The 115,343-nt window shown below is 53.0% G+C and carries 95 protein-coding genes, 3 tRNA genes, 1 rRNA gene, 2 pseudogenes and 1 other annotated feature (1 of these 102 running past the window's edge); of the genes and pseudogenes, 55 read left to right on the forward strand and 46 right to left on the reverse strand.

Annotation, left to right across the window (positions count from 1 at the left end):
- A 5S ribosomal RNA gene (gene rrf, locus ACIPDS_RS17135) occupies positions 1 to 89 on the forward strand; the annotation flags it as partial.
- A gap of 286 nt (positions 90 to 375) precedes the next feature.
- Here rrf and ACIPDS_RS17140 read toward each other — a convergent pair.
- From ACIPDS_RS17140 to trpS, 4 genes are all read right to left on the reverse strand, one after another.
- A complete protein-coding gene (locus ACIPDS_RS17140; RefSeq protein ID WP_400738326.1) occupies positions 376 to 1,500 on the reverse strand; it encodes an ABC transporter permease in 1,125 nt (374 codons plus the stop codon).
- The gene (gene rbbA / locus ACIPDS_RS17145) at positions 1,500 to 4,229 is read right to left on the reverse strand and encodes a ribosome-associated ATPase/putative transporter RbbA (protein ID WP_400738330.1); all 2,730 of its coding nucleotides are present in this window, start codon (positions 4,227 to 4,229) and stop codon (positions 1,500 to 1,502) included. Before rbbA ends, ACIPDS_RS17140 begins: the two co-directional genes overlap by 1 nt.
- Entirely contained in the window at positions 4,226 to 5,293 is a 1,068-nt protein-coding gene (locus ACIPDS_RS17150) for an HlyD family secretion protein (RefSeq protein WP_400738332.1), read from the reverse strand. The genes rbbA and ACIPDS_RS17150 overlap by 4 nt, the downstream gene beginning before the upstream one ends.
- Before the next feature lie 262 nt (positions 5,294 to 5,555).
- The gene (gene trpS, locus ACIPDS_RS17155; RefSeq protein ID WP_400738335.1) at positions 5,556 to 6,563 is read right to left on the reverse strand and encodes a tryptophan--tRNA ligase; all 1,008 of its coding nucleotides are present in this window, start codon (positions 6,561 to 6,563) and stop codon (positions 5,556 to 5,558) included.
- A gap of 380 nt (positions 6,564 to 6,943) precedes the next feature.
- Between trpS and ACIPDS_RS17160 the strand changes: the two genes are divergently transcribed.
- From ACIPDS_RS17160 to ACIPDS_RS17190, 7 genes are all read left to right on the forward strand, one after another.
- Positions 6,944 to 7,300: a YebF family protein gene (locus ACIPDS_RS17160; protein WP_400738338.1), complete on the forward strand. Its 357-nt coding sequence runs from the start codon at positions 6,944 to 6,946 to the stop codon at positions 7,298 to 7,300.
- A gap of 95 nt (positions 7,301 to 7,395) precedes the next feature.
- A complete protein-coding gene (locus tag ACIPDS_RS17165; RefSeq protein ID WP_400738341.1) occupies positions 7,396 to 7,863 on the forward strand; it encodes a MarR family winged helix-turn-helix transcriptional regulator in 468 nt (155 codons plus the stop codon).
- A gap of 4 nt (positions 7,864 to 7,867) precedes the next feature.
- Positions 7,868 to 8,935 carry an HlyD family secretion protein gene (locus tag ACIPDS_RS17170; protein ID WP_400738344.1) on the forward strand — a complete coding sequence of 356 codons (1,068 nt, stop codon included), beginning with the start codon at positions 7,868 to 7,870 and terminating at the stop codon, positions 8,933 to 8,935.
- A complete protein-coding gene (locus ACIPDS_RS17175) occupies positions 8,925 to 9,986 on the forward strand; it encodes a DUF2955 domain-containing protein (RefSeq protein WP_400738346.1) in 1,062 nt (353 codons plus the stop codon). Before ACIPDS_RS17170 ends, ACIPDS_RS17175 begins: the two co-directional genes overlap by 11 nt.
- Positions 9,987 to 10,065: 79 nt before the next feature.
- Positions 10,066 to 11,736, forward strand: coding sequence for a hypothetical protein (locus ACIPDS_RS17180; RefSeq protein ID WP_400738349.1), 1,671 nt, complete (start codon positions 10,066 to 10,068; stop codon positions 11,734 to 11,736).
- A gap of 231 nt (positions 11,737 to 11,967) precedes the next feature.
- Complete coding sequence (locus ACIPDS_RS17185) at positions 11,968 to 14,373, forward strand: hypothetical protein (RefSeq protein ID WP_400738353.1); 2,406 nt, start codon at positions 11,968 to 11,970, stop codon at positions 14,371 to 14,373.
- Complete coding sequence (locus tag ACIPDS_RS17190; protein WP_400738356.1) at positions 14,370 to 15,446, forward strand: glycoside hydrolase family 105 protein; 1,077 nt, start codon at positions 14,370 to 14,372, stop codon at positions 15,444 to 15,446. Before ACIPDS_RS17185 ends, ACIPDS_RS17190 begins: the two co-directional genes overlap by 4 nt.
- A 90-nt stretch (positions 15,447 to 15,536) precedes the next feature.
- On the opposite strand, the gene ACIPDS_RS17195 is transcribed toward ACIPDS_RS17190, so the two are convergent.
- On the reverse strand, positions 15,537 to 15,779 hold the full coding sequence (locus tag ACIPDS_RS17195) for a DUF2164 domain-containing protein (protein ID WP_400738359.1): 243 nt from the start codon (positions 15,777 to 15,779) through the stop codon (positions 15,537 to 15,539).
- Between the two features lie 205 nt (positions 15,780 to 15,984).
- Here ACIPDS_RS17195 and ACIPDS_RS17200 point away from each other — a divergent pair, with 205 nt between their 5' ends.
- The gene (locus ACIPDS_RS17200) at positions 15,985 to 16,929 is read left to right on the forward strand and encodes a TauD/TfdA dioxygenase family protein (RefSeq protein WP_400738362.1); all 945 of its coding nucleotides are present in this window, start codon (positions 15,985 to 15,987) and stop codon (positions 16,927 to 16,929) included.
- Between the two features lie 65 nt (positions 16,930 to 16,994).
- On the opposite strand, the gene symE is transcribed toward ACIPDS_RS17200, so the two are convergent.
- From symE to ACIPDS_RS17235, 7 genes and pseudogenes are all read right to left on the reverse strand, one after another.
- The gene (symE, locus tag ACIPDS_RS17205) at positions 16,995 to 17,333 is read right to left on the reverse strand and encodes an endoribonuclease SymE (RefSeq protein ID WP_400738365.1); all 339 of its coding nucleotides are present in this window, start codon (positions 17,331 to 17,333) and stop codon (positions 16,995 to 16,997) included.
- Positions 17,334 to 17,501: 168 nt separating this feature from the next.
- On the reverse strand, positions 17,502 to 19,367 hold the full coding sequence (locus ACIPDS_RS17210) for an N-6 DNA methylase (protein WP_400738368.1): 1,866 nt from the start codon (positions 19,365 to 19,367) through the stop codon (positions 17,502 to 17,504).
- Positions 19,364 to 21,097, reverse strand: coding sequence for an AAA family ATPase (locus ACIPDS_RS17215; protein WP_400738371.1), 1,734 nt, complete (start codon positions 21,095 to 21,097; stop codon positions 19,364 to 19,366). The genes ACIPDS_RS17210 and ACIPDS_RS17215 overlap by 4 nt, the downstream gene beginning before the upstream one ends.
- A 28-nt stretch (positions 21,098 to 21,125) precedes the next feature.
- Positions 21,126 to 24,439, reverse strand: a pseudogene (locus tag ACIPDS_RS17220) (type I restriction endonuclease subunit R).
- A 94-nt stretch (positions 24,440 to 24,533) separates the two neighbouring features.
- The gene (locus ACIPDS_RS17225) at positions 24,534 to 25,901 is read right to left on the reverse strand and encodes a restriction endonuclease subunit S (RefSeq protein ID WP_400738374.1); all 1,368 of its coding nucleotides are present in this window, start codon (positions 25,899 to 25,901) and stop codon (positions 24,534 to 24,536) included.
- Positions 25,891 to 27,510: an N-6 DNA methylase gene (locus tag ACIPDS_RS17230; protein WP_400738377.1), complete on the reverse strand. Its 1,620-nt coding sequence runs from the start codon at positions 27,508 to 27,510 to the stop codon at positions 25,891 to 25,893. Before ACIPDS_RS17230 ends, ACIPDS_RS17225 begins: the two co-directional genes overlap by 11 nt.
- 63 nt (positions 27,511 to 27,573) lie before the next feature.
- Positions 27,574 to 28,740, reverse strand: coding sequence for a restriction endonuclease (locus ACIPDS_RS17235; protein WP_400738380.1), 1,167 nt, complete (start codon positions 28,738 to 28,740; stop codon positions 27,574 to 27,576).
- 153 nt (positions 28,741 to 28,893) lie between these two features.
- Between ACIPDS_RS17235 and ACIPDS_RS17240 the strand changes: the two genes are divergently transcribed.
- Positions 28,894 to 29,268 (forward strand): type II toxin-antitoxin system HigA family antitoxin, encoded by a 375-nt coding sequence (locus ACIPDS_RS17240; RefSeq protein ID WP_400738383.1) that lies wholly within the window; start codon positions 28,894 to 28,896, stop codon positions 29,266 to 29,268.
- Positions 29,269 to 29,485: 217 nt separating this feature from the next.
- Here ACIPDS_RS17240 and ACIPDS_RS17245 read toward each other — a convergent pair whose 3' ends face one another.
- Positions 29,486 to 30,898, reverse strand: a complete 1,413-nt coding sequence (locus tag ACIPDS_RS17245; protein ID WP_400738386.1) for a PLP-dependent aminotransferase family protein — start codon at positions 30,896 to 30,898, stop codon at positions 29,486 to 29,488.
- A 178-nt stretch (positions 30,899 to 31,076) separates the two neighbouring features.
- On the opposite strand from ACIPDS_RS17245, the gene ACIPDS_RS17250 reads away from it, so the two are divergent.
- The 3 genes from ACIPDS_RS17250 to ACIPDS_RS17260 all read left to right on the forward strand — a co-directional run bounded on the left by ACIPDS_RS17250 (position 31,077) and on the right by ACIPDS_RS17260 (position 33,953).
- A complete protein-coding gene (locus ACIPDS_RS17250; protein ID WP_400738389.1) occupies positions 31,077 to 31,241 on the forward strand; it encodes a DUF1127 domain-containing protein in 165 nt (54 codons plus the stop codon).
- A 188-nt stretch (positions 31,242 to 31,429) separates the two neighbouring features.
- Positions 31,430 to 32,428, forward strand: a complete 999-nt coding sequence (locus ACIPDS_RS17255) for an Rpn family recombination-promoting nuclease/putative transposase (RefSeq protein WP_400738392.1) — start codon at positions 31,430 to 31,432, stop codon at positions 32,426 to 32,428.
- A gap of 154 nt (positions 32,429 to 32,582) precedes the next feature.
- Positions 32,583 to 33,953, forward strand: a complete 1,371-nt coding sequence (locus ACIPDS_RS17260) for an NAD-dependent succinate-semialdehyde dehydrogenase (protein ID WP_400738395.1) — start codon at positions 32,583 to 32,585, stop codon at positions 33,951 to 33,953.
- Positions 33,954 to 34,010: 57 nt separating this feature from the next.
- Here ACIPDS_RS17260 and ACIPDS_RS17265 read toward each other — a convergent pair whose 3' ends face one another.
- From ACIPDS_RS17265 to btsT, 8 genes are all read right to left on the reverse strand, one after another.
- Positions 34,011 to 34,556, reverse strand: a complete 546-nt coding sequence (locus ACIPDS_RS17265) for a YfaZ family outer membrane protein (RefSeq protein WP_400738398.1) — start codon at positions 34,554 to 34,556, stop codon at positions 34,011 to 34,013.
- Positions 34,557 to 35,067: 511 nt separating this feature from the next.
- Complete coding sequence (locus ACIPDS_RS17270) at positions 35,068 to 36,927, reverse strand: 3'-5' exonuclease (RefSeq protein WP_400738401.1); 1,860 nt, start codon at positions 36,925 to 36,927, stop codon at positions 35,068 to 35,070.
- 51 nt (positions 36,928 to 36,978) lie between these two features.
- Positions 36,979 to 40,221, reverse strand: coding sequence for a type I restriction endonuclease subunit R (locus ACIPDS_RS17275; RefSeq protein WP_400738404.1), 3,243 nt, complete (start codon positions 40,219 to 40,221; stop codon positions 36,979 to 36,981).
- Positions 40,218 to 41,528: a restriction endonuclease subunit S gene (locus tag ACIPDS_RS17280; protein WP_400738407.1), complete on the reverse strand. Its 1,311-nt coding sequence runs from the start codon at positions 41,526 to 41,528 to the stop codon at positions 40,218 to 40,220. The genes ACIPDS_RS17275 and ACIPDS_RS17280 overlap by 4 nt, the downstream gene beginning before the upstream one ends.
- Positions 41,528 to 43,873, reverse strand: a complete 2,346-nt coding sequence (locus tag ACIPDS_RS17285) for an N-6 DNA methylase (RefSeq protein ID WP_400738410.1) — start codon at positions 43,871 to 43,873, stop codon at positions 41,528 to 41,530. The genes ACIPDS_RS17280 and ACIPDS_RS17285 overlap by 1 nt, the downstream gene beginning before the upstream one ends.
- A gap of 322 nt (positions 43,874 to 44,195) precedes the next feature.
- Positions 44,196 to 45,149: a GTPase gene (gene yjiA, locus ACIPDS_RS17290; protein ID WP_400738412.1), complete on the reverse strand. Its 954-nt coding sequence runs from the start codon at positions 45,147 to 45,149 to the stop codon at positions 44,196 to 44,198.
- Between the two features lie 10 nt (positions 45,150 to 45,159).
- Complete coding sequence (locus ACIPDS_RS17295) at positions 45,160 to 45,363, reverse strand: YbdD/YjiX family protein (RefSeq protein WP_400738414.1); 204 nt, start codon at positions 45,361 to 45,363, stop codon at positions 45,160 to 45,162.
- Positions 45,364 to 45,472: 109 nt separating this feature from the next.
- On the reverse strand, positions 45,473 to 47,623 hold the full coding sequence (gene btsT / locus ACIPDS_RS17300) for a pyruvate/proton symporter BtsT (RefSeq protein WP_400738417.1): 2,151 nt from the start codon (positions 47,621 to 47,623) through the stop codon (positions 45,473 to 45,475).
- A gap of 424 nt (positions 47,624 to 48,047) precedes the next feature.
- Between btsT and ACIPDS_RS17305 the strand changes: the two genes are divergently transcribed.
- The 3 genes from ACIPDS_RS17305 to ACIPDS_RS17315 are packed head-to-tail and all read left to right on the forward strand — an operon-like array spanning position 48,048 to position 52,609.
- Positions 48,048 to 49,337: an ABC transporter substrate-binding protein gene (locus ACIPDS_RS17305; RefSeq protein ID WP_400738419.1), complete on the forward strand. Its 1,290-nt coding sequence runs from the start codon at positions 48,048 to 48,050 to the stop codon at positions 49,335 to 49,337.
- An 11-nt stretch (positions 49,338 to 49,348) separates the two neighbouring features.
- Entirely contained in the window at positions 49,349 to 50,431 is a 1,083-nt protein-coding gene (locus tag ACIPDS_RS17310) for a glycoside hydrolase family 105 protein (protein WP_400738422.1), read from the forward strand.
- 15 nt (positions 50,432 to 50,446) lie between these two features.
- The gene (locus tag ACIPDS_RS17315; RefSeq protein WP_400738425.1) at positions 50,447 to 52,609 is read left to right on the forward strand and encodes a glycosyl hydrolase family 28 protein; all 2,163 of its coding nucleotides are present in this window, start codon (positions 50,447 to 50,449) and stop codon (positions 52,607 to 52,609) included.
- Here ACIPDS_RS17315 and ACIPDS_RS17320 read toward each other — a convergent pair.
- Positions 52,606 to 53,523 carry a GntR family transcriptional regulator gene (locus tag ACIPDS_RS17320; RefSeq protein WP_400738427.1) on the reverse strand — a complete coding sequence of 306 codons (918 nt, stop codon included), beginning with the start codon at positions 53,521 to 53,523 and terminating at the stop codon, positions 52,606 to 52,608. The genes ACIPDS_RS17315 and ACIPDS_RS17320 overlap by 4 nt on opposite strands.
- Before the next feature lie 145 nt (positions 53,524 to 53,668).
- Between ACIPDS_RS17320 and ACIPDS_RS17325 the strand changes: the two genes are divergently transcribed.
- The 3 genes from ACIPDS_RS17325 to tsr all read left to right on the forward strand — a co-directional run bounded on the left by ACIPDS_RS17325 (position 53,669) and on the right by tsr (position 57,679).
- Positions 53,669 to 54,685 carry a zinc-binding alcohol dehydrogenase family protein gene (locus tag ACIPDS_RS17325; protein ID WP_400738429.1) on the forward strand — a complete coding sequence of 339 codons (1,017 nt, stop codon included), beginning with the start codon at positions 53,669 to 53,671 and terminating at the stop codon, positions 54,683 to 54,685.
- Positions 54,686 to 54,783: 98 nt separating this feature from the next.
- Positions 54,784 to 55,794 (forward strand): Ldh family oxidoreductase, encoded by a 1,011-nt coding sequence (locus tag ACIPDS_RS17330; RefSeq protein ID WP_400738432.1) that lies wholly within the window; start codon positions 54,784 to 54,786, stop codon positions 55,792 to 55,794.
- A 220-nt stretch (positions 55,795 to 56,014) separates the two neighbouring features.
- Positions 56,015 to 57,679 (forward strand): methyl-accepting chemotaxis protein, encoded by a 1,665-nt coding sequence (gene tsr / locus ACIPDS_RS17335; RefSeq protein WP_400738435.1) that lies wholly within the window; start codon positions 56,015 to 56,017, stop codon positions 57,677 to 57,679.
- Positions 57,680 to 57,762: 83 nt separating this feature from the next.
- Here tsr and opgB read toward each other — a convergent pair whose 3' ends face one another.
- The 6 genes from opgB to ACIPDS_RS17365 form a co-directional block, all read right to left on the reverse strand.
- The gene (gene opgB / locus ACIPDS_RS17340) at positions 57,763 to 60,057 is read right to left on the reverse strand and encodes a phosphatidylglycerol--membrane-oligosaccharide glycerophosphotransferase (RefSeq protein WP_400738438.1); all 2,295 of its coding nucleotides are present in this window, start codon (positions 60,055 to 60,057) and stop codon (positions 57,763 to 57,765) included.
- A gap of 197 nt (positions 60,058 to 60,254) precedes the next feature.
- Positions 60,255 to 60,746, reverse strand: a complete 492-nt coding sequence (locus ACIPDS_RS17345; protein ID WP_166516462.1) for a DUF2501 domain-containing protein — start codon at positions 60,744 to 60,746, stop codon at positions 60,255 to 60,257.
- Between the two features lie 68 nt (positions 60,747 to 60,814).
- Complete coding sequence (gene dnaC / locus ACIPDS_RS17350; RefSeq protein WP_166516461.1) at positions 60,815 to 61,552, reverse strand: DNA replication protein DnaC; 738 nt, start codon at positions 61,550 to 61,552, stop codon at positions 60,815 to 60,817.
- A gap of 2 nt (positions 61,553 to 61,554) precedes the next feature.
- Positions 61,555 to 62,094: a primosomal protein DnaT gene (gene dnaT, locus ACIPDS_RS17355; protein WP_400738443.1), complete on the reverse strand. Its 540-nt coding sequence runs from the start codon at positions 62,092 to 62,094 to the stop codon at positions 61,555 to 61,557.
- Positions 62,095 to 62,209: 115 nt separating this feature from the next.
- Positions 62,210 to 62,683, reverse strand: coding sequence for a threonine/serine exporter (locus tag ACIPDS_RS17360; RefSeq protein WP_400738446.1), 474 nt, complete (start codon positions 62,681 to 62,683; stop codon positions 62,210 to 62,212).
- Entirely contained in the window at positions 62,674 to 63,450 is a 777-nt protein-coding gene (locus ACIPDS_RS17365; RefSeq protein WP_400738449.1) for a threonine/serine exporter ThrE family protein, read from the reverse strand. The genes ACIPDS_RS17360 and ACIPDS_RS17365 overlap by 10 nt, the downstream gene beginning before the upstream one ends.
- Positions 63,451 to 63,731: 281 nt before the next feature.
- On the opposite strand from ACIPDS_RS17365, the gene pobA reads away from it, so the two are divergent.
- The 4 genes from pobA (at position 63,732) to bglJ (ending at position 67,448) form a co-directional block, all read left to right on the forward strand.
- Complete coding sequence (pobA, locus tag ACIPDS_RS17370) at positions 63,732 to 64,916, forward strand: 4-hydroxybenzoate 3-monooxygenase (protein ID WP_400738452.1); 1,185 nt, start codon at positions 63,732 to 63,734, stop codon at positions 64,914 to 64,916.
- A 3-nt stretch (positions 64,917 to 64,919) separates the two neighbouring features.
- The gene (locus tag ACIPDS_RS17375; RefSeq protein WP_166516456.1) at positions 64,920 to 65,807 is read left to right on the forward strand and encodes a helix-turn-helix domain-containing protein; all 888 of its coding nucleotides are present in this window, start codon (positions 64,920 to 64,922) and stop codon (positions 65,805 to 65,807) included.
- 274 nt (positions 65,808 to 66,081) lie between these two features.
- The gene (locus ACIPDS_RS17380; protein ID WP_400738455.1) at positions 66,082 to 66,807 is read left to right on the forward strand and encodes a LuxR C-terminal-related transcriptional regulator; all 726 of its coding nucleotides are present in this window, start codon (positions 66,082 to 66,084) and stop codon (positions 66,805 to 66,807) included.
- Entirely contained in the window at positions 66,768 to 67,448 is a 681-nt protein-coding gene (gene bglJ / locus ACIPDS_RS17385; protein ID WP_400738458.1) for a DNA-binding transcriptional activator BglJ, read from the forward strand. The genes ACIPDS_RS17380 and bglJ overlap by 40 nt, the downstream gene beginning before the upstream one ends.
- Positions 67,449 to 67,458: 10 nt before the next feature.
- On the opposite strand, the gene ACIPDS_RS17390 is transcribed toward bglJ, so the two are convergent.
- A complete protein-coding gene (locus tag ACIPDS_RS17390) occupies positions 67,459 to 67,917 on the reverse strand; it encodes a YbaK/EbsC family protein (RefSeq protein ID WP_400738461.1) in 459 nt (152 codons plus the stop codon).
- Positions 67,918 to 68,263: 346 nt separating this feature from the next.
- On the opposite strand from ACIPDS_RS17390, the gene ACIPDS_RS17395 reads away from it, so the two are divergent.
- Entirely contained in the window at positions 68,264 to 69,610 is a 1,347-nt protein-coding gene (locus tag ACIPDS_RS17395) for a PTS sugar transporter subunit IIC (RefSeq protein ID WP_166516452.1), read from the forward strand.
- 35 nt (positions 69,611 to 69,645) lie between these two features.
- On the opposite strand, the gene fhuF is transcribed toward ACIPDS_RS17395, so the two are convergent.
- Together fhuF and ACIPDS_RS17405 are read right to left on the reverse strand one after the other, a co-directional pair.
- The gene (gene fhuF, locus ACIPDS_RS17400; RefSeq protein ID WP_166516451.1) at positions 69,646 to 70,434 is read right to left on the reverse strand and encodes a siderophore-iron reductase FhuF; all 789 of its coding nucleotides are present in this window, start codon (positions 70,432 to 70,434) and stop codon (positions 69,646 to 69,648) included.
- A 103-nt stretch (positions 70,435 to 70,537) separates the two neighbouring features.
- The gene (locus tag ACIPDS_RS17405; protein ID WP_166516450.1) at positions 70,538 to 71,602 is read right to left on the reverse strand and encodes a GGDEF domain-containing protein; all 1,065 of its coding nucleotides are present in this window, start codon (positions 71,600 to 71,602) and stop codon (positions 70,538 to 70,540) included.
- 228 nt (positions 71,603 to 71,830) lie between these two features.
- Here ACIPDS_RS17405 and ACIPDS_RS17410 point away from each other — a divergent pair, with 228 nt between their 5' ends.
- A complete protein-coding gene (locus ACIPDS_RS17410) occupies positions 71,831 to 72,070 on the forward strand; it encodes a DUF1435 domain-containing protein (RefSeq protein WP_400738466.1) in 240 nt (79 codons plus the stop codon).
- A 35-nt stretch (positions 72,071 to 72,105) separates the two neighbouring features.
- Here the strand turns inward: ACIPDS_RS17410 and ACIPDS_RS17415 are convergent.
- From ACIPDS_RS17415 to rsmC, 4 genes are all read right to left on the reverse strand, one after another.
- Positions 72,106 to 72,191, reverse strand: a tRNA-Leu gene (locus tag ACIPDS_RS17415).
- A gap of 33 nt (positions 72,192 to 72,224) precedes the next feature.
- Positions 72,225 to 72,310, reverse strand: a tRNA-Leu gene (locus ACIPDS_RS17420).
- A 27-nt stretch (positions 72,311 to 72,337) separates the two neighbouring features.
- A tRNA-Leu gene (locus tag ACIPDS_RS17425) sits at positions 72,338 to 72,424 on the reverse strand.
- A 221-nt stretch (positions 72,425 to 72,645) separates the two neighbouring features.
- Positions 72,646 to 73,677 (reverse strand): 16S rRNA (guanine(1207)-N(2))-methyltransferase RsmC, encoded by a 1,032-nt coding sequence (rsmC, locus tag ACIPDS_RS17430; protein WP_400738469.1) that lies wholly within the window; start codon positions 73,675 to 73,677, stop codon positions 72,646 to 72,648.
- Positions 73,678 to 73,779: 102 nt separating this feature from the next.
- Between rsmC and ACIPDS_RS17435 the strand changes: the two genes are divergently transcribed.
- The 9 genes from ACIPDS_RS17435 to ACIPDS_RS17475 all read left to right on the forward strand — a co-directional run bounded on the left by ACIPDS_RS17435 (position 73,780) and on the right by ACIPDS_RS17475 (position 81,669).
- Complete coding sequence (locus tag ACIPDS_RS17435) at positions 73,780 to 74,193, forward strand: DNA polymerase III subunit psi (protein ID WP_400738472.1); 414 nt, start codon at positions 73,780 to 73,782, stop codon at positions 74,191 to 74,193.
- Positions 74,162 to 74,608 carry a ribosomal protein S18-alanine N-acetyltransferase gene (rimI, locus tag ACIPDS_RS17440; RefSeq protein WP_400738475.1) on the forward strand — a complete coding sequence of 149 codons (447 nt, stop codon included), beginning with the start codon at positions 74,162 to 74,164 and terminating at the stop codon, positions 74,606 to 74,608. Before ACIPDS_RS17435 ends, rimI begins: the two co-directional genes overlap by 32 nt.
- A 17-nt stretch (positions 74,609 to 74,625) precedes the next feature.
- Complete coding sequence (gene yjjG, locus ACIPDS_RS17445; protein ID WP_166516506.1) at positions 74,626 to 75,303, forward strand: pyrimidine 5'-nucleotidase; 678 nt, start codon at positions 74,626 to 74,628, stop codon at positions 75,301 to 75,303.
- A gap of 92 nt (positions 75,304 to 75,395) precedes the next feature.
- On the forward strand, positions 75,396 to 76,985 hold the full coding sequence (prfC, locus tag ACIPDS_RS17450; RefSeq protein WP_166516445.1) for a peptide chain release factor 3: 1,590 nt from the start codon (positions 75,396 to 75,398) through the stop codon (positions 76,983 to 76,985).
- A 397-nt stretch (positions 76,986 to 77,382) separates the two neighbouring features.
- Complete coding sequence (osmY, locus tag ACIPDS_RS17455) at positions 77,383 to 77,982, forward strand: molecular chaperone OsmY (protein WP_400738479.1); 600 nt, start codon at positions 77,383 to 77,385, stop codon at positions 77,980 to 77,982.
- Positions 77,983 to 78,110: 128 nt separating this feature from the next.
- Positions 78,111 to 78,272: a DUF1328 domain-containing protein gene (locus ACIPDS_RS17460; RefSeq protein ID WP_071883711.1), complete on the forward strand. Its 162-nt coding sequence runs from the start codon at positions 78,111 to 78,113 to the stop codon at positions 78,270 to 78,272.
- 122 nt (positions 78,273 to 78,394) lie between these two features.
- Complete coding sequence (locus ACIPDS_RS17465; RefSeq protein ID WP_400738484.1) at positions 78,395 to 79,468, forward strand: patatin family protein; 1,074 nt, start codon at positions 78,395 to 78,397, stop codon at positions 79,466 to 79,468.
- Positions 79,465 to 80,244, forward strand: a complete 780-nt coding sequence (locus ACIPDS_RS17470) for a TatD family hydrolase (protein ID WP_400738487.1) — start codon at positions 79,465 to 79,467, stop codon at positions 80,242 to 80,244. The genes ACIPDS_RS17465 and ACIPDS_RS17470 overlap by 4 nt, the downstream gene beginning before the upstream one ends.
- A 147-nt stretch (positions 80,245 to 80,391) precedes the next feature.
- Positions 80,392 to 81,669: a NupC/NupG family nucleoside CNT transporter gene (locus ACIPDS_RS17475; protein ID WP_400738490.1), complete on the forward strand. Its 1,278-nt coding sequence runs from the start codon at positions 80,392 to 80,394 to the stop codon at positions 81,667 to 81,669.
- On the opposite strand, the gene ACIPDS_RS17480 is transcribed toward ACIPDS_RS17475, so the two are convergent.
- Complete coding sequence (locus ACIPDS_RS17480) at positions 81,664 to 82,527, reverse strand: YjjW family glycine radical enzyme activase (RefSeq protein WP_400738493.1); 864 nt, start codon at positions 82,525 to 82,527, stop codon at positions 81,664 to 81,666. The two genes, ACIPDS_RS17475 and ACIPDS_RS17480, sit on opposite strands and share 6 nt — an antisense overlap.
- Positions 82,499 to 84,049: a YjjI family glycine radical enzyme gene (locus ACIPDS_RS17485; protein ID WP_400738496.1), complete on the reverse strand. Its 1,551-nt coding sequence runs from the start codon at positions 84,047 to 84,049 to the stop codon at positions 82,499 to 82,501. Before ACIPDS_RS17485 ends, ACIPDS_RS17480 begins: the two co-directional genes overlap by 29 nt.
- A gap of 258 nt (positions 84,050 to 84,307) precedes the next feature.
- Here ACIPDS_RS17485 and deoC point away from each other — a divergent pair, with 258 nt between their 5' ends.
- The 5 genes from deoC to ACIPDS_RS17510 all read left to right on the forward strand — a co-directional run bounded on the left by deoC (position 84,308) and on the right by ACIPDS_RS17510 (position 89,506).
- Positions 84,308 to 85,087 carry a deoxyribose-phosphate aldolase gene (gene deoC, locus ACIPDS_RS17490; protein WP_400738498.1) on the forward strand — a complete coding sequence of 260 codons (780 nt, stop codon included), beginning with the start codon at positions 84,308 to 84,310 and terminating at the stop codon, positions 85,085 to 85,087.
- Positions 85,088 to 85,219: 132 nt separating this feature from the next.
- Complete coding sequence (gene deoA / locus ACIPDS_RS17495; protein ID WP_166516438.1) at positions 85,220 to 86,542, forward strand: thymidine phosphorylase; 1,323 nt, start codon at positions 85,220 to 85,222, stop codon at positions 86,540 to 86,542.
- A gap of 52 nt (positions 86,543 to 86,594) precedes the next feature.
- A complete protein-coding gene (deoB, locus tag ACIPDS_RS17500; RefSeq protein WP_400738501.1) occupies positions 86,595 to 87,818 on the forward strand; it encodes a phosphopentomutase in 1,224 nt (407 codons plus the stop codon).
- Between the two features lie 108 nt (positions 87,819 to 87,926).
- Positions 87,927 to 88,646 (forward strand): purine-nucleoside phosphorylase, encoded by a 720-nt coding sequence (deoD, locus tag ACIPDS_RS17505; protein ID WP_035894565.1) that lies wholly within the window; start codon positions 87,927 to 87,929, stop codon positions 88,644 to 88,646.
- Between the two features lie 368 nt (positions 88,647 to 89,014).
- Positions 89,015 to 89,506 carry an REP-associated tyrosine transposase gene (locus tag ACIPDS_RS17510; protein ID WP_400738505.1) on the forward strand — a complete coding sequence of 164 codons (492 nt, stop codon included), beginning with the start codon at positions 89,015 to 89,017 and terminating at the stop codon, positions 89,504 to 89,506.
- Between the two features lie 86 nt (positions 89,507 to 89,592).
- Here the strand turns inward: ACIPDS_RS17510 and lplA are convergent, their stop codons facing one another.
- Positions 89,593 to 90,609, reverse strand: coding sequence for a lipoate--protein ligase LplA (gene lplA, locus ACIPDS_RS17515; RefSeq protein WP_400738508.1), 1,017 nt, complete (start codon positions 90,607 to 90,609; stop codon positions 89,593 to 89,595).
- 18 nt (positions 90,610 to 90,627) lie between these two features.
- Complete coding sequence (locus tag ACIPDS_RS17520) at positions 90,628 to 91,260, reverse strand: YtjB family periplasmic protein (RefSeq protein WP_166516434.1); 633 nt, start codon at positions 91,258 to 91,260, stop codon at positions 90,628 to 90,630.
- Between the two features lie 104 nt (positions 91,261 to 91,364).
- Between ACIPDS_RS17520 and serB the strand changes: the two genes are divergently transcribed.
- From serB to nadR, 3 genes are all read left to right on the forward strand, one after another.
- The gene (serB, locus tag ACIPDS_RS17525; RefSeq protein WP_400738513.1) at positions 91,365 to 92,336 is read left to right on the forward strand and encodes a phosphoserine phosphatase; all 972 of its coding nucleotides are present in this window, start codon (positions 91,365 to 91,367) and stop codon (positions 92,334 to 92,336) included.
- Between the two features lie 11 nt (positions 92,337 to 92,347).
- On the forward strand, positions 92,348 to 93,736 hold the full coding sequence (gene radA, locus ACIPDS_RS17530; RefSeq protein ID WP_062771639.1) for a DNA repair protein RadA: 1,389 nt from the start codon (positions 92,348 to 92,350) through the stop codon (positions 93,734 to 93,736).
- 103 nt (positions 93,737 to 93,839) lie between these two features.
- Positions 93,840 to 95,069, forward strand: coding sequence for a multifunctional transcriptional regulator/nicotinamide-nucleotide adenylyltransferase/ribosylnicotinamide kinase NadR (nadR, locus tag ACIPDS_RS17535; protein WP_400738517.1), 1,230 nt, complete (start codon positions 93,840 to 93,842; stop codon positions 95,067 to 95,069).
- 54 nt (positions 95,070 to 95,123) lie between these two features.
- Here the strand turns inward: nadR and ettA are convergent, their stop codons facing one another.
- Positions 95,124 to 96,791, reverse strand: a complete 1,668-nt coding sequence (gene ettA, locus ACIPDS_RS17540) for an energy-dependent translational throttle protein EttA (protein ID WP_166516431.1) — start codon at positions 96,789 to 96,791, stop codon at positions 95,124 to 95,126.
- 344 nt (positions 96,792 to 97,135) lie between these two features.
- Here ettA and sltY point away from each other — a divergent pair, with 344 nt between their 5' ends.
- A complete protein-coding gene (gene sltY, locus ACIPDS_RS17545; RefSeq protein ID WP_400738521.1) occupies positions 97,136 to 99,073 on the forward strand; it encodes a murein transglycosylase in 1,938 nt (645 codons plus the stop codon).
- Between the two features lie 63 nt (positions 99,074 to 99,136).
- Positions 99,137 to 99,460, forward strand: a complete 324-nt coding sequence (trpR, locus tag ACIPDS_RS17550) for a trp operon repressor (protein ID WP_166516429.1) — start codon at positions 99,137 to 99,139, stop codon at positions 99,458 to 99,460.
- A gap of 78 nt (positions 99,461 to 99,538) precedes the next feature.
- Here the strand turns inward: trpR and yjjX are convergent, their stop codons facing one another.
- On the reverse strand, positions 99,539 to 100,057 hold the full coding sequence (gene yjjX / locus ACIPDS_RS17555) for an inosine/xanthosine triphosphatase (RefSeq protein WP_400738525.1): 519 nt from the start codon (positions 100,055 to 100,057) through the stop codon (positions 99,539 to 99,541).
- 52 nt (positions 100,058 to 100,109) lie between these two features.
- Here yjjX and gpmB point away from each other — a divergent pair, with 52 nt between their 5' ends.
- Positions 100,110 to 100,757, forward strand: a complete 648-nt coding sequence (gpmB, locus tag ACIPDS_RS17560) for a 2,3-diphosphoglycerate-dependent phosphoglycerate mutase GpmB (RefSeq protein ID WP_400738528.1) — start codon at positions 100,110 to 100,112, stop codon at positions 100,755 to 100,757.
- Here the strand turns inward: gpmB and robA are convergent.
- Positions 100,754 to 101,623, reverse strand: coding sequence for an MDR efflux pump AcrAB transcriptional activator RobA (robA, locus tag ACIPDS_RS17565; RefSeq protein WP_166516426.1), 870 nt, complete (start codon positions 101,621 to 101,623; stop codon positions 100,754 to 100,756). The genes gpmB and robA overlap by 4 nt on opposite strands.
- Positions 101,624 to 101,834: 211 nt before the next feature.
- On the opposite strand from robA, the gene creA reads away from it, so the two are divergent.
- Complete coding sequence (gene creA / locus ACIPDS_RS17570) at positions 101,835 to 102,326, forward strand: protein CreA (protein WP_166516425.1); 492 nt, start codon at positions 101,835 to 101,837, stop codon at positions 102,324 to 102,326.
- A 38-nt stretch (positions 102,327 to 102,364) separates the two neighbouring features.
- On the opposite strand, the gene arcA is transcribed toward creA, so the two are convergent.
- Entirely contained in the window at positions 102,365 to 103,081 is a 717-nt protein-coding gene (gene arcA, locus ACIPDS_RS17575; protein WP_015966004.1) for a two-component system response regulator ArcA, read from the reverse strand.
- A 96-nt stretch (positions 103,082 to 103,177) separates the two neighbouring features.
- Here arcA and yjjY point away from each other — a divergent pair.
- From yjjY to ACIPDS_RS17610, 7 genes and pseudogenes are all read left to right on the forward strand, one after another.
- Positions 103,178 to 103,319 (forward strand): annotated as a pseudogene (gene yjjY, locus ACIPDS_RS17580) (protein YjjY).
- A gap of 400 nt (positions 103,320 to 103,719) precedes the next feature.
- Entirely contained in the window at positions 103,720 to 104,406 is a 687-nt protein-coding gene (locus ACIPDS_RS17585; RefSeq protein WP_400738533.1) for a tRNA/rRNA methyltransferase, read from the forward strand.
- Between the two features lie 210 nt (positions 104,407 to 104,616).
- The gene (gene thrL, locus ACIPDS_RS17590) at positions 104,617 to 104,685 is read left to right on the forward strand and encodes a thr operon leader peptide (protein ID WP_072129079.1); all 69 of its coding nucleotides are present in this window, start codon (positions 104,617 to 104,619) and stop codon (positions 104,683 to 104,685) included.
- Positions 104,624 to 104,741: a sequence feature (Thr leader region), on the forward strand. It overlaps the preceding gene by 62 nt.
- Positions 104,742 to 104,766: 25 nt before the next feature.
- Positions 104,767 to 107,229 (forward strand): bifunctional aspartate kinase/homoserine dehydrogenase I, encoded by a 2,463-nt coding sequence (thrA, locus tag ACIPDS_RS17595; protein WP_400738535.1) that lies wholly within the window; start codon positions 104,767 to 104,769, stop codon positions 107,227 to 107,229.
- A 1-nt stretch (position 107,230) separates the two neighbouring features.
- Complete coding sequence (thrB, locus tag ACIPDS_RS17600; RefSeq protein ID WP_166516422.1) at positions 107,231 to 108,160, forward strand: homoserine kinase; 930 nt, start codon at positions 107,231 to 107,233, stop codon at positions 108,158 to 108,160.
- Positions 108,161 to 108,163: 3 nt separating this feature from the next.
- Positions 108,164 to 109,450 (forward strand): threonine synthase, encoded by a 1,287-nt coding sequence (gene thrC, locus ACIPDS_RS17605; RefSeq protein WP_400738537.1) that lies wholly within the window; start codon positions 108,164 to 108,166, stop codon positions 109,448 to 109,450.
- 193 nt (positions 109,451 to 109,643) lie between these two features.
- The gene (locus tag ACIPDS_RS17610) at positions 109,644 to 109,964 is read left to right on the forward strand and encodes a DUF2502 domain-containing protein (protein WP_400738540.1); all 321 of its coding nucleotides are present in this window, start codon (positions 109,644 to 109,646) and stop codon (positions 109,962 to 109,964) included.
- Between the two features lie 149 nt (positions 109,965 to 110,113).
- Here the strand turns inward: ACIPDS_RS17610 and yaaA are convergent, their stop codons facing one another.
- Positions 110,114 to 110,887: a peroxide stress protein YaaA gene (yaaA, locus tag ACIPDS_RS17615; protein ID WP_400738543.1), complete on the reverse strand. Its 774-nt coding sequence runs from the start codon at positions 110,885 to 110,887 to the stop codon at positions 110,114 to 110,116.
- 66 nt (positions 110,888 to 110,953) lie between these two features.
- Positions 110,954 to 112,384, reverse strand: coding sequence for an alanine/glycine:cation symporter family protein (locus tag ACIPDS_RS17620; RefSeq protein ID WP_400738546.1), 1,431 nt, complete (start codon positions 112,382 to 112,384; stop codon positions 110,954 to 110,956).
- A gap of 253 nt (positions 112,385 to 112,637) precedes the next feature.
- Here ACIPDS_RS17620 and tal point away from each other — a divergent pair, with 253 nt between their 5' ends.
- Positions 112,638 to 113,591 (forward strand): transaldolase, encoded by a 954-nt coding sequence (gene tal / locus ACIPDS_RS17625; protein ID WP_166516417.1) that lies wholly within the window; start codon positions 112,638 to 112,640, stop codon positions 113,589 to 113,591.
- 57 nt (positions 113,592 to 113,648) lie between these two features.
- On the opposite strand, the gene ACIPDS_RS17630 is transcribed toward tal, so the two are convergent.
- A complete protein-coding gene (locus tag ACIPDS_RS17630; RefSeq protein WP_400738550.1) occupies positions 113,649 to 114,575 on the reverse strand; it encodes an Rpn family recombination-promoting nuclease/putative transposase in 927 nt (308 codons plus the stop codon).
- A gap of 194 nt (positions 114,576 to 114,769) precedes the next feature.
- On the opposite strand from ACIPDS_RS17630, the gene mog reads away from it, so the two are divergent.
- Positions 114,770 to 115,343, forward strand: the 5' portion of a protein-coding gene (gene mog, locus ACIPDS_RS17635) for a molybdopterin adenylyltransferase (protein WP_400738553.1). Its footprint extends 14 nt past the window's final position; the window shows 574 of its 588 coding nt (coding positions 1-574); its start codon is at positions 114,770 to 114,772; its stop codon lies off the right edge, out of view.

Here is a 115,343-nt window from a genome sequence, read left to right on the forward strand (position 1 = left end):
CCTGACCCCATGCCGAACTCAGAAGTGAAACGCCGTAGCGCCGATGGTAGTGTGGGGTCTCCCCATGCGAGAGTAGGGAACTGCCAGGCATCAAACAAGTGAAGAAGCCCATCCTGACGGATGGGCTTTTTTGCGTCTGTGCGAAATGGATAACCGGTGGACATCCCGGGCTCACTGCGTTCGCCCGGGCTACAATATGGTGCGGACGTAGCCCGGACGAGGCGTTTACGCCGACTCCGGGGAAGCTAGCATGCGTGCGGAATGCGGAACCGGTGAAATTTCCGGGGTCACTGCGTTCGCCCGGGCTACAATGTGGTGCGAATGTAGCCCGGACGAGGCGTTTACGCCGACTCCGGGGAAGCTTCGAACCACCCCCTACGCCATCTCCCCAATCGTTTTACGAAAACGTATCAACGCAATTGCAAAAAATACCCCACCAATCGCCAGCAGCGTTAAAAACTGCGGCCAGACAATGGCAAAATCAGCACCACGATAAAGAATCGCCTGTGCCAGGCTAACAAAATGCGTTGTCGGCATGGTCTGCATAATATCCTGCACCAGCTGGGGCATACTCTCACGCGGCGTCGATCCCCCCGACAGCATCTGTAGCGGCAGTAGCACCAGAATCATCAATAATCCCATCTGCGGCATTGAACGTGCAACTGTCCCCATAAAAATGCCGATCGAGGTCGTAGCGAACAGGCTCAGAGCGACCCCCAACATAAATAACGGGATCGAACCTTCAATAGGCACCTGTAAAACACCCTGCACCATTAGCAGCAGTGACAACCCTGAAACCACCAACACCACTAGCCCCATCGACCACACTTTTGCCAGCATGATCTCAAACGGCGTGATCGGCATGACCAGCAGGTGCTCAACCGTGCCGTGCTCGCGCTCGCGGATCAACGCCGATCCGGTCAGCACGATCGCCAGCATCGTAATATTGTTGATGATCGCCATCACGGCGCCAAAACGCTCCTGCTCAAGATTCGGGTTAAAGCGCATCCGCACCGCCAGTTCTACCGGCAACATGCTGTTATCCCGATAGCGAGCGACAAAACTGTTCACCTCGCCGGTGATAATATTCTGGATATAACTATTGCCAGTAAACGCCTGGCTCATTCGGGTCGCATCCACGTTCACCTGTAAATCTGGCTGCCTTCCCGCCAGCACATCGCGCTGAAAATCAGGAGGAATATTGATAGCGAAGGTATAGCGCCCCGCATTAAGGCCTGCATCCATTTCATCGGCGGTAATCAGCTCCGGCTCCAGGAACCATGGGCGATAGAAGCCATTGATGATCCGTGAAGAAAGCTGTGATTTATCCATATCTGCAATAGCAATAGGCGCCAGATGCAGCGAGCCTGGCATCACCGTGGCAGAAGAATAAACCGACACCGTAAAGGCGAACACAATCAGCGTCAGCATCGCTTTATCGCCCAGCAGGCTGCGCAGCTCCTTCATTCCGAGGTTATAAATATTGCGTAATCCGCGCATTATGCCTCCTGTTTCTTCAGCAGCCAGACGGAAAGCCCCAGCACGAGTGGCACGGCAATCAGCAGTGGGATAAAGGAGATCCACAGATCGCTAAGCCCCAAGGCTTTTGAAAATGTTCCACGGGCGATAGTCAGAAAATGGCTGGTTGGATAGATCTGGCCAATCCAGCGTCCCGGCCCTTCCAGCGAGGCGACCGGGTCGATCATCCCTGAGAACTGCGTTGCGGGAATCAGCGTAATGATCGCGGTACCGAAAATCGCGGCAATCTGGCTCTTCATAAAGGTGGAGATCAAAAGCCCCAGCCCGGTGGCAATCGTCACATACAGCAGCGCTGCCAGGGTAAGCGTCAGGAAACTGCCCTTATGCTGTACGCCAAACACAAAGACTGATAGCGCGCACAGCAACAGGAAGTTAAACATTCCCAGCACGATGTACGGTATCTGCTTACCAAGCAAAAACTCGCTTCGGGTGGTTGGGGTAACGTACAGATTGATTATCGATCCGAGTTCTTTTTCTCGTACCACACTGAGCGCGCTGAGCATCGCCGGGATCATCATTAACAGCAGCGGAATCACCGCGGGGACAATCGCCGGGAGACTTTTCACGTCGGGGTTGTAGCGATAGCGTGTTTCGATAGACACCAGAGAAACATCACCACTCGTGTTCGGCTGTTGCCCGGCCATCTCCTGAAGCCAGCCCAGATGCATCGCCTGCACGTATCCCCGCACCGTTTCCGCGCGATTCGGCATCGCGCCGTCAACCCACACCCCAATTTGTACCGGCGTACCGCGAGCGATATCGCGGCCAAAGTTCGGCGGAATTTCGATAGCCACCGCCAGCTCACCGTTGCGCATCCGCCTGTCAAGTTCGTCGTAACTTGCAAGCGGTGACTGTTCGATAAAATAGCGCGATCCGGCAATGTTCTGCGTCCAGCGCTGGCTGCTGACGGTCTGATCTCTGTCGAGGACGGCGAAGCGCAGATCCTCAACGTCCATGCTGATCCCGTAGCCCATAATAAACATCAGGATCACCGTGCCGAGTAGCGCCAGCGTTGAGCGCACCGGATCGCGGCGCAACTCTAAGGCCTCGCGTCGGCTGTAGCTAAACAGTCGGCGCAGACTAAACGCCTGACGCGGCGGCTCAGCTTCAGCTTTGACGGGCGCCTCCGTCATCTCTGCTACTGGTGCCGGATCGGATGCTTCCTTAAGCCAGGCAATAAAAGCCTCCTCAAGGTTTGCCGCGCCGCGCTGCTTAACCAGCGCGGCCGGGGTGTCACTGGCAAGCACTTTGCCCGCATGCATCAGCGACATACGGTCACAGCGCTCGGCCTCATTCATAAAGTGGGTGGAGATAAAAATGGTCACCTTGTCCTGTCGCGCCAGGTCCACCATCAGTTGCCAGAACATATCGCGCGCAACCGGGTCGACGCCGGAGGTCGGTTCGTCGAGGATCAACATTTCCGGGCGATGAATGACCGCGACGGCCAGCGACAGACGCTGGCGAATACCCAGCGGCAGCGCGCTTGGCAGGGTGTCCTCCACGTCGCTTAGCATAAAGCGCTCGCTCATCTCAGCGACACGACCGGGGATTTCGGCATCCGGGATATGAAAAAGTCGGGCATGGAGTTCAAGATTCTGGCGCACGGTCAGTTCGCTATAGAGCGAAAACGCCTGTGACATATAGCCCACGCGGCGACGGGTTTCGATATCCTTAGGGTCGACCGGCTGTCCAAACAGCCACGCCTCACCTTCGCTTGCCGGAAGCAGCCCGGTGAGCATCTTCATGGTGGTCGATTTGCCACAGCCGTTAGAACCAAGAAAACCAAAAATCTCACCGCGCGCAATGCGGAAATTAACGTGGTCGACCGCGACAAAATCACCAAAACGCATGGTCAGGCCGCGTGCTTCAATCGCAATCTCTTCTTCACGGGTATCGCGTGGAGGAATGACAACATCCTGATGCGCATTGCGCTGCGCTTCCGGCAGCAGAGCGATAAACGCCTGTTCCAGCGTCTGCGTTCCGGTCTGCGAGCGTAGCGTTTCAGCACTGCCCGTTGCTAACACTTCGCCATCGTTCATGGCGACCAGCCAATCGAAACGCTCGGCCTCTTCCATATAAGCTGTGGCAACTAATACGCTCATCTCCGGCTGACGCTGGCGAATGCTGTCGATTAACTCCCAGAACTGCGCCCTAGAGAGCGGATCCACCCCGGTAGTGGGTTCATCCAGGATCAACAATTGCGGATCGTGGATCAGCGCGCAGCACAGCCCAAGCTTTTGCTTCATCCCGCCGGAAAGTTTCCCGGCAGGGCGATCGCGGAACGGTGCCAGCCCGGTACTTTGCAGCAGAGAATCGATCCGGCTTTCGCGCGCGCTTTTATCATGCCCAAACAGCCGCGCAAAGAAATCGACGTTCTCATACACTGACAGCGTGTGGTAGAGGTTCTTGCCCAGGCCCTGCGGCATCCAGGCGATTTTTGGGCACACATCCCGGCGGTGGCGGGCGTCTCGCATATCGCCGCCAAGCACCATAACATTCCCTTGCTCAATCACCCGCGCACCGGCAATCAGCGACAACAGACTGGATTTGCCGACTCCGTCCGGGCCAATCAGCCCTACCATGCGACGTGAGGGGATAGTCAGCGTAATATCACGCAGCGCAGCGGTTGCGCCAAAATGCTGGCTAACGTGTTCCAGCCGAGCGACGGCCGGGTGAATATCCTGTTTCATTTCGGCAGCCTTACCGCAAGCTCTGCGGGCCACGGCTGCTGATTATCCAGCCTGACATAGGCCATACCCGGCAGGCCGGTTTTCACGTATTCAAGATGCTTTTCCAGCAGTTCCGGCGGAATGCGCACCTTCACGCGGAACATCAGCTTGAGCCGCTCATCGCTGGTTTCGACGGTTTTCGGCGTAAACTGCGCGACGCTTGCGACAAAGCTGATGTTAGCGGGGATCACGAGGTTCGGCGCGGCATCAAGAACAATGCGCGCTTCGCTGCCAATTGCCAGCAGGCCCGCTTGTTCGGTTGGCAGGAAGAAAGTCATATAGACGTCGGCCAGGTCGACCATGTTCAGCACCCGGCCACCGGCGGCGAGCACTTCGCCCGGTTCGGCCACGCGATACTGAACCCGCCCGTCACGCGGAGCTTTTAGCGTGCTGTCATCGATATCGGCGAGGATACGCCGTTCGGTCGCCTCGGCGGCCTCTACCCGGGTTTGGGCCTGTATAATACTGGTGCGAGCCGCTTCAATCGCGGCTTTGGCGGCAGAAACCTGCGCCCGAGCGGATTCGAGGGCGGCACGACCGCTTTCGGCGGCGGCACGATCGTCATCTAATTGCTGGGCGGAAACGGCTCCACGCTGTGACAACGTGCTGGAGCGGGCGTGACGTTTAGAGGTTGAGTTCAGCTCGGCCTGGCGCTGCTTCACCACCGACTCGGTGGCGCGCATTTCGCTCTGGCGCTGTTCCAGCAATGCCCTCGCGGCAGCCACGGCACTTTGCGCTTCCTTGATCTGTGCGGCGGCTTCCAGACGCTGTTCATTCAGCACGCGGGTGTCCATTTGTGCCAGAACATCGCCCTGACGAACGAACTGTCCTTCGCTGACCAGAATACGCTCGATGCGACCGGCAGTTTTGGTCGCGATATCCACTTCGGTGGCTTCAATTCTGCCGTTACTGCTGGCAAATCCGTCGGGCAATCCTGGTGGACGCAACATCCACCATGCGACGGCGGCAATCACGATTGCCAGCCCGACGAGATACCACGCCCAATGCCGTTTGATTTTGTCCATACGCTACCCGCTTTGTTCCCTGTTGCTGAGTGGCGCGCGTTTCGTCTTGAAAAGTGGGAAGGATGCTGTGAAAAGTGCTACTCATGTGGTCATCATCAGCAATCCTGGCCGGAAATGAAACACGCATATATATAGCTACCGTCAATGTCATACTAACACCGACCGGCTTTATGTCCATACTTGTAACAGGGTCTTGCAAGCGCATTAACACAAAACATCAAAACAACGGAAAAGGCATTCAGTTGGTGAATGCCTGCATAGTTCAGAACAATACCGGGAGCCCCAGTCCACGTTTGACCGCATGCAGCGTCTGCTGCGTTAACGTATGCGCACGTTCGCTACCCTCGCGCAGTATTGCCATTAATTGACCTTTATCCTGAATAAACGTGGCACGCCGTTCGCGAATCGGTGCCAACAGTTCCTGTAAACACGCCTCGAGGACGTTCTTACACTGCCGGTCGCCCAGCCCGCCGCGCTGGTAGTGCGCTTTCATTTCCGCGACCAGAGTTTTGTCGGGATGGAAGGCGTCGAGATAGGTGAAGACGACGTTGCCTTCAATCTGCCCCGGGTCGGCTACGCGCAGGTGATTTGGGTCGGTATACATGGCGCTCACCGCCTGATGAATTTCCGCTTCGCTGGCGGAAAGCGTCAGCGTATTGCCCAATGACTTCGACATTTTTGCGCCGCCGTCGATCCCCGGCAGACGGCTGACGTCGCTAAGCTGCGCCTTACAATGGCGCAACACCGGCGTGCGCGTCAGGCTATTCATTTTGTGCACGATCTCATTGGTTTGCTCGATCATCGGCAGCTGATCATCACCGACCGGCACCAGATCGGCATTAAAGGCGGTAATATCCGCGGCCTGGCTTATCGGATACACCATAAAGCCCACCGGCAACGCGCGGGAAAATCCTTTCTGCGCAATCTCATTTTTGACCGTTGGGTTCCGTTCGACGCGGGCGACGGTGACGATATTCATATACAGCGCCGTCAGTTCCGCCAGCGCGGGCAGGGCGGATTGCAGGCAGATCGTGGTGCGGCTTGGGTCGATACCGACGGCGAGATAGTCGGCCATCACTTCCAGAATGTTATGGCTGATTTTTTGCGGATTACTGCCGTTATCTGTCAGCCCCTGCAGATCGGCGATCAGGATAAACTGTTGATGTTCTTGCTGAAGTTGTACGCGCTGGCGCAGGGAACCGACAAAGTGGCCGAGATGCAGCTGCCCGGTAGGACGGTCGCCGGTCAGAATAGTATGGGTGGTGTTCATCAGTGACTCCTTGTAATGCACTGAGCCGAAAGACGCCACTGAGAAACAACAAAGCCGCCTTTCGGCGGCTTTGAAAAAATAGGTAACGTTAACCCTGCCGCCTGTTAATCAGGCAGCCACCAACGATTGGAGCGGTGGACGGTCACGTTTATGTTCATCTTTTTATCCTGCCACTAAAGTGCTCATCCTGTCTACCGATAAAAAAAGCTCAGCGATTCCGCGCAAAAAATACGCTTAACGGCGGGGCAGTCATCTTTTATGTTGAGTGTTTTTTTTGAAATTTACTCAACAATACCAACGAGTTGCTTTACATCATTTCATGCGTTTCTAGAATGAATACACGCCTCATTCATCGTTCACTTAATAAACCGACGATCCGTATGAAAAAAACATTACTCGTGACAGTACTCTTTTGTAGCCTGCTGACGGCGGGTATCACGATCGTTTTTATCGTCCATGAAACCTTCCCTGATACCACTTCAGCCTGCCGCCCGGATTTTTCGCGTAAAGCGCTATTACGCGTGAAGGAGGATTATTTACGCGGCCGTTTTCCCCATTGGTATCGTGAGAAAAGTACGCTTGGCACCATGACGCCTGAGTTGATTTTCGGCGAAGTTACCATTGAAGATGATGATTATCGCGTGCCGTTTGTGGCTAAAGGGCCAATAAAAACGCTGTCGCGCATCGGCTTCGTTGACTGTGTCTCGATGGACGTGGAATACCTCGCTGCAAAATAGGGACATTGTACAATCCATGCGGTTTAGCCCGTTTGTTCCTTGATAGTTATCATGGTAAGTATTATCGTAGTGATACGACAAAAACGGAGACTGCCATGACTGAAGAAGAACTGTTTGCCCGCCGCCCAATGGGAATGCGCATGGCGATGGTTGTACGCCAATGGCGCTCCATTATCGACAATGCGATCACCGACACCGGTCTTACGCAGTCCAGCTGGACGGTGCTGATGCAGCTTAATGAACTGGGCGATAACGTTTCAGTCAGTGAACTGGCGGAGATGCAGGGCATTGAACTGCCGCCGCTGATGCGAACGTTGACGCTGCTGGAGCAACGGGGCTATCTGTTGCGCACGGTATCCCCTTATGACAAGCGCATTCGCCTGCTGGCGCTTACCGACGAAGGTCGGGCGGTGCTCCAGACCCTGACTCAGGTGATTGAAGCCTTCCAGACCCAGGTCTCCAATGGCATCCCCGCCGACGAGTTTGCGAAGTTTAGCGACACCCTGAATCACATTGCCTGCAATCTGCGGATTATCCGCGACGAGAATAACAAAACCGAATAACACCATGATGACGCCAGAACAAAAATTTGCCCGCTGGGTAAGGGTCAGTATTGCCTCTTTCCTGCTGATGTTTGTCTATTTCATCGTTGCCGACATCTGGATCCCGCTCACGCCGGACTCCACGGTGATGCGCGTCGTGACGCCGATTTCGTCACGCGTGTCCGGCTACGTGTCGAAGGTCTACGTGCATAACAATAGCCAGGTTAAGAAAGGCGACCTGCTGTATGAACTCGACCCGACGCCGTTCCAGAATAAAGTCGATGCCGCAACGCTGGCGCTGGCTCAGGCGAAGTTAAGCAATCAGCAGCTCGATGCGCAAATATCGGCGGCGCAGGCGAATCTGAAAACCGCCCAGCTGACCGCGCATAACGACCGGGTTACTTACGATCGCTACCAGCGATTAAGCAGTATGCAAAACGTCTCCCAGGCGGATCTCGATAAAGTGCGCACCACCTGGCAGACCAGCGAACAATCGGTGGCGGCGCTGCATGCCTCGATTCATAACCTGCAAATTCAACGCGGTGAGCGCGATGACAATCGCAACGTCACGCTCCAGCAGCAGCAAACGGCACTCCAGGAAGCCCAGTTAAACCTCGGCTGGACAAAAATTCGCGCCGAAGCGGATGGCACCGTCAGCAACCTGCAACTCAGTCCTGGCCTGTATGCGGCGGCGGGCAGCGCGGTGATGGCGGTGGTGAACCAGCAAACCGATATCGTGGCGGATTTCCGTGAAAAAAGCCTGCGCCACACCAAACAGGGCACCGATGCCGCAGTGGTATTTGACGCCTTCCCGGGCAAAGTCTTTGCGGCGAAAGTGACCAGCAGCGATGCCGGGATCCTGGCCGGTCAGGAAGCGGTAAATGGTCAACTGTCGCAGCCGGAACAATCCACCCGCTGGGTGCGTGACGCCCAGCGTATGCGTATTCACGTGGCCTTAAACGAACCGCTGGAGAAAACGCTGCCGACCGGCGCTCGCGCAACGGTACAGCTGTACAACAGCGAAGGCGCCTTTGCGCGCTTCTTCTCCGGCCTGCAAATTCACCTGATTAGCTGGCTGCACTATGTCTATTAACACCCTCGCGCAGGTCTTTACCCCTCACGGAAACATCGTCTACACGGCGAATGATTTCCGTCAGACCATGCGCATTTCTATCGCCGGGACGATAGCGTTGAGCATCTCGACGTTTTATGACACCCACTACGGCGTCTTTTTTGTGGTTTATCCGCTAATGCTGCTGTCTTTGGTGCCGGTGTTTAACCGCCACATCGCCAAGCAGTTTATCTTTAGCGCCTCGCTGAACTGTCTCGAAATGGTGCTGATCATCGGCTATCTCAGCCAATGGCCGGTAATTATGACGGTGGTGGTTTTTGCTCTGTATGTGATGCGATTTCGTTTTATGAGCAAAGGGCCGCTGTTTTTGTTTGGCTCAATGGGCGTGGTGTGCCAAAGCGTGATGCTCAACTTTATGAGCTACTCAACCGCAAACTGGCATACGCTGTTATTTTCCAATATCGAAGCCAGCATTATGGCAGTGGCATTGAGCGCGTTGCTGCACTATCTGATCCCGGATGTTGAGCCGCGTAAGCCGCAGCCGCTAATTGAAAAAGACGATGCCCGCGTGCGCCATGAATCGCTGCTTTCCGGCACGGTGGCGACCATCATCTTTGTCATTTTCCAGGTCAGCGATCTCAGCGACTCCCTCTCTGCGTTGATGGCCGGGATCCTGATCCTCTTCCCGATGCACTATCGCGGCGCGGTGATTAGCTCAATCTGGCGCGTCGCGGGCGTGGTACTAGCCTGCCTGTATATTCTGGTGGTACAGCTGATCCTCTACGATCACAGTAGCCACATGCTGTTGATGATGCCGCTTATCGGCCTCGGGCTGGCGTTCAGCGCCCGGCTGCACGTGATGGAAAAGGTCGGGGCGGGCGTGGGCTTTGCCAGTATCACCACTATCGGCATTATGTTCGGCCAGAATCTTCAGCCGGACGGCGACCTGGTATTCAGCGATCTCTACCGCGCGACCTCCGTCACCGTCTCGTTGCTGGCGACCCTGACGATGGTGTTTATCCTCCATCGGCTGCTTAACTGTTTTGCCCCAACGCGCTTTATTGTGAAGTAGCGCACTTCAGGACGCTGATTGTTCTCCCTCATCTGTGCTTACAATAGCCGCTCGCCGTGGTGGCGTGAGGGAGAAGACGATGTGGAAAACGCGTGCGCTGGAACTGAATAATCAAGAGTTCTGGAATTGGGATAAAGCCTGTGAGCTGGTGCAATGGGCCGCTCGCCATGATTTTAATACCGTGATTGTCGGGCAGGTCGACCTGTTCGACAAGCTGGTCTCGCCCAAAGGCTACACGCCACACCAGTACAACGACCGTCTCTCCAGCCAGCAGCGCGCCCGCTGCGTCTACCTCAATCGCCTTGCCGGTTACTGCCACAAGCAGGGACTGCGCTTTTACCTTCAGGCTAAAGAACTCAGCTTTCCGGCAGACCTGCTGGCGGCGCACCCGCAACTGATTGATAAAGATGGCAGCATCCGTTTCGACGTTGAATTCTGGTGTCAGTATCTGGCGGACAAGCTCACCTTGCTGTGCCAGCAAATTCCGGCCATAAGCGGCCTGCTGGTGGCGCTCTCCAACACCGACGGCCTGCTGCCTGTTTCGCGTCCGAACTGGGAGTTGACCGGGCAGGATGACCCGACGCCGCATATCGACCCTCGCAGCCTGTCGCGCTACACCCAATGCTTTAGCGCCATGGCGCGGGCGGTGATGCGGGAAAATAAACACCTGGTGCTGCGCGCCTTCCCGGCGGGCAATCACGATATCAGCAACGTGATGGAGGCGATTCGCACGTTGCCGGAAAGCGTCTCGGTGTCCATCAAACTCACCCCAGAACGCTTCTGGCCAACTTTCCCCAATAATCCGGCGCTGGTCGATGTCGAAGATCGCGATGTGTGGGTGGAGCTGGATCTGGTGGGGGAAGAGGTGGGCTGGGGCGTGCTGCCGTTCCCGCGTATTGATGAGCTCCAGGGGCGTTTGCTGTGGTGTCGAGGCAACTCCGCCATCACCGGCGCGGTGTGCAAAACCAGCTGGGAAGGCGTCGATAACCACTGGGTTATCGGTACGCTGAGCGAATGTAATCTGGTGGCCTGTAGCCAGATTTTGTCGCGGGAAGATGAACATCTGAGCGTTGCCACGCTGCTCACACACTGGCTGGATGAATGCTACGGCTGGCGTCCCGACGCCGCCACGTTTGACGAATTCCAGGCGCTATTGAGCCAGGCCGGGCAGGTGCTGTATCAAGCAATCTACGTGCGCGACCACGTTTTCCATCGCCACAGCCAGGTGCCGGAAAGCTACGGTCAGGCAGTGTGGAGCCTGTATGGGCAACTCAATCGCAACCACTGGCTGCCGGGTTCCGAACGCGACATTTTTTTCAGCGCCAGCGACGTGGACGTTTCCGGCCGTAACCTCTCGCTGATTGCCGAAGAGAAAGACCGCGCCTGGCAGGCGGCCCTTGCCCTGCGCGAGCAGGCGCTGGCGTTTGCCGAACGCGCCGCATTTCCTTTCTCGCTACACCGCCGCTGGCAGGAAGAGTGGCAGGGTTTTGACCTCTACTGCCTGCTGTTCCGTCACGCGCAAAAAGCCTTCTTCACCCTGCATTTTGCACGGCTTGTGGAAAACAGCTGGAGCATGCGCGAGATTTGCCAGGTCAATCTTCAGGAGCTGTACCGCTGCGCTTCTGAGATGGACAGCTTCTGCGCCCAGCACCCGGACGCCTCGCCGGGGCTGCACGTTTTGTTCGACCCCACCCGCGTACGCATGCTCGCCGACAGCCTGACTTACGAGCTGGCGCAGCTTAAAGCGTGATGTCTATCACATTAGATAATGACGCTCAGGCCGGGAAACGTGAGTTTTCCCGGCCGGGAGAGTGAAGTGCAATATTGTGATGTGATCCTTATCACGTTTTAATCTCCCGTCGGAAGCAGAGTGTGAATGACCGGGCAGTTCCGTAAAGCCATCCCTTCTTGCTCGTAGCGTGCTTAAGCGCCTTTCCAGAAAATATCGCCCATATACAAAGCAGTCATTGAGGAAAGTCACATGAGGCTGGTAGCGGGCGACGCGCTGACGCGTTTTACGGTTTCGGCACCCCACAACGAGCGGTTTGCCGAGTTTTTCACGGGTGAAGCGGTAGACGCGGAGATGGATTATCACTTTGCCAACGGCAAAGGCCCGGCGCAGGACTCTTTCTGTCGGCGCATTTTCCGCCGTGATGCCGCAAAGCGCACGGTTGTGCCGGAACGTGCCTTACCCCCGGCGATGGTCACCTACACCGGTGCGGGCGACACCGTGACCTTTTCCGGCGTGCAGACGGTGGCAACCCACGCTCAACGCTGGTTACGCGTGACGCTACATGCGTCCAGCGCGGGCGATTATCCGTTCGAGATTGCCACCTGCGGCGGCGTGCGCTTATGGTGCAATGGCGTACAGGCCGCCTGTTTCACGCCGTTCACGCGCAATACGCCGCAAACCTCGGCGATTAAGATTGCGCTAAAGGCCGGAGACAACGCGCTGCTGGTTCACCTTGATGAACTGTTTGAACGCGATACCATTTTTTCCTTCCGCATGATTTACCTTGGCGATATCCCGCTGGAAGCCACGCTGCCAGACCTCAAGGATAGCGATATTGATGCGCTCCAGGCGTTTATGGATTCGCTTCCGGCAACGGTGACCGCTGCGCATCAGCAGCTTTCACTCTCGTGCCAGGCCGACGTCAGTCTGAAGCTGCGCGGGGCCGTCTACAGCCTCGGCAATGACTGTATTAAGACCTGTCTGCTGGATTTCGGCATGCTAATGACCGGTAAAAACGGCCTGACGCTCCCACTCCCGGCAAGCCTTGGCATGGGCCACTACCGCCTTGAACTCACCGCCACCCGCGGGGTGGTGACCATGAGCCGAAGTCTGAGTATCACCATCATGGAGGCTTTGCCTGGCGGCGAGGGCGTGCTGGAAATCCGCAAGCGTGAGGCGCTCAGCTATATCGCTCAACACGGCGTACCGCGCACCGGGCGTTTGCTGGCGATGCTGCATACGGACCGCGGCGGCCCGCAGGCTCAGGAACTGTTAATCAGTACTCTCCAGCGCATCAGTGCGCGCCAGGATTGCTCGGATTTCTCAATGGTGCCGCTCTTGTGGATCTGGCATGACTTCCACGGCGAACACTTCTCGACGGTGCTGTGGAAACGCGTGCGCTCGGCCATCGTCGGCTACCGCTACTGGTACGACGAACTGGGCAACGATGTGATGTGGTACTGGAGCGAGAATCACGCGTTGTGTTTCCATACCGCCCAGTATCTCGCAGGCCAGATGTTCCCGGATGCGCTGTTTACCGCCTCGGGGCGTCGTGGCCGCGAGCAGCAGGCCATCGCCACCCAGCGTTTGCAGCGCTGGTTCGACGCCGTAGAACAGCAAGGGTTTGTGGAATGGAACTCCGCGCCGTACTACCCGGTGGACTATATCGGCCTGTTTGCGCTCTACCAGTTGGCCGATGATGCCTCCTTGCGCCAGCGCGCGCAGCGGCTTATCGATCGCCTGATGCAGACCAGTGCGCTGCATTACCAGTCCGGTATCGCTGCAGGCACCATGGGCCGCGTCTATGAAAAAGAGTTGCTGGCAAGCTCGCTGACCGAGCTTTCCGCCTTCGGTCATGTGGCCTGGGGCGGCGGACACCTTAACCGCAAGTGCGCATCGCTGCCGTTCTTCTGCCTGAGCGACTATGTGCCGCCCGCAGAATCCGTGCGCTACGCCCGCTTAACCCACGGTGCGCTGAACGCCCACTATTCGTGCGGTGGCGGCAACATTGTGGCGTGGAAGCAGCCCGCAGTCAGCCTCTCAAGCTGTGTGGATCACCACAGCGGCGAACGTGGGCATCAGCAGCATCTGGTTGATGTGCAGTTTGCCGCACGTCCCGATGCCCGATTGTGGGTAAACCATCCGGGCGACGTCGCGCCGGGCAGCGAAGCGCGTCCCTCCTTCTGGGCAGGCAACGGCGTGTTGCCGCGCGTGATGCAAGTTGAAAATCAGGCGATGCTGCTGTGGCAACTGGACGAGCCCGAAGTGCTGGGCTGGACGCACCTGCATCTTCACGCTGAAGCCTTTGATGAAGTGCGCCCGCTGGCGCAGGGCGTGGTGGTACGGGCGGGTAACGCCTTTGCCGCCGTGCTGTGCTCGCAGCCGCTGAGCGTCAATGGCGATGAAGTCCGTGCCGAAGGCCGCCGCGTAGCGTGGTGGCTGGAGGTCGGGCAAGGTGATTTTGGCGCCTTCTGCCAGCGCGTTCAGGCGCTGCGAATAACGTATCAAGGGGATATTGCGCGGGTGATGGATGACCAGCACACGCTGATGCAGCTCGACGGGCAGGGCAACTGCCAGCACCACGGCAAAGCCGCCGCGTTCCCGACGCTGGTGGGCAATGAAATTCAGGTCAACGTATCAGGAGACGCGCAATGAACAACGCAGCATTAAACGGCCTGCTGGCGCAGGTGGTTCAGGGCTTCTGCCGCCTGAAAAATATGGGCGAAGTCGGCACCGACACCGGCGAAGGTTTTGCCATTCACTTTGAAGAGTGGGAATGGGAAGTGGGCGTCGGCCTGTACGGCTTCTGGCAGTATGCGCGCCAGCAAAATGATGCCCGCCTGCAGCAGTCGATCCTCACCTGGTATGAAGATCAGCTGGCCAAAGGGCTGCCGGAAATCCAGATCAATACCACCGCGCCGATGATCACCCTCGCGCTGGTAGCCGGCCATACCGGGCGAGACGATCTGCTGACCGTGGTGAACGACTGGGCCGACGCGCTGCTGCGCACCCTGCCAAAAACTGAAGAAGGCGGCTTCCAGCACGTGGTGAAAGAGCAGCCGAACACCGGACACCTGTGGGACGACACGCTGTTTATGACCTGCCTGTTCCTCGGCACCGCGGGCGTGGTGCTTGAGCGCAAAGATCTGATCGACGAAGCGTCGTACCAGTTCCTGCTGCACACCCGCTACCTGTGCGAACCGGCGAGCGGCCTGTGGTATCACGGCTGGACGTTTGTCGGCAAACACCACTTCTCCGAAGCCTTCTGGGCGCGCGGCAACGCGTGGATCACCGTAGCGATCCCGGAATTTATCGCCCTGCTTGGCGACAGCCTGGACGCCAGCGTGAAGCGCTATCTTTCGGTGGTGGTGGCGCGTCAGGTGAATACCCTCTGTGAGCTACAGGCCGACAACGGCATGTGGCACACGCTGCTGGACGATCCGATCTCTCCGCAGGAATCCTCCGCCACCGCCGGGATCGCCTACGGCATGCTGCGCGGCGTGCGCATGGGGATCTTAGATGAGAAGGTCGCCGAACACGCCATGCGCGCCTGGCATGCGCTGCGCGACAGAATAGACGATGGCATCGTGCTGGAAGCCTCGAAAGGAACGATGGTCGGGCCGGATCTGCAATATTACTGCGATATCGCTATGGCCCCGGTGCCGTATGCGCAGGCGCTGATGATGTTGCTATTGCTGGAGCTTCAGCAGGAGAAGTGGAGCGCCTGATGGCGCTGCGCTTATCAGGCCTACGGGCACGGTTTTGTTGGCCGGGTAAGGCATAGCCGCCACCCGGCAACCCGGCCGCACAAAAGTAACTCAGAGAATTTTCTTCAGATCCATCTCTTCCTGAATGCGCTCGCTCCACGCCAGGTGGGTGCGAATCGCTTCCTCAATCCCGGCGTTATAAAAGGTCGGCCCCAGCTTCTCGATAATAAAATCGATAAAGAACTCCGCGTCGAACTGCTCCAGCTCGAGGTCGAACTGTTTCGCGCAGTAGTCGGTCAACTGATCGCGCAGTTTCTCGCGCTCGGCGGACGTAAGGGTGATTTCCGTGGTCATTGTGGCTCCTGTATTTTCCCGGCGGCGCTGCGCTTGGCCGGGCTACCTGTTCGTAGCCGGGCGAGGCGTTTACGCCGACCCCGGGGCGGCTCGATGCCGAATCATGCAATCCCATCAGGCAGCTATCAATATCACAAACTCGACTTTGTCACCCCGTGGAATATTTCTATATTCGGGTTTCTGACCATTTTAAAGGGGCGCAATCATGACTGCTGTGAACACTGCTGATACCGATTTTCCTTTACTGAACATACGCCGCGTGGCGGGCAACATCGGCGCGGAGATCCGCGATATTCGCCTCTCTGCCAATCTGGATGCCGACACATTCGCCCAGCTCGACGCGGCGCTGGTCAAATACAAAGTGCTGTTCTTCCGCCAGCAAAGTCACCTGACCGACGCCGAACATCAGGCCTTCGGCGCGCGCTTCGGTAAGATTGTTCCCCACCCAACCGTTCCTTCCCCGGAAGGCACCAAACTGTTCGAACTCGACGCCTCCAAAGGCGGCGGCCGCGCCGACTCGTGGCACACCGACGTCACCTTCGTTGACGCCTTCCCGAAAATCTCCATCCTGCGCGGCGTCACCATCCCGGAATACGGCGGCGACACCGTGTGGGCCAACACCGCCCGCGCTTACGAGCAGCTGCCGGAGACGCTCAAGCGCTTCGTCGACACCCTGCACGCGGTGCACAGCAACGATTATGACTACGGCGCCGAGCGCGTGGTCGTGGAAACGCACCGCCTGGCGCATCACCAGAAAGTGTTCGTCTCATCGCTGTGGGAAGCAGATCATCCGGTCGTGCACGTCCACCCAGTCAGCGGCGAACGCGCGCTGCTGCTGGGGCACTTCGTCAAACGGCTTGTGGGCTTTAGCTCGCGGGAATCCGCGCAGCTGTTCGAACTGCTACAAAACCGCATCACCCGCCTCGACAACACCGTGCGCTGGCAATGGCAGCAGGACGACGTGGTGATTTGGGACAACCGCAGCACCCAGCATTACGCAGTGAACGACTACGGCACCCAGCCACGTGTGGTGCGCCGGGTGACGGTGGAAGGGGAGATTGCGGTTGGAGTGGATGGCAGCAAAAGCCGCACGGTGTCACGGCCGCAGGATGCGGCGAATGGAGAAGGTGCGGTAGGTAAGGCGTCGTAAAATTGTAGGCCGGGTAAGCGCAGCGCCACCCGGCAATAACACGCGCTCAACTGCGCAAACTGACCTTACGCCTCCCGTCGGCGAGGCTTACTCGAAATCACCCCAATAAACTCCTGCACCTGCTTCTGCTTACGCGCCGACAGCTTGCTCACCTGCCGCAAAGACTGCGCTAGTGCGGGTTCCTGCGGCTTTGCCGTCAGCACAATACAGCCGTTCATCACCCTCACATCCACCTCGGTGCCGGTGGCGAAACCGGCGGCTTCCAGCCACTGGCCCTTCATGGTGAGCGCGGGGATACGGGTGTAATCCGGATAACGACTCGCATAACTCACGGTAAGGTGACGGTTATTTGTTGGGGAGACTTCTGGATCGCACGGATCTGCAATAGAATGGACGGTAGTCATGATGGCTATTCTCGTTAAATAGTGATTGTGATTAGCAAGGCGCTCGTGTTGCAGCACGGGCGTCTTGCGTAAAATAACACCTGTAAATTTACCCAGTGTTTTAATCAAAGTCTAGTTTTAATTATAAATAATCAATGCGTTTACAATATCACGGCTTGTATGGGCTGATTATTTTATTATCTGTAAGTTGCAAGTAATATCATTCATTATATGAATGCTGCAAGAGTTTATTTTATCTCTTAGATTAATCATTAAGTTAATTTTATGCTCTATTTGATACAGCAAATAATCTATTTTCTTTTGAATTTCTATTGATGGTAAATTTATATCTATCGATTTTATATGACGGACTGTTATATATTGCTGTGCAGTTCCTGATGATAGTTTTCTTAACTCCATAGCATTTAATAACTTTGCAAGGTAGGGCATGTAGACTACATCGTCTTTTCTACTCTTAACAACCATGGAGTTGTTTGTAACCCAAATGTCTCCGTTGCAATATCGCACGTTTCCACAAAGCGCTCCAACTTTTCCAATAACAATGGTTTCGCCAAATTCTTTTGCTTCATTAGTATAACCAATAATCCCATTTCCACCAAAAACAGGTACTCCCCCTTTTTCTGAAAGATTATTTTTCTGTAGCAATAAACCAGCCTTTATTATCAATAAGTCTTCAAGGTTATATTTTATTGATGTATTGCTAGTCCTGGCGTGGTCGAGATCATCTTTTAGTTGCTTTATATCATTTTTTAATGAAAATAGCATCTCATCAAAATTATTTAAATTCTCATCAAGGGAATTAATATTTTCTAATGAAATATTAAAACTTAATCGCTCTCTGTGAAGTTCTGGGCGTACTAAAAAATTATAATTAGACTGTAAGTCTTCATGGTTTAAAACCCAGGTCCACGGAGAATTTTTATTCTGCGATAATGATGATATTATTTCCTGAGTATGAGTAATATTAAAAGGATTTGATTTTGTTATTTTATATTGAGTACTGGCATCATGTACTAAAATTTGTTTTGTATGTCCGTTCTTACTGAAAAATAGTATGCTAGTTTTAACTGCGGTGTAAGGTAAGAAAACACCAGCGGGCAATGATATTATTTTAGTCACGTTGAAATCTGACAGCAATCTCTTCTTAAGAGTGATAGCTTCGTGATGTTCATCTGAAAAAAATCTATTTGGTAATATAACGACTGCATTGCCATTATTCTCGAGAGATAGCATTATATGCTCTAAAAAATCATATTCCAGATATTTATGCATAGAATCATTATTATATGTATCTATTTTCCCAAATGGAGGATTTGATATTATTAAGTTATATTTATAATCTAAATTGTTGCATTGAATACTGTTACCGCATTCGATAGAAAAGTTGTCTATATTATTTAGTAACATATTACATAAGGATAGTAGGCAAGAGAAAGATGATAGATCCTTACCAAAAATTTTTAGATGGCCATTTTTATATGTATTTTTTATATTATAAAAAGCCGATAGTAAAAGACCTGAAGTGCCACATGCGGGATCATAAATGTAATCATTTGGGGAGCCTGTAATATCATGAGTCAGAAGTTCGCAAATTGCAGTTGGAGTATAGTATGCACCTGAACTGCCTGACTCGTCAGACATACGAGATAAAAGTTTTGCATAATCATCCCTTAAATTGTATAAGTGCGATAATGAGTTTATATCATCTAAAGTATTTTTTAAATTTGTTGTCGATATAAATTTATCTAATTCATCTAAATTATAATAAAGATCTTTTAAGACAGGACGGTTATTATCCCCATGGATAATATCTGATCTTCTTAGGATGTTTTCTATTTGTTCAATGCAGTCAATAATATCATTGTTATGTGCGTTATTATAGTGTTTGATATTTACCTCTCCTTCTAGAGAAAGTGATAAATATTTTTTTATTAGCAAGCATGAAATAACTTTTACAGCTTGTTCAGTATTAATTATTTTTTGTTCATTTTTAATAATACTGAGCATTATTTCTAGTGTGTTTTTATTTTTCATAGTTTGCTCTCTAAAAATTTAAACATATTTTCAATATCTATACTTATTTCTTCTGCAGGGATGAAAGAAATATACTGGTCTAATTTTATTTGATCCAAGCCAATGCCCTCTGAATCTATTAACTCAGTCATATATTCCTTTACATTTAAAGCCCTTATATGATCATTATCTCCGGGATCATTTAATTTCAAATAGGAATTTTTTGGTAGGTCATCATTATTTACACAACCAATCTTATCATATTCTGACATAGCTGAATAAGATAGAAGGTAGTTTTTTATTTCACGACGATGCCATGAAAGTAAATAAATTTCTGTTCTGGGACTATATTTGCTTTTTAGTTCTCTAATCCGCTTTTCGAGCTGCTGCACAGCAACAGAAACTCCATCACTTTTAAATGTGAGGATTGCTTCATCCCTATCGCATACTAAAAATATACGATGAGGCTTTCTATCGCTGTTTGAGGATAGCAAATTTTCGAGCCAATCTATTTTCGATTTTGCAAAGTCATGTGTAATATTTCCGTAACCAGAAGGATGTTTGACCGGCTGTAAATTGATTAATTTAGCGATGTCTAAATTTTTTTTATGTGCAAGTGAAGTGAAAATTTTCCAGTCATTGTAATGATCAAGGACAACAATATTATCAAGTTTATTACATAATTCAAACTGTACTGAATTAATTCTAGTTAACATTGAAAGTCTTTGAATTAATTCTTTCATTTTATCTTGTTCGCAAATTTTTCCCCTGTTTACTATTTTTAATGTTGAGAACGTATTTTCTCGTGCTGTTATTGAATCAATAAGATGTGTGGAGGTAATCGCATGGCCTTTTATTGCATGTAATTCCTTCCAGAGGATTTCTATATTTTTATAATGAAGATGTGAATCTATTTCATCAAGAAGAAAAATGGTATCAGGATGATCAAATAGATCAATCAATGAATATAGAAATAAGATTTGATATTCACCATCGCTTAAATCGCTTAATTCCAAATTATCTTTAAAGGTCAACGTCATTGATGGCTTTGATATAAAATAATCGTTGTCCGCAGCTTGTGTGTAAAAGGAAGTTATAGGGTCGAAATAATCTTCAGCAGTGTTAATATATGATGGGTTATTGAATTTTTGAGAATCTAACTGTATTGATTTAGATTCCATTGGAGAACTGAAATCATATTCATGGTCAACTATTGTATTTATAAAACTTTCAAGAGTACGATGATAACTTGTCGAGCGTAGTGTGTCGATTTCACCATTTTCTTCATCTTGTAACGCCTTTTGTACTCTATTAACATAGGCGCGACTAACTTGAACAGAAAAATTGAGAATGCTTGAAATATCAGTATTGTTTTCTGATAATTCAATGTATTTTTTTCTCACAAGAAATGAACGAACTAACCCTCTATCGTTACTAATAGTTGAGAGGAAAATCAATAATTTTGACCATGTTTTATCATAATAACAACAGTCTAAACTAAGCCCTCTATTAGCATTTCTCTCTTGATTTAAGTAGTTAGAGAAATGCTCAGAAAATTTTTCATTTTGACCGGAAGAGAAGCAAACAACTTTTTTATCAGGAAGTATTGATTTTGCCAGGCGGTTAACAAAAATGGATTGGAGGATTGAGGATTTGCCTGCGCCATTTTCTCCAATAAGGGCGGTGATCTTCTCAAATTCAATAAGCTGTTGATTTGCGTATAATCTATTACTTGGTAAATTTAGTTGCATGTTAGTCAGTCCATAAATTATACATAGTTTAACATTGTAATATAATCTTCGTATTATGGTTTGAAAATTGAATGATGTGAATCATGATGCAGTGATGTTCGCCTTAAAATTCTCCGCCTGCGACAGCACGCCCATATATACATCATCATTCGCCACCGGCGGGAACTTGTGCTTGTGCAGCAGCAGAATCAGCTCCACCTTCAGCTTCGCTTTAATATCATCACGCTTGCTCCAGTCCGGGTACTTTGACGTGTTATCGACCACCGCCTTCATCTCTTTCGCCAGCGCCAGCATCTTGTCGTCCTCATAGGTGAACTGATACTTATCGCGCATATGCGCCAGAATGTCGTAAAAGGCTTTCTCCTCGATATCAATCCCCATCTCGGCATAGGTGCCCATCTCGGTTTTAATATCGTAGATAATATCGGTCATCTCCTGGCTGAAGTTATCAAACTCTTCACCGTTGAGGACGTCATCTTCCCGGCGCTCGTTATATTTATCCATAATCGACTGGAAACGACGGGTGAAGTTGATCCCCTGCAGCTGATTGATCTTTTTAAAGTCGCTGATGGCTTTTTCCAGCAGCTTTTGCAACAGCTGAATTTTTGTCGCCGGCAGTTTGATCTTATTAATGCGCGCCAGATAATCGTCGTCGAAAATATCGATCGACTCCGCTTTCTTATCGCCCAGGAAAAACAGCTCTTCCACGCCGTCGGCTTTCAGTGCTTCGGCGATCATTTCGCGCACGCGGGAGTTCATCTGCGTGACGTCCGGCGCGTCGCCTTTGGTCAGCTTGAAGACGATAGAGCGCACGGCAATATAAAAATGGATATAGTCGCGCTCAATCTGCGACAGCGCCTCGCTGCCGCAGCAGACGTCATAGGCTGCTTTCAGCCGCTTCACCAGCCCCATAAAGCGGCGTTCCAGCTTCTGGGTGCGCAGCACAAATTCTGCTGCGAAGTTCAGGCAGGCAAGCTGCGCTTGCGGCTCGCCGCTGAAATAAGGGCGGCTGTCGAATTCATGGAACACCTGCGCCAGTAGATCGAGATGATTTTTCACTTCAATCACCGACTGCTGAATATCTTCAAAGTTGGTGGCGTCGATGCGCGAATACATCGCCAGCGCCTGGTTCATCTGGCGCTTAATGCCGATATAGTCGACGACCAGCCCTTTGCTTTTACCTTCCAGCTTGCGGTTAACGCGGGAGATAGTCTGGATCAGGTTATGCTTTTGCAGCGGCTTATCGATATAAATGGTGTCCAGCTCCGGCACGTCAAAACCGGTCAGCCACATGTCCACCACGATGGCGATTTTGAAATTCGACTTCGCGTTTTTGAACTGTTTATCCAGCTCTTTGCGGTACTCTTTACTGCCCAGCAGCTCGTACAGTTTCGCGTCATCGTCTTTGCCGCGCGTCATCACCATCTTGACCATTTCGGACGGCGGCAGCTCTTTCTCGTCCTGCTCGGTCAGCTCAACCCCATCCGGGGCCTGCTTAACCTCAAACCACGCGGGACGAAAGTCTTTCAACTGACAATAGAAATCCCAGGCAATTTCGCGGCTGGCGCAGACAAACATCGCTTTGCCTTTCACCGTTGAGCCTTCGGCGACACGTTTTTCATAGTGTTTCGCGAAGTCTTCCGCCAGCGCCTTCAGGCGATCGTCATCGCCGAGGATGGCGTTCATGGTGGCGCTGGCTTTTTTACTCTCGTCGATTTGCCACTCGTTGGTGCCCGCGTCAGCGCACTCTGCGTAATACTTTTCCACCTCTTCCAGCTTGCTGGCATCGAGTATGACCTTTGCCGCGCGGCCTTCGTAGACGATGCGTACCGTGATCTCATCCTGCACGGATTCGGTCATGGTGTAGCTGTCGACGATGTGGCCAAAGACTTCCATCGTGGCGTCGATAGGCGTGCCGGTAAAACCAACGTAGGTGGCCTGCGGCAGCGAGTCGTGCAGATATTTGGCGAAACCGTAGGTCTTGCGCACCTTGCCGCTCTCTTTATCGACGATCACTTTCTGATCGAGGTTGACCTGGCTGCGGTGCGCTTCGTCGGAAATACAGATGATATTGCTGCGCTCGGAGAGCAGTTCGGTGTCTTCGGTAAATTTATGGATGGTGGTCAGGAAGACGCCGCCGCTGTTGCGACCGGCCAGTTTCTCCCGCAGATCCTCGCGGCTGGTGACGGGTACTACGGTGTCGTCGCCGATATAGTTTTTGGCATTGCACATCTGCGCTGAGAGCTGATCGTCGAGATCGGTGCGGTCGGTGATCAGCACGATCGTCGGGCTTGCGAACTCGACGCTTTTCATCAGCAGGCGGGTTAAGAACTGCATGGTGTAGCTCTTGCCGCAGCCGGTTGCGCCAAAGTAGGTGCCGCCCTTGCCGTCGCCGAAAGGTTTACGCGCCCGTTCGATGCTGTAGTACAGCTTGCGCGCCGCATAGTACTGCGGGTAGCGGCAGCAGATTTTCACTTCGTGTTTGGCTTTATCCGGGAAGCAGATAAAGTTTTTGATCACGTCCAGCAGGCGGACCGGATGAAACAGCCCCTGAATCATCGAGTGCAGGGAAGGGATGCCGTCCTGCTCGCGGTTTTCATTGCCGGTGACTTTACGCCACGAGTAGAAATACTCGTACGGCGCGAACAGGTTGCCCATGCGGTTATTGACGCCGTCGCTGATAATGCACAGCGCGTTATAGACAAACAGCTGCGGAATATCGCGGCGATAGCGGGTGCAGAGCTGTTTATACGCATCGCCAATATTGGCTTCCTGCTCGCGCACCGCGCTTTTAAATTCAAACACAACTAACGGCAAGCCGTTGATATACAGAATGGCATCTGGAATGCGCGGCTGGTTTTCTTTGCCGGTGATGGTCAGCTGATTGACGATTTTTACACAGTTCAGCGGCTGGGTAAGATGATAACTTGCCAGCGTTTCCGCGGCCTGTTGCAGCGGAACCTCTTCGGTATCGAACAGTTCACGCAGCGCGGCGGGCAGATGCCGGGTGTCGAGCAGTTCGATATAGAGATCTTTCTGCTGGCGATCGTCGCGTTTAAACAGGAAACCGTTGGCCAGCCAGGCGCAGAAGGTTTTGTTGCTTTCGTAGAGATCGGAGGCGGGCAGGGTGGTGAACTGTTTGATCAGCCGCTGGATCTCCTCTTCGGTGATGCCCTCGGCCTGATAGCGCGCGGCGAGGTAGTGGCGAAGATCGTCTTCGATAATCACCTGATCAAGGCTGGAACGCGGCACATTATCGCCGATCAGGTGCTGATAGCCCTGATCCTGTAATAGTTCAATTATCGCCTGTTCTAACTTCGCTTCACTGAATGAGAGATGCATATCTCGCTCCGGCCCTGGCTGATTTTCTGGTAAGGGTTCCTGTAACAGAGAAAACCTTAACAGAAAGCCCCTGATTTTTCAGGGGCAAAATGCGTTATGTGGGTTCGGTTTGGTTGGCTAAGTTTGGCAGATCCTCCAGGGACAGCTCGCCGGAGATGAGTTTGGGGAGCAGGGTGTCGCGGAGGGCGGTTAAATGGTCGTTTTGAACTAATGAATTATTCATCAGGTCTCTAAAGTTGCTTGTTGACTCATCAAACCTCTGGACGATCTCCTCTGGGGGAATGATTAAAGGCAAAGAGCATATATCATCAGGCTTAATTGCAGGATATGCGCCGCCATCTGCAATTCTTGCCAGTTCTTCAACGTTTTTGTCGTAGGTAACAAAATAATAAATGAAGTTTTTATAAATTGTATCTTTGGCTCTGATCACAGCGAAACCAGTACTACCAGTTAAACCATCAACATGTACATATGCAAACGATCTATTTGCAGGTCTAACAAGACCAAAGATAAGGTCGTCTTTTTTTAATATTCTTCTTGCTCGACTTGGTGCATCTTCAAATGGGATTTCTTCAATGGAACTGATTATCCCATCTTTTGCGTTAGAAAGATCTACATAATTGACATAATCAGGTTGATTCTTAGTACCCCATGATGTGGAATTTATAAAGGCTATATCAGGAATTGAACCTTCTTTCCAACCCCTTGGCACCCAACCCAACTCTGTTTCTTCAAATTCAGCCGGGAACAGTGCACGAATATCCGCCGGAAGTGGTTTGAAATCAGCACTATTGCGTACTTTTTGACGCAGTTCGGCGCGAGATTGCAGCGCTTCCGGGATTGGGTTTCCTGCATCCAGCGCGTTATCAATCACTGGGTCGAAATCCACAAACCAGGATTTGAACAGGGTTTGGGACATTTGTTCCAGGGTTTGGTTTTGAGCATTACTTAATCTTCTTCGCTCATCAACTTTTTTTATTATATGTACAGCTTTCTCCTGATCTTCTTTCGATTCAGGCATTAGAAATCTGAAATCACGCATCATTTTTAGCGATACGTTTTTGATTGTACTTCCGGTTGAGCATCTTTGAATATACTCTTGGAATAAGTAACCAGAAAGTATGTAGAGTATAAAATATTTGCTAATGCTATCTTTTAAGTTTATATAGCAAGCACTTTTACCTAAGATTATATCTTCATTATTATATAGCGCTGTATTTCCGATAGTACCATTTATGGAGACTAAAACAGTGTTATCACCCAATTCTTTACGATGTTTCAGAAATTCATCATGATCAACTCGCTTAGTTGTATCGGTTATTTTTATTGAGTTATCAGATAAATTACTTCCATTAATAAAATAATAATTACCCGAATCGTTATAAACAGGTGTTCCGTGAATTCCATCACCGATTTTTTCAGAAATCTCTCCCAGCGATACTTCTATCCACTTACTCCCCATAACCCAGCGCCTCCAGGTTCTGGCGAATTGCGTTATCCAGTTCTTCCGCCTGATTCATCTGCGCAAACAACGTCTGCGACAACTCACGCATTTTAGTTTCAAAGGCCACGCCGTCATCTTCCTGCTCGGCGGCACCGACGTAGCGGCCAGGCGTCAGCACATAGTCGTTAGCCTTGATCTCTTCAATAGTCGCGACCTTGCAGAATCCAGACTGGTCTTCGTATTGCGCCAGTTTACTATCACCGCGCTTAACGCGCTCGGCCAGCTCTTCTGGCGTGCTGCGCCACGCATGGTAGGTGTCGGCGATGGTGGCGATATCGTCCGCCGTTAGCTCTTTGGTGGTGCGGTTCATCATGGTGCCGAGATTACGCGCATCGATAAACAGCGTCTCGCCCTGACGGTTACGATAGCCTTTGGCCGGATCGGCTGCCTTCGATTTGGTCATAAACCATAGGCACACCGGGATTTGGGTGGTGAAGAACAGCTGGCCGGGCAGGGCGATCATGCAGTCGAACAGATCGTTTTCGATCATCTGCGCGCGGATCTCGCCTTCGCCGCTGGTGTTGGAACTCATCGAGCCGTTCGCCAGCACAAAACCGGCGGTGCCGTTGGCCGACAGCTTGGAGAGCATATGCAAAATCCAGCCGTAGTTGGCGTTACCGGTCGGCGGCGTACGGTAGCCAGCAAAGCGCGGGTCTTTGGTCAGCTCGGCGTCGTTGCGCCAGTCTTTCAGGTTAAACGGCGGGTTGGCCAGGATATAGTCGGCTTTCAGGTCCGGGTGCTGGTCGCTGAAGAAGGTGTCCGCCGGGCGCTCGCCAAGGTTGGCGGAGAGGCCACGAATGGCAAGGTTCATCTTCGCCAGCTTGTAGGTGGTGGCCGTCAGCTCCTGGCCGTACAGGGCGATATCGCGACTTTTCCCCTGGTGGCTTTCAACAAACTTCACCGACTGGACAAACATCCCCGCCGAGCCGCAGCAGGGGTCATAAATTTTGCCCTGGAACGGTTCGAGCATTTCGGTCAGCAGCGTCACCACGCATTTTGGCGTATAGAATTCACCGCCGCCTTTGCCCTCGGTGGCGGCAAACTTACCGAGAAAGTATTCGTACACGCGACCGACCAGGTCTTCTTTCGACAGCGCTTCCACGTCGGTTTCGTGGGCCAGCGTTTCGATGTTATCGATGGTGTCGATAAGCGACGCCAGCTTCTTGGTTTCCAGATTCTGACGGCTGAAGTAGTTGTCCGGCAGCGCGCCTTTCAGCGACGGGTTGCGCTTCTCAATGGTGGAGAGCGCGGTATCAATGCGCACGGCAATATCATCCTGCTTGGCGTGCTGTTTGATGAACGACCAGCGCGCCTCTTCCGGCAGATAGAAGATGTTGTCCTGCTGATAGAAGACTTCCATTTCGAGGAAATCGCCCTGGCCTTCGTCTTCCATCTGTTTACGACGGGCTTCAAACTTATCGCTGATAAACTTGAGGAACACGAGGCTCAGCACCACGTGCTTGTACTCGGAGGATTCTACGCTGCCGCGAAGCTGGTTCGCGGTATCCCATAATGTGTCTTCAAAGCCTTTCTTTGCTTTGGCTTTTTTCGTTGGTGCTTTGGCCATGATGAACTCAATCAGGAAAAATAAGGTGGCTATTGTAACGGTAAAAGCGGTTAAGTTCGCCCTTTAGTCGATTTCCAGTTCGTCGAACAGCTGCAAATCCACATCCAGCAGCTCAACCGCATTGCTGCGTCGGATGCCGACGTTATTTTCAATCAGCAATTCTAACAGACGGTCGCCATCAATCAGCGTAATCGGCGCAGCGCCTGGGTACAGGGCGGCCTCTGCGCATTTGGCGGCAAATCTCCCGGTGGTGATCAGCGTGCCGCGAATGGCCTTGTGATAGGGAAGCGCGCCGCGCAGCTGATCGATCAGCGGGCGGTTGATGGTGTTCTGCATTCGCTTCACCTGCACCACTTCGGTAATGGTGGTGATGCCGACCTGCACTTTACCCACTACATCGACGCCTTTGTCTCCCGACGCTTTGGTGACTTCAACCTGCTCGTAGCCCATTGCTTCAAGAAGCTGCGCCACCAGATGCTCAAATTTGTAGGGGTTCATGGTAGAAAGCTGCTCGCGTAATACTTCTTTCTGCTGCGCGTTATAACGCTTCACGGCTTCGAGTAGCTCTTTGCGCGGGTCAGCCTGCTGCGTCGGCAACGCTTGCGTCAGCCACTCGCGCCCGGCGTCAGTAATGCGATAGCTCATCCCTTCTCGGGCCGCCAGCTGGCGGTCAATCAGGTTGTAGAGGCGGGAGTAGAGCGTGCTTTTTGCCGAGCGGTCGGAGGCAAATTTTGAGTGCTGGTGTAAGAATGCCTGCCACTCCGGCAGCAAGTCCGCACGGCGCGACATTTCACGGCCAGCGAGCAGTTCCAGCAGCTGTATCAGCCCTTCCTGGTCGTCCAGCCAGCGCAGCGTTTCGTTGTCGTCTTGCAGAAAACGTTCGCCGCGAAGCGTAGGGGTCCAGGCGTCGTCGGCAGTGCTTGCCATCAGATCAAACAACGGGTAGTTCAGGAACAGGTAACAGCCGTAGCTGTGGCGAGGGTTAAGAATATGATTGTCGGTTTGCCAGATACGTAGGGCAATCTCGGCATCTTCGCCGCTTAAGCGCTCGTTGATCCACAAATCAGGTTCTGACCAGTCGACCGGGTTTTGTGGGGTACCGGTTTGCTCAAAGATGGCGGTAATCATGCTGCGAACCGATTTCAGGGAGTAACCTGAAACGGCTTTCATCATCGCTTTTACCTGAGTGTACGTCGGGAACAGCGGGGTAATGACTTTATAATTTTTCACGATAATCTCTTAGCGGCAATAATGGACGTAGCTTGCCATAGCGAGAAAAAAATTCTTTGGCGTGAGTCAGTTATTGCAAAGAACACGATGATTTTAGCGTTGCGGTAAAACGGTGGAATAATATAACAGTTGACCGTTATGTGGGACTCAAGGATGACAATTGAACCGTCTGGATTAAGCTGGGATGCCAGCGTAGCTGGAAAACAATGCATGCAGCTGGTGGACTATCTGATCGAGAACGACGATGAGAACCCGGTTATCGACTTTCTGGCGAGCAAAATCGCGGACTATGAAGATAACAACGAACGTTTTACAGAGTTCAACAAAGCCGTCGCTGAGATGCCGGTCGGCGTTGCGCTGCTGCGCACGCTGATTGACCAGCACAAGCTGTCTTATGCTGACCTGAAAGAGGAGATCGGCTCTAAGTCACTGGTGAGCCAGATCCTGTCCGGCCAGCGTTCTTTGACTATCGCTCATATTAAGGCGTTATCTGCGCGTTTTGGCGTGAAACCAGAGTGGTTCTTTTAACCGCCATAAAGCGATATCGGGCCGCTTTTCGCCCTCTCCCTTTCAGGGAGAGGGCCGGGGTGAGGGTGATAACTCGTTGCTACATCAACAAATTTCCCCTCACCCTAACCTTCTCCCCAGAGGGGCGAGGGAACCGCCCGTGCTATTTTTTAGGTTTGTCAGCAGTCTGAGACCGCCCTTGGGCGGCCTGACATCAACCATGGGCGGTGGATTCATGTCACTCCATCGCCACCTTCACCGCCTCCCCCAACTGCACCATCACCTCCCGATGCTTCTCGATCGGCGGCAGCGCGCAGTTGATCCGCAAGCAGTTCCGATACTTCCCCGACGCCGAAAACAGCGATCCCGGCGCCACCTGGATCTTCATCCGACACAGTTGTTTCGCCACGCATACCATATCCACTTGTTCGGGCAGTTCGACCCACAGCATATAGCCGCCCGTCGGACGGGTAACGCAGATGCCGCAGGGGAAATATTCCCGCAGCCAGCAGGTGTAGATTTCCATATTGCGCTGGTAAATCTGCCGCATACGCCGCACGTGGCGGTGGTAATGGCCTTCACGAATAAAGTTTGATGCCGCCAGCTGGGTCGACGGAACGTTGGTGCCGTTGGCGGCGTACTTCATCTGTAGCAGCCGGTCGTAATAGCGGCCTGGCGCAATCCAGCCGATGCGCAGGCCGGGGGCAATGGTCTTGGTAAATGAGCTACACAACATGACCCGGCCGTCGATATCCCACGAGTGAATGGTGCGCGGGCGCGGATAGTCGGTCGCCAGTTCGCCGTAGATATCATCTTCAAAAATCACGATATCGTAGCGTTGGGCAAGGCTCAGCACCGCGCGTTTGCGGGCGTCGGGCATGATAAAACCCTGCGGGTTGTTGCAGTTGGGCACGAGGATCACCCCTTTAATTGGCCACTGATCCAGCGCCATCTCCAGCGCTTCGACGCTGATCCCAGTGTTGGGATCGGTTGGGATCTCAATGGCCTTCAGCCCTAAGCCGCGCAGCAGCTGCATGGTGCCGTAATAGGTGGGGGATTCAACGGCGATAATGTCGCCGGGCTGGCATACCGACAGCAGCGCCAGCGATAGCGCGCTGTGGCAGCCGCTGGTGATGATCAGATCGTCGGCGGTGACCACCGATCCGCCGTCGAGCATCAGGCGGGCGATCTGCTCGCGCAGTTCGCGACGGCCGGCAAGTTCGTCGTAGCTCAGCACGTCGATGATGTTGTGCTGTATCACGCGGCTCATCTCGCGCCACAGTGGTTTCAGGCTGGGCTGGGTGACGTCCGGAGAGCCGCCGCCGAAGGGGATGATCGACTTGTCATTGCGGGCGTCCAGCATGTTGAGCACCTGATCCCATTGAGTGATCTCCACCGGACGCTGTACCGGGCGCGACATGTGCGGCACCGGCGGCTGGGCTTTTTGCGGTGCCACGAAGTAGCCGGAGCGCGGCTGCGGGGTGATTAGCTGACGCTGTTCCAGCGTCTGATACGCCTGCTGCACGGTGCTGATGCTGACGCCATGCTCCTGACTCAGGCTGCGCACGGAAGGGAGCTTCTCGCCGTGACGATACAGCCCTTGTTCAATCCGCTCGGCCAGCAGGTTAGCCAGATGTTGGTAACGCGTCATTGCTGTATCCCCGATAGTCGCCATACAGATAAAAAAACCAGTACAGTTGTGCGGCAAAAACCGCGTGCAGATACCGTTTTAGCGAATCTGTATGTTAAAGAAAAGTGTTTTTTGAATCTGTATTGCTGGGCGGGAAATACGTGAAGATAAAGCCTCTGGCAAGGTGAGGAGGTGGAGTATGGAATTTCATGAAAATCGGGCAAGACAGCCGTTTATTGGCTTTGTACTGGTGGGGCGGTTTATTAAAAAGCAGGTTATTTTGTGGCGAACGCGTCGCGTATTGCAGGCAATGAGCGATGAACAGCTTAAAGATGTCGGGCTGCGTCGAGATGAAGTGGGTTAAGAACAGCAAAAAGAGCGACGCATGCGTGTTGTCGCTCTTTTTGCGTGCAACGTTCCACAAAAATGAATCAGTTTTGGCGGTACATATTCTTCTCTCGTAACGGCTCGTAAGAGTGAAATCGGCAGGATGCTGTGATTTTGGCAAGCGCGTAGAGTTCGGCCATCGAGTTCATTAGGTGACGGAACGCCATGAAAATACGCGTAACTTCAATGCCGCATGATGCGGTGTTTAAACAGTTTTTAAGTCACCCGGAAACGGCGCGGGACTTCCTGTTAATTCATCTTCCACCAGCGTTACGTGAACGGTGCGATCTGCAAACGCTCAAACTGGAACCCACCAGTTTTATTGAAGATAACCTGCGGGCGTATTACTCGGACGTGCTTTGGTCGCTTAAAACTCATGAGGGAGAAGGCTATATCTATGTCCTGATTGAGCATCAGAGTACGGCCGACCCGCACATGGCATTTCGGCTAATGCGTTATGCGGTTGCTGCGATGCAGCGCCATCTCGATGCCGGATATAAAACGCTGCCGCTGGTGGTACCGATGCTTTTTTATCATGGGGAGGCCAGCCCTTATCCCTATTCACTTTGCTGGCTGGACGAGTTTGCCTCGCCGACACTTGCGCGCGAGGTATATGCGACGGCGTTTCCGCTGGTCGATATTACCGTGATGCCTGACGATGAGATTGTCCATCATCGCCGGATTGCCCTGCTTGAGCTGATGCAAAAACATATCCGCCAGCGTGATTTATTGCGAATTGTTGACAAGGTGAGCGCGATTTTACTTACGGGGTTCACTAATGACAGCCAGTTGAAGACGTTGTTTAATTATTTGATACATTCTCCTGGTGCGCCGGAAGTGGGTCGGTTTATTCAGGAGATTATCCATCGGGTTCCACAGCACAAGGAGGCGTTTATGACAAACGGAGAAATATTGCAGAAGATGCTCCGGCGTTTAGGTAGACGTGAAGGTCGTAAGGAAGGGTTAGCAAAGGGTTTAGAAAAAGGCTTAGAAGAAGGATTAGAAAAAGGAATAGTTAAAGGCTTAGAAAAAGGGCTAATTGAAGGAAAACACGCTGAGGCCGTGCGTATTGCCCGTACCATGCTTGCGGAAGGTATGGCGCTTGAGATCGTGCAAAAAATTACCGGGTTAACAGCAGACGATATTGCGGTTAGCCACCATTAGTATTCAGGCCTGTAAGGTCGGCGGGTAAGCCTTCCCCTGCTATCGCTGCGGGGGAATAGGATCGGAAACCTCCGTATATACCCAACTTTACGCCCAAACCCAGTCATCTTGACTACCCTTAATACCCTAAGCGGTAAAAACAAGGAGATTCAATATGGCTTACCAGACAGTTAACCCTGCCACGAACAAGCTTATCAAAGAATACCCGGGTCACACCGATGCCGATGTGGAAGCCGCGCTCAAGGCGGCTGATGCGCTTTATCACTCCGATTGGGTGAAGGGCAATATTGACCAGCGTCTGCCAGTGCTGCATAAACTTGCCGATCTGATTGACTCGCGTGTTGACGAACTGGCAAAAATCGCCAGTCAGGAGATGGGCAAACTCATCGAACAGAGCCGTGGTGAGGTCAAGCTGTGCGCGCAGATCGCCCGCTATTACGCCGATAACGCGAAACAATTTCTGGCACCGGTTAAGTACCAATCCGAGCTTGGCGAGGCGTGGGTTGAGCATCACCCAATTGGCGTGCTGATGGCCGTCGAGCCGTGGAATTTCCCTTATTATCAACTTATGCGCGTACTGGCACCGAACCTGGCTGCGGGTAATCCGGTGCTGGCAAAACACGCCAGTATCGTGCCGCATTGTGCGGAGACCTTTGCGCATCTGGTTCGTGAAGCAGGCGCACCGGAAGGGGCATGGGCGAACCTCTTTATTACGCAGGATCAGGTCGCCAACATTATTGCCGACAAACGCGTTCAGGGCGCGGCGCTGACCGGTTCTGAAAAAGCGGGTAGCGTCGTGGCGGCGCAGGCGGCGAAACACATTAAAAAATCGACCCTGGAATTGGGCGGTAACGATGTATTCGTGGTGCTGGACGACGCCAACCTTGAGAAAGCGGTAAAAATTGGCGTGAATGCCCGACTCAACAACGCAGGTCAGGTGTGTACGGCGGCAAAACGCTTTGTGCTGCATGAGAAAATTGCCGACGCCTTCCTGAGCAAATTTACCGAAGCATTTAAGCAGGTGAAGATTGGCGACCCGCTTGATGAAAGCACCACGCTTGGCCCGCTGTCGTCAAAAGATGCGCTGGAGACGCTGACCAAACAGGTTAATGAAGCGGTGAAAAATGGGGCGAAGCTTCATCTGGGCGGTAAACCCGTCGCGCGTGATGGGAGCTTCTTTGAACCGACCATCCTGACCCATATTTCCCGCGATAATCCAGCCTATTTTGAAGAGTTCTTTGGCCCGGTCGCGCAGATTTATGTGGTGAAAGACGATGACGAAGCGGTCGCGCTGGCCAATGACTCCCACTATGGCCTGGGCGGTGCGGTCTTTAGTCAGGATATTGAGCGGGCGAAGAAAATGGCGTCGCGTATTGAGACCGGGATGGTGTACATCAACTGGCTGACCGATACTGCGGCAGAGCTGCCGTTTGGCGGCGTTAAGCGTTCCGGTTACGGGCGCGAGCTGTCGGATCTGGGGATTAAAGAGTTTGTGAACCAGAAGCTGGTGGTCGTGCATAAATAGCGGTTGTTATACAAAAAAGCCGGTCACATAACGTGACCGGCTTTTTTCTGGAACTTATCAGAAGCTGACGCCGCCGCCAACATACGCGCCGTCAATCAGCGTGTGGCCTGGGCGACCATCTTTGCCGTCTACGCTAACGTGGCGGTAACCCACTTTCAGCGTCACCGGCTTAATTGGCGTCCAGCTTACGCCGCCGTTGGCTTCAACGTAGTTTTTCACGCTGTTGTTCAGGCCATTCGGCGCGACGTAGCCTTCACCGAAGACGTTAATGCTGTCGGTCAGCGCAACGCTCACGCCGCCGCCGATTGGGAATGCGACGCCGTTATCGCCTTTTTTCGGCCCCAGGTAGATGGCTTTCGCACCGGCATTGAGCATCACCGGGCCCACTTCGAGGTTATAACCCGCGCCCACGCCGCCGGTCTGGGTGCCATCGTCGGTATTTTTAAGCCAGTTACCTTCGGCATACAGGCCAGAGGTGGATTTACCCATCTCAACGTTCAGGTTGGTGAAGTTTTTACCCTGCTCAATGCTGCCACCCATTGCCAGCGCGGAGCCAGATACGGCGGTCAGAGCGGAAAGGATAAGGATATTAAGCTTTTTCATGGTGTCTGCCTCGTTATCAAATTAATCTGAGGGCACCTTACCAAGTGGGATTTACTTCTGCAAATGTGACTGAAGTCGATTTTTAATACTGATAATGTAATCGTTATGATCTTTTTTCGTTGCTTGAATGTTTGTTTTTACCAGCGTCAACGATTAGCGTTTTGATGTTTAGCGTCTATTTAGTTTTTGGTTAAACGGACCTTGAACAGAGCGGGGGATATTGATTGGCAATGAATTAATTTCCTTTCTAATAATTTCCAAAAACGCTCCAATTGTCATGAATAAAAATAAGAATTTACATTTCTACGTATTTAATTACCCCCTACAGGCGCAGGGAGGTCGGGATTTAAGGTGTTGTTGTAGCCCGGCCAAGCGAAGCGCCGCCGGGATTTGCACCGAGCCGCTCCCGGCGGCGCTTCGCTTGGCCGGGCTACGATGCGGGTTTTGTAGGCCTGTTAAGCGCAGCGCCATCAGGCAATCAACGGTGCTTGCATACCCTATCTACGCGTTATTAGATATCTGATGATATGGTCTGATAGAGGGTTGTGAGGTGCTGGCTTAGCGCATTCTTTCGGTGCAGCGTCACCAGCAAATTATGGGTTGCTCGAGTAAAACCCACGTACAGTCGCTTAATATCATCACTAAGATCGTCTGTCTCTTCACGAATGTAAGAACTATCCATCACGACAACAGAGTGGAATTCCAGGCCCTTGCTGCTGGGTAATGGAATGATGGCGATAGTATTATTTTGAGGCGCATAGCGTTTTTTATCGTCTGGTTTTTTGATAAATGTGAAGGGTATTTTTTCATCAGTGAGTTTGTTAACCAATGTTTCTGAAAGCACTGCTGTTGATGGGCATAATATTGCCATATCGTTCCAGCTAACTCCTTTGGCGCTCTCTTTTTTTAACCATTCAACGATATGACTAATCTCTTTTCCTTGATCGGAAAACGCTCTAAGTATGGGATATTGACCATAGAGCCCACCGGCATCAGGTTTATGATATTTTAGACTTTCATCAATATGATCATTAAGATAGTCAAAGGCGATATTGGTTGCAAAATGTAATATTTGCTGAGTATTTCGATAGTTGATATTAAGGATGGTCGTACGACCCTGCGCTTTAATATCAACGCTGGAAAGCGTGAAGTCTAATGCGCTTTTCTTTTGATATATCGATTGCGCATCATCATAGAGAAAGAGCAATGCGTTGGTCTCTTTATCAACCATCTGAGAGAGTATTCTGAGCCAGTCCTGCTTGAAATCATGGCCTTCATCGATCAGAACTGCGCTGTACTGCTCCGATTTAATAGTATTGTTTTTATATCCATTAACGATTGCCTCCTCAAGGCGCGGAATAAAATTATCACCTTGTTCTGGCAAGAGGTTATGCGTTTTGGCTTGTTTAAAGCACCAGGCGTGAAAATTAACAATTTCTACTGGCACAGGGAATGCATGGCTATTGATTAACGTGTTTAATTTTCGAGCCAGCATGATGTTATAGCAAATAACCAGAATAGGTTTTTCTGATTTTTTATTTTTAGCCAGATGCAGGCACCGATAGAGTAAAATAAGTGTTTTTCCCGAACCGGCTACGCCGTGGATCACACGGTGCCCTTCGCCAAGGCTACGAGCCAATAGCTCCTGCTGTGTATCCATTATTTTAATAATACTGGGCGTTTGCAGGGAATGATTTTTCTGATGGCTTTCGCGCTGACCATCATGGTGATGGTTGATGCGAATTTCTGGGTAAAGATGCCAGCGGATACGATCGACTTGCTTTGGATTGATTTTCTGCGGGAACGTATGCTTAAGCAGTTTGAATAACCGAGTCGATATTTCTTCCTGAGACATAAATTCAGTAATGTCATCTTTGCAGATAACGATGTCAGCAGGGAATACATCATTGTGGTGACCATTGTTAAAATATTTATCAAACTGCTTACGTGTGATATTACTTAGGTAAACGCCATGACCATAAGGTGCGCAAAAACTCCCATTATAGCGCTCATTCTTTTGCTTCAACTCAGGATCTCTTTTAAGATAATTAATAGCGCTGTAAGAATATTGTCTGACTTGTTCAACGGGGTTGGTCAAAGACACCTCACCATCCACGGTCTCATACACAACATGTGATTTATTTGCTGATTTTATTTTTGTGACGTACCAGTCTTTGACTTCAATAAAAAGAAGACCTTTATTCGGATCCAAAATGATAAAGTCAGGATGTTCTTGCTTTTCACCTGTTGGAATATCGTACCAGCATAAGCAGTCTTCGTTTAGATTGCTTTCCAGTAATCTTGCCAGCCGTTTTTCACCTGCGGTAATTTTATCGCCACAGCTGCCAATGGTGGGGATGATAGTGGCCATTTTCTTCTCGCTTATTATCGTTAATTTTAATGACGATTAATTCTAATATTGTTAATTATTTTTTAACATATCGAACACAATGTGAGCGAACTTCTGCGCTAATACCGGATTTGATAAATACTGTACCATCATTTCCTGATGAGCTTCATTACTGCTGATGACTGCATCATCCACGGCCTTAATAAAGTCACCTAATATGGCTTGATCCGGCGCATTATTTCTTATTTGCTTCATGACGATACTGTTTTCATTAATTTTATTTGTGATGCTGACCGCGTAGCTAACCATATCGTTGTCGGTAAGACGATCGCTGACAAAGAGATCGTTCATGCGCGCCAGGATCTGAGACAAAAACTCTTCTTTCTTATCTTTTGGTTTTGCCGTACCGACGTCGTTGCTGGGGTTGAGCGTATATGCTGCGGCATCTTCCTGTAATTTCAGATGCTGCTCGTGGATCTTTGATAAGCGGTAGTGGCTCATCTCGACGTTGCTGAGATCGATCTCGTCTTCCTCCAGCCGTTGTTCATGTAATAAAGGCCGTAGATGGCGGGCGAATAGGCTGAGTTTTTCCAGATCTTTATCATCGTACTCGACGATCTGCGACATAAATTCGTAAAGGCGTACAAAACTACCGAGATCCTTTTTAAAAATCTCAAGCCGATCTTTTTCCTGCTTACAGGCTTTGAAGCTGTTTTCCGCATTGGTGATCAGCACCACATCACCGGTTTTCTTCGTTCTTTCAAACATCTCTTTGGCGGTCAGATAAGCATCGACGGCGAGCGCATAGCGCTTCTGCCAGCGTTCGACGGCTGGACGGCAGATATTACTGATGGCGGCGTTGGATTTATTCTTTGTAAAAAAGGCGTCGCAGAACTGCTCGACTTCGGACCAGTGGAAAATCTGACCAGCGCGCAGTTTCTCAAACAGGTCGAATACCTGTTGCGGGTCGCTGACATCGGTCAGCTTAGCGGTCTGATAATAGGGCTGGAAGGCATCCAGGATGTCCTGAGGATCGTTGTAAAAATCGAGCACGAAGGTGCCCGACTCCGCTTTGCCCGGATAGGTGCGATTCAGGCGTGAAAGGGTTTGTACGCACTCGACGCCACCAAGCGCTTTATCGACATACATGGCGCACAGTTTGGGTTGATCAAAACCGGTCTGGAATTTATTGGCAACCAGCATTACCTGGTAATCCTCACTATCGAACGCTTTACGCATATCCCGGCCTTTTAGCCCCGGATTTATGTTGGTTTCGGTGAATTTTTGGTTCTGCAACGCCAGACTGTTAGGATCGCTTTCCTGAAACTCGACTTCACCGGAAAACGCCACCATGGCGCTAATTTTTGCATAGTGGTTTTCGATGATGTATTTATCAAACGCCAGCTTGTAGCGTACCGCGGCTTTACGCGAGCTGGTGACCACCATCGCTTTCGCCTGTTCACCAAGCAGGTTCATCACATGCTTACGAAAATGCTCGACGATGACCTTCACCTTCTGCGACACGTTGTAATCGTGTAGCGTCACCCACTGGTTCAGCCTGATCTTTGCGCGGTTACTGTCTACTTCCCGGTCTTTATCTTCCAGCTTTTGCAGCAGCTGATAGGCCACTTTATAGTTGGTGTAGTTTTTCAACACATCGAGAATAAAGCCTTCCTCAATAGCTTGACGCATCGTGTAAACGTGGAACGCCGCCGGTTTGTTAGTGGCTGATGCCGTTTCTTCTGGATCAGGAAGGCGACCAAACAGCTCCAGCGTTTTGGGTTTGGGCGTGGCGGTAAAGGCGTAATAGTTCAGGTTGCCGCTGTTGCGCCGGGCGGCAATGGTGGCGTTAAGACTGTCTTCTGAAGACAGCACTGTATCCTCGTCCCGCTCTTCACTCATCAGCACTTCTTTTAGCTGTCGCGCCGTGGAGCCGCTTTGTGATGAGTGCGCCTCGTCGGCAATGACCGCGTATTTACGCTGTTTCAGGCTGACGCTGTTTTCTATCGCTTTCAGCACGAATGGGAAGGTCTGGATGGTGACGATAATGATCGGCTGCGAGTGTTCCAGAGCGCTAGCCAGCTTTTCTGATTTGGAACCCTCGCCCTCTTTATTATTAATGCGCCCGACCACGCCGTCGGCATGTTCGAACTGGTAGATGGTGTCCTGTAGCTGATCGTCGAGGACCGTGCGATCGGTGACCACGATAACCGAGTGAAACAGCTTAGCGCCGCTATCATCATGCAGGCGGGATAGCTGGTGTGCAGTCCAGGCGATAGAGTTTGACTTGCCGGAACCGGCGCTGTGCTGGATCAGATATTTGTTGCCGGTGCCCTCGACCGCAGCGGCCTGTAGCAGTCTGTTGACCACATCCCACTGGTGATAACGCGGGAAGATCAGGCTCTCTTTTTTGTACTTCTGTCCGTTCCAGTCTTCTTTCTCCTGGATTTGCAGATGCACGAAGCTGGCGAGGATTTTAAGCAGGTTATCCGGCAGCAGCACCTCGTTCCACAGATAGTCGGTCGCATAGCGGCCCGCATCTTCCGGGATCTCGTTGCCCGCGCCACCCTCTTTAGTGCCCTTGTTGAACGGCAGGAAGAAGGTGTCATCGCCCGCGAGTCGGGTGGCCATATAAACGTCGAACTGGCTGACGGCGAAGTGCACCAGCGCCCCACGCTTAAAGGTCAGCAGCGGTTCGGGTTTGTTGGTGAGCGGATCTTTCGGTAAGCGTGTTTTCTTATACTGGGTGATAGCGTTCTGTACCGCCTGCTTAAACTCGGATTTCAGCTCCAGCGTGGCGACCGGCAGGCCATTGATAAACAGCACCAGATCGATGCGCCAGCGTTTCGCTTTCAGATCATTGTTATTGACCGCGCTGGCGTGAGGGCTGTAGACCAGCTCCGGCACGATACGGCAGATATTCTGCCGGTAGCGCGCCAGGGTGTCCGGGTTGAGCGTGTGCTCTGGCTTAAACTGGCAGAAAAAGAAGCGCGCGTTACGGATTTTCAGGCCATGGCGAAGTACGCCAAGCGTGCCCCAGCTGCGCGAGAGCATATCGGTGGCGTTGATATCGGCTTTTTGAAGCTGGCCGACGACGGCGTCGAGGAAATGACGTTCGGTGTCGTTGGGGTAGATCTTCGCGAATTTTTCCCACTCCTGCGGCTGAGTGGTTTGTACAAATTGCAGGGTATCCTGCACGTAGAGCGCGCGTTCGCGATCGTAACCGTCACTTTTGCCGACGACCCAGCCGTTGGTGGACATCTGGTGGATGATGTCGTTTTGCAGGTTAATCTCGCGGGTGATGTCGAGGGTCATAGGATTGCCTCCGCTTCGGTTGCGGTTTGCTCGTCGGGGGCGCGCCAGTGACGGACGTCGATTTTGCCGGTGACGGCGGCGGAGATGAGGGCGGTGCGGCGTTCCTGGAGTAATATTACTTGTTGGTGTTGCAATTCAAGCAGATTGTCAATTTTTTTGGTTATACTATTTAAATGACTTGCTATATTTTTTGCATTTTCACAGGACCAGCCAGGAACAGGCAATTGGCTAATAAATTCCCAATTCGCTCTTGGCATTTTTGTTCCGTAAGTAGATGAATCGACTTGCTTAATAAATTCATTAGTTAAAAGATAATAATTTAAAAATTTAGGGTCTATATTACTTGTGCGTAGAACTAAAAATTCTGAAGAGCATACGCCTGAAAATGTCGCGAGCCAACACTTAGCCAAATAAGGCCGTAGTTTGCCAAAAAGAATGTCATTTTCAAAAAAGGATGATGATATTCCTTCAGGTATGATTTCATCTTTATTTATAAAACATCCAGTGCCGCTTGAAATATTTTCCATACCAATATATGGACTATTGTTTTCAGTTGTTTTATTTACTTCTAATCGAACGATGTACTTTAATTTAGTCAAAGTACAGTTTTCGGGGATTGTGCCCAACCACTCAACACCCGAATCCTTCATCATCACATCAGGATTTAGCCCTTTGGTCACCGCATGGCTAATCACGGCCTGACGTTTTTCTTTTAGCAGTTCAATAAGTTGTTGTTGTTTCTCGATAAGGTTATCGATTTTTGCTGTTTTGTAATCGAGAAAATGAGCAATTATCGATTGCTCTTGAAGACACGGGTATGGAAGTGCTATTGCACCAAATTGCTCATAGTTAATCGATTTTCCATCTCTCAAACTATCTGTAGATGCCTGTAAGGCAGAGACATAAGGAGCACTTTTTAAAAGATAGCGATAAAAAGAAAATTCAATTTCTTTGATGTTTTTCAAGACAGTGTATGCAGGTGAAACGCAACCTTGATATTTACTGTGCTCTATTCCACCTTCAAAGCTACGCAAGCTTATAACAAAATTGTTCTTTTCAATATGTCGGAAGGAATCAGTTCCCTTTAATGCCAGCATCACTTTTGATTCATTAAGTTGCATCATTAAAGTTTGAGGAATAACGCCATATTTTTGACTGGCTGCAAGTTGCTCATCATTTGAATGTGCAGGAGTTTTGACACTACTAAATAGCCGTTTCCCAGTATAAGCATGCCAATTTTGAGGTATCTCCCCCAACCACTCCACCCCAGAATCCCTATACTCCGAATACGCCTTATACTTAGCCATCAGGAGTGCACCTCCCGCAGCAACTGCATAATCTCGACGCTCACCGCATCCAAATCAGCATCAATCTCCTCCAGCGATCGCGGCGGCGTGTACACATAGAAATGACGGTTAAAAGGGATCTCGTAGCCGACAATGCCGATCTCGCCGTCTTTCGCATCGCGTTTGTCGGCGTTGATCCACGCATCGGGAACGTGCGGCAACACTTCCGCTTTGACATAGCTCTCGATCAAATCGCTGGTGGAAATAGCGGGATCCAGCGGCACGTTTTCGTTATCCCGCAGCTCGCCGTCCTGCTCAAACTCCACCACCTGCCCGCGATAGGCAAACGCGCCGTACAGCGGCTGGGCGTCTTCTTTTAATACCTTCTTCACCACCGGCTCGGCGTCTTGGTTTTTGCGTGTTACCGCGTCGATAAACTGCTTATTCTCTTTGGCATCCAGCTTCACGCCAGCGGTTTTAAGCGCGCTTTTTAAGTCAATCTGGAACTGATTGAAGTCATTGCTGATATGGGAAATACCGCCGAGCCTGTCGCCAAACGCTGCCTGGATATGCCGGGCTTTTTCCATCAACTCGCGCTGGGCCAGCCACAGCTTGCTGTCGAGCAGATCTTTGATTTGCTTCTCTTTCAGCTCGGCAAATTCGGCTTTGATAATGGCGCGGGCTTCGGTTTCCAGACCGGTGAAGTCGCCGTAGCCTGTTGCCTGCCATTGCGGGGCGAATGCCTCATACAGACATTCCATCGGCGCGTTAAGCGGCTTGGGTGCGAAGCGTAATGCGGCAATGGCTTCATCGCTGATCTGCGCGGACAGGCGCAGCGGGCGCTCAATGGTAAGGCGGCGATATCCAAAATCGGTGCTGTTGAAGATTTTGCTGGCGAAGGTTTTTGGCGCTTCGCTTTTCGCGGTGGAGGGTTGACGACCACGGCTGGATTTTTGCTCCGGCGCTTTCTCCAGCCCCAGCGCTTCCAGCGTGGTGGCCTCTATCGCCTCAAAACCACCGAAGGTCTGGGTGATGAGCCGGATATCGTCTTCACCCATCAGGTTCCGCTTCGAGCCCAGCGATTTGCGCATTTTGCCGCACAGGTTGCTGCCATCAATGAGTTGGACTTTGCCTTTGCGCTCCGGCGCTTTCTTGTTGGAGAGGATCCATACGTAGGTGGCGATACCGGTGTTGTAGAACATGTCCGTCGGCAGGGCGATGATGCCTTCCAGCAGATCGGCTTCCAGAATGTGGCGGCGGATCTCGCTTTCGCCGCTGCCTGCGCCGCCGGTAAATAGCGGGGAACCGTTAAGGATGATGCCAATACGCCCACCGCCGCTGCGGGCGTCGCGCATTTTGCTGACTAAGTGCAGCAGAAACAGCAACGAGCCATCGGAGACGCGCGGTAGGCCGGGGCCAAAGCGTCCGTCAAAACCTTTCTGCGCGTGCTCATCGCCAATCTCGCCCTCGATCTTTTTCCAGTCCACGCCGAACGGCGGGTTGGAGAGCATGTAGTCAAACTTCTCTGCGGGAAGCTGATCGTTGGAAAGGGTATTGCCGAGCTTGATGCGGCTGACATCTTGACCTTTGATCAGCATATCCGCCTTACAGATGGCGTAGGATTCGGGATTGAGCTCCTGACCAAAGGCGCGCATTACCGAGTTGGGATTGAGCTTGTGCAGCAGTTCCATCCCGGAGGAGAGAAACCCGCCGGTGCCCGCCGTCGGATCGTAAATGGTGCGGATGATGCCGTCTTTGGTGAGCGCATCGTCGTCGCCGATGAAAACCAATGAGGTGGTCAGACGCACGATATCGCGCGGGGTGAAGTGCTCACCGGCTGTCTCATTTGAGCCTTCCGCGAAGCGGCGGATTAACTCTTCAAACACCAGCCCCATATCATGGTTGGAAATGTCCTTCGGGCTTAAATCTGCTTTTGCAAACTTTTCCACCACCTTATACAGCAGGTTGGCCTCTTCCAGTTGGTCGACAAACTCGCTGAACTTGAAGTGGTCAAAAATCTCACGGGCATCGGTTGAAAAGGATTGAACGTACTTTTCCAGGTTGGCCTTGATGCCGTTTTGCCCCATCTTGCTGAGGTCCATCGGCGAGGTGTTAAAGAACGTCAGCCCGCCCGTTGCCCGCAGCAGCATCTTTTCCTGCGCCTCTTCCGGCAGGTTCATGGCCTGAACGTTTTCGACCTGAGCCAGTACGGACGCTTTGCTCTCTTCCAGCACGCACTCCAGACGGCGCAGCAGAGTAAAAGGGAGGATAATGCGGCCATATTGGGACTGTTTGAAATCGCCGCGCAGCAGGTCGGCAACGGACCAGAGAAAGGCAGCGACTTGAGAGAAATTAATGTCTGGCATTGGGAGGGATCCTTGATGATGATATCTAGTATCCCCGCTAAAAACTTTTATCTTGTTGAAACTGATCAATAAAATCTTTTAAATCAATCGATTATAGTTGTCATTAATGTATTAGATATTTTTATTAGTTTCAGTGTTGTTTGACGCCGGGCAAAGGGAGCTAACGATTATTTATATGTATGTGTATACCGGTAGAATGGCTTGATTGTGATGATTTGGTAGGCCAAAAGGTAGCCCGGCCAAGCGAAGCGCCGCCGGGATTTGCACCGAGCGGCTCCCGGCGGCGCTTCGCTTGGCCGGGCTACGGGTTACGGGTTACGGGTTATTTTTTCAGGCTGGCGAATGCCGCGCGAATTTCGTCTTCCGGCAGGGCTAAACCGATAAACACCATCGTGCTATGCGGCGTTTCCTCCGCCCACGGTCTATCCCAATCTGCGCTGTATAAGCGCTGCACGCCCTGAAACAGCAGGCGATTCGGTTCCCCATCAATCCACAGCATCCCTTTGTAGCGCAGCAGCTTGTCGGCAAAATCCAGCAGCAGATTTTCCATCACCCGGGAGACTTCGCTGATATCCACCGGGTAATCCAGCTCGACCACGATAGACGACACGTCGTTTTGTTTGTCGGCCATAAAGTGGAAACGCGGCGTTGAGGTGACGTTCTCCTCCAGCATAAAACCGTTGGTGTTAAACAGCTGGGAGAGGTCGATATCGCCGTGGATCACGGTGTAAATCGGCGCACGAGCGTTGATACGTGTTAGACGTTCGCGCAGTTTTACGGTGTCACCGGCCACGTCGGTTTTGGTCAGCAGAATACGGTCGGCGTAACCCACCTGCGACTGGGCGATGGTGAACTGGTTCATCTGCTCGTTGGCGTGTACCGCGTCAACCAGCGCAATGACGCCGTCCAGCAGGTAACGTTCGCACAGAACGTCGTGGGAGAAAAAGGTCTGGATGATCGGGCCGGGGTCGGCCATGCCGGTGCATTCAATCACCAGGCGGTCGAACTGAATATTACCGTTGTCGCGGTTATCGAGCAGGTCGAGCAGTGCGTCCTCGAGCTCATTGGAACGGGTGCAGCAGATGCAGCCGTTGGTCAGGGTTTTGATTTGGGTGGCGCGGTCGCCAATTAACTGGTCGTCAACGGAGACTTCACCGAACTCGTTTTCAATCACGGCAATCTTAAAGCCGTGCTCTTCGTTAAGAATGTGGCGCAGGAGGGTGGTTTTTCCCGCACCGAGGAAACCGGTAAGTAGAGTAACTGCAATCGGGGTCATGTTGTCTCCATTAGCAGCAGCGCATGCCGCCTTTTCCATCGCCGCCATAGCGCGCTTGCTGGCGTTCGCGGAAGAACTCTTCGTAGGTCATGTATGGCTTATCCGGGTGGTTGGTCTGCATGTGCAGGACGTAGTTGTCGTAATCCGGGATGCCAATCAGCATTTTTGCTGCCTGACCGAGATATTTTTTTGCCTGTCCTAAATTACCAAACATTGTCGCATCCAGATAATGAATAAAGCCGGATGGCGGCGAGCGCCTTATCCGGCCTACAGTGATGTACTGATTGTAGGCCGGATAAGCGTAGCGCCATCCGGCATCAGGTTTAGTGGTGTGAAGAGGTCTTCACACCGCCTTCAGGTACCGGCACATACGGTGTCTCTTTGTCGGTACGTTTATCGCTATTGCGCACCTGCATCCAGGTTTTGAAACCGTAGAAGATGATGCTGTACACCACCACCAGGAACAGAATACTCAGACCGGCGTTGGTGTAGTTGTTGATAACGATATGGTTCATGTTGGCAATCTGCTGTGCAGTCAGTTCGCCACCGGCAGCAATCTTCTCTTTGTACTGGCCCGCCATGTAGAAGAAGCCTTCCATCTGCGGGTTGCTGCTGAACAGTTTCAGACCTAGCGCCCAGGTGGTGCAGATAAGCAGCCAGACAGCCGGGATAGTGGTTACCCAGATGTATCTGGAGCGCTTCATCTTAATCAGGATAACCGTACCCAGTACCAGCGCCACGGCGGCCAGCATCTGGTTAGAGATACCGAACAGCGGCCACAGGCTTTTCACGCCGCCCAGCGGGTCGACCACGCCCTGATACAGCAGGTAGCCCCACAGACCAACACACCCTGCGGTGGCAACCACACCGGCAACCAGAGAGTCGGTTTTCTTCAGGAATGGCACGAAGTTACCCAGCAGGTCTTGCAGCATAAAGCGTCCTGCACGAGTACCGGCGTCCAGCGCGGTCAAAATAAACAGCGCCTCAAACAGAATCCCGAAGTGATACCAGAAGCCCATATCGGCCATCGGCAGCACTTTGTGGAATACGTGCGCGATACCAACAGCCAGCGTCGGTGCGCCACCTGCGCGGTTCAGTACCGACGGTTCGCCGATATCTTTCGCCGTTTGCAGGATTTGCTCAGGCGTAATGACAAAGCCCCACGAGCTGACCGTCGCCGCCGCATGGACGGTAACATCTTTTAGCTGTGCCGCAATCATTGCCGCGTTTTCACCGCCCATCTCATGCAGGTTTGGCATGGTAATGCCAAGGCCCGCAGGCGGGGTGTTCATCGCGAAGTACAGACCCGGTTCGATAATGGAAGCCGCCACCAGCGCCATAATCGCCACGAAGGATTCCATCAGCATCGCGCCGTAACCAATCAGGCGAGCGTCGTTCTCGTTCGCCAGCAGTTTCGGCGTGGTGCCTGAGGAGATCAGCGCGTGGAAGCCAGAGACGGCGCCACAAGCGATGGTGATAAACAGGAACGGGAACATCGCGCCTTTCCACAGCGGGCCGGTACCGTCGATGTACTGGGTCACTGCAGGCATTTTCAGGTCAGGGTTCAGGATAACAATACCCAGCGCCAGACCGACGATCACGCCGATTTTCAGGAAGGTCGCGAGGTAGTCACGCGGTGCCAGAATCAGCCATACCGGCAGCAGCGCGGAGATGAAGGCGTAACCAATCAGCGCAAAGGTGATGGTGGTGTCTTTAAAGGTCAGCGCCGGGCCCCAGTACGGGTCGTGGGCAATCACGCCGCCGAAGTAGATAGAGGCAACCAGCAGCACGATACCAATCACCGACACTTCGCCTACGCGACCCGGGCGGATAAAGCGCATGTAGATACCCATAAACAGGGCAATCGGCACGGTTGAGCAGACGGTGAACACGCCCCACGGGCTTTCCGCCAGCGCTTTTACAACGATCAGCGCCAGCACCGCCAGGATGATAATCATAATCAGGAAGCAGCCGAACAGGGCAATGGAGCCCGGCACGCGGCCCATCTCTTCTTTGACCATTTCACCCAGCGAGGAACCGTTACGGCGCGTGGAGATAAACAGCACCATAAAGTCCTGCACCGCCCCCGCGAGTACCACGCCTGCCAGCAGCCAGAGCGTACCCGGCAGGTAGCCCATTTGTGCGGCAAGTACCGGCCCTACCAGCGGGCCCGCACCGGCGATAGCGGCGAAGTGGTGGCCGAACAGCACGTAGCGGTTGGTCGGCACGTAGTTCAGGCCATCGTTATTAATGACCGCCGGCGTTGCACGCGTCGGGTCAAGCTTCATCACCTTCTGGGCGATGTAAAGGCTGTAGTAGCGATACGCCACCAGATACACAGAAACCGACGCCACGACGATCCACAGGGCACTGACGTGCTCACCGCGGCGTAGGGCGACGACCGAAAGGCAAAATGCGCCGATGATTCCAAGAATCACCCAGGGTATGTGCTTGAATAGCTTTTTAGTATCCATAGTAAAACCTGGCTATTTAAGATGAATTTTCAGCCGAAGCTGCCGTTGTTTTAAGTTTGCTTTGAGGAGGTATTGACGTTGATGCTGGGGACAAGTTTGCCAGCTGACGCGCGCGTAAAGTTGAGTAAGTGGGTGAGCGGTTGAAAGTCAGGGCTAAGCGGTTGCGTGCGGGGATGAGCGGTTGAGCAAGCTCTGAGCAACGAGGAAATATGTGATTGAGATCGCAAGTTTTTTTCGCGCCTCCGACCCTCTACCACGTTCTTCGTATGATTAAAAACCAATAAAAAACACTATTGTCACTAATTGATCACAACTCCGGCTGATGACCGACCTCATGCCGCGCCTTTTTCCCGACTATTTGACTGACCTCTGGACGGTGAGCGACTTAGACCGCCGACCTGTTTTACTCAAAAGGATTAACACAATGAAAAATGTGCGGATAAAAGCCATGTGTTGCGTTCTGGGCCTGGGAATGTTGTGTCCGGCGATAGGCTATTCAGCCACTGAATTACGCATGTCGTGGTGGGGCGGCAACCAGCGACATCAGGCGACCACCGAGGCGATTAAAGCCTTCGAAGCGCAAAACCCTGACGTCAAAATTAATACCGAACCGAGCGGCTGGGATGGTTATCTCTCGCGCCTGAGTACGCAGCTGGCAGGCAATACCGAGCCGGATGTGATGCAAATCAACTGGAACTGGTTGGTGATGTTCTCAAAAAAGGGCGACGGTTTTTACGACATTAATCGCCAGGCTGCGGTTATCGATCTCAGCCAATTCTCCCATCAGGGGAAGCAACTGGTCACCATGAACGGCAAACTCAACGGCGTGCCGGTGGCAATGACCGGACGGTCGATGTACTACAACCCGGAGCTGTGGAAAAAAGCGGGCGTCGCGTACCCGCAAACCTGGGAACAAATGATCGCCGCAGGGCCAGCGTTTAAAAATAAGCTCGGCGAGGATTACTACCCGTTTATTCTCGCCAATCATGACACCACCATCATGACGTTTCTGAACTCGTATATGGTGCAGAAATACAATATCCCGATGATTGACCCACAGAAAAAAACCTTCACCTACAGTCGCGAGCAGTGGCTGGACTATTTCGGTCTATACAAAAAGCTGGTGGATAACCACGTCATTCCGTCGATGAAATATTTGTCGTCATTCGGTAAGGCCAACGCCTGGGAAATTAAACCGTGGCTTGATAGCAAAATTGGCGGCGTCCATACCTGGAGCACCGACGGCACGTTTGCCGGAAGCCTGCGCGCGCCTGCCCATCTGGAGGTTGGCCCGTATCCAATGATCCCCGGCGCGACCGATGCCGGAATTTTCTTTAAACCCTCAATGATGTTCTCAGTGGGTAAGAACAGTCGTCACCCGGAACTTGCGGCAAAGCTGATTAACTTCCTGCTTAATGACCCGCAGGGCGTGAAAGCAATGGGCCTCCAGCGTGGCGTGCCGCTGAGCGCCGAGGCGGTGAAAGTGCTGCAACAAGACGGCGTGCTGGATAGCAGCCAGATTCAGGTGCAGGGGCTGGCGCAGGTTGAAAAACTGGCGGGCAATATTGAGCCGTCGCCGTGGTTTGAAAACCCACAGCTGCTCGCTTATTTCCTTGATGCGGTACAGCGCTACGACTATGGGCAATTAACCCTTGAACAACTGGCCGATGAGTTCCCGCAGCGCGGGCAGCGGGTGCTGAAAAAGATCATGTGAATGAGGTGGTTATGTCGCAATTATTAAAAGAGAGCATTTTAAGCAAGCTGGATACGCTGTTTAATGAAGTGATTGTGGTGCGTACCAACGACGCTGAGCTTAAAAAACAGAAGGTTATCGCTTCTGATTTGTCGATTGAAAACTGGGACTGGTCGCAGGGCGTAGGGATTTACGGCATCTGGCGTTTGTACAAGATTACTCACGAACCGCGCTATTTGGCCTACCTGAACGGTTGGTTTGCCCGTCGGCAGGCGGAAGGGCTGCCCGAAAAGAACATTAACCGAATGGCGCCGATGCTGACCGCAACCTGCATGGCTGCGGAACTGGGCGAAACGCGCTGGCTGGCGGAAATTGCCGAGTATGCCGACTGGATCGATAAGCGGCTGCTGCGCACTCAGGAAAACGGTTTTACCCACTGCACCAGCGACCATCTGAACGAAGAACAATTGTGGGTCGACACGCTGTTTATGAGCGGTCTGTTCCACGCCAAAGCCTCGCAACTGCTCGGCCAGCCGCAGTACATGGATGATGTGGCATATCAATTTTTACTGCACATCAAATACTTAGTCGACCGCCGCAGCGGGCTGTGGATGCACGGCTGGAGCTTTATCGAGCGCAACAACTATGCTGCCGCGCTCTGGGGGCGCGGTAACGGCTGGGCGGCGGTGGGGAGCGTCGATTTTCTTGAGATGGCGACAAAGGAGACGGCGAATACCCGGTTTATTCGCGAGGCGTTTGTCCGCCAGATGCAAGCGGCAGTGCATTACCAGCACAGCAACGGCATGTGGTCGACGCTTATCGATCATCCCGAAAGCTATGAAGAGGCTTCAGGCACCGCCGGGCTGACCTACGCGCTGTTAAAAGGCGCGCGTCTTGGCCTGGTGGATGGCCGCTGTCGGGATGCTGGCTGGGCGGGCGTGCAGGCGCTGATTGCGCGTATCAGTGAACAAGGGGAAGTGGCGGATGTGTCGGCTGGAACATCGGTAGGGCGGGATCTTCAACACTATCTGAATATTCGCGTTCGTCAGCGCGCCTACGGGCAATCGCTGGCCATGCTGGCACTTGGGGAAGCGCTTGCCCATTTGAACTCATAACTTAAGGATAAGGTCATGACAACAAACCCCAGCGTAATGCTGAGCGTGGAGGAAGAGAAAAAAATTCTGGCACGGATCCGTGACCCACAGTTCCCGGCGCGTGATATTAACGTGCGGGACTGCGGCGCGGTCGGTGATGGTACGACGCTCGATACCGACGCCATCCAGCGGGCGATAAATGAAACCCATGCGCTGGGCGGTGGACGGGTAGTGATCCCCTCCGGCCGCTTTCTGACCGGTTCGCTAGAGCTGCTCAGTCACGTCAATTTGCATCTGCAAAACCGCGACAGCGTGCTGCTGTTTACTACACAAACCACCGAGGCGAACTATCCGCTGGCCTACGGTCACTGGGAGTGTTCGCCGCTGTGGAACTACCGGGCGCTCATCTACGCGCATCGTGCCGACAATATCGCCCTGACCGGCCACGGCGTGCTGGACGGGCAAGCCAGCGAAAGCGTGTGGTGGCACTGGACGCATCAGATTGAACACGCCTGGTCGACCCATGCTCAGAACCTACAGCGGGCGGGTAGCCTGCGGCTTCGCGAGATGAATCAAAGCGGCGTGCCGGTATCCGAGCGCCGCTTTGGCGATGGTTTCTATTTACGGCCGATGTTTATTCAGACGCTGCACTGCCACAACGTGCTGCTGGAGGGGGTGACCCTGCGCAACTCGCCGATGTGGCAGGTGAACCCGGTGATGTGTCGCAACGTCACCGTGCGCGCAATGACGCTGCGATCGCACGGGCATAATAACGACGGCGTCGATCCTGAAAGCTGCTGTGATGTGCTGATTGAAGATAACCTGTTTGACTCCGGTGATGATTGCATTGCCATTAAATCCGGGCGCGACCGTGACGGGCGCGAGGCAAATATTCCCTGTGAAAACATCATTATCCGCAATAACCGTTTTGCTGACGGCCACGGTGGCATTGCGTTGGGCAGCGAAATGAGCGGCGGTATTCGCAACGTTTTCGCTGTCGGTAATGAGTTTGACAGTCCGGCGCTGACCTATCCTCTGCGCCTGAAGGCCAACGCCCTGCGCGGGGGGATTATTGAAAACGTCTGGCTGCGTCATTCGCGGGTGAAGCGGGTGCGCGATGCGGTGGTTCACGCCACCATGAACTACGCCGAAGGGATATACGGCGATCATCTGCCGCGTTTTCGCAATATCGTTATTGAAGATCTGCAAGCCAGCGGCGGTGAATACGGCCTGTTTATTGAAGGGCTGCCGCAGTCGCCCATTGATGGGCTGGTGCTAAAAGATATTCATATCACCGACGTAGAAAACCCGCTTCATGCCGCCCACTGGGGCAGCGGCGTGCAGATGGAAAACGTCACCATTAACGGACTGGCCTATCCGCGTCCGGTTCAGCTGTTTATTCGCGGGCTGCCGCAGGCGGGGGATTATCTACGTGCCTCGGCGCGGTTACCGGGAAACGATGAGGCGCCGCTACATTATTGCTGGTGGATCGGCAAAACGGCAGACGGCCCAATGGCGGCGCTGGCTGAGGGAGACATTCTGGCGCTGACCCCAACCATGGCCGGCCGCTTTGTGCGTTGCCAGGTGAGATACGGCGACATGCATCTGGTGAGTAAAGCCTGGAAAATTCAGCCAGAAAGCAGCATCCAGCTGGAAAACAGCGAGTCGGTGAATACCGGCATTCTGCGCGCGCGGGGAATTGTTGGCGCCGAGAGCGGTGGCGAATGCATCACCCGCTTTGAACTGGCGCAGATGGTCATTCGGCTGTGGGGCTTACAGTACCACTCAGCCAGCGGCCTGGAGATTGCCGACTTTCCGACCGATTCGGTCTGGTATCCGGCGATAGATGCCCTGATCCGCCGTGGCATGATGGCGCTGCAAAAGGGGAAATTTCTCCCGGATAGGCCTATTCGTCGCGAAGAGGCGGCAACGGTAGCCATGATGAGCTGCGGGGTTTCCTACCGCAATGCCTCCACGATGCTGATATCGACCTTCACCGATGGGCGAATTTTGCGTGATATCTACCTGACCAATGCCCAGCGGGCGGTGGCTTTCGGCTTTTTAAGCTGCGATGACGAAGGGCGTTTCCACCCGCGCCGCTATTTACGTCGCCATGAAGCGCTGGAGATGATGCTTGCCATCAGCCATTTTGTGGGCGACCAGGATACGCCGGACAAGCGGATCAAACGGCTGCGTTAAACGGATAAGCGGCGGGCAGTTTGATCGATCGAACGGATCATCGACTGCTTTGCCGTCATCAAATGGTTGCGCAGCGCCATCGTGGCATCCAGATCGTTTCGGCAGATAAGCGCGATCAAAATCATCATGTGTTCATCAATAGCGATAATATTGCGCTGTTTTAGATCGCTTTCATCCCACTGATAATGGAAGTGGAAAATAACCGAGATAATTTCCAGCGACTGATTGAAAAATATATTATCGGCAGCGGAGAGTAATAAACCATGAAATTCATGATCAAGCTGAGAGAACGTTTTAACATTGTCGCCAATGCTGTCTCTTAATTGTCGGTGATATTCCAATAAGGTTTTTGCCTGCAACCAACGTGGATCGTCATCAGGTAGGATTAAAAAACGCTGGAGGGCATGTAACTCTAACATTTCACGCAATTCAAAAAGCTGCTCGGCATACTGGCGGTCGAAATTTTTCATCCGCCATAGCCCGCGTTTTTCACTGACGATCAGGTTATAACGGCCAAATTTTAATAAGTATTCTCGGGCGGCAACCGGGCTCACACCGGCCATTTTGGCCAGCTGAATTTCACTGATGACCTCCCCGGCTTTAAGCTGCCTCTGGTTTATCATCGAGAAAAATGCCTGCTCAAAAATGCGCGTCTGTTCCTCCAGCGAGGCATCGGTACATTCGAAGCCATCCAGCGCATCGGGCTTGCGTATGATGATGTAATCGCTGCCTATTTTTTCCAGCACGCCGCGCTGTTCAAGATGTGAAAGCATATGCCTGACGGTGGTGCGGCTGATGTTGAACATCTCGGCGAGCGCCGACTGTACCGGCAGCGGCGAGGGGATATGCCCTTTCGCAATGCCTTCAATTATTTGGTTCACCACGCTGCGACGTAAATTCTGCGAACGGCTCATTGCGCATCCTCCTGCTGATGATTAAAGACGAATTTAAAACATCTTTCTGCGCTGATATTCACAACAATGAATCACGCCGCTGAGGAAATATCTGCTTATCGACAATAACAAGGATAACGAAAAAGAAGAAGCGGAGAAGAGAATAATGAAAACATTAGTCTGTCAGCAACCGGGGGAATTAACGTGGCAATGCCGGAATATTCCAGAACCCCAACAAAATGAGGTGTTAATAAAAGTTAAGAGCGTGGGGATTTGCGGAACCGATATTCATGCCTGGAGTGGTAAACAGCCTTTTTTCAGCTATCCGAGAGTTTTAGGCCATGAGATTTGTGGCGACATCGCGGCGTTGGGCTGCGGTGTGAACTCGTGGCGCGTGGGGCAGCAGGTGGCGGTGATCCCGTATGTCGCCTGCCATGAGTGTAGCGCCTGTCGTAGTGGACGAACCAACTGCTGCGAAAATATCGCGGTGATCGGTGTCCATCGCGATGGTGGGTTCAGTGAATACCTGAGCGTGCCGCAGCAAAATATCCTGCTGGCTGAGGGCATTGCGCCAGAAGCCGTGGCGCTGATTGAACCCTTCGCCATCAGCGCGCATGCGGTGCGACGGGCGGCGGTTCAACCGGAGGATGCGGTACTGGTGGTGGGCGCCGGGCCGATTGGTCTGGGCACGGCGGCAATCGCCAAAGCACATGGGGCGCAGGTGATGGTTGCGGATACCCATCCGCAACGGCGCGATCATGTGGCTTGCCAGTTGGATCTGCCAACGCTGGATCCGCTGGCTACGGATTTCCACGATCGATTACGTGACGGTTTTAGCGGTAATTTACCGCAGACGGTGATCGACGCCACCGGCAGCCCGCAGTCGATGAATCAGGCGGTGGATCTGATCCGTCACGGCGGCAGCATTGTCTTTGTTGGCCTGTTTAAAGGCGATTTACAGTTTTCTGACCCGGAGTTCCATAAAAAAGAGACCACCTTGATGGGCAGTCGCAATGCGACGGCGGCGGACTTTGCGCACGTTGGGGAGCTGATGCAGCGCGGGTTGCTGCGCGCAGAGATGCTACTGACTCATCGGTTGCGCTTTGATGAACTGGGTAGCACCTATGAGCAAGAGGTCATCAACAATCCACAGTTGATTAAAGGCGTGATAGAGTTCGGATAGAACATCGCTGGCGCGGTTCCCTATAAATGTGATGAAAATCACTATGTTAACTAAGTAAAACCCGCGCCTCTACCTGCCTGACACTCTGGAGAACAAGAATGACCACGGTAAACATCGCGCTCAATGATGCCTATGCGCTAGCCCTTGAGGTTCTGCGCTCGAATGGATTTTCCCAACCTCACGCCGACGCGATTGCGCGTAACGTGACGGCGGGCGAACGTGACGGTTGTGCGTCGCACGGCCTGTGGCGGCTATTGGGGATTGTGGAGACGCTGCGCAAGGGCAAGGTGTCAGCTGATGCGAAGCCGGTTATCGTTGATCAGGCACCGGCCATCGTTAAAGCGGATGCTCGGGGCGCGTATTCGCTGTGTGCATATGAACAGGCGCTGCCGCTGCTGATTGAGAAAGCGCGCCACAGCGGCATTGCGGCGCTGGCGATTAATCATTGTGTGCATTTTTCGGCGCTGTTTGCCGACGTGGAACCGCTGACCGATGTTGGGCTGGTGGGCTATGCCTGTACGCCAAGCCACGCCTGGGTGGCACCGGCTGGTGGCACTCAACCGTTATTTGGTACCAACCCGATTGCCTTTGGCTGGCCACGCGGCGACAAGCCGCCGTTTATTTTTGATATGGCAACCAGTGCGGCGGCGCGCGGGGAAATTCAGCTACATCAGCGGGCGGGCAAGGCGATTCCAGAAGGTTGGGGGATTGATAGCGACGGGCAGCCAACCACCGATCCACAGTCGGTGCTGGAGGGGGCAATGCTGACCTTTGGCGGTCATAAAGGATCTGCGCTGGCGGCGATGGTCGAACTGTTTGCCGGGCCGCTGATTGGCGATATGACCAGCGCCGAATCCCTGGCGTGGGATAACGGGGCGGGCGGCCTGCCGTACGGCGGTGAATTGATTCTGGCGCTCGACCCGCAGCGTTTCCTGGGCGCAGAGGCCGATGCGCATCTGGCACGCGCCGAAACGCTGTTTAGCGGGATGCAGGCACAGGGAGCGAGATTGCCGGGTGAACGTCGCTATCTGGCGCGTGAGCACAGTGAGAAGCAGGGACTGGAGATTCCTCGTCGCCTGTACGATGAGATTTGCGCGCTGCGCGGATAATATTGCCTGCCTCTGAGCATTCCCGGCGGCGCTGCGCTTGGCCGGGCTACATTTGTGGCTATCCCTAAATGTAGCCCGGGCGAGGCGTTTACGCCGACCCCGGGGAGCCCCTCACGGCTGACGTAAAATCGTGCCATTCCCCGTATTAATAGTCACAATTTCTATAAAGTTTTTCTTTTTCCCGCCGAAAAATTGTTATTCGCCTGGAGGAAAGAGAAACATGTTAAACCGTCTTAAAATTGTTACCAGCCTTGTGCTGGTTTTGGTGTTATTTGGCCTGTTGCAGCTAGCATCGGGTGGTTTGTTCTTTAACTCACTCAAGCATGACAAAGAAAACTTCACCATCCTGCAAACCGTACGTCAGCAGCAATCGGGACTTAACGGCAGTTGGGTTGCGCTGCTGCAAACCCGCAATACGTTAAACCGTGCCGGTATCCGCTACATGATGGATCAGAACAATATCGGCAGCGGAGCTACCGTGACCGAACTGATGCAGATTGCCAGCAAATCGCTGGCCGAAGCGGAAAAACGCTGGGCCGAGTATGAGGCGATGCCGCGCGATCCGCGTCAAAGTGAAGCGGCGGTGCTGGATATTCAGCGTAACTACGATATCTACCACGGGGCATTGTCTGAACTGATCCAACTGCTCGGCGCTGGCAAAATTAACGACTTCTTCGATCAACCAACCCAGAGTTACCAGGACGGCTTTGAGAAAGCTTACGACAATTATCGGCAGCAAAATGACAGGCTGTACGAGATGGCGGTGAAAGACAGCAATAGCTCTTACACCCAGGCGATGTGGATCCTGTTTAGCGTGATAATTGTGGTACTGGCGGTGATCGTCTTTGTCTGGCTTGGCGTGCGCAAAATACTTATCGCGCCACTGAATCGTTTAATTGACAGCATCCGCCATATTGCGGGTGGCGATCTGGTTAAACGCATCGATGTTGAAAGCCACAACGAAATGGGTGAGCTGGCCCATTCTCTGCGCCACATGCAGGGCGAACTCGCCCGCACGGTGGGGGAAGTGCGTCAGGGGGCCGATGCGATTTACAGCGGCGCGAGTGAAATTGCCATGGGCAATAACGATCTTTCTTCACGTACCGAGGAGCAGGCCGCTTCGCTGGAAGAGACCGCTGCCAGCATGGAAGAACTCACCGCCACCGTGAAGCAGAACGCCGAAAATGCCCGTCAGGCCAGCCATCTGGCGCTCTCGGCATCGGAAACCGCGCAGAAGGGCGGTAAAGTGGTGGATAACGTCGTGCAGACCATGCGTGATATCACCGCCAGTTCGCAGAAAATCGCCGATATTATCAGCGTGATTGACGGTATTGCCTTCCAGACCAATATTCTGGCGCTCAATGCCGCGGTGGAAGCGGCTCGTGCCGGTGAACAGGGACGTGGCTTTGCGGTTGTCGCCGGTGAAGTGCGTAACCTGGCGCAGCGCAGCGCCCAGGCCGCTCGCGAAATTAAGAGCCTGATTGAAGACTCGGTTAACCGCGTTGACCTCGGTTCTACGCTGGTGGAAAGCGCTGGTGAAACCATGGGTGAGATCGTCAATGCGGTGACCCGCGTGACCGATATCATGGGGGAAATTGCCTCCGCTTCCGATGAGCAGAGCCGGGGTATTGACCAGGTTGGGCTGGCGGTGGCGGAAATGGATCGCGTAACCCAGCAGAACGCCTCGCTGGTTGAGGAATCGGCGGCAGCGGCAGCGGCGCTGGAAGAGCAGGCAAGCCGCCTGACTCAGGCCGTGGCGGTGTTCCGCATTCAGCAAGGCCAGGCCAATGCCGAGCGTGAGCCAGCAAGTGCGGCAGCGCCTGCGCCGACGACGCTGCGTAAAGCCGCCGTGACCGATAGCGGCGAAAACTGGGAAACCTTCTAAAACCTACGCGCCCAGTCCGGGCGCGTTAAGTCATTCCCTCCCGGTGCAAAGCCGGGAGGGAATTAACGTCAAGCAATGTGCGATTAACCTTCTGAAGCCACCACTTTAATTTCCACCATCCCAATCCCTAACTGACGCGGTGAGTGACCGAGAATGTTGCCCTCATTGGTTGACTGAGGGGCAGGTGGCACAATCACCAGCGTGCTGGCGTCCGACGGGTTATCAAAGTGCAGCGTGGTGGTCGTGACGTCGTTGCTGAGCGTCAGGATCTGCTCATTTTTGCCCACGCGTACCGGAATCGGTTTATCCGCATTCGGGCCAAAGGCTTTGGCGGTAATCACTAAATCAAAGCGCTTGGGCAACGGATGTTGATATTCAATCTTCACCTGCTCGCCCAGTTGCGCATTCGACCAGCGTCCCCACGACTCAGGGCGGGAGATACCGCTAAAGCTTTTCACCTCTTCCGGCGCGCCCGCCACGTTAAAGATAAAGCTGTCGGCCTTATAGCGGATATCGTTATCAACGGTTTTCAGCGTATCGACGTTACCTTTGTAACGCACCATATCAATGACGGTATCTTTAAACTCCGTTTTCCCATTCCACAGGGCTTTATCAATGTGCTGCACTTTCTGCTCGCCGCCCAACTGGCCCTGAGACACACACCAGTCCGTGGAGAGGGATAATTCTGTCGACCACAGTTGCCCCATCTTGTAGCAGCGGTCGACCCACACAAAGTTATCGCGCGGCGCAAAATCGGCTAACTGATAGCGCAGCGGCGCGGAGTATTCACTTTCTGGCAGCGGTTCAACACGGTTATCCGAGACGCGCAGCAGCAGCGGCAGACGGAAGTGGCTGCCTGAGAAGGCGATCATGTTTTTCTGGGTATCGACCGAGAAGTTTTTGATCTCTTTCGGGAAATTCCACAAACGAATGATATCCGGTTTCCAGGCCAGCACTTTCTCTTTCATGTTGAGGAACACTTCGGACAGTGACTGCCCGGAGAGGCTGCTGCGGCCAAGGCCAATAAAGTTATCGCCGCCGAGCAAATCGAGCACCGTTGCGCCGTTATCCATGGTGCTGCGCTTCACCGCCAGCAGCTCCTGGGCATCCGGTTTATCGCCGCGAATGACGAAGAACAGATTGCTGCGGTCGAGTTTGTTGAGCTCATCCCAGGCAGTGTTTTTCATCGCCAGATGGTCGGAGGACACCACGATTACCGTGTTCTTAAACCACGGTGATGCTTTGATCTTATTGATAAATTCGGCAATGCTCTCCTGGCTACAGGCCACTGCGCTAAACGATTGATTCGCCTTGCCGTTGATGTCGTAGCGCTTGCGGTTACAGCTGCGCGAGATAAAACCGTCCGGGTGGTGGGTGTCGACGGTTAAGGTGAACAGCGAGAAGCGTTTGCCCTCGCGGGAGAGCGTTTCAAATTTCTTCCACGCTTCGTCGAGCACGGTGTCGTCGTAGTAGCCCCAGTCGTTTTTGTAGGCCGGGTCGGCGACGGTGCCTTTCAGCTCTTCCGCGCCGTACAGATGGTCAAATCCGTGGGACTTCAGGAACACGTCTTTACCGGCAAAGCGCAGGTTAGCGCCCTGTACAAAATAGTTCTGGTAGCCGGAGTTTTTCAGGATATCGCCAAGGCAGATATTTTGCGGGAAGAAGCTCGACAACGAGGCTGAAGCATTGCCTTCAAACGGGGCAAATAATGGGATGCCGCACTGCGAGGCGACCATGCCCGCGATGGTGTAATCGGTGCCCGGAAGCTGCATGGTGTGGCTGAAATCCAGCCCCTCATTTTTCAGCGCGCCAAGCTCCGGTGCGAGGTCAGGAAATGCCTGCTCGTCAAAGTAGGTGCGCTCAAGGCTCTCGCCGTAAATATAGACGAGATTCAGTTTAGGATTGGGGATCGTTTTGGACGGTTCTTTGTAGTAGGCCGCAAAGTCAGGATCGCCGTCGCGTGACTGAGACTTTACCAGTTCACTGATCTGACGAAATGCCGGGCTGGCGTCTACAGAACCCACCGCGAGAATGAGCGCCAACAGGCTGTAACCAAAGTGGTGAGGATGATGGCGACGTCGGCGTAGCAGCCAGCCGAGGCCACCAAATACGGCGATAAGCGCGACGACAATCCCGACGCCTGGGAGAATATATTTGCCGATGCCCGCGCCGGTCAGGCTATTGGTCAGGGTGTAGAGAACCGCATCGTTGATCCCATCGCCGGTGAAATAGTCGCTGGCGTACAGGGTAATATTCAGGACCACAAACAGGCCCAGTACCGTAAGGGTGGCGGCAAACCACCATCTATTTCGCCCTGCCTTCCAGGCATAGATTGCAATGGAAGCCAAAAAGAGCGCAATGGATAACATCTCTGACACTACACGTCCTCAACAGCGCCAGACGCGCTGGCGGAACAGAAATTAACATCACAATGTAATTGCGCTGTCATCTGTCTGCAATTCTAACGTGGTGAAAGTGTGTTGTTGTTCAGAATTGGTTTATAAATAACCAATATTTTGCTGTGGATATAGATACGGTGAATGAAATCAATCATTTCATTCACCGTAATTAGTTATCAGGACAGGAAGTTAACGCCCTGTTTTAACACCAGATCGCAGGCTTTGGTTTTGACTTTTTTACCCAGCTCGGAATTGCCCAGGCTGTCGAGATCCAGTTTCTGACCGTCTTTGGCGTTCAGCAGACCCTCAATACCGTCCATATAACCGGTATCTTTTTTCTGTTCGGCCTGGGTGTTGAGGCCGAGTTTATCCAGCACCTGGTCTTTCACGTTATTCACGTCAGTCACCGAAGCCAGTTTCTGCTTAGCGCAGTACTGCATGATGCCCGCCGCGTTGTTCATAGTGCTTGAGCTCAGCGACTGGCTGCCGCCGTTCAGCAGGCTGGTCAGGGTAGACAGAGAAGTTCCGCCGCTTTGGGAGGTGCTGCTACCGCCGGTAAGCTGACTTGCCGCGCTGCTTAGATCGTTTAACGATACGGCACCTGCCGCCGTGGAAATAAATGCGCTAGCAATGATGGCGCGGCAAAGCATCGATTTAACTGATTTCATGGCTGTACTCGTGTGTGCTAGTAAGAGTGAATCAAATGAGTATACGCTTCTCATTCACCAGATTTATCTTAATACTCTTTGCCGGTGACGCGGCTGCGATAGCTGTCCCAGTTAAAGACCACCCAAAGGCTGTTGCCCAGACGCATACGATCCATTACGCGTTCGCCGAGCATTTTGTTCATCTCATCCAGATTGCTGTTGGTCAGCATACCGGTAGGGCGCTTGGACGAAGATCGGCGGTCGACGATCTGGTTAATGATCACTTTTTCATAACGAGACTCTGTTTGCATACCGATCTCATCGATCACCAGCAGATCGACGTTGCTCAGATCGTTTAACAGCTGCTCCTCGCTGGTTTCCCGGCTGCCGAAAGTCTCTTTCATGGCAGACATAATATCGGCGACGGTGATGATAAGCACCGACTTACCGCGCAGCAGCAGTTCGTTACAGATAGCGGCGGCGAGATGGTTTTTGCCGGTGCCGGGTTTGCCGGTGAAAACAAAGCTGGCGATGTTGCCGTCGAATTCATCGACGTACTGACGCGCTTTCGCCAGCGCATTCATCTGGCCTTCATTTTCGATACGATAGTTTTCAAACGAGCAGTTCTGGTGCAGCGGACGAATACCGGAGCGGTTAAAGGTGCGCTGCATCTTCATGGCGCGGTTTTCACGCGCCAGCGCGGCGGCGCGGATCTCGCCCTGTTCCTTTTGCCAGGCCAGCAGCTCTTCGCCGGTTTTAAAAGCCGGTTCGATATGTGCAGGCATCATCTTCTGCAAGCGTTTCATTAATTCGCCAACGTCTTTCATGCTCAACCTCTGAAACCCGGTGGAATACTGTTATCAGGCTCACTAACCGTATTGATATCGCGGCGCGTCTGGTTGCCGCTGTTTGCCCGGCCCATTTGTACGCTGCGCGCGAGCTTTTGCTGCCATTGAACGTGATGGAACACTTTACCTTCCGCCTGCCAGTAGGCAACGAAGGAGGCCAATTCTTCCGGCGTGACCGGCTCGCTGAGCGCAATGCCCCACAGCGCGGAAAGGCGCAAAAATTCGGCATCCGGCTGCCAGCCCGCGTACATGGCAAATTTACCCATCGGGACAGAGATGGGGGCTGGCGTCGGTTCTTCAAAGAACTGCGCATCCAGCGTCACGTCGCTGCCCGGGCGGGATAGCTTTTCTTCCAGCGCCAAGAGCTGTGCCAGTCGTTCTTGCGTAATGGCATAGAACGCGGGCTGATTATTGGCAAACACCGCGAGCGCACCGCCCTCGGTTTGCGCAAGAATCGCCACCGGATCGGCGCTGAAGGCGTCAATACCAATCACGTTAGACGTTAAAATACGAGAAGACATAACACTATCTCAATACAGAAAAAACACGGGAAGGGGGCGGGAAAATCCGCCCGAATAATGCACATAGTAGCACAAGGTGAGGTGAGGGCGGCACACTCATATGCCGCCGTTTATGTTAAACCCGCGGGCGCTTGCGATACAGCCACAGCCCCGGAATAGACAGGCCGATGGACAGCGCGCCAACGATGGATGTGGCTTTAAGAAAGTTGCTAAGCAGGGTGATCATCATCTCTTCGGAATAGCCAAAGTGGCTAATCTTGACCGCAGAGATCATGGCCGTATAGGCGGAAATCCCCGGGAACATGGGGATGACGGCGGCTACGGTGAAAATTTTGGGGTGTGCGAGATACCAGCGCGACCACTGAATACCAATGCTGCCGACCAGCATCGCCGCGAGGAACGTCGACCATTCAATATTGAAGCCCGCCGTCATCATCACAAAGCGTGATGCGTGCCCAATCGCCCCCAGCAACGCGCACCAGGGCAATGCGCGGTGCGGGACGTTAAATACCATCGCAAAGCCCACGGCAGGAATTGCCGATAGCACCATGTCTTGCACTAGCAGTAACACAAAATCGATCACACCCATCCGCGTAGCCCCCATAACGTCATCGCCATGACCACGCCGACGCAGGTCGCAAGCGTCAGAAGGCTGGCAATGGCCCAGCGAGCTAAACCGGTATTGATATGGCCCTTAAACATATCGGCGACGGAATTTATCAGCGGAAAACCGGGAACCAACAGCAGAACGCTGGCTGCCATGGCGACCGTGGAAGTTTGCCCAAAGGCGGGAAGTTGCAGCATCAGCCCGGAAACCGTGGTGGCGACGAAGGCTGTGAGTCCGAAGTTAATCTGCGGGTGCATGGAACGGTGCGTCAGCACCTGGCGAATATACATGGCGACGGTGCTGGCGCATAAGGTGACGAACGCGCCATCCCAGCCGCCGTTATTGAGTTTGCAGAAACAGGCGCACGATAGCCCAACCATCAGCACCACCAACCAGCGAGGATAGCGTAGTGGTTTGATGTGCTGGAAGCGCTTCTCAACATCTTTATAATCCAGCAACTTATGCTCGGCCATAATGACGATATGCTGGACTTCAGTCACCACGTGCATATTAATGCCGCGATCGCTATTTTTACGCGTTGAGGTAAGGCACTGCCCGTTTTTGATGGTGGTAAGCACAATGGCGTTTGACGATATCGCGCTCTCGACGCTGTCCATGCCAAGCGCACGACCCAGCCGCGTTGATAGCTCCTCCACCAGGGCACTCTCCGCCCCATGTTGCAAAAGAAAAATGCCGCACTGAATACAGAGCCGCGTGATGATGCGCTGTTCTGACCGATCGTCTTCCATTAATGATCCTGATACCCAAAAACGCCCGTGTATCACCTACTTTTACCCGAAGCGCGCGAAAGGATTATCCGGTTGGGATCAAACAATGTGCAAAAATTCGGCACCCATCCAATGAATGACAAAGAGTTGATGCCGCCCACACTTTTGCAAATCTGTTCGAAAGTGCAATTTTTGAACGCATTCTGGCCTTCTTTTTCGCAACCGAGTTATCAAAAATGCATTATGAAACTTTATGAATACAAAAAATAAACAAATAATTAACCAGAATGTGAGGTCATCCTATGAACACGCAAGTTGCCATTATCGGTGCTGGGCCTTCGGGGTTACTGCTAGGACAGTTGCTGCATAATGCGGGGATCAAAACCGTGATACTCGAGCGCCAGACGCCAGAGTATGTGCTGGGGCGCATTCGCGCAGGCATCCTTGAAAACGGCACCGTTGAGCTGCTGCGTGAAGCGGGGGTTTCCCGCAGGATGGACGCTGAAGGCTTGATTCATCACGGGGTTGAATTCTTGTTTTCCGGGCAACGTATTCCGGTTCCGTTGAGCGAATTGACGCACGGTAAAAGCGTGATGGTCTATGGGCAAACGGAAGTGACCCGCGACCTGATGGAAGCGCGGCAGTCCAGCGGCGCCCCGACGATTTATGGCGTTGAGCAGGTTCAGTTGCACTCACTGAAAAGTGATAAACCGTCCGTAACCTTTATGCACAATGGGGAGCGATGCAAAATCGAGTGTGATTTTGTGGCGGGTTGCGATGGATTCCACGGCGTGTCACGGCAAAGTATCCCACGTGAAATTTTGCGTGAGTATGAAAGCGTCTGGCCGTTTGGCTGGCTGGGGCTTCTTTCAGATACGCCGCCGGTCAATCCAGAGCTGATTTACGCTCATCATGAGCGTGGGTTTGTTTTGTGTAGTCAGCGCTCACTAACCAGAAGTCGCTATTATTTGCAGGTGCCGCTCACCGACAAAGTCGAGCAGTGGACGGACGAACGCTTCTGGAACGAGCTGAAATGCCGCCTGCCGGATGAATTAGGCCAAAAGTTAGTGACTGGTCACTCACTTGAAAAGAGCATTGCGCCGCTGCGCAGTTATGTGATGGAGCCGATGCAGTACGGTCGGATGTTCCTCGTGGGCGATGCCGCTCATATCGTTCCACCGACCGGCGCTAAGGGGCTGAATCTGGCGGTATCCGACGTGAACTACCTGTGGCGCATTCTACGTCAGTATTATCACAACGGCCGCACCGACCTGTTGAGCCAGTATTCGCAATTGGCATTGAACCGGGTATGGAAAGGTGAACGCTTTAGCTGGTTTATGACCCATCTGCTGCATGACTTTCAGAGCAAGAGTGCGTTTGATAAGAAGATGCAGGAAGCCGATCGTCAGTACTATCTGGGATCGCGTGCGGGGCTGACCACGATTGCGGAGAACTACGTCGGACTACCCTATGAAAAGGTGGAGTAAAAGATGAAACGTACGGGCGCTGCGCAGCTATCACCGGACACCGTGCCGGTGTTTAAGCTCTATGGCGAACATCGCGGTTGGCCGACGCCCGACCTATTGCACTGTGAATCGATTCTCAAGCGCAGCAGCCTTTATGCCTGGCATATCCGGGTGCATCAACATGTTGAGATGGTGCAGCTGCTGTACCTGCATAAAGGTCAGGCGGAAATCGACATTGAAGGTGAGCGGCGAGTGGTTAACGAAGCGAGTATTCAGGTCGTTCCGTCGCTGTGTGTTCACGGTTTTCGCTTTTCACCGGGAACGCAGGGATACGTTCTTTCTTTGGCCTTGCCGCTGCTCAGTCAACTTGAGGCGCAGTTTGGCCGTCAACTCGATGTGCTCAGCCGACCGCGCTGTCTGGCGGTTAAACGCTCAAGCAGGCACATTCATGCCCTCTTTGCGGCGCTGCTGGAGGAGTACACCGAGGAGAATGACGCGCGGGAGATGATGCTCTATTCCCTGCTAAGCGCGTTGCTGGTCTGGTTAAACCGGCAAGGGACAAAGCCGGTGGCCGTTGAAGATAAAAGCGAACGTAAACGCGGGGTATTGCGTCAGTTTGCCCGGCTGATAGAAAGCCACTATCGGGAACATCTTTCCCTGGCTGAATATGCGCAAAGGCTGGGGATATCCACCACCTATCTGAACTGCTTATGTCGCGAGTTTCACGGCACCAGTGCGCTGGGGGTATTACATCAACGCCTACTGCTTGAGGCAAAAAGAAGCCTTCAGTATACCAGCATGACGATCACGCAGGTTTCTGATTATTTGGGATTTAGTGATGTGACCTACTTCTCACGTTTTTTCCGTAAACGGGGAGGTATGACGCCAAAAGAATTCAAATTAAGAATGTAATTGAGCAAGAAAATACAAAACATTTATTTTAATTTTGCTTACGCCATTGTTAATATTTTCTAAGTTATTGCGTGTTATTTGATATGCCATACTCCATGAATCAATCCTGCCAGTACATCCGTGTAGCAACATAATTTATTGGCTCTTGATTATCGAAGTAAAATTGCATCAAAGGAAATGGAAACGGATGGGTTTATTTTCCTGATAATATTTTCTCCCACGCAAAAGAGTTTTATATTCAGGAAATGAATCTTCGAATGGATACGGAGGTTTTATGTCGCCAGAGTTCTGTAAATTCGCGGTGATAATCAGCAAGATACCGGTAATGCAGTCCGGCCTTAGCACCATCATGGGAACACATTTTCCCAATTATGAACTTAATTTTTGTCAGTCTCTGGAAGAGTTAACTCTGCTTCAACTTCGGCGTACTGATGTTGTTATTATTGATTTCTCAGGCGATATCAGACACCCCCGTGCGCTATGTGAGCAATACTATACCTTATTGTCTCAGTATCGAGATATCCATTGGGTATTTATGATTAGCCGGCAATATTATTCCTTAGCGGTTGAATTTCTTATGCGGCCGGAAAGTACCTTACTCTCCGACTCTGACCCGGTTGATCGCGTCATAAAAGCTATCCAGCAGGGGAGTGTCAGTTCAGAAAACATCAGCCAGACGCTGCTTTCATTACAAAATAACGATGAGATTGAAAGCGATAGCGACCGTTTAGTGATGTTGACGCTCTCAGAACGTAAAGTACTGCGTCTCTTAGCGAAAGGATGGGGAATCAACCAGATTGCTGCATTGTTGAAAAAGAGTAATAAAACCATTAGTGCACAGAAGAATAGCGCGATGCGTCGCCTCTCTCTGCGCAGTAATGCTGAAATGTATGCTTGGATCAATAGCAATCAAGGGATGAAGGAACTTAATCTCTACTCAGCTTATGGAGAACAAGCCGAATGGAAAAGCACAGCAGGAAGCAGTGCATCGCTATCATAGAACATTGTATTATGACCGAGGTTGGTCTCCGTCATTTGCTTAATAGCACCCAGGAGGGGAACTGTACATTCCACTATTTTCGCTCTATTGCCAGTTTTAAGCAGGCGCTTCGCCAGACTCAGTTTGATACCGTGGTTTGCAGTTTATCCGGCTCGCGAGAAATGCGCATTGAATGCTTGTTTACGATGGGCGAAATCGCGCATCGTTACCCTGAGATGATACGTATTATTCTGGCTAATGATAAAGCTGAGGTGGAGCTTATCAAACAGCTTTCCCCTATCTATATTCACGGGGTGTTAAATAAGTCCAGCGAGTTAGCCTGCCTGCGACAAAGCATTCTGGCGCTGTTTATGGAAGCTGAAGGACAAAAAGGCACCGATGCTTCTATACAACAAAGCGATAGCCATTTTTTGAGCCCGACTGAAAATATGATTTTGCGCTATATGACCTATGGCTATTCGTTAATGGATATCGCCGAGCAGCTGGGTCGCAATATCAAAACGATTCGTGCGCATAAATTCAATGCGATGACTAAACTGGGCGTCAATTCTGATGTTGATCTACTGAGTGCGGCTGATTTATTGGTATCGCTACCTGATAGAAATATTGCCTACACTCAGTCGCTGCTCCGTCCCCAATAGGCGTTGTCTTTTATAGACAAACATCCACCCAGGTTGCTGCGGTCAGGTTAGCCATCCTTTCGGGGGAAATGCGCACGGCGCTATGTATCGCGCCAGCGGCGGGCAGCACTTCATCATATTGTTTCAGTGATACGTCGCAGTAAACGGCCAGCGGGTTTTCAAGGCCAAACGGGCAAACCCCACCGACGGGGTGCCCGGTGAGTTCGACCACTTCATCGCAGCTGAGCATTCGCGCTTTCGCTCCGAAAGTCTCTTTCAACTTCTTGTTATCCAGCCGTGCATCTCCCTTTGCCACTATCAGAATGACCTTATCCTTAACTTTTAACGACAGCGTTTTCGCTATTTGTCCTGGCTCAACCTGGTGTGCGGCCGCCGCCAGCGCAACGGTTGCGGTACTTTGCTGAAGCTCAATAATGTCTATATCGGGCGCGTGTTCGGCAAAGAATTCTCGTACGGACTGTAGACTCATCGATTTCTCCTGATATTTCGGCGAGTCACTCTGTCATAAAGCTACCTGGGTTGTAAATATTGCGACGAAGTTGTGCAAAAATTGTTTGATTTCTGGATCTCCTTCACAATCAATGCAACCGGTTACTGTAACCGGTTGCTGTTCTTTGCGTAGCGAATGATACTGCTGAGGTGACTTCCTATGTATCTGTACCCTTAATAATAAGAGCCGTGTATGAACTGTCGCCAAATGAACATCAATGCGGGCCACACATCCGTGCGTCATGGAAGTTCATCGTATGCCCAGTCTTGCATCGGCAAAATTGTAGTTGCTGTGCTTACGTCTAAAGCCTGTCAGGAGGGCTGCTATGTCTGCTAAACACGCTGCATTTAATTTGATCTTTCGCTTCGTCGAAAATTACGTGAGTCCTGTGGCAGGACGAATTTCATCTCAGCGCCACGTCATGGCCATCCGTGACGGTTTTATCTCTGCTATGCCTTTCATGATTGTGGGTTCGTTTCTGCTGGTCTTTGCTTATCCGCCATTCTCGCCGGATACAACCTGGGGTTTTGCCCGTGCGTGGTTGGATTTAGCAAAAGAATTTGAGGGCCGCATTCTGACGCCGTTTGATATGACAATGGGCATTATGTCCATCTATATCTGTGCGGCGATATCGTACAACCTCGGTAAACACTACGAAAAAAATCTCCAGCTTGATCCCTTCATGTGCTCAATGCTGTCGATCATGGCTTTCCTGCTGGTGGCTGCACCTAAGACCAGCGGTCATATGCCGGTTGATAGCCTTGGGGGAACCGGGATTTTTACCGCCATTCTGGTGGCGCTTTATTGCGTTGAGCTGATGCGCTTTTTGAAAGTGCGCAACATCGGGATCCGCCTGCCGGATCAGGTGCCGCCGATGATCAAAAACTCATTTGATCTGTTGATCCCGGTATTAATTGTCGTGCTGACCCTGTATCCGCTGAGCCTGTTTATTCAAAGCCAGTTTGATATGTTGATCCCTCAGGCCATTATGTCGCTGTTTAAACCTTTGGTTTCTGCGGCTGACTCTTTACCGGCGATTCTGCTGGCGGTACTGATTGGTCACCTGCTGTGGTTTGCGGGGATCCACGGCGCAGCCATTGTTTCCGGTATGCTGCAAATGTTCTGGTTAACTAACCTCGGCTTAAACCAGACCGCGCTGGCACAAGGCATGCCGTTACCCCATATCTTTATGGAAGCTTTCTGGACGTTCTTTATCGTTGTCGGCGGATCGGGGGCGACGATGGGGCTGGTGTTCTGCTATCTGCGTAGCCGTTCAGCGCACCTGCGTGCCATTGGTCGTCTGAGCGTGGTGCCTAGCCTGTTTAACATTAACGAACCGGTGATTTTCGGTACGCCAATTGTGATGAACCCGGTGTTCTTTATTCCGTTCCTGCTGGCGCCAATGGTGAACGCCGTTATCGCCTGGTCGGCGGCGAAGCTGGATCTGATTGGTCGGGTGATTTCAGTCGTGCCGTGGACAGCGCCAGCGCCTATTGGCGGCCCGTGGGCGTTGGGCTGGGATTTCCGTGCAGCGATTCTGGTGGTGTTGTTAGTCTGCGTTTCGGCGATTATCTACTACCCGTTCTTCAAAGTGTATGAAAAACAGTTGCTTGAGCAGGAAGAAGAAGAGGCGCAGCGTGTGGCGGCAGAAGAGAGCCAGCAGGTAGCCTGATGAGGAGAAAATTAACGGGGCGAAAGCCCCGTTAATTATTTCAGCGTGCAGTCACCGCACTGCTGAACGTCAGGCAGACGATAACGCTGGCAGCAGGTGCGGCGAACTAAGCGACCGTCGCGCATCACCACGGTGCGCCATAGCGGATTGTCCTGCCCATCAGCCAGCGTTTTATTGAAGAAGCAGTGTTGGCGCAGCAGGTTAACCTGCTCTTCGCCGAGCAGCGCAATCATTTCCCCGAGATACCAGTTGATCAAATAACCGGTATTACTCCAGATAAGCTTACCGTTAATCTCATCCGTCGCCTCCAGCGCCTGAATAATCGGCATCAACGTCTGCGTGACCAGGTTATCCATACGAGTGGTGATGGATTTCTGGCTAGCACGCAGGTCAGGGTGAACATCGACCCAGAAACAGGCCGCACGACCGGTTTCGTGGAACTCCACCCGGTAATGCTCTGCTGAAAGTGAAATAGCCGATTCTTCGGTCAGCAGCGCTAGCATCAACGGAGGCACCAGCAGGCCGATGTACCACTGTGCCCATAGCGAGATAAGCGGTTTATTTTCCCGTGGCTGCATGGGCTGGTTGCGGTAGATATGGTCCGAGTAGATAGCCAACAGAGAGCTTAACTCCGTGGGTTTGGCCCATTCGCTTAACGTCTTAGCCCGCTCTGGAGCGGCTTCATTCAGGCGGAAAATTTCCAGCATATGCGGGCGCTGTTCGGCAATTTTCGCACGCAGAGACTCCGCGAACGCATTTTCCCTGGCGGGAAGCGGCGTACGCCAGATGAGGTCTTCAGCGATGGGAGCAGAACGGTAAGCCATAATGTTAGCTGGATACAAACCTAAATGATAATGATTAGCAATCCTAGCTATAGATAAAACCAAGCGCAAGCGGTTTATGGTCTGCGCCTGCTTTTTTGTGAACCTAGCGCGACGGCATATGATCGCTGGTCAGAATGTTATTACGCCCCATATTTTTGGCTTCATAGAGGGCTTTATCTGCCATCTGCATCGCCGTATCGATGTTGCTATCGCTAAAAGGCGCGATGCCAATGCTGACCGTCACGTGGGTCGCCACGCTGGCGTTGAACATATGGGGAATTTTCAGATCATAAATATGCTGGCGAATTCGCTCGGCTGCCTGCATGGCGGTCGGCATATCGCAATTAGGCAGCAGCACCATAAATTCTTCGCCGCCAAAACGGGTCACGATGTCGCGCGAGCGCACGGAATTACGGATGGCGGCAGAAACGCGCATCAACGCCTGATCGCCCATCATATGACCGTAGTGATCGTTGTAAGCCTTAAAATGGTCAATATCTAACAGCAGCACCGCATGCTGCGCGTCGCCCAGCGCCAGCAGTGAATCCAGACGGAACTGGAAACCCCGGCGGTTATAAAGCCCGGTAAGCGGATCAAGCATACTAAGACCGTTAAGCGTTTCTCGTTCTTCCAGCAGTTTATACATTAACCCTTGGGCAAAACGATCATTACGCCTTTGTATAACATGCTGAATAGCAATCCCAATTAATGGTAGGGCAAAACAGTAAGCCATTCGCCACCATTGATCGGCATCGCTGGTAAACAGACAAACAATAAATGTTGGTAGGGAATGGAGTGAGAACGCAACGATATTATTTGAGAATGCAATTGTTCCGACAAATAGCACGCTAAATAGGGCGATAAGTTGGAAATTATCATTTATTGACGGCAACGTGTGAGTTTTACTTAAAATATGCCACGCCCATAAACAACCAAAAACCACCGAAATTATCGGGACATTCAGGCGGATACGGGCATACCGCCAATGCCATAGCAGCAGCGCACCGCTGCTTATTGCAATCAGCGTTGCTGGAAGTGGAAAAACCTTCGAGTCATATATCGGGCTAAAGATGGATAGCGCCGATGAGACCAGATTAAGAAACAAAAACAGCCGGAACGTGAGCTGATATTTTTGTGCGCGTAGGTTGCGCCATGATTGTACTGTCATATTTAAAAGTTGTAGTGGGCCTTAAATAAATAAGTAAGTGCATAAAAAACAAGAATAAAATATGAGGCAAGGCGCGAATATCCAATTATTCGACATATTATTTTCGCTACAACGTATCACCATACAATATTCATGTCATTAATGATTGTGAAACCGTAGCGTATAAGAAGACAAATAACAAAAAATGTCATATGCTATTGAGTATCATTATCATTTGCGGATTGGGATATGTTACGGCGAACATTAGGCAGTGGCTGGGGGGTTCTTATCCCTGGCGTCGCAATTGCGCTACTTAGCACCCTGGGGCTATCGGTGGAGGTCTGGAAGGGACTGATTACCGGTGGACTGCTGCTGAGCGGGGCGATGATCTGGCATCGTCAACTGCGTCATTTTGTCTTATTGCCATCGTGCATCGCGTTGATTGGCGGCATGGTTCTGATATCAATGAATTTAAAGCTGCTGGAATAACTAGAAGGGAAAAGCTGAGGGGAGAACGAGGAAACTGGTGCGAGGGGGGGGACTCGAACCCCCACATCCTAAGGACACTAACACCTGAAGCTAGCGCGTCTACCAATTCCGCCACCTTCGCACAGAAGTCTCGTTGCTGTTATATCGCCCTCGTTGGTGCGAGGGGGGGGACTCGAACCCCCACATCCTAAGGACACTAACACCTGAAGCTAGCGCGTCTACCAATTCCGCCACCTTCGCACAGTGCGAGCGATATAACGTGGTTTATGGTGCGAGGGGGGGGACTTGAACCCCCACGTCCGTTAGGACACTAACACCTGAAGCTAGCGCGTCTACCAATTCCGCCACCATCGCATACCATCGACACTTAAAAAGTATCGTTACCACGGAGGCGCATTCTAGTGGTTTTACGCTGGGCGTCAATAGATAATTGTTAATGGCTGCACAATCGTCGAAAAAAAAGACGTTTCTTCGGTTGTGGGGGGGAATGTAGGCCGGATAAGGCGTTTACGCCGCCATCCGGCGTGACACAGAGTAGTGCCGGATGGCGCTATCGCTTATCCGGCCTGCATGAGTCAGGCTTTTTTCGCCTGGCGGGTCATCACGGTGCGGTAAACCTTAAAACGTCCGGTTTGCGCGATGACTTCGTGGAAGCCAAACATTTCATCGAGAATGGCCGGATACGGCAGGAAGGCGTTGGCAACAATGCGCAGCTCACCGCCGCTGTTCAGATGGCGTACCGCGCCACGAATCAGCGTTTGTGCCGCGTCCAGGCTGGTTTGCATACCATCGTGGAACGGTGGGTTGGAGATAATCATGTCAAAACGACCGTTAATCTCCGAGAAGACGTTGCTCGCCACAACCTCGCCTTCAATACCGTTTGCGGCAAGCGTTGCACGGCTCGCCTCTACCGCTGCTGCGCTGACATCACACAAGGTCAGACGAACTTTCGGTGAATGCGTTGCCAGCGATACCGCCAGCACGCCCGCGCCGCAGCCGACATCCAGCACTTTACCTTTAGTATGCGGGGTCAGCGTGGAGAGCAGCAGTTGGCTACCGACATCCAGACCATCGCGGCTAAAGACGCCCGGCAGGGTTTTGATGGTCAGATCCTCCAGGGCATATTCACCCCAGAAAGCATCCGCATCAAACGTTGGCTGTTTTTCCAGACGGCCGTGATACAGGCCACACCGACGCGCGCTATCTACTTTATTCAGCGGGGCGTATTCCGCCAGCATTTGCTCGGCGCTTCGTACGCCGCTACGGTTCTCACCCACCACGAAAATATCGGTACCGACCGGCAGCAGGGACAGAATGTTCATCAACTGGAACTGGGCTTCCGGCTTATTCTTCGGCCAGTAGTAGATAAAGGTATCGCTATCCGCCACGTCTTGCGCTTCAACAACAAGGCCAAAACGGACGTTCTCTTCCATCTGACGGCTCAGCACCTGCCAGTGGTGTAACTGCTGAGTGTGCGCACGGCTCGCAGCGGTTTCCAGGCGAGCGGGCAGGTCATCCTGCAGATCGCCGGCAAAGAAAATACGGCTCTGTTCGAAATCATCACTGTGGCGCAGCAAGACTTCACTTGCCGGGGTAAAAGCAGACATGAATTATTCCTCAATTAACTTAGCTCGCGATTATAGAGTGTAATTGGCGCAGATTCGATGAATTTGCTATATTTGCGCCCTTGATAGACAGGAGCGTTTCACATGACATCCCGGCGAGACTGGCAATTACAACAGTTGGGCATTACCCAATGGTCGCTGCGACGCCCGGGCGCACTGCAAGGTGAAATCGCGATTACGCTTCCGCCGCACGTCCGTTTAGTGATCATTGGCGAAACTCTGCCTGCTCTGACGGAGCCGCTGATGAGCGATATTTTGCGCGCGCTGCGTCTTACCCCGGATCAGGTTATGCCATTAACACCCGGCAGTGTTGCCATGCTACCGCAAGGTAGCCATTGCCACCGCTGGCATCTGGGTTGTGACGTCGCCGTTACGCTTGAAGGTGCGGTGCTTTCAACACCGCCATTTGATGAACTACAAGCCAGTGCGCCCGCGCGCGCCGCGCTATGGCAACAAATTTGCGCCCATGAACACGATTTCTACCCTCAGCACGACTGATTTACCCCGCGCCTTTCATATTGAAAAGCGCGCACACGCGTTTCCCTGGAGTGAACAAACCTTTGCCAGCAATCAGGGCGAACGCTATCTGAACCTTCAGATGTCAGTCGACGGTGAGATGGCGGCTTTTGCTATCACGCAAATCGTGCTGGATGAAGCGACGCTGTTTAATATTGCCGTCGATCCAGACTATCAGCGCCGTGGGCTTGGACGCGAACTGCTAGAACATCTCATTGATACGTTAGAAGCGCGTGGCGTGGCGACGTTGTGGCTAGAAGTTCGCGCGTCAAACCTCGCCGCCATCGCTTTGTATGAGAGTTTAGGCTTTAACGAAGCGACTATCCGTCGCAACTATTATCCTACGGCCGAAGGCCGTGAGGATGCCATTATTATGGCGCTGCCCATCAGTATGTAAGACAAGGTGAAAAGATGATGAAGTGGGACTGGATTTTCTTCGATGCCGACGAGACGCTGTTTACGTTTGACTCGTTTAGCGGCTTACAGCGGATGTTTCTCGATTACAGCGTGACCTTTACCGCGGAAGATTTTCAGGACTACCAGGCGGTGAATAAACCGCTGTGGGTCGATTACCAGAACGGTGCCATTACCTCGCTCCAGCTTCAGCATCAACGTTTTACCGGTTGGGCAGAACGCCTGAACGTCCATCCTGGCGACCTCAACGATGCCTTCATGAACGCCATGGCTGAGATTTGCGCACCGCTGCCGGGGGCGGCGTCGTTGCTGGATGCTCTAAAAGGCAAGGTGAAGCTGGGCATCATCACCAACGGCTTTACCTCGTTGCAGCAGACGCGTCTGGAACGTACCGGATTTAGCGATCACTTTGATCTGCTTATTATTTCTGAGCAGGTGGGCGTCGCTAAACCGGATCGTCAGATCTTTGATTACGCGCTTGCGCAAGCCGGTCACCCTGACCGCGCGCGCGTACTGATGGTCGGTGACACCGCCGAGTCCGATATTCGCGGTGGAATGAACGCCGGCTGGGCGACCTGCTGGCTCAATGCGCACCAGCGACCGCTGCCGGAAGGCATTAAGCCTGACTGGACGGTGACCTCGTTGCCTGAACTGGAGCGACTCCTGTGTAAACAGTGATTGCCAGCCCCCTATTGATGGGTAAAATAGCCGCAATTTTTTCGTATTCAACATGCGTGGTGCATTGCCGCGCTTACTAAGAAGATCTCATTATGACGTTGTCTCCTTATTTGCAGGAGGTGGCCAAGCGCCGCACTTTTGCCATTATTTCTCACCCGGATGCCGGTAAAACGACCATCACTGAAAAAGTGCTGCTGTTCGGACAGGCAATCCAGACTGCCGGTACGGTAAAAGGCCGTGGGTCCAGCCAGCATGCTAAATCCGACTGGATGGAGATGGAAAAGCAGCGTGGTATTTCGATTACCACCTCCGTGATGCAGTTCCCGTATCACGATTGCCTGGTTAACCTGCTGGACACCCCGGGGCACGAAGACTTCTCCGAAGATACCTACCGTACCCTGACGGCGGTTGACTGCTGTCTGATGGTTATCGATGCCGCGAAAGGGGTTGAAGATCGTACCCGTAAGCTGATGGAAGTTACCCGTCTGCGTGATACGCCGATCCTGACCTTTATGAACAAACTCGACCGCGATATCCGCGATCCGATGGAAGTGCTGGATGAAGTCGAGCGTGAGCTGAAAATCGGCTGCGCGCCGATCACCTGGCCGATTGGCTGCGGCAAGCTGTTTAAAGGCGTTTACCATCTTTATAAAGATGAAACCTACCTGTATCAGACCGGTAAAGGCCACACCATTCAGGAAGTGCGCATTGTTAAAGGTCTGAACAATCCAGAACTCGACGCCGCCGTGGGCGATGAGCTGGCTCAGCAGCTGCGTGATGAGCTGGAGCTGGTGCAGGGCGCGTCCAACGAATTCGACAAAGATCTGTTCCTGGCGGGCGAAATTACCCCGGTATTCTTTGGTACCGCACTGGGTAACTTCGGTGTCGACCATATGCTGGACGGTTTAGTGGAGTGGGCGCCAGCGCCGATGCCGCGTAAAACCGACACCCGTCTGGTGGAAGCGCAGGATGAGAAGTTCTCCGGTTTCGTATTTAAAATTCAGGCCAACATGGACCCTAAACACCGTGACCGCGTGGCGTTCATGCGCGTGGTATCCGGCAAATATGAAAAGGGCATGAAGCTGCGTCAGGTGCGTATCGGGAAAGATGTGGTGATCTCTGATGCGCTGACCTTTATGGCGGGTGACCGTTCACACGTCGAAGAAGCGTATCCTGGCGACATCATCGGTCTGCATAACCACGGCACCATCCAGATCGGCGACACCTTCACCCAGGGTGAGATGATGAAGTTCACCGGTATTCCGAACTTCGCCCCTGAGCTGTTCCGTCGCATTCGCCTCAAAGATCCGTTGAAGCAGAAACAGCTACTGAAAGGGTTGGTTCAGCTCTCTGAAGAGGGCGCGGTGCAGGTATTCCGTCCAATCTCCAACAACGACCTGATTGTCGGCGCCGTCGGCGTGCTGCAGTTTGATGTGGTCGTTGCGCGTCTGAAAAGCGAATACAACGTTGAAGCTATCTACGAATCGGTTAACGTCGCGACCGCCCGTTGGGTTGAGAGCAAAGACGTGAAGAAATTCGAAGAGTTCAAACGTAAAAACGAAGTTCAACTGGCGCTGGATGGCGGCGATAATCTGACCTATATCGCACCAACCATGGTGAACCTCAACCTGACTCAGGAACGTTATCCTGAAGTTGAGTTCCGCAAAACACGCGAGCACTAAAATCCCCTACAGGGCGCGGCAGCCGCTGCGCCCTGATACTTTTCCTTCCTTTTTAGCCGCTTACGGAAAGTTCTTAATTAGCCGTCTTTTTCCGTTATCTGCCTATTTTTTGCCCAACGAAGCGGGCGATTTCAAAATTGTGATCTATATTTAACAAAGCGATGACATCTACGTTGGCTTTAAATACCGATTATCTCGTTTGATAAAGCGCTTAAAGCTAACGTTTGTTTCTATCGCAATATTAATAACTGGCTCAGAGCAAGATTCAGCGACGATTGATAACCCATGTGGGTTGGCATGAACGCAATGAATACCTGAGCAGGGTGCGGTTAACCCTCTTCAGCAATGCAACCTGCGTGTTGCAAATGCTCAAATTGCGGGCAAAACATACAGGAATATGACGACGATGAAAAAACTGACAATTTCTAAAACGCTGCTTGCCGTAATGCTGACCTCCGCTGTCGCTACCGGTTCCGTCTATGCCGAAACGTCCACCATGGATAAGGCTCAGGCGAGCGCTGAGAGTGCAGGTAATAAAGTCGGTAACTTTATGGATGACAGCACTATCACAGCGAAAGTAAAAGCCGCTCTGGTGGATAACGACAATATCAAGAGCACCGATATCTCCGTTAAAACCGACAAAAAAGTCGTGACGCTCAGTGGCTTTGTAGAAAGTCAGGCTCAGGCTGAAGCCGCCGTTGCGGCAGCGAAAACGGTTGAGGGTGTGAGTTCTGTTAGTGACAAACTCCACGTCCGCGACAGCAAACAAAGTTCGATGAAAGGCTATGCCGGTGATGCCGCGACCACCAGTGAAGTGAAAGCTAAACTGCTGGCAGATGACATCGTCCCTTCACGTCATGTGAAAGTTGAGACCACTGATGGCGTTGTACAGCTCTCGGGTACCGTTGAGTCTCAGGCACAAAGCGATCGTGCCGAAAGTATTGCTAAGGCCGTTGATGGCGTGAAAAGCGTCAAGAACGATCTGAAAACGAAGTAATCATTAGACATTTTGCTTCCTGATATTTGGCAGGAAGCAAAATGTGCACCACACTAAAAATATTGCATGTGGGTGGCATGAATGCTCATAGCAAGCGGTCGACATTAATTTTGGTCAAGGAGAAGCTTATGTTTCGTTGGGGCATTATATTTCTGGTTATCGCGTTAATTGCCGCCGCACTGGGATTTGGTGGGCTGGCAGGTACCGCGGCGTGGGCTGCGAAAATCGTGTTCGTTGTAGGTATCATCCTCTTCCTGGTCAGCCTGTTTACCGGGCGTAAACGGCCCTAGAGCATCACGCGTAAATGTAGAATGACAGCAAAGCCAGTCCAGCGGACTGGCTTTATTAGTTTTAGCCGCCGGGAATTTAGGCTACTTTGTTAGTCTGAAGACTAAAAAACAGGTAGGCAGAGATGGGGCAGCGTATACCCGTCACGCTCGGCAATATTGCGCCATTATCGCTGAGTCGTTTCAACCCCGGTCGCATGGCATTGGTTTGCGAAGGTGGGGGACAACGCGGAATTTTCACCGCCGGCGTGCTTGATGAATTTATGCGAGCACAGTTCAATCCTTTCGACCTCTACTACGGCACCTCTGCGGGGGCGCAAAATCTGTCCGCCTATTTGTGTAACCAACAAGGTTACGGACGTAAAGTCATCATGCGCTACACCACCCGCCGCGAGTTCTTTGACCCGGTGCGCTTTGTCAGAGGCGGTAATCTTATCGATCTTGACTGGCTGGTTGACGCAACCGCAGGGCAGATGCCGCTTGCGATGGACGCGGCCGAGCATCTTTTTGAGACGGGAAAATCGTTTTATATCTGCGCCTGCCGAGGGGACGATTACACCCCCAGCTATTTCTCACCGACTAAGCAGAACTGGCTCGATATTATCCGCGCTTCCAGCGCCATTCCGGGTTTCTATCGTACCGGCGTGGCGCTTGACGGCATTAATTACCTGGACGGTGGCGTTAGCGATGCGATCCCCGTTCGCGAGGCCGCGAAGCAGGGCGCGAAAACGCTGGTGGTGATCCGTACCGTTCCGTCGCAAATGTATTACACGCCGCAGTGGTTTAAGCGTATGGAACGTTGGCTCGGTGAAAGCAGCCTGCAACCGCTGGTCAATCTGGTGCAGCATCATGAAGCCAGCTATAGCGAAATTCAGCAATTTATTGAAAAACCGCCCGGTAAGCTGCGTATTTTTGAGATCTACCCGCCGAAACCGCTACTCAGTATGGCGTTGGGCAGCCGCATTCCTGCGCTGCGACAGGACTACAAAATTGGCCGCTTATGCGGTCGATATTTCCTGGCAACCGTAGGCAAGCTGTTAGCGGAAAAACCCCCGCTAGCGCGGCACATTTCACCCATCATCACGCCTGCACCGCTGTATATTCCCCCGGAACCGGCGGTGAATGATATCCCGGTGGCGGCAATGGCTGATGTGCCACAGGCCAACGACCCGCTTTTTAATCATGAGGATCTGGCGTGAAAGGCCGTTTTATTGACACCCATTGCCATTTTGATTTTCCGCCGTTTAGCGGCAATGAAGCCGCCAGCATCCAGCGCGCCGCCGATGCGGGCGTGGGCACGATAATCGTCCCTGCGATCGAGGCGGAAAATTTTACCCGCGTGCTGGCGCTGGCTGAACGCTATGAGCCGCTGTATGCCGCCGTCGGTCTGCACCCGATCGTGGTGGAGCGTCATAATGATGACAGTCTGGCTGCGCTGGACGCGGTGCTGGCGGCGAAACCGAAAAAACTGGTCGCCGTTGGGGAAATTGGGCTCGACCTGTATCGGGAGGATCCGCAATTTGAACGTCAGGCGGCCTTGCTTGATGCACAGCTACAGTTAGCTAAACGCTACGATCTGCCGGTCATTCTCCATTCGCGCCGCACCCACGACAAACTGGCGCTGCATCTCAAACGTCACAATTTGCCGCGAACGGGCGTGGTACATGGTTTTTCAGGCAGCCTGCAACAGGCTTTACGCTTTATCCAGCTGGGCTACAAAATCGGCGTCGGTGGGACGATTTCCTATCCGCGCGCCAATAAAACCCGTGAGGTGATGGGACAATTACCGCTAGAGGCGCTGATACTGGAAACGGATGCGCCGGATATGCCGTTGAACGGTTTTCAGGGACAGCCGAATCGCCCGGAGCGCATTGCCGACGTGTTTAGCCATCTCTGCTCGCTGCGACCAGAACCGCCTGAACATATTGCGCAAACGCTTTATCACAACACCTATGCACTGTTTACGAACTTGTAGGGTGACTGAGTTCTCATTATTAATTATTACCTCCGTTCACTTGCGTTAAACCTGTGATGTTGTCCGAAAAATATAATGACGCAGCGTTATAATCGCTGCGGTTAGCTTGTTGGAATCATCATATTTTTCAATACACAGGGACTCTGTATGCAAATCCTCATGGGACTCATCGGCATGGTGGTGCTGCTCGCCATCGCCTTACTCCTCTCCAGTAATCGAAAAGCAATTAACCTGCGAACGGTACTCGGTGCATGGCTGATTCAGGTCGGTATCGGGGCGTTAATTCTCTATGTTCCCGCGGGCCGTAAAGTGCTGCTGGCGATGTCTGAAGGCGTCGCCAACGTTATCGCCTACGGTAATGAAGGGATCGGCTTCCTGTTCGGCGGCCTGGTTTCCGATAAGATGTTTGAAGTTTTCGGCGGCGGTGGTTTTGTGTTTGCGCTGCGCGTACTGCCGGTTATCGTCTTTTTCTCCTCGCTGATTGCCGTGCTGTATTACCTTGGCATTATGCAGTTTGTGATCCGTATTCTGGGCGGCGCGCTGCGCGCGGTGCTGAAAACATCACGCACCGAATCACTCTCTGCCACGGCCAATATCTTTGTCGGGCAGACCGAAGCGCCGCTGGTGGTGCGTCCGTACATTGCCACTATGACGCGCTCTGAGCTGTTCGCCGTGATGTGCGGCGGGCTGGCGTCGGTCGCCGGTTCCGTGCTGGCAGGCTACGCCCAGATGGGGGTGCCGCTGGAATATCTGATTGCCGCCTCCTTTATGGCGGCACCTGGCGGATTGCTGTTTGCCAAAATCATGATACCGGAAACTGAAAAACCTAACGATTCTCCGACGCTGGAAAGTGAGGCGACTAACCCGGATAAACCCGCGAACGTGCTGGACGCGGCGGCATCGGGCGCGGCATCCGGGATGCAGCTTGCGCTAAACGTCGGCGCCATGTTACTGGCGTTTATCGCGCTGATTGCTCTACTGAACGGCATTTTGTCCGGCGTGGGCGGCTGGTTTAACTATCCAGATCTCTCCTTGCAGCTGATTCTGGGCTGGATCTTCTCGCCGCTGGCGTGGGTTATTGGCGTGCCGTGGCATGAAGCGACGGTGGCGGGATCGTTTATCGGTCAGAAACTGGTTATCAACGAATTTGTCGCCTACATGAACTTCGGTGAATATCTGAAGGCGGATGCCGATGTGGCCGCTGCCGGGTTGCAGGTGATTTCTAGCCACACCAAAGCGATTATCTCCTTTGCGCTGTGCGGCTTTGCCAACCTGTCGTCTATCGCCATTCTTATCGGGGGTCTGGGCAGTATGGCGCCGAATCGCCGCCAGGAAATTGCCCAATTGGGCCTGAAAGCCGTGGCAGCGGGGACGCTCTCTAACCTGATGAGCGCCACCATTGCTGGCGTGTTCCTTTCACTATAAGTACAGCGCCGGAGGAATGAGCGTCGTGATTCCTCCGGCACGTAGCGCCTGGCTTAGGGCTTCAATGTCCTGCGGCCCGGCGCTACGCCACGCTTTGGCCTCACCATAAACGCCGTGGGCATGAAACGCATTCAGGCGTACCGGAATATCCCCCAGTTGGGCGATAAACGCGCTTAACGCCGCAATCTCTTGCAGATAATCCGTGTGCTCAGGGATCACCAACAGGCGCAGCTCGCTTAGCATTCCTCGTTGCGCCAGCCACTGGATACTCTGCTTGATACGCGCGTTACCTCGCCCGGTCAGGGCTTGGTGGCGCGCGTTATCCCAGGCTTTTAAATCCACCATCACGCCGTCGCAAATCTGGCTTAGCTTCTCCCAGCCGGATATCGGCAGCTCACCGTTGCTGTCCACCAGGCAGGTGAGATGCTGGAGGTTGGGCGATTGCTTTATCTGCTGGAACAGCGCGCAGACAAACGGCAGCTGCGTTGTGGCTTCGCCGCCGCTGACGGTGATGCCTTCGATAAAAGGCGCAACCTGGCTAATTTGCGCAATCACCTGTTCGACGCTCATCACCTGCGCCATCGGCGTGGATTGCTGCGGGCACAGGTGCAGGCAGGTGTCGCACTGCTGGCAGATATCCGCCTGCCACACCACTTTTCCTTCCCGCAGATTCAACGCCTGATGCGGACACTGGGGAACGCACTCACCGCAGTCATTGCAGCGTCCCATCGTCCACGGGTTATGACAGTTCTTACAGCGCAGATTGCAGCCCTGTAAGAACAGGGCCAGGCGGCTGCCCGGCCCGTCGACGCAGGAGAACGGGATGATTTTACTGACTAAAGCGCATCTGCTGTTCATGGCTCACAACACGAGGAAGGCGTTCCAGAATACGGGTGTTACGTGCAGCTTCTTCACCCAGCCAGGTGGTGTTGGTGCGAGAACCTTCTGCGCGATACTTTTCCAGATCCGACAAGCGCACCATATAGCCCGTGACGCGAACCAAATCGTTGCCGCTGACGTTGGCACTAAACTCGCGCATGCCGACCTTGAAAGCACCCAAGCATAGTTGCATCACCGCTTGCGGGTTGCGTTTTACCGTTTCATCGAGCGTCAGAATATCGCTGATGCCCGCGGCGTAATGCGCATGGTGCGGGGCGACGGTCAGCAGATGAGTTATCGGATCCGGCTCGTCGCCATACGGCAGACGGGCACCTGGTGTAGTACCGACATCAGAACTAATCCCCGACTGTGCGTGTAACAGTGCGCGCTGCTGCCAGCCGTACTGCACCGGCGTGTTGGCGACAAACTCGGCCAGTTTAGCGCTAATACGCCAGGCCAGCTGATTGGCCTCTTCGTCTTTACCGTAGCAACCAGCCATGCCTTCACGTTCACACAGAATATTGACCGCTTCCGCCAGCGAATAGATACCGAACATTGGCACGAACCGGTCAGGGCTAATCAACCCTTCGCTCACGAGGAAGCTATTCTCAAAGAAGTTCGACTGTTCGTAGAGGAAGCGGCAACGGGCGTTGATGATATCAATTTGCAGCTGGCAGTAATGTGGCAACACCTGCGTGAAGAAGTCGTCAACGGAGCGGCTGCGTTCGGCAACCTGCTGTAAATTCAGGCGAACCAGCGTACTGCCGCCACCGGCTACCGGCAGTGAGTTGTAACAGCTGACGATGCCGTACTGGCCTTTTGTGAAAATTTTATCATTTATTGGGCCGTTAGCGATGTGCGGCTTACTGCACTCGCAAATATTTTGTGCCACCTGTAGTAGCAGATCGTCAGGCGTGATTTCCGGGTCGTAGATAAACGTCAGGTTAGGTGCAACCTGCTTTAACTCAGCATCCGCACGTAAAATAGCGCGAGTGATTGGCGTATCATGAGGGCCAATGTTGACGTGGGTAAAGGCGTCCGGCAGCGTGCGGTCGAGATAGCGCCAGAAACGTTTTATTCGAATATCGATCTCGTCTTGTGTTAGAATTCTAACATAAGGTGACAGCAACGCATCAAGTTGACCCAGATAGACCGGCATCGCCGTTACGGAAGGGACGTGATGATACAGAATTGTCAGTAGCGAAAGCGCATCGTCGAGATCCTGCGCCCCTTCTAGCTCCAGCCATTCGGAGCCGTTGGCGAGAAAGCGAGCGTAGTCCGGTAGAACATAGCGCGGCTTATACGGCGCATGGCCTTCGAACATATCGCAGATGAAGCCTTCCGCCAGCGCGGCACGAGCTTCATCAGACAGTTCAGGGTACGGCAGAGCATTTTCTGCCTCCAGCGCCAGAAAATGGCGTTTTTGTTCCGGGGTTAACACGGAACTTGTCACAATTTGCTGGCAGTGTTGCAGCAACGATGAATCTATCGATGTTGGCATGGTCGGTTCCTCAGACGAGCGATAGGCGAAGTGTATGAAAAACGCTGAGGTTGTCTTTTGATCCCAGCGGTCGAAACGGTGCTTTAATCGTCGTCTTTGGTGTGAAAATTTGATGTGTGTCGCGTTGTTGTTATGCAAATTTGTACGAAGTTTTCATTAAGTGTGATGAAAGTCGAAGTGTGAGTGCGGGGCAGTGTTACAATAGTCACAGACCCGCAAGGTAACGATTTACACGGCAATGTGCCGTCGGAGAGAAAAATGACTGATTTAAAAGCAAGCAGCCTGCGCGCGCTGCAGTTGATGGACTTAACTACCCTGAACGAAGACGACACCGATGCGAAAGTGATTGCGCTGTGTCATCAGGCGAAAACGCCGGTCGGCAATACCGCTGCTGTCTGCATCTATCCGCGTTTCATTCCGATTGCGCGTAAAACCCTCAACGAGCAGGGCACGCCGAATATCCGCATCGCAACCGTGACTAACTTCCCGCACGGCAACGACGACATTGATATCGCGCTGGCGGAAACCCGTGCGGCTATCGCTTATGGTGCTGACGAAGTTGACGTGGTATTCCCATACCGTGCGCTGATTGCTGGCAACGAGCAGGTTGGTTTTGATCTGGTGAAAGCCTGTAAAGAGGCGTGTGCTGCGGCAAATGTGCTGCTGAAAGTGATCATCGAAACCGGTGAACTGAAAGAAGAAGCGCTCATTCGTAAAGCGTCTGAAATCTCCATCAAAGCCGGTGCAGATTTCATCAAAACCTCTACCGGTAAAGTGCCGGTGAACGCGACGCCAGAAAGCGCGCGCATCATGATGGAAGTTATCCGTGATATGGGCGTACAGAAAACCGTGGGCTTTAAGCCAGCCGGCGGCGTGCGTACTGCGGAAGACGCGCAGCTGTTCTTGTCTATCGCTGACGAACTGTTTGGCGCGGACTGGGCTGACTCCCGCCATTACCGCTTCGGCGCGTCTTCTCTGCTGGCAAGCCTGCTGAAAGCGCTGGGCCACGGCGACGGTAAGAGCGCTAGCGCTTACTAAGTATTAACGTAGCCCGGACGAGGCGTATGGGCGCCGACTCCGGGAGCTTCTCGGCGGCGCTACGCTTGGCCGGGCTACAGGATCGTAGGGCGGTTTACCCGCCATGATTTCCCGATTTCCCAGGAGGGTACCGTGTTTCTCGCTCAAGAAATTATTCGTAAAAAACGTGATGGTCAGGTGCTGAGTGATGAAGAAATTCGTTTCTTTATCAACGGCATTCGCGATAACACCATTTCCGAAGGGCAAATTGCCGCCCTGGCGATGACCATTTTCTTCCATGATATGAGCATGCCGGAGCGTGTCTCGCTGACCATGGCGATGCGGGATTCAGGAACCGTCCTGAACTGGAAGAGCCTGAATCTGAACGGCCCGATTGTCGATAAGCACTCCACCGGCGGCGTGGGCGACGTAACCTCGCTGATGCTCGGCCCAATGGTCGCGGCTTGCGGCGGCTATGTTCCGATGATCTCCGGTCGCGGCCTCGGTCATACCGGCGGCACGCTCGACAAATTAGAAGCCATCCCGGGCTTCGACATCTTCCCGGACGACAACCGTTTCCGTGAAATTATTAAAGACGTGGGTGTGGCGATTATTGGGCAGACCAGCTCGCTCGCACCGGCGGACAAACGTTTTTATGCTACCCGCGACATTACCGCCACGGTGGACTCTATCCCGCTGATTACCGCCTCTATCCTTGCCAAAAAACTGGCCGAGGGGCTGGATGCGCTGGTGATGGACGTGAAAGTGGGCAGCGGCGCATTTATGCCAACCTACGAACTCTCTGCCGCGCTGGCGGAAGCGATTGTGGGCGTTTCCAACGGCGCGGGCGTGAAAACCACGGCGCTGCTGACCGACATGAACCAGGTGCTGGCCTCCAGTGCCGGTAACGCCGTGGAAGTGCGCGAAGCCGTGCAGTTCCTCACCGGTGAATACCGTAACCCGCGTCTGTTCGACGTCACCATGGCGCTGTGTGTCGAAATGCTTATCTCCGGCAATCTGGCAAAAGACGACGCCGAAGCGCGTGCCAAATTGCAGGCGGTGCTGGATAACGGCAAAGCGGCCGATATCTTTGGCCGCATGGTCGCCGCCCAGAAAGGGCCGACCGATTTCGTTGAAAACTATGCGAAATATCTGCCAACGGCGATGCTCAGCAAGGCCGTCTACGCGGACACCGAAGGTTTTGTCAGCGCAATGGATACCCGTGCGCTGGGCATGGCGGTGGTCTCGATGGGCGGCGGTCGCCGTCAGGCATCCGATACCATTGATTACAGCGTCGGCTTTACCGACATGGCACGTCTGGGCGACAGCATTGACGGGCAACGTCCGCTGGCGGTCATCCACGCGAAAGATGAAGCCAGCTGGCAGGACGCGGCGAAAGCCGTGAAAGCGGCAATTAAACTGGACGACAAAGCGCCTGAAATTACGCCAACCGTCTATCGTCGCATCACCGAATAGTTATATACTGATCTGATCGCTTTTTTGCAGCGCAAGATGTATGGAGAACAAGATGAAACGTGCATTTATTATGGTGCTGGACTCCTTCGGGATTGGTGCAACGGAAGACGCTGACCGCTTTGGCGACGTTGGCGCTGACACGATGGGTCACATTGCAGAAGCCTGTGCTAAGGGCGAAGCTGACCACGGCCGTCAAGGCCCACTGAATTTGCCTAACCTGACCCGTCTGGGGCTGGTGAAAGCGCATGAAGGCTCTACCGGCAAAATTGCTGCCGGTATGGATGGTAACGCCGAAGTGATTGGCGCGTACGGTTGGGCGCACGAGCTCTCTTCCGGTAAAGACACCCCGTCAGGCCACTGGGAAATCGCTGGCGTACCGGTTCTGTTCGACTGGGGCTACTTCAGCGACCACGAAAATAGCTTCCCGCAGGAACTGCTGGATAAACTGGTTAAGCGTGCCAATCTGCCGGGCTACCTCGGTAACTGCCATTCTTCCGGTACCGTTATTCTGGACGAACTGGGCGAAGAGCATATGAAAACCGGCAAGCCGATTTTCTATACCTCTGCGGACTCCGTGTTCCAGATTGCCTGCCATGAAGAAACCTTTGGTCTTGATAAACTCTACGAGCTGTGCGAAATCGCTCGTGAAGAGTTGACCGAAGGCGGCTACAACATTGGCCGCGTGATTGCGCGTCCGTTTGTCGGTGACAAAGCGGGTAACTTCCAGCGTACCGGTAACCGTCACGATCTGGCCATTGAGCCACCGGCCGCGACCGTTCTGCAGAAGCTGGTGGATGAAAAACACGGTCACGTGGTCTCCGTTGGTAAGATTGCGGATATCTACGCTAACTGCGGTATCACGAAAAAAGTGAAAGCGACCGGTCTGGACGCGCTGTTTGACGCCACCATTAAAGAGATGAAAGAAGCGGGTGATGAAACTATCGTCTTTACCAACTTCGTTGATTTCGACTCTTCCTGGGGCCACCGTCGCGATATCGCCGGTTATGCCGCAGGGTTGGAACTGTTCGACCGCCGTCTGCCTGAATTGATGGAGCTGGTGGGTGAAGATGACATTCTGATCCTCACCGCTGACCACGGTTGCGATCCAAGCTGGACCGGTACTGACCACACCCGCGAACACATTCCGGTGCTGGTTTACGGCCCGAAAGTCAAACCGGGCTCGCTGGGCCATCGTGAAACCTTCGCGGATATCGGCCAGACGTTGGCGACCTACTTCGGTACGTCACCAATGGAATACGGCAAAAACATGCTGTGATGAAATTGCCGGATGGCGCTACGCTTATCCGGCCTACGAGGAATCGTTTGTAGGCCGGATAAGGCGCAGCCGACATCCGGCACTGACAATTTTAATAAGGATAAAATGATGGCTACCCCACACATTAATGCAGAAATGGGCGATTTCGCTGACGTAGTTTTGATGCCAGGCGACCCACTGCGTGCGAAGCACATTGCTGAAACTTTCCTTGAAGATGTCCGTGAAGTGAACAACGTTCGCGGCATGTTAGGTTTCACCGGCACTTACAAAGGCCGTAAGATTTCCGTTATGGGCCACGGCATGGGCATCCCATCGTGCTCCATCTACACCAAAGAGCTTATTACCGACTTTGGCGTGAAAAAAATCATTCGCGTGGGTTCCTGCGGCGCGGTACGTGCTGACGTAAAACTGCGCGACGTGGTTATCGGCATGGGTGCTTGCACCGACTCCAAAGTGAACCGTCTGCGCTTCAAAGACCACGACTTCGCGGCTATCGCCGACTTCGGCATGGTTCGTGACGCGGTTGACGCAGCCAAAGCGCTGGGCGTTGACGCGCGCGTGGGCAACATCTTCTCCGCAGACCTGTTCTACACGCCAGACCCAACCATGTTCGACGTGATGGAAAAATACGGCATCCTGGGCGTGGAAATGGAAGCAGCCGGTATTTACGGCGTTGCAGCAGAATTCGGTGCGAAAGCGCTGACCATCTGCACCGTTTCCGACCATATCCGTACCCACGAGCAGACCACTGCCGCAGAACGTCAGACCACTTTCAACGACATGATCAAAATTGCGCTGGAATCTGTCCTGCTGGGCGATAAAGCGTAAGACCGTGCTGTGCCCGGTGGCGCTACGCTTACCGGGCCTACAATGGTTCGCGGTAATGCCCGGTGGCGCTATGCTTACCGGGCCTACGGTGGTTTGCGGTAATGCCCGGTGGCGCTGTGCTTACCGGGCCTACGGTGGTTTGCGGTAATGCCCGGTGGCGCTGCGCTTACCGGGCCTACGGTGGTTCGCGGTAATGCTTGGTGGCGCTGTGCTTACCGGGCCTACAGAACCTGTGTAGGCCGGATAAGGCGAAGCCGCCATCCGGCAATCTGCTCCATATACTGCGAGCCTCCTTCCTGAATTATTCTCTCCATATTGCCTTTTTTGATTAACCCGTTACGTTTGAATTTTGTTTAAGGAATAAACAAATGTCGAACTATCGACGTTACTACATTAACGGTGGAACCTGGTTTTTCACGGCTAATCTGAAAAACCGAAAAAGTGATTTACTGGTACGCCAGATTGCAGAATTACGTTCTGCTATTCGCCGAGTGAAAAATACGAAGCCTTTTCAAATTGATGCTCTGGTCGTGCTGCCTGAGCATTTGCATTGTATCTGGACGCTGCCAGAGAACGATTGTGACTTCTCGTCCCGATGGCGAGAACTTAAAAAGATATTTACCAAATCGATAATGTGCCATGACGTGTGGCAACCACGATTCTGGGAACACACGATCCGCAACGAGCAAGATTACCGTCGGCATGTTGATTACATCTACATAAACCCCGTGAAGCACGGTTGGGTAGCGCGCGTGCGGGATTGGCCATTTTCGACGTTCCACCGTGATGTCCGGGATGGAGTTTACCCGGTTGATTGGGCGGGAGAGGGGATAGATCTTGACGTTGGTGAGCGGCGGTAATGCCGGATGGCGGCTACGCCTTATCCGGCCTACAGAAAGCGCCGATTTGTAGGCCGGATAAGGCGTAGCCGCCATCCGGCAATGCTCTAACGCACCGCCCCCGCCACCCAATGCGCCAACTCCCGCAGCTCAGTCTCCTGCTCCGGGAACTCTATCACCAGCGCTTCACAGGCTTGCTGCAACACATCCACGCGATACTGACAGCCCTGCAAACGCTCCGCCAGCGCCTCCAGCGGCGCGGGGTTCAGGCTATCGGTAAACACCTGCGTGCGGGTAATGACGCCTTTCTCAACGTCAAAATGCAGCTCTACGCCGCCCCAGGTGAAGCGCTCATCAAGCAGGTGAGAGAAGGCAGGAGCCTGACCGAAATTCCACTCCCAGCTGCTCTGACGCGCAAAGGTTTCTGCAAAGTTCGGCAGGTCGGGCGTTTTATCGGGGGAGATAATTTCCGCCTCAACCCGTTCCCCGTAGTGGCGGAAAAAGGCTTCGGTGACGGCTTCGCAAATTTGCTCATGCGTAATATCCGGCAGCAGTTCAACCAGATTCGCCACGCGCCCGCGTACCGAGGTGATCCCTTTAGCCTGAAGCTTTTTCTTATCGGGATTCAGATAATTTGCCAGCCGACTCAGGTCGGCATTAAGCAGCAGCGTGCCGTGGTGGAAGCCGCGATCTTTGGTTTCGCGATAGGCGGAGCCGGAAACTTTACGATCGCCTTCTTCTGTTTTGACGATCAGATCGTTACGCCCGGAGGCTTCGGCGGTGATCCCGAGCGAGTTCAACGCCTCCAGCACAATCGAGGTGGAGATGGTTTTGTCGTATTCCGGCTTGCCCGCCATAAAGGTAAAACAGGTATTGCCGAGGTCGTGGAACACCGCGCCGCCGCCGCTGCTTCGGCGCGCCAGACGCACGTTATCCTCTTCCATACGCCGGGTATTGCACTCTTTCCAGGGGTTTTGCGCGCGGCCGATAACCACCGTATCTGCATTGCGCCACAAAAATAATACCCGCTGGGTTGCCGGCATCTGGCGAAAAATACACTCCTCAACGGCGAGGTTAAACCACGGGTCGTGTGAGTCTGAAAGCAGCAGGCGCAGCGTTGACATAGCGATTTCCTTTTCTGATTAATCTTTATCTTCGTCCTGCACCGGCTTATTGGCGGTAAGCAGGAACGGCGACTGCTGCCAGCGGGTGCGTTTACCGCGCAGCAGGGTGCGGGCAAGCACAACGCCAATGGCCAGCGACAGCAGCAACATCAGGCGTAAAATATTGGTGGTGTTATCCACCTGGCCTGATTCGGTAGCGATGGTGTGCGTATCCAGCGTCAGGCGCAAATAACCCAGCGGACCATTTTTCCCTTGAATGGGTTCAACGATCTGCTGGTTGAAGTAGCTGCCGGCCTTTTTACCGTCCAGAGCCAGCCGGTCGCGCAGATCCACCTGTTCCCCGGCGCGGGCGATAAGATCGCCTTGCTCATCGTAGACCCCGGCATCGAGGATTCGGCTTTTCGTGGTGAGGTGCTTTAGCAAGTCGCCGATCTTTTTCTCATCCGGCGACTCGCTTTTCATCATGGGAGCCAGGTTTATGGAAACCTGCCAGGCCAGCGTTCTCGCCAGTTCTTCAAGCTGCGGATTTCGCTGTTTCTGGCTTTGTTGACTGAACCACGAGGCCCCCTGCATCAGAGCAACCAGCAGGGCGAGGCATATCAGAACAATCACGGTGCGATGCAGTCTAAATTTCAGTTTTGCGCGAAGCATATTCCACCTTTGAAAATTTACAGCTTAATGTTGCCAGAAGCGCTGGTTACAAGGTAGCCTCATGCGTTATTTTCCTGGGCTTAATAGACAAGATTGGAGCCGTAATGCCAAACAGTTTGACCTGGTGCGACCTGCCTGAAGATGTCTCCTTGTGGCCTGGGTTGCCGCTTTCCCTTAGTGGCGATGAAGTGATGCCGCTGGATTATCATGCCGGGCGCAGCGGCTGGCTGCTGTATGGCCGTGGCCTCAATAAAGAACGTCTGACCGCCTACCAGCGAAATCTTAGCGCGGCTATGGTGATCGTAGCAGCCTGGTGCGTGGAAGACTATCAGGTGATTCGTCTGGCGGGATCGTTGACCCCACGGGCGACACGTCTGGCGCACGACGCCGGGCTGGATGTCGCGCCGCTGGGCAAAATCCCTCATCTGCGTACGCCGGGTTTACTGGTGATGGACATGGACTCCACCGCCATTCAGATCGAATGTATTGACGAAATTGCTAAACTGGCAGGCACGGGCGAACTGGTTTCTGAAGTTACCGAACGCGCGATGCGCGGTGAGCTGGACTTTAGCGCCAGTCTGCGCCAGCGCGTTGCGACGCTAAAAGACGCCGATGCCAATATCCTGCGTCAGGTACGAGATACCCTGCCATTAATGCCAGGATTGACTCAACTGGTGTTGAAGCTGGAGACGCTGGGCTGGAAAGTAGCAATTGCCTCCGGCGGTTTCACCTTCTTTGCCGAATACCTGCGTGACAAGCTGCGCTTAACCGCAGCGGTGGCCAATGAGCTGGGTATCCGTGACGGCAAACTGACCGGCGAAGTGATTGGCGACATTGTTGATGCGCAGTATAAAGCCAACACGCTACAACAACTGGCTGAAAAGTATGAAATTCCCCATGCACAGACGGTGGCTATCGGCGACGGTGCTAACGACCTGCCGATGATTAAAGTGGCGGGACTGGGCATTGCGTATCATGCCAAACCGAAAGTGAATGAACAGACGGAAGTCACCATCCGTCATGCCGACTTGATGGGGGTATTCTGTATCCTCTCCGGCAGCATGAATCAGAAATAAAGAGGTAAACCGTGGCGAAAGCTCCTAAACGCGCATTTGTCTGTAATGAATGTGGTGCGGATTATCCGCGCTGGCAGGGTCAATGTAGCGCCTGTCAGGCCTGGAATACCATCACCGAGGTGCGCGTTGCGGCTTCACCCACCGTTGCGCGTAACGAGCGCCTGAGCGGCTACGCGGGGAACGCAGGCGTCGCGAAGGTACAAAAGCTCTCCGATATTAGTCTCGAAGAGCTGCCGCGCTTTTCGACCGGTTTCAAAGAGTTCGACCGCGTATTGGGCGGCGGCGTGGTTCCGGGAAGCGCCATTTTGATTGGTGGTAACCCCGGGGCGGGGAAATCAACGCTGCTGCTACAAACGCTGTGCAAGCTGTCGGAGCAGATGAAAACGCTGTACGTCACCGGCGAAGAATCCTTACAGCAGGTGGCGATGCGTGCGCATCGTCTGGGCCTGCCGACCGCCAATCTGAATATGCTTTCAGAAACCAGCATTGAGCAGATTTGCCTGATTGCCGAAGAAGAACAGCCAAAGCTGATGGTTATCGACTCCATCCAGGTCATGCACATGGCGGATATTCAGTCGTCGCCGGGCAGCGTGGCGCAGGTTCGTGAAACGGCGGCTTACCTGACTCGTTTTGCGAAAACGCGCGGTGTCGCCATCGTGATGGTTGGCCACGTGACCAAAGACGGCTCTCTGGCCGGGCCGAAAGTGCTGGAACACTGTATCGACTGCTCGGTGCTGCTCGACGGTGACGCCGACTCCCGTTTCCGCACCCTGCGTAGCCACAAAAACCGCTTCGGCGCGGTGAATGAGCTTGGCGTGTTTGCCATGACCGAACAGGGGCTGCGCGAAGTCAGCAACCCGTCTGCCATCTTCTTAAGCCGCGGTGATGAAGTCACCTCCGGCAGTTCGGTGATGGTGGTCTGGGAAGGCACGCGCCCGCTGCTGGTGGAGATTCAGGCGCTGGTTGATCAATCGATGATGGCAAATCCACGGCGTGTTGCCGTAGGCCTTGAGCAGAACCGTCTGGCGATTTTGCTGGCGGTGTTACATCGTCATGGCGGTTTGCAGATGTCGGATCAGGACGTCTTTGTGAACGTGGTCGGCGGCGTAAAAGTGACTGAAACCAGTGCGGACTTAGCCCTGCTGCTGGCGATGGTGTCGAGTCTACGTGACAGACCGCTCCCGCATGACCTCGTGGTATTCGGTGAAGTTGGGTTGGCTGGCGAGATTCGTCCTGTACCGAGTGGTCAGGAGCGTATTTCGGAAGCGGCGAAGCACGGCTTCCGCCGCGCGATTGTCCCGGCGGCCAACGTACCGAAAAAACTCCCGGAAGGCATGCAGGTATTTGGGGTGAAAAAACTTGCCGACGCGCTGGGCGTCTTTGACGATCTATACTCATAAAACGCACCGTTGCTCGGCAGTATCGGACATATTTACCCGGAAAGTGTTTCCGGGTTTTTCGTATAATAGGGTGATGATTTCCCTAAATTTGCAGGAGGCTCTTGTGTCGTCGTTCGACTATCTCAAAACCGCAATTCGTCAAAAAGGCTGTACCTTACAGCAGGTCGCAGACGCAAGCGGCATGACCAAGGGCTATTTAAGCCAGCTTCTGAACGCTAAAATCAAGAGCCCCAGCGCGCAAAAGCTCGAAGCATTACACCGTTTCCTGAATCTGGAATTCCCGCGTCAGCAAAAAAATATCGGTGTGGTATTCGGTAAATTTTATCCCCTGCATACCGGGCATATCTACCTTATCCAGCGCGCCTGTAGCCAGGTGGATGAACTGCATATCATTATGGGCTATGACGACACGCGCGATCGCGCGCTGTTTGAAGATAGCGCTATGTCCCAGCAGCCGACGGTGCCCGACCGCCTGCGCTGGCTTCTCCAGACGTTCAAATACCAGAAGAACATTCGCATTCATGCCTTTAATGAAGAAGGCATGGAGCCATACCCGCATGGCTGGGACGTATGGAGTGCTGGGATCAAAAGCTTTATGGAAGAGAAGGGGATCCAGCCTAATTGGATCTACAGCTCTGAAGAGGCGGATGCACCACAATACCTTGAGCATTTGGGGATTGAAACGGTACTGATTGATCCGAAACGTACCTTTATGAACATTAGCGGCGGACAAATTCGTGAGAACCCGTTCCGCTACTGGGATTACGTTCCTACCGAAGTGAAGCCCTTTTTCGTGCGTACGGTGGCGATTCTTGGTGGCGAGTCCAGCGGGAAATCGACGCTGGTGAACAAGCTAGCAAACATCTTTAACACCACCAGTGCCTGGGAGTATGGGCGAGATTATGTCTTCTCACACCTGGGCGGCGATGAGATGGCGTTACAGTATTCCGACTACGATAAAATCGCTCTCGGTCACGCTCAGTACATTGATTTCGCTGTGAAATATGCCAATAAAGTCGCTTTTATCGATACCGATTTTGTCAGCACCCAGGCTTTTTGTAAAAAGTATGAGGGGCGTGAACATCCCTTCGTTCAGGCGCTGATTGATGAGTATCGTTTTGACCTGGTGATCCTGCTGGAAAACAACACGCCGTGGGTAGCGGATGGACTGCGCAGCCTGGGCAGCTCTGTGGATCGCAAAGAGTTTCAGACGCTACTGGTCTCAATGCTTGAGAAGAACAATATCGATTTTGTGCACGTTGAAGAATCAGATTACGATTCTCGCTTCCTGCGCTGCGTGGAATTGGTGAAAGGATTGATGGGCGACTCATAGCCGGTTTTGGAAAATAAAAAAGGCGAATGATTTTCATCATTCGCCTGAACGCTATTATTTCGCGATACGTTTGTACTTGATACGCTTCGGCTCCAGCGCATCGGCGCCGAGTGTGCGTTTCTTGTACTCTTCGTATTCGGTGAAGTTACCTTCAAAGAATTCCACTTTCCCTTCATCCTGGTAGTCCAGAATGTGGGTCGCGATACGGTCAAGGAACCAACGGTCGTGCGAGATAACCATCGCGCAGCCCGGGAACTCCAGCAGGGCGTTTTCCAGCGCGCGCAGGGTTTCGATATCCAGGTCGTTTGTTGGTTCATCGAGCAGCAGCATGTTGCCGCCAACCTGCAGCAGTTTCGCCAGGTGCAGACGTCCACGCTCACCGCCGGACAGTTCGCCAACGCGTTTGCCCTGATCAACACCTTTGAAGTTGAAGCGGCCAACGTAGGCGCGGCTTGGCATTTCGGTGTTGCCGATCTTCATGATATCCAGCCCGCCGGAAACTTCTTCCCACACGGTTTTGCTGTTATCCATAGAATCACGGAACTGATCGACGGAGGCCAGCTTCACGGTCTCACCAAGCGAAATGGTGCCGCTATCCGGCTGTTCCTGACCAGACATCATGCGGAACAGGGTCGATTTACCCGCGCCGTTCGGACCAATGATCCCGACGATAGCGCCTTTCGGTACCGAGAAGCTCAGGTCGTCGATCAGCACGCGATCGCCGTAGGACTTACGCAGATTGGTCACTTCAACGACTTTATCGCCCAGACGTGCGCCAGGTGGAATAAACAGTTCGTTGGTTTCGTTACGCTTCTGGTATTCGGTATTGTTCAGCTCTTCAAAGCGTGCCAGACGGGCTTTACCCTTAGACTGACGGCCTTTCGCGCCCTGACGAACCCATTCCAGCTCTTTCTCGATGGATTTACGGCGAGCCGCTTCCTGAGAGGCTTCCTGCGCCAGACGCTGATCTTTTTGCTCAAGCCAGGAGGAGTAGTTACCTTCCCACGGAATACCCTCACCGCGGTCAAGCTCGAGGATCCAACCGGCCACGTTATCGAGGAAGTAACGGTCGTGGGTAATTGCCACAACGGTGCCTTCGAAATCGTGCAGGAAGCGTTCCAGCCAGGCGACGGATTCGGCATCCAGGTGGTTAGTCGGTTCGTCAAGCAGCAGCATGTCTGGCTTTTCCAGCAGCAGACGGCACAGTGCGACACGGCGGCGTTCACCACCGGAGAGTTTTTCGATTTTCGCATCCCAGTCCGGCAGGCGCAGCGCATCAGCGGCGCGCTCAAGCTGCACGTTCAGGTTGTGACCGTCGTGCGCCTGAATAATCTCTTCAAACTTGCCCTGTTGAGCGGCGAGCTTATCGAAGTCGGCGTCTGGCTCTGCGTACTTGGCGTACACTTCGTCCAGGCCTTTCAGCGCGTTAACCACTTCGGCAACGGCTTCTTCAACCGATTCACGAACGGTATGTTCAGGGTTCAGCTTGGGTTCCTGCGGCAGGTAACCAATTTTAAGCCCCGGCTGTGGGCGAGCTTCACCTTCGATGTCGGTATCGATACCGGCCATAATGCGCAGCAGGGTGGATTTACCGGCGCCGTTCAGGCCCAGAACCCCGATTTTTGCGCCAGGGAAGAAGCTCAGCGAGATGTTTTTAAGAATATGACGTTTCGGCGGAACCACTTTGCCGACACGATGCATGGTATAAACGAATTGGGCCACTTTGGACTTCGCCTCTTTTATCTACCCGTCATACTTCAAGTTGCAGATGCGTTGGCTGCGCTCGTTCACCCCAGTCACGTACTGATGTACGCTCAGGGGATTACTCCCTTGCCGCCTTCCTGCAACTCGAATTATTTAGGGTAGGTGATGAATAGAGTATATCAAAGGCGAAGTGTAGCTGTTTTCAACGCCCAATCCCAGCATGCAAACACAGGTGTTTAACACCACCGCTAAAACGTAAAAAAGTGTTCATAACGTGGAACATTTTGGCATCAGTGGTTAGCATCAATTGATTAACGCGGCATGACGCTGCACTGACGTAACGCGACAACGAGGAAGAGCTTGTGGATACAGCCAAACATTATACGTGGCGTCTGCTGGCAGCAGGTGCTTGCCTGTTGACCGTCAGCAGCGCGGCCCACGCGGATTCGCTGGACCAGCAGCGTAGCCGTTACGCCCAAATCAAACAGGCCTGGGATAACCGCCAGATGGATGTGGTTGAGAGCTTAATGCCGACCCTGCGCGATTATCCGCTGTACCCGTACCTGCAATACCGCCAGCTTTCAGGCGATCTGATGAATACCCCAGCGCTTGCGGTAACCAATTTTGTGCAGGCGAATCCCACGCTGCCACCCGCCAGGACGTTAAAAAATCGCTTCGTCAATGAACTGGCGCGCCGTGAAGACTGGCGTGGCCTGTTGGCCTTTAGTCCTGATAAACCGGGTACGGCGGAAGCACAATGTAACTACTACTACGCCAAATATAGCGTTGGCGATACGCAGGGGGCATGGGAAGGGGCCAAAACGCTGTGGCTGACTGGGCAGAACCGGCCGAATGCCTGCGATAAGCTGTTTAGCGCCTGGCGCGCTTCAGGCACACAGGATCCACTCGCCTATTTAGAACGCATCCGCCTGGTGATGAAAGCAGGTAACACGGGGCTTGTGAAGGTACTGGCCTCACAGATGCCGGCGGAATATCAGACGATAGCCACGGCGATTACCGATCTGGCAAATAACCCAAATAACGTGCTGACCTTTGCCCGTACCACTGGCGCGACAGATTTTACCCGCCAGCTTGCAGCTATCGCGTTTAGCAGCGTGGCTCGACAGGATGCGGAAAATGCGCGTTTGATGATCCCGTCATTGGTACAAGCGCAGCAGCTAAATGAAGAACAAACGCAGGAACTGCGCGATATCGTGGCCTGGCGTTTGATGGGCAACGATGTTACCGACGAGCAAATGCGCTGGCGTGATGACGCGGTCATGCGCTCGCAGTCGACCTCTTTGATTGAGCGCCGGGTGCGTATGGCGTTGGGCAACGGCGATCGTGAAGGGCTGAATACGTGGCTTGCCCGCTTGCCGATGGAAGCCAAAGAGAAAGACGAATGGCGCTATTGGCAGGCAGACCTGCTGATGGAGCAGGGCCGCGCCGATGAAGCGCGAGGCATTTGGCAGGCGCTGGCGCAGCAGCGCGGTTTTTACCCGATGGTGGCCGCTCAGCGCCTGGATAAACCTTATACGCTACGTATAGACAAAGCGCCGGGCGGAGTGTCATCGACGCTAACCAACGGGGCGGAGATGGCGCGCGTGCGTGAATTAATGTACTGGAATCAGGATAATACCGCGCGCAGCGAGTGGGCGAATCTGGTTAGCAGCCGCAGCCAAACGGAGCAGGCGCAGCTCGCGCGTTATGCCTTTGATCAGAACTGGTGGGATCTCAGCGTGCAGGCGACTATCTCCGGTAAGCTTTGGGACAACCTGCAAGAGCGCTTCCCGCTGGCGTATAAGGATCTGTTTGTCCGCTACACCTCCGACAAAGACATACCGCAAAGCTATGCGATGGCGATTGCCCGCCAGGAGAGCGCCTGGAATCCGAAGGTGAAATCACCGGTCGGCGCCAGCGGGCTGATGCAGATAATGCCGGGCACGGCGACGCATACGGTAAAAATGTTTAGCCTGCCGGGCTACACTAATCCGGCGCAGCTGTTGGAGCCGGAAACCAATATCGCTATCGGCACAAGCTATCTGCAATATGTCTATCAGCAGTTTGAAAATAACCGTATCTTTGCCTCCGCCGCCTACAACGCAGGGCCCGGGCGCGTGCGTACCTGGCTTGGCAATAGCGCTGGGCGCATTGATGCCGTGGCGTTTATTGAGAGCATCCCGTTCTCCGAAACTCGCGGTTATGTGAAAAACGTGTTGGCCTACGACGCCTATTATCGCCACTTTATGGGCGAGAAAGAGGACGTACTGACCCGCAATGAGTGGCAACGACGTTACTGATGCGTAAGACCTGTGTTATGCTTGTACTCGTTTAAGAGTACATGCATAACATGGTGGCCTGTCATGACCCAACAATCCCCTTATTCCGCCACGGTGGCTGAGCAGCGTCACCAGGAGTGGCTTCGCTATGTGGAGCTTCTGCGTAGGGCGTACAGTGATGATCTCGCGTTACCGCTGCTTAACCTCATCATGACGCCGGATGAGCGTGAGGCGCTGGGCACGCGCGTGCGCATTATTGAAGAACTTCTGCGCGGCGAGATGAGTCAACGAGAATTGAAAAACGAGCTTGGCGCGGGGATCGCGACGATCACCCGCGGATCGAACAGCCTGAAGTCGGCGCCGGTTGAACTTCGCCAGTGGCTGGAAGAGACATTACCCAAAACCTAACCGTAGGCCGGATAAGGCGAAGCCGCCATCCGGCATCTGTGCGTAGGGTTGCCTGATGGCGGCTTCGCCTTATCAGGCCTACTGGCGATACAGCGCGTTGTGAAAAGGACTCAGCGCCAGCACTACAGCCTGATGGTAAACGCTGCTGCGCGTGAGGACACCGGCGGTAAAGACGCCAATCGCCCCTTCTTTGTTGCCAATTTTATCAATGCCGGTGTGTTTCGACATGACTGGCCCTAGCGCGTCTCCCGCGGCCACCTGTTCAAGAATGATGTCAGGCAACGGTAGCGTGGCAGAACGCGACTCCCCACACTGCTCGCGGTTTTCAATCACCACCCAACTGAAGGTTGCCCCTTCATCAATTCCCGCCTCAATGGCTACCCAAAAATCGGCATCTGGGCGCGCCTTGCGAGCGTTGGCCACTCGGTTGCGCGCACCGGCACGGGTTTGGGGGCTGCCAAAAGGCTGCTCTGGCACGCCGGTATCCACGGAAATGGCGTCGATATGACAGGATCCTTCACCAAAAATCTGGTCAAATGCGGCAAGAATCGCCTGAATTTTGGCAGGATTGGTGGTAGCAACCACAACTTGATGCATAATCTACACACTCAGATAATAAATTGTCACCGCAGTATAACGGATAAAAAACATGTTACAGGTATATCTTGTTCGCCATGGCGAAACGCAGTGGAACGCCGAACGGCGTATTCAAGGCCAGTCCGATAGCCCTCTGACGGCTAAAGGTGAAGCCCAGGCGATGCAGGTAGGTGAGCGGGTGCGCACCTACGGCATCACCCATGTTATTGCCAGCGACCTGGGGCGTACGCGCCGCACCGCCGAGATTATTGCCGATGCCTGTGGCTGTGGCGTCACGCTGGATGCCCGCCTGCGCGAGCTGGATATGGGCGTGCTGGAGCAGCGCCATCTTGACTCGCTGAGCGCCGAGGAAGAAACGTGGCGTCGGCTGGTGGTGAACGGTACGCCAGATGGGCGTATTCCTGAAGGCGAGTCAATGCAGGAGCTCAGTGAGCGTATGTTTGCGGGGCTGAGCGCTTGCCTTGATCTGCCGCCGGGTAGCCGCCCGCTGCTGGTCAGCCACGGTATCGCGCTGGGGTGTCTGGTGAGCACCATTCTGGGGCTACCGGCACACGCGGAGCGTCGTCTGCGACTGCGTAACTGCTCAATCTCGCGGGTGGACTATCAGGAAAGCCAGTGGCTTGCGCCGGGATGGATCGTGGAAACGGCAGGGGACATTTCGCATCTGGATGCCCCTGCACTGGATGAGCTACAGCGTTAACGACGAATCGGGATCAGGTACTCGCAGCGCAGCATAATTGGCGGTTCCTGGTTCCGGGCTTCATCTTGCGGGAAGAAGCGCTCGATATCGAGACCCTTACGGCGAGTCAGGTTGAGCATTGGCATGCAGGTGCCGTACAGCGTCAGGATAAACTCCTGCAAGCCGGTACCCAGACCTTCGTAGGTAAACATCACGTATTCGCCGCCTTCCAGCGTTACCGGATGGGCGTTGTTGATATGACCATTGGCCAACTCGGGTGCGAGTGCCGTGGTGTAGAACACCTCTTGCTCATCGTCTTTTTCCAGGCTTGGACGTGGTTCATGCAGCCCGTAAAGAATAGGGGGAAGAGACGGTGAGTTACCGAGGAAGTCGGTCCAGAACTGGACGCGCATCTGCTGACGGAATTCGGAAATTTCTTCCAGCTTGCAGGTGTAGCTTTGGGTGACGCCCACCAGCTGAGTGGTTGGCTGAGTCACAAACTCATATTTCGGCATGGTGAACTCACCCAGGCGCAGCGGCGGACGCATACCAAATGAACTCCAGTCAGGAGAACGGCGGTACAGGGCAGGCGTCAGCGAGAACTGTTTTTTGAACGCGCGGGTAAAGGTCTGCTGAGAGTCAAAACGGTATTGCAGGGCGATATCGAGGATAGGGCGTGCGGTCAGGCGCAATGCAACGGCCGATTTAGACAGACGACGTGCACGGATGTAAGCGCCGATCGCATGACCGGTAACGTCCTTGAACATACGTTGCAGGTGCCATTTGGAATAACCCGCTTTTGCCGCCACATTATCCAGCGATAAAGGCTGATCTAAATGGCTTTCCAGCCAAACGAGGAGATCGCGAATAATTCCAGCCTGATCCATAAAATGCCCTCATCCTTAATTTCTTAGGTGCCTGTTACCAAAGTAGCGGATAATAGCACCTTTTGCTGTTTTAGCATTCAGTGTTTTTTTTATGTATAAATGCGTTTAAGCATTAGACAGAGCGCTGATTTTTGTAAAGCTGTGATCTGTAAACACTTTCTTCTCGGATGCTTTATGGTCACTTCACTTAATCGATGAAAATGGTAACAATATGAAATACAAGAAGTTAATGGCTGGCCTGTTGCTGGGTGCCACAAGCCTGGCTGTACATGCAGAGCAGATTGGTTCTGTTGATACGGTTTTCAAAATGTTTGGCCCCGACCACAAAATTGTCGTGGAAGCTTTTGATGACCCGGATGTGAAAAACGTGACCTGCTACATCAGCCGCGCCAAAACCGGCGGCATTAAGGGCGGTCTGGGGTTAGCGGAAGACACCTCGGATGCAGCAATTTCCTGCCAGCAGGTTGGCGCAATCGAACTTTCGGATAAAATTAAGAAAGGGAAGTCTGAAGGCGAGGTGGTATTCCAGAAACGGACATCGCTGGTGTTTAAAAAGCTGCAGGTAGTGCGCTTTTATGATGCCAAGCGAAATGCGCTGGTGTATCTCACCTATTCCGACAAGGTCGTCGACGGTTCACCGAAAAACGCCATTAGCGCCGTGCCGATTATGCCGTGGGGAGAAGAGGCGGGTTCTGCTAAATAAGGCAAAAAAAACGGCGCTATCAGCGCCGTTTTTAGTTTCTATTCCTGCAGCTCGCCGCAGAAGCGGTAACCTTCGCCGTGGATCGTGGCGATGATTTCCGGGGTATCCGGCGTAGACTCGAAATGTTTACGGATGCGACGGATGGTCACGTCAACCGTGCGGTCGTGTGGCTTAAGCTCACGGCCAGTCATTTTCTTCAGCAGTTCAGCGCGAGACTGAATTTTGCCCGGGTTTTCACAGAAGTGCAGCATCGCGCGGAATTCGCTACGCGGCAGCTTGTACTGTTCACCGTTAGGGCTCACCAGAGAGCGGCTGTTGATATCCAGCTCCCAACCGTTGAACTTGTAGCTTTCAACGCTACGACGTTCTTCGCTGACGGTACCCAGATTCATGGTACGAGACAGCAGGTTACGCGCACGGATAGTCAGTTCGCGTGGGTTAAACGGTTTAGTGATGTAATCATCTGCACCGATTTCCAGACCGAGGATCTTGTCGACTTCATTGTCGCGGCCGGTCAGGAACATCAGGGCGACATTCGCTTGTTCACGCAGTTCGCGCGCCAGCAGAAGGCCGTTTTTCCCCGGCAGGTTGATATCCATGATCACCAGGTTGATATCATTTTCAGACAGGATCTGATGCATTTCCGCGCCATCGGTCGCTTCGAAAACATCGTAGCCTTCTGCTTCGAAAATACTTTTTAACGTGTTGCGTGTTACCAACTCGTCTTCAACGATAAGAATGTGCGGGGTCTGCATGTTTGCTACCTAAATTGCCAACTAAATCGAAACAGGAAGTACCAATAGTCCCTGACCTGCCTGATGCATGTCGAAAATTAACATGATCGGCGTAACATGACTAAAGTACGTAATTGCGTTCTTGATGCACTTTCCATCAACGTCAACAACATCATTAGCTTGGTCGTGGGTACTCTTCCCTCAGGACCCGACAGTGTCAAAAACGGTTGTCATCCTAACCATTTTAACAGCAACATAACAGGTAAAGAGGCACCAGACCGCCAATAAACCTACGCTTCGTTGACATATATCAAGTTCAATTGTAGCACGTTAACAGTTTGGTGAAATTATCACGCCTGAATGATAACGCCTATCACATTTTTTCCACAACTCAAGTAGTTGCACAGGTTAACTGATAAATGTGGTGAATCCAATTGTTATTGATCTATGGTAATGAAAATAGTTCGTATAAACATAGGGATATCGGCCTTCTGTTAACATTCAAAACTGATAATTTCAGCGGGAATAGTGTAACTTTATTTATATGTTATGAAACGCCATTTCATTGATTTTTGTTGCGTTTTTGTAAATTCGCGCTGCGCAATATGTTGAACTGCATCACATTATTGCCTGATAACAAGCAAGTAAGAGAACTTAAAATGCGCTTATCTATTGTGCTGGTTTCCCCAGCAAGAGCCGAAAATATCGGCGCGGCTGCCCGGGCGATGAAAACCATGGGCTTTAACGACATGCGGATCGTGGATAGCGTTGCGCACCTGGAGCCCGCGACCCGCTGGGTTGCGCACGGTTCTGGCGATATCATCGATGGAATTACCTGTTACCCGACGCTGGAAGCGGCGCTACACGACGTTGATTTTACCGTGGCAACCACCGCGCGAAGCCGTGCTCGCTTCCATTACTACGCCACGCCGCAGGAACTGGTGCCCATGCTTGAGGAAAAAGCGCAGTGGTTAGGTCATGCGGCTTTGGTGTTTGGCCGTGAAGATTCCGGGCTAACCAATGAAGAGTTGGCATTAGCGGACGTTCTCACCGGGGTGCCAATGGTCGCCGATTATCCATCGCTAAACCTTGGCCAGGCGGTGATGGTTTATTGCTATCAACTCTCCTCGTTATTACAAACGGCGAACGCACAGATAACGCCAGGTGACGAAAATCAGCTGATTGCGTTACGGGCACGTATCACGACCTTACTCGAAAGACTGGATGTCGCCGGAGATGTAAAACTGGCTGATTGGCTGCAACAACGTATTGGCCTATTTGAGCATCGCGATACGGCAATGTTGCACCGATTGCTGCACGATATTGAAAAAAATCTCCCAGAGTAAAACTCTGTCATCGTGTTTACGTATGGTGTTATGCCCCGCAGTTTTGCTTAACTTATGGCTATTGTGGCGGTATGTCGGCGATTGAGTGGGTTGATGTGCAACGGTTGCGAAACGTGACGAAGTTAGAAATTCATTGACTTAGCAGGCCGGATACTTTAACCAATAGGGGTATCAGGCACAGACAGTAAAACAACAGAGTACACAACATCCATGATTCGCATCAGCAGCATTATGACAATTACAACCACCACTATTACCACAGGTAACGGTGCGGGCTGACGCGTACAGGAAACACAGGAAAAAGCCCGCACCTAAACAGTGCGGGCTTTTTTTTCGACTAAAGGTCAAGGGGTCAAAACCATGCGAGTCTTGAAGTTCGGCGGTACATCAGTGGCAAACGCGGAAAGGTTTCTGCGCGTAGCCGATATCCTGGAAAGCAACGCCAGGCAGGGGCAGGTAGCAACCGTGCTCTCTGCCCCGGCAAAAATCACCAACCATCTGGTGGCGATGATTGAAAAAACGATTGGTGGCCAGGATGCGCTAACCAACATCGCCGACGCCGAACGTATCTTTGCGGAATTACTCGCCGGGCTTGCCGATGCTCAGCCAGGCTTCCCGCTGGCCGATCTGAAGCTCACCGTAGAACTTGAGTTTGCGCAGATAAAGCACATCCTGCATGGCATCAGCCTGTTGGGTCAGTGCCCGGACAGCGTTAACGCGGGCCTTATCTGCCGGGGAGAAAAACTCTCCATCGCTATCATGGCGGGGCTGCTTAGCGCGCGTGGACACAACGTCACGGTCATTAATCCCGTTGAGAAGCTGCTGGCCGTTGGACATTATCTTGAATCCACCGTCGATATTACCGAATCAACGCGTCGTATCGTGGCAAGCCAGATCCCATCAGACCATATGGTACTAATGGCGGGCTTCACCGCGGGCAATGAAAAGGGCGAATTGGTGGTGCTGGGCCGTAACGGCTCTGACTACTCCGCTGCCGTGCTGGCGGCCTGTTTACGCGCCGACTGTTGTGAGATCTGGACCGATGTCGACGGGGTTTATACCTGCGACCCGCGTCAGGTGCCGGACGCCCGACTGCTGAAAAGCATGTCGTATCAGGAGGCGATGGAGCTTTCTTATTTCGGCGCAAAAGTTCTTCATCCACGCACCATCGCCCCTATCGCACAGTTCCAGATCCCTTGCCTGATTAAAAATACCGGTAATCCGCAAGCGCCGGGTACGCTGATTGGCGCCAGCCGCGACGAAGATGATTTGCCGGTGAAAGGCATTTCTAACCTCAATAATATGGCGATGTTCAACGTCTCCGGCCCGGGGATGAAGGGCATGGTCGGCATGGCGGCGCGGGTCTTTGCGACCATGTCGCGCGCGGGCATCTCCGTGGTGCTGATAACGCAATCCTCGTCCGAGTACAGCATCAGTTTCTGCGTGCCGCAGAGCGACTGTGCGCGGGCGAAAAAGGCCATGGAAGATGAGTTCTATCTGGAGCTAAAAGAAGAGTTGCTGGAGCCGCTGTCCATCATGGAGCGCCTGGCGATTATCTCCGTTGTCGGCGATGGGATGCGCACGCTGCGCGGCATTTCTGCGAAATTCTTTGCCGCGCTGGCCCGCGCGAATATCAATATCGTGGCGATTGCTCAGGGGTCTTCTGAGCGCTCAATCTCGGTGGTGGTAAGCAACGATGATGCGGTGACCGGTGTGCGCGTTACGCACCAGATGCTGTTCAATACCGACCAGGTGATTGAAGTGTTCCTGATTGGCGTCGGCGGCGTCGGCGGTGCATTGCTTGAGCAGATTAAACGTCAGCAGGCCTGGCTTAAGAAAAAGCATATCGACCTGCGCGTGTGCGGCGTGGCGAACTCACGTGCGCTGCTGACCAACGTGCATGGGCTGAATCTGGATAACTGGCAGGCAGAGCTTGCCGAAGCGAAAGAGCCGTTTAATCTGGGGCGTTTAATCCGCCTGGTTAAAGAGTATCACCTGCTGAACCCGGTGATTGTTGACTGTACGTCGAATCAAACCGTTGCCGACCAGTACGCCGATTTCCTGCGCGAAGGTTTCCACGTGGTGACGCCGAACAAAAAGGCCAACACCTCGTCGATGGATTACTACCATCAGCTGCGCCATGCCGCCGGGCAGTCGCGCCGCAAGTTCCTGTATGACACCAACGTTGGCGCAGGTCTGCCGGTTATCGAAAACCTGCAAAACCTGCTGAATGCGGGCGATGAATTGCAGCGTTTCTCCGGCATTCTCTCCGGTTCGCTGTCGTTTATCTTTGGCAAGCTCGACGAGGGCATGAGCCTGTCGGAAGCGACTCGCGTGGCGCGTGAAATGGGCTATACCGAGCCGGACCCGCGTGATGATCTGTCGGGAATGGATGTGGCACGTAAGCTGCTGATTCTGGCGCGTGAAACGGGTCGCCATCTTGAACTGAGCGATATTGTGGTGGAATCCGTGTTGCCGGAGAGCTTTGATGCCTCGGGCGATACTGAGAGCTTTATGGCGCGTTTAGCGCAGCTGGATGATGAATTTTCCGCTCGGGTGGCAAAAGCACGTGATGAAGGCAAAGTGCTGCGCTATGTTGGCAATATCGAAGAAGATGGCGTTTGCCGGGTGAAGGTTGCCGTTGTTGACGGTAACGACCCGCTATTCAAAGTCAAAAATGGTGAGAATGCCCTGGCGTTCTACAGCCACTATTATCAGCCTTTGCCGCTGGTACTGCGCGGCTATGGCGCAGGTAACGATGTGACGGCGGCAGGCGTATTTGCCGATCTGTTGCGCACGCTGTCATGGAAGTTAGGAGTTTAAAATGGTTAAGGTGTATGCCCCGGCTTCCAGTGCCAATATGAGCGTTGGGTTTGATGTCCTGGGGGCGGCTGTGACGCCGATCGACGGCAGTCTGTTGGGCGACAATGTGACGGTTGAGGCAGCTGACCGCTTCAGCCTGCAAAACCTCGGACGCTTTGCGGATAAGTTGCCAACTGAGCCGCGTGAGAACATCGTTTATCAGTGCTGGGAGCTATTCTGCCGCGAGATTGGCAAAGAGATCCCGGTGGCAATGACGCTGGAAAAAAATATGCCGATAGGCTCCGGGCTGGGTTCCAGCGCCTGTTCGGTGGTGGCTGCGCTGGTGGCAATGAACGAGCATTGCGGTAAGCCGCTTAATGAAACCCGAATGCTGGCGCTGATGGGAGAGCTCGAAGGACGTATCTCTGGCAGCGTTCACTACGATAACGTCGCACCGTGCTACCTGGGCGGAATGCAGCTGATGATTGAAGAGAACGGCGTCATCAGCCAGCAGGTTCCATGTTTCGACGAGTGGCTGTGGGTACTGGCCTATCCGGGCATTAAAGTCTCGACGGCCGAGGCGAGGGCGATTTTGCCCGCGCAGTACCGCCGTCAGGATTGTATTGCCCACGGTCGGCACCTGGCGGGCTTCATTCATGCTTGCTACACCCGTCAACCTCAGCTGGCGGCGAAATTGATGAAAGACGTGATTGCCGAGCCGTACCGCACCAGGTTGCTGCCGGGCTTTAGCGAAGCACGTCAGGCGGTCGCCGGGATTGGCGCCATTGCCTGCGGGATATCGGGTTCCGGGCCAACGCTGTTTGCGCTGTGCGACAAGCCGGATACGGCGAAGCGCGTTGCCGATTGGCTAGGAAAAAATTATCTTCAGAATCAAGAAGGTTTTGTTCATATTTGTCGGCTGGATACAGCTGGCGCACGAGTCGTGGAATAACTGATGAAACTCTACAATTTAAAAGATCACAATGAACAGGTCAGCTTTGCGCAGGCCATCACTCAAGGGCTGGGCAAGCACCAGGGGCTGTTCTTCCCGCACGACCTGCCGGAATTTAACCTGACCGACATTGATGACCTGCTGACCCAGGATTTCGTCACCCGCAGCGCCAGAATTCTCTCTGCGTTTATCGGCGATGAGATCCCACAGGCCGAACTGGAACAACGTGTTGCCAATGCTTTTACCTTCCCGGCGCCGGTGAATAAGGTGCAGGAAGATATTGGTTGTCTGGAGCTATTCCACGGCCCGACCCTGGCGTTTAAGGACTTCGGCGGCCGTTTTATGGCGCAGATGTTGACGCTGATTGCTGGCGACAAGCCGGTGACTATTCTGACCGCGACTTCTGGTGATACCGGTGCGGCGGTGGCCCATGCTTTCTACGGCTTGCCGAATGTCAAAGTGGTGATTCTGTATCCACGCGGCAAAATCAGTCCGCTACAGGAAAAATTGTTCTGTACCCTTGGCGGTAACATTGAAACTGTGGCTATCGACGGCGACTTTGATGCCTGTCAGGCGATGGTGAAGCAGGCTTTCGACGACGAAGAACTGAAGGTAGCGCTGGGGCTTAACTCGGCGAACTCCATCAATATCAGCCGTCTGCTGGCGCAAATTTGCTACTACTTTGAAGCGGTGGCGCAGCTGCCGCAGGAAGCCCGTAATCAACTGGTGGTGTCCGTGCCAAGCGGTAACTTTGGTGATTTAACCGCAGGCTTGCTGGCAAAATCGCTGGGGCTGCCGGTGAAACGCTTTATTGCCGCTACTAATGCCAACGACACCGTACCGCGCTTCTTGCAGGACGGTCAGTGGTCACCAAAAGCCACTCAGGCGACGCTCTCCAATGCCATGGACGTGAGCCAGCCGAATAACTGGCCGCGTGTAGAGGAGCTGTTCCGTCGTAAAATCTGGCGTCTGAACGAGCTGGGCTATGCGGCTGTAGATGACGAAACCACTAAGGCAACCATGCGTGAGTTGCAGGCGCTGGGCTACACCTCTGAACCGCATGCGGCGATTGCTTACCGCGCGCTGCGTGACCAGCTACAGCCAGGAGAATACGGCTTGTTCCTCGGCACCGCGCACCCGGCGAAGTTTAAAGAGAGCGTGGAAGAGATCCTGCAAGAAACGCTGCCGCTGCCGAAAGCGCTGGCTGAGCGCGCAGAGCTGCCGTTGTTGTCGCATAATTTGCCGGCTGACTATGCCGAACTGCGCAAATTGATGATGGGCAACGCGTAATGTCTTCATTTCCCCCTTTTAAGAAGGGGGAAATAAGGAGAGATTATGCAGAAATTCGACAGGAATTAAGGACGAATTCCCAATAAATGCGGGCAGTTACAATATAGGATTGCGGAGAATAACAACGTGGGTTCCACCGCGATAAGCTCTCTTCATCGGCCATATTGGCACATGCACAACCAAGGAGTTACCCATGTTTAAACCTGCGATGTTAGCACTGGCAATGATGCTGGCAGCTCCGGTAATGGTACAGGCCGCAGAAATCACCTTGATTCCGGCGGTGAAGCTACAGATTGGCGATCAGGATAACCGGGGTTACTACTGGGATGGTGGAAACTGGCGTGACCATAGCTGGTGGAATAATCACTATGAGTGGCGGGATAACCGCTGGCATGCCCATACGCCACCGCCACCACCGCACCATGATAATGGTCATCACAACGGGCATCATAACGACCATCATGATAATCATGGTCATGGTAACGATCACCGCCCGCCGTCGAACCACCATTAAGTCTCTGTAGCCCGGTCAGGCACAGTGCCGCCGGGAGTTCCCCGGGGGCGGCGTAAACGCCTTGCCCGGGCTACAAGGTTCCGTAACTGCTCATCATGCTTATGTAGCCCGGCCAAGCGCAGCGCCGCCGGGAGCTCCCCGGAGCAGCCTTACTGCTCGTGACGCTTAAACACCAGTTCATCACCGGCTGAGCTTTCGGCGTCAAAGAAATAGCCTTCGCTGTTAAATTGGCTTAGCTGCTCAGGTTTTGTCAGACGGTTTTCGATGATAAAGCGGCTCATCAATCCACGCGCTTTTTTCGCATAGAAGCTAATAACCTTAAACTTGCCGTTCTTCTCATCGAGGAACACGGGCTTAATGATTCGGCCATTTAGCGCCTTTGTTTTCACCGAGCGGAAGTACTCGTCGGACGCCAGATTAACCACAATCTCATCGCCCTGAGCCTGTAGCGCCGCGTTCAGTGTGTGAGTGATTTCCTCCCCCCAGAACTGATACAGATCTTTACCGCGCGGATTCTCCAGACGAATGCCCATCTCCAGCCGATACGGCTGCATCAAATCCAGCGGGCGCAACACGCCGTACAGGCCGGAGAGCATACGCAGGTGCTTCTGTGCAAAATCAAAATCAGCTTCGCTAAACGTCTCAGCCTGCAGGCCGGTATACACATCCCCTTTAAACGCCAGAATCGCCTGACGCGCATTCTCAGGCGTGAAGTCCGGCTGCCAGTCGTGGAAGCGGGTGGCGTTTAAATCGGCCAGTTTGTCGCTTATCCCCATGAGCTTTTTAATCTGCGGCGCGGAAAGTTTGCGCGCTACGCTAATCAACTGCTGGGAATGTTCCAGTAGCGCGGGCTGGGTATAGCGCGTCGTTGCCAGCGGGCTTTGGTAATCGAGCGTTTTAGCAGGAGAAATCAGAATCAGCATATCCAGTCCTTGCAGAAAATTTCACTCAACTTTAACAAAAAAATGGCATCAGGGGATCGATTGCTGTCATTGGCGCGGTGGTTGATCCCAGCTTTCCGGCGCTAACTGTTGGGCAATCTCAGGGTAATAATCGGGGTCAAACACCGGCGTAACCCCAAGCTTACGCTGGCGCAAGTAGTCCGTGGCAATAATACGCACGACCGGTGAGAGCAGTAAAATTGCCGTCAAGTTGGTCATCGCCATCAGCGCCATAATGACATCCGCCATCTGCCAGACCACAGGAAGTTTTAACAGACTGCCGATGACCACCATCAGCAGCGTAGCAATGCGCAGCAGCCAGATAGCCCAGGGTTTATCACAACGTAAAAAGATGAGGTTGTTTTCGGCATACACATAGTTGGCGACGACCGAGGTGAAGGCGAAAAGCATCATGACAACGGCCACGAAGCTCGCTCCCCATTCCCCGACCAGCACGCTCATGGCATGTTGAATCAGCTGGATACCATCGTAGCTGGTGGTTTTAGTGCCATGTCCTGCCAGCAGCACGACCATCGCGCTGGCGCTGCAGATGACAATGGTATCAATGAAGACGCCAATCATCTGCACAATTCCCTGAGCCGCCGGGTGCGGGGGATAAGAGGAGGCCGATGCTGCGGCATTTGGCGTTGAGCCCATCCCCGCTTCGTTTGAGAACATGCTGCGCTGGAAACCGCTGGTGATAGCCTGGCTGACGCTATAGCCCACCGCGCCTGCTGCTGCTTCTTGCCAGCCGAAGGCGCTACGGATGATCATGTCCAGAATGGCGGGCAGCTCCACAATATGCCACAGCGTGATAAGCAGACAGGCTGCCACCCAAAGCAGTCCCATAAACGGCACGACCCATTGGCTGAATTTAGCCACACCCTTCAGGCCGCGCATGATCACCACTAACGACAGCAGGCCCATAACCAGGCCAGTGACTATTTTGGGGGTATCGAAAGCGTACGCCAGCGCGTGGGCCGTGGAGTTGGCCTGGACGGTATTGAAAATCAGCCCATAGGCGAGGAGCAGTAACAGCGAAAACACAACGCCCATCCAGCGCATACCCAGCCCGCGAGCCATATACCAGGCCGGGCCACCGCGAAACTGCCCCGTGGCGTCACGCTCTTTGTACAGTTGCGCCAGCGAACATTCCGCGAAGCTGCTGGCCATGCCGATAATGGCGGCAACCCACATCCAGAACACCGCGCCGGGGCCGCCTACGGTAATCGCCAGCGCCACGCCCGCCAGGTTGCCGCTGCCTACGCGCGCGGCAAGGCTTATGCACAACACCTGGAAAGAGGTCAGCCCGCCTTCACGAGGTGTCAGGCTTCTTTTCAGACTTTTGCTAAACTGACGGATGTAGCGAAACTGGATGTAGCCGGTTCTCCATGTGAACCATAAACCACAGCCGAGGAGCAGGTAAATCATTACCGAACCCCACAGTATCTCGCTGATAAACGATAGGAAATCAGGCATTAAACGTCCTCTTGTCTATGCCAAAATAGAGGGCTGGTCACGGGAAAGTAAAAGTTGCTTCGCACGATTCGATTCAGCCAATGTAAGCGCTACCACGATGAGGGCGAAGATTCTCCACCCTTAAAGTTTAATGCTTCAGTTTATCATACTCTGCGCTCTCGCGATGTCGGCGGTTGCGCTGAGAGAGGGGCGTGATATTATCGAGGCAGACCGGTTACATCCCCCTAACAGCTGTTTAAAGAGAAACACTATCATGACGGATAAATTGACATCTCTGCGTCAGTACACAACCGTAGTGGCTGACACCGGAGACATCGCAGCAATGAAGCTGTACCAGCCTCAGGATGCGACAACCAACCCTTCTCTGATTCTGGGCGCAGCACAGATCCCTGAGTACCGTAAACTGATTGATGATGCGGTAGAGTGGGCGCGTAGCCAGAGCAGCGATCGTGCTCAGCAGGTTGTAGATGCTACCGACAAACTGGCCGTAAATATCGGTCTGGAAATTCTGAAGCTGGTCCCGGGCCGTATCTCAACGGAAGTTGATGCGCGTCTGTCCTACGACACCAAAGCATCCATCGCGAAAGCGAAACGCCTGATCAAAATGTACAACGATGCGGGCATCAGCAACGACCGTATCCTGATCAAACTGGCTTCTACCTGGCAGGGCATCTGCGCCGCAGAGCAGCTGGAGAAAGAAGGCATCAACTGTAACCTGACGCTGCTGTTCTCCTTTGCTCAGGCGCGTGCTTGTGCTGAAGCTGGCGTTTACCTGATCTCTCCATTCGTAGGCCGTATTCTGGATTGGTACAAAGCCAATACCGATAAAAAAGAGTACGCACCAGCAGAAGATCCAGGTGTGGTTTCCGTGAGCGAAATCTACCAGTACTACAAACAGCACGGTTACGAGACCGTAGTTATGGGCGCAAGCTTCCGTAACATCGGCGAAATTCTCGAACTGGCTGGCTGTGACCGCCTGACTATCGCTCCTGCACTGCTCAAAGAGCTGGCAGAAAGCGAAGGTGCGCTGGAGCGTAAACTGACCTTTACCGGTGAAGTGAAAGCACGCCCTGCTCGCATCACGGAATCTGAGTTCCTGTGGCAGCACAACCAGGATCCAATGGCCGTTGATAAACTGGCGGAAGGTATCCGTAAGTTTGCTATCGACCAGGAAAAACTGGAAAAAATGATCGGCGACCTGCTGTAAGACAGCCTTGTCGCATGATAACGGCCCGCTTCTCTTTATTGAGAGCGGGCCGTTTTTTTAATGCTGGAGCGACGGGAGTTCTTCTGCACTAACGCCGGTCAATTCGATGATATCGGCGGTCGGAAAGCCTTTTTCGAGCATTGCTCGGGCGATTTTACGTGATGCTTCGTGTTCGCCGGTTTTTAACCCTTTCTGCATCCCCTGCTGTATCCCTTCAAGGCGTCCTTCCTGCTTCAACTGTTCTGCTAATGTCATCAGTTCGTCTCCATACTGGGGCGCATGCTGCGCCATTTCATATAGCAATGTGCGGGCATCCTGTGCCTCTCCCGCCTGGAGCATATAGTTTACCAGCGCAATGACCTGCTGTCCGCTGATGTGATTACGGGTCAGCAGACCTGCAAGCTTATTGAGAAAACGGGTGAGATCGCGCTGGCGAATATGTTTTTGAATCAGCGTCAGCGCGGCCATGCTTCGGTGACGCATAATCTCTTCATCAGGAATGACCGTGATATCCACCAAAGGAAAATCCTGGCTGTAAAGGTGTTTTGCCAGCGTTGGATCCGTGAAGTTATCCAGCCAATTCATTGAGTAAGGGTAGGGGCTTTTTCGTCCCTGATAAAACAAAATCGGGATGACCAGCGGGAGCGTTTTATTGCCGGCTTCCAGATGGCGCTGCATGGCTGCAATGGCATAGCGCATGAGGCGAAAGGCCATATGTTTATCCGGCGAACTTTGATGCTCAATCAGGACATGAATATAGCCATCACCGCAGGCGGTTTTCAATGAATAGAGCATATCGCTGAAGTAAGGATGTAAATCATCTTCGATAAAACTGCCGGACTCCAGCCGCAGCGTTTCCAGATTGCAAAGGCGTAGCAGCGCGGGCGGAAGATGTAACGTGATAAAATCCCGCGCTGTCTCCATGCGTGAGAGAAATGTTTTAAACACCAAATCATGTGGCGTGGGCGTCCTGTTTTTGCTCATGGCTGACCCTCCCTGTAAGCAATTTTGTGGAGTCTGCCACGCTCATGTTTCGCACGGTAACGAATTTTTTAGCGGCTTTGTGATTATGCGGCGCGCCACGGAAAACCCTGCAACATAACCCGTTTGGGGATTTAGTATTGCCGAGCATTCGCGTGTATCATTCGCCATAACGGTACCGTTTTAATGGAATAATCATGAACACTTTACGTATTGGCTTAGTATCCATTTCTGACCGCGCTTCCAGCGGTGTCTACCAGGATAAAGGCATTCCGGCGCTTGAAGAGTGGCTGGCGTCGGCGCTGACCACGCCCTTTAAAGTAGAAAGCCGCCTGATCCCTGATGAGCAAACGATTATTGAGCAAACCCTGTGCGAGCTGGTGGATGAAATGAGCTGCCACCTGGTGCTGACCACCGGCGGTACCGGCCCTGCGCGCCGTGATGTGACGCCGGATGCGACGCTGGCGATTGCCGACCGCGTCATGCCGGGCTTCGGTGAGCAGATGCGTCAGGTCAGTCTGCACTTTGTGCCAACGGCGATTCTTTCCCGTCAGGTTGGGGTTATCCGCAAGCAGGCGCTGATTCTGAACATGCCTGGACAGCCGAAGGCGATTCAGGAAACGCTGGAAGGGGTGAAAGATGCAGAAGGCAAAGTCCTGGTCAACGGCATCTTCGCAAGTGTACCGTATTGTGTACAGTTGCTTGAAGGGCCTTACATCGAAACCAATCCTCAGGTCGTAGCAGCATTTCGCCCTAAGAACGCTCGCCGCG

The organism is Kluyvera sp. NPDC087067 (assembly GCF_044745165.1).
Classification (GTDB): domain Bacteria; phylum Pseudomonadota; class Gammaproteobacteria; order Enterobacterales; family Enterobacteriaceae; genus Kluyvera.

Bases quoted from the DNA above. Each gene is read 5' to 3' on its own strand.
- trpS (WP_400738335.1), bottom strand. From the start codon at position 6,563: ATGAACACCACCCATACTATTCTGACCGGCGACCGTCCTACCGGGCAG.
- ACIPDS_RS17345 (WP_166516462.1), bottom strand. From the start codon at position 60,746: ATGAAATCAGTTAAATCGATGCTTTGCCGCGCCATCATTGCTAGCGCA.
- tal (WP_166516417.1), top strand. From the start codon at position 112,638: ATGACGGATAAATTGACATCTCTGCGTCAGTACACAACCGTAGTGGCT.
- ACIPDS_RS17210 (WP_400738368.1), bottom strand. From the start codon at position 19,367: ATGAAAAATAAAAACACACTAGAAATAATGCTCAGTATTATTAAAAAT.
- ACIPDS_RS17295 (WP_400738414.1), bottom strand. From the start codon at position 45,363: ATGTTTGGTAATTTAGGACAGGCAAAAAAATATCTCGGTCAGGCAGCA.
- ACIPDS_RS17185 (WP_400738353.1), top strand. From the start codon at position 11,968: ATGAGGCTGGTAGCGGGCGACGCGCTGACGCGTTTTACGGTTTCGGCA.
- ACIPDS_RS17395 (WP_166516452.1), top strand. From the start codon at position 68,264: ATGTCTGCTAAACACGCTGCATTTAATTTGATCTTTCGCTTCGTCGAA.
- ACIPDS_RS17275 (WP_400738404.1), bottom strand. From the start codon at position 40,221: ATGACCCTCGACATCACCCGCGAGATTAACCTGCAAAACGACATCATC.
- robA (WP_166516426.1), bottom strand. From the start codon at position 101,623: ATGGATCAGGCTGGAATTATTCGCGATCTCCTCGTTTGGCTGGAAAGC.
- ACIPDS_RS17310 (WP_400738422.1), top strand. From the start codon at position 49,349: ATGTCGCAATTATTAAAAGAGAGCATTTTAAGCAAGCTGGATACGCTG.
- ACIPDS_RS17215 (WP_400738371.1), bottom strand. From the start codon at position 21,097: ATGCAACTAAATTTACCAAGTAATAGATTATACGCAAATCAACAGCTT.
- creA (WP_166516425.1), top strand. From the start codon at position 101,835: ATGAAATACAAGAAGTTAATGGCTGGCCTGTTGCTGGGTGCCACAAGC.
- ACIPDS_RS17325 (WP_400738429.1), top strand. From the start codon at position 53,669: ATGAAAACATTAGTCTGTCAGCAACCGGGGGAATTAACGTGGCAATGC.
- ACIPDS_RS17460 (WP_071883711.1), top strand. From the start codon at position 78,111: ATGTTTCGTTGGGGCATTATATTTCTGGTTATCGCGTTAATTGCCGCC.
- ACIPDS_RS17240 (WP_400738383.1), top strand. From the start codon at position 28,894: ATGACAATTGAACCGTCTGGATTAAGCTGGGATGCCAGCGTAGCTGGA.
- prfC (WP_166516445.1), top strand. From the start codon at position 75,396: ATGACGTTGTCTCCTTATTTGCAGGAGGTGGCCAAGCGCCGCACTTTT.
- ACIPDS_RS17390 (WP_400738461.1), bottom strand. From the start codon at position 67,917: ATGAGTCTACAGTCCGTACGAGAATTCTTTGCCGAACACGCGCCCGAT.
- fhuF (WP_166516451.1), bottom strand. From the start codon at position 70,434: ATGGCTTACCGTTCTGCTCCCATCGCTGAAGACCTCATCTGGCGTACG.
- rbbA (WP_400738330.1), bottom strand. From the start codon at position 4,229: ATGAAACAGGATATTCACCCGGCCGTCGCTCGGCTGGAACACGTTAGC.
- ACIPDS_RS17465 (WP_400738484.1), top strand. From the start codon at position 78,395: ATGGGGCAGCGTATACCCGTCACGCTCGGCAATATTGCGCCATTATCG.
- ACIPDS_RS17225 (WP_400738374.1), bottom strand. From the start codon at position 25,901: ATGGGGAGTAAGTGGATAGAAGTATCGCTGGGAGAGATTTCTGAAAAA.
- ACIPDS_RS17255 (WP_400738392.1), top strand. From the start codon at position 31,430: ATGAAAATACGCGTAACTTCAATGCCGCATGATGCGGTGTTTAAACAG.
- symE (WP_400738365.1), bottom strand. From the start codon at position 17,333: ATGACTACCGTCCATTCTATTGCAGATCCGTGCGATCCAGAAGTCTCC.
- ACIPDS_RS17200 (WP_400738362.1), top strand. From the start codon at position 15,985: ATGACTGCTGTGAACACTGCTGATACCGATTTTCCTTTACTGAACATA.
- yjjX (WP_400738525.1), bottom strand. From the start codon at position 100,057: ATGCATCAAGTTGTGGTTGCTACCACCAATCCTGCCAAAATTCAGGCG.
- dnaC (WP_166516461.1), bottom strand. From the start codon at position 61,552: ATGAAAGACGTTGGCGAATTAATGAAACGCTTGCAGAAGATGATGCCT.
- ACIPDS_RS17285 (WP_400738410.1), bottom strand. From the start codon at position 43,873: ATGCCAGACATTAATTTCTCTCAAGTCGCTGCCTTTCTCTGGTCCGTT.
- ACIPDS_RS17180 (WP_400738349.1), top strand. From the start codon at position 10,066: ATGTGGAAAACGCGTGCGCTGGAACTGAATAATCAAGAGTTCTGGAAT.
- osmY (WP_400738479.1), top strand. From the start codon at position 77,383: ATGACGACGATGAAAAAACTGACAATTTCTAAAACGCTGCTTGCCGTA.
- ACIPDS_RS17270 (WP_400738401.1), bottom strand. From the start codon at position 36,927: ATGGCCACTATCATCCCCACCATTGGCAGCTGTGGCGATAAAATTACC.
- ACIPDS_RS17195 (WP_400738359.1), bottom strand. From the start codon at position 15,779: ATGACCACGGAAATCACCCTTACGTCCGCCGAGCGCGAGAAACTGCGC.
- bglJ (WP_400738458.1), top strand. From the start codon at position 66,768: ATGGAAAAGCACAGCAGGAAGCAGTGCATCGCTATCATAGAACATTGT.
- deoC (WP_400738498.1), top strand. From the start codon at position 84,308: ATGACTGATTTAAAAGCAAGCAGCCTGCGCGCGCTGCAGTTGATGGAC.
- ACIPDS_RS17510 (WP_400738505.1), top strand. From the start codon at position 89,015: ATGTCGAACTATCGACGTTACTACATTAACGGTGGAACCTGGTTTTTC.
- ACIPDS_RS17380 (WP_400738455.1), top strand. From the start codon at position 66,082: ATGTCGCCAGAGTTCTGTAAATTCGCGGTGATAATCAGCAAGATACCG.
- ACIPDS_RS17280 (WP_400738407.1), bottom strand. From the start codon at position 41,528: ATGGCTAAGTATAAGGCGTATTCGGAGTATAGGGATTCTGGGGTGGAG.
- btsT (WP_400738417.1), bottom strand. From the start codon at position 47,623: ATGGATACTAAAAAGCTATTCAAGCACATACCCTGGGTGATTCTTGGA.
- ACIPDS_RS17320 (WP_400738427.1), bottom strand. From the start codon at position 53,523: ATGAGCCGTTCGCAGAATTTACGTCGCAGCGTGGTGAACCAAATAATT.
- lplA (WP_400738508.1), bottom strand. From the start codon at position 90,609: ATGTCAACGCTGCGCCTGCTGCTTTCAGACTCACACGACCCGTGGTTT.
- tsr (WP_400738435.1), top strand. From the start codon at position 56,015: ATGTTAAACCGTCTTAAAATTGTTACCAGCCTTGTGCTGGTTTTGGTG.
- ACIPDS_RS17245 (WP_400738386.1), bottom strand. From the start codon at position 30,898: ATGACGCGTTACCAACATCTGGCTAACCTGCTGGCCGAGCGGATTGAA.
- ACIPDS_RS17585 (WP_400738533.1), top strand. From the start codon at position 103,720: ATGCGCTTATCTATTGTGCTGGTTTCCCCAGCAAGAGCCGAAAATATC.
- trpR (WP_166516429.1), top strand. From the start codon at position 99,137: ATGACCCAACAATCCCCTTATTCCGCCACGGTGGCTGAGCAGCGTCAC.
- yaaA (WP_400738543.1), bottom strand. From the start codon at position 110,887: ATGCTGATTCTGATTTCTCCTGCTAAAACGCTCGATTACCAAAGCCCG.
- ACIPDS_RS17475 (WP_400738490.1), top strand. From the start codon at position 80,392: ATGCAAATCCTCATGGGACTCATCGGCATGGTGGTGCTGCTCGCCATC.
- pobA (WP_400738452.1), top strand. From the start codon at position 63,732: ATGAACACGCAAGTTGCCATTATCGGTGCTGGGCCTTCGGGGTTACTG.
- ACIPDS_RS17330 (WP_400738432.1), top strand. From the start codon at position 54,784: ATGACCACGGTAAACATCGCGCTCAATGATGCCTATGCGCTAGCCCTT.
- ACIPDS_RS17485 (WP_400738496.1), bottom strand. From the start codon at position 84,049: ATGCCAACATCGATAGATTCATCGTTGCTGCAACACTGCCAGCAAATT.
- ACIPDS_RS17140 (WP_400738326.1), bottom strand. From the start codon at position 1,500: ATGCGCGGATTACGCAATATTTATAACCTCGGAATGAAGGAGCTGCGC.
- yjiA (WP_400738412.1), bottom strand. From the start codon at position 45,149: ATGACCCCGATTGCAGTTACTCTACTTACCGGTTTCCTCGGTGCGGGA.
- ACIPDS_RS17260 (WP_400738395.1), top strand. From the start codon at position 32,583: ATGGCTTACCAGACAGTTAACCCTGCCACGAACAAGCTTATCAAAGAA.
- ACIPDS_RS17230 (WP_400738377.1), bottom strand. From the start codon at position 27,510: ATGGCCAAAGCACCAACGAAAAAAGCCAAAGCAAAGAAAGGCTTTGAA.
- ACIPDS_RS17175 (WP_400738346.1), top strand. From the start codon at position 8,925: ATGTCTATTAACACCCTCGCGCAGGTCTTTACCCCTCACGGAAACATC.
- ACIPDS_RS17410 (WP_400738466.1), top strand. From the start codon at position 71,831: ATGTTACGGCGAACATTAGGCAGTGGCTGGGGGGTTCTTATCCCTGGC.
- yjjG (WP_166516506.1), top strand. From the start codon at position 74,626: ATGAAGTGGGACTGGATTTTCTTCGATGCCGACGAGACGCTGTTTACG.
- ACIPDS_RS17520 (WP_166516434.1), bottom strand. From the start codon at position 91,260: ATGCTTCGCGCAAAACTGAAATTTAGACTGCATCGCACCGTGATTGTT.
- ACIPDS_RS17435 (WP_400738472.1), top strand. From the start codon at position 73,780: ATGACATCCCGGCGAGACTGGCAATTACAACAGTTGGGCATTACCCAA.
- ACIPDS_RS17305 (WP_400738419.1), top strand. From the start codon at position 48,048: ATGAAAAATGTGCGGATAAAAGCCATGTGTTGCGTTCTGGGCCTGGGA.
- ACIPDS_RS17375 (WP_166516456.1), top strand. From the start codon at position 64,920: ATGAAACGTACGGGCGCTGCGCAGCTATCACCGGACACCGTGCCGGTG.
- ACIPDS_RS17620 (WP_400738546.1), bottom strand. From the start codon at position 112,384: ATGCCTGATTTCCTATCGTTTATCAGCGAGATACTGTGGGGTTCGGTA.
- thrB (WP_166516422.1), top strand. From the start codon at position 107,231: ATGGTTAAGGTGTATGCCCCGGCTTCCAGTGCCAATATGAGCGTTGGG.
- ACIPDS_RS17265 (WP_400738398.1), bottom strand. From the start codon at position 34,556: ATGAAAAAGCTTAATATCCTTATCCTTTCCGCTCTGACCGCCGTATCT.
- ACIPDS_RS17165 (WP_400738341.1), top strand. From the start codon at position 7,396: ATGACTGAAGAAGAACTGTTTGCCCGCCGCCCAATGGGAATGCGCATG.
- dnaT (WP_400738443.1), bottom strand. From the start codon at position 62,094: ATGTCTTCTCGTATTTTAACGTCTAACGTGATTGGTATTGACGCCTTC.
- ACIPDS_RS17610 (WP_400738540.1), top strand. From the start codon at position 109,644: ATGTTTAAACCTGCGATGTTAGCACTGGCAATGATGCTGGCAGCTCCG.
- ACIPDS_RS17405 (WP_166516450.1), bottom strand. From the start codon at position 71,602: ATGACAGTACAATCATGGCGCAACCTACGCGCACAAAAATATCAGCTC.
- ACIPDS_RS17360 (WP_400738446.1), bottom strand. From the start codon at position 62,683: ATGGGTGTGATCGATTTTGTGTTACTGCTAGTGCAAGACATGGTGCTA.
- ACIPDS_RS17190 (WP_400738356.1), top strand. From the start codon at position 14,370: ATGAACAACGCAGCATTAAACGGCCTGCTGGCGCAGGTGGTTCAGGGC.
- ACIPDS_RS17480 (WP_400738493.1), bottom strand. From the start codon at position 82,527: ATGAACAGCAGATGCGCTTTAGTCAGTAAAATCATCCCGTTCTCCTGC.
- rsmC (WP_400738469.1), bottom strand. From the start codon at position 73,677: ATGTCTGCTTTTACCCCGGCAAGTGAAGTCTTGCTGCGCCACAGTGAT.
- ACIPDS_RS17250 (WP_400738389.1), top strand. From the start codon at position 31,077: ATGGAATTTCATGAAAATCGGGCAAGACAGCCGTTTATTGGCTTTGTA.
- serB (WP_400738513.1), top strand. From the start codon at position 91,365: ATGCCAAACAGTTTGACCTGGTGCGACCTGCCTGAAGATGTCTCCTTG.
- deoD (WP_035894565.1), top strand. From the start codon at position 87,927: ATGGCTACCCCACACATTAATGCAGAAATGGGCGATTTCGCTGACGTA.
- thrA (WP_400738535.1), top strand. From the start codon at position 104,767: ATGCGAGTCTTGAAGTTCGGCGGTACATCAGTGGCAAACGCGGAAAGG.
- thrC (WP_400738537.1), top strand. From the start codon at position 108,164: ATGAAACTCTACAATTTAAAAGATCACAATGAACAGGTCAGCTTTGCG.
- ACIPDS_RS17160 (WP_400738338.1), top strand. From the start codon at position 6,944: ATGAAAAAAACATTACTCGTGACAGTACTCTTTTGTAGCCTGCTGACG.
- rimI (WP_400738475.1), top strand. From the start codon at position 74,162: ATGAACACGATTTCTACCCTCAGCACGACTGATTTACCCCGCGCCTTT.
- ACIPDS_RS17170 (WP_400738344.1), top strand. From the start codon at position 7,868: ATGATGACGCCAGAACAAAAATTTGCCCGCTGGGTAAGGGTCAGTATT.
- deoB (WP_400738501.1), top strand. From the start codon at position 86,595: ATGAAACGTGCATTTATTATGGTGCTGGACTCCTTCGGGATTGGTGCA.
- arcA (WP_015966004.1), bottom strand. From the start codon at position 103,081: ATGCAGACCCCGCACATTCTTATCGTTGAAGACGAGTTGGTAACACGC.
- gpmB (WP_400738528.1), top strand. From the start codon at position 100,110: ATGTTACAGGTATATCTTGTTCGCCATGGCGAAACGCAGTGGAACGCC.
- ACIPDS_RS17150 (WP_400738332.1), bottom strand. From the start codon at position 5,293: ATGGACAAAATCAAACGGCATTGGGCGTGGTATCTCGTCGGGCTGGCA.
- ACIPDS_RS17365 (WP_400738449.1), bottom strand. From the start codon at position 63,450: ATGGAAGACGATCGGTCAGAACAGCGCATCATCACGCGGCTCTGTATT.
- ACIPDS_RS17315 (WP_400738425.1), top strand. From the start codon at position 50,447: ATGACAACAAACCCCAGCGTAATGCTGAGCGTGGAGGAAGAGAAAAAA.
- ACIPDS_RS17630 (WP_400738550.1), bottom strand. From the start codon at position 114,575: ATGAGCAAAAACAGGACGCCCACGCCACATGATTTGGTGTTTAAAACA.